Below are 95895 nucleotides of genomic sequence, written 5' to 3'. Positions count from 1 at the left end.
TATCATTTTGTAAAGCTGTAATAGCGTTAGTGGCTGCTGTTTCGTTTGCGTCAACATCAGTCTGTACCGCAGCAATTGCGTTAGTTGCCGCAGTTTCGTTGGTATCAACATCTGCTTGTACTGCATTAATAGCGTTTGTAGTTGCCGTATTGTTAGCTGTTAATTCGGTTTCCGTAACAAAAGTTCCGTCTAAATCTTGCGACAATGTTCCGTCTGCATCTGTAATTTCTAAAGCAGTACCGTTTAAAGTAAATCCTGTGTTTATTTCGTTAGAGGCATCCGCATCCGCGTCATCAACATTTAAAACTACAGAGCCACCATTTTCTAAAGTTAGATTACCAGATGTTCCATCTGTGCTAATAGCTTGGCTATCAGTTCCTGTAAAATTTACTGGAGTACCATTGCCATTAGCGTAACTAAAAGTTCCGTCTCCGTTATCTGTTAATTGAGATTTTGTAATGGTTACCGTAACGTTATTTTCATTTGTGTAGGAAAACGTACCATCGTTATTATCAAAAATAACAGTATTTGTTTCATTAAAAGAACTAGTGTCACATAAAGATTGCCATAGAATTCCGTTGTATTGAAACATACAATTTTCATCTGTGTTGTAAACCATAGCACCCGTTAAAGGTGTAATAGCTGCCATTTGAGCATTAGTAACCCTAGTTAATATTAATACTTTGTCTGTACTTTCTAACTCTAGTATGGAGGAGGAGTGAATAGTATTTATATCATTACCTATTTTTACTTGCCCAAAAGAGTATTGAGCTAAAGCAAAAAAACTGATTAATAATAATTTGTTGATTTTCATAAGTATACGTAATAGTTAACAGTTGTAAATTAAAAAAATAAATACTTGAAAGGTAAAGTTTGTTGTAAAACAACCTTTATTGTATGCGTGACAGCTACTTATAGATATATGGTTGGGTACACCTGTAACTGTTTTAAGACCTTATCTTTTGTAGAGTTAAGTTTGGTTTTATTATAAAAATACAATAAAAAGTGTGGTTTTTACGTATTTTAATAGACTTATTTTCTTACTATTTTATTTTGAATTGTGGCTGTATTTCTCTGTAACCAGTTGATATTGATAGGTTAGCGAAAATTGTAAAACAAAAAAACAGACCCTTAAGGATCTGTTTTATGTAATAAATAGTAATGATTTGTTAACTTAAATTTTTAATTGCCTGTGTCTGTGAGGTATAAAAAGCCTTGGTATTCTAGTTGAAGATCATCTAAAAAGACCAAGTAAAAATATATGCCACTAGGTAAGCCTGCATTTCTTTGGTAAATAGTATTGCTTGTATTGCTGTAACCATTAAATTCACCGTTGTAATTGTCTTTTTCAAATACCTTAAGTCCGTTTCTGTCGTAAATACGAAGACGATTGTTTGGAGATTCTTCTAGCTCTGGTATTACAAGATTGTCATTTATACCATCTCCATTAGGACTTACGTAGTAATTATCTAAATCTAATAATTCTGTTGCAACAGCCATTTTAGCCAATGTAATAACTTCATAATCATTAGGTACAAAGGTTTCAGATGTAACTGCACCTTGGTTAAGGTCTCCAATAGGATCTACACTACCTAAATTAACCCACCTTCTTTGAGTTCTGTGCCAACCGGCAATACCTACTTGATAATACTCATCTACTAGGTTTGCAATATTGCTACGGTTGTTCCAAGAGATACTAACGGTAGATGGTAGGCTACTATCTATATCCCAAAACTCAGTAGTGCTCACAGCTCTAACTTCTTTTTCTTTATTATTGGTGTTAAAACTAGTTGTAAAGGTTGATGGCAAATTTGGATCTTCAAAAAAGTAAGCACATTTGGCGGTGACATTTTCGCTTTGAGACTGTAATGTTAAAGGTCTAATGTAACCAGAATCACCTACGGTAAAAAAGAAATTTTGTTTTTGTTCTACTAGCATATACCCATCTACTTTAGATAGGTTGGACTCGCCAACCGTAAATGCATTTTGAGTAAGTTTTAAGTTTTCTAATGGGTTGTTACGGTAGGTAACAAAGTCGCCATCTACTAAATTTAAAGCATTAGTAGCAGTAATAGAAGTCTCTAAAATAGCAGCACTAAAAGGCTTGTACATTTCTACATCATAAAAAACAGGAATAAACGCGCCAGTAACACTAGTTGTTACTTGACCATAAAAACCAAGTGTACCTAAATTATCCTGAAAAGGAGCGTTGTTAATTAGGTTGGTGTGCAACCCAAGTGTACCAGTATCATGTATGCGTATGCTACCATTGTTATACATAGCATTTTGTGCTACGGCAACAGAACTACAACATAAAAATATGTAAAGTAAGTTTTTCATACTAGTTTATTTGTTGCCAGTTAGTACCGTCATATTGCAATTGAGTAACACCTACAGGTAGTGTTGATATTGGAGTTGGACTAGCAGAAGGAATGTAAGAGACTGCTGGAGTAATAGCAATGTTCCCACCAGTTAAGTTTTTCAAAATTAATACTTGACCTAAACTAGCAGATGCAGGAAAAGTAACATTCGTTACAAGTCCTGAAAAAATAACGGTGTGTTCATCAACCTCAAGAACAGCTGTTGTACCTGTATCAATATTTCTAATTCGTGTTGAAAAAGCACCGTTTACAGTAACGTTTGTATCACCTGAGTCCTCTTCAATTTTAAGAGCTTGTGTGCCTCCAACAGAAAAACCAATTTCATCGGCTGCTGGCCTATACATACCAGTGTTGGTATCACCTCCTGTGTAGAAGCTATAAGCAGGTGTGTTCGCAGTACCTTGTGAAGAAGCAAAACTTTCAGATCTTATTTCTCCTGATACTTGTAATTTACTAGTTGGCGAACTAGTTCCAATGCCAACATTTCCACTTCCAGTGAAGGCAAAATCATTTCCATTTAAATTATAAGTTCTTGTTGGAGCTGATTGAGTCATATCTCTTGTCTCCAAATTTCCAATAGTAGCAACTTCCGTGTCCACATATGTTTTAACAGCATTTTGTGTAGGGTATAATGTTGATGAAGGTGAAGCAGCTCCTAAGTCAACTGCGTCAGATTTATTACTTAAATTTTCTTTATCATTCTGTAAAGCAGTAATATCTGTATCGTTGTTCGTAATGTTAGTGGCATTTGCATTTTCTGCATTTGTAGCTCTTGTAGTTTCGGCAGCTAAAGCAGCTGTAGCTGCTGTTCCAGCAGTTGATATGGCATCATCTACATAAAACTTTGTTGCTGCATCTTGTGCATCAGTAGGGTCTAAAACGTTGGTTAGTTTTTGTGAGCCTATAGATAAGTCGCCCGTTGGAACAGCAAAGCCTGATAAAGAAATAGTTGCTTTGTCTAATTTATTATCATCAATTGCTGCGTTTGCAATTTTGTCTCTAGTAACATTTGCATCAGTAATTTTATCTGTAGTAACTGCATCTGTAGCTAGTTCATCCGTATTAATTCCGCCTGCACTAACATCTAGTGTTAATGGATCTGTAACAGTTCCTGTACCAGAAACAGCAAGTGTGCCATCTGTTGGGCCAGTAACTTCGTTACCAATTATACCATCTGTTTCTGCAGTAGTTAAGGTAGCAGCATCAACTAAAACCCAATTTGTGCCATCCCATTGCATTAATTGTCCTAGTGTAGTACCATCGGCTAATTTTGTTAGTGTAACATTTGCATCTGCTATTTTGGTAGTTGTTACTGCACCATCAGCAATTTCATTAGCACCAACAGCACTTGGGTTAATTTCTAAAGTAACGTCATTTAAAGCTGCATTTGTACCACCTGTAACATTTAAGTCTGTAGAAGTAATGTTACCATCACCCGTTAAGGCAGTTACATCTACATCTAAAGCACCAGTAGTTGTATTTTTAGTTAATCCAGAACCAGCAACATCTGTATTTATTTTTATAGCAGTTACTGCATCATCAGCAATATCTAGTGTTGCTATTGTGCCATCTAAAATATTTTCTGTTTGTACAGCATCATCCGCTAGTTTAGTATTTTCAATAGCATCATCTTCAATCTTAACAGTAGTAACATTTGCATCTACTATTTTTACTGTTGTTACTGCATCATCAGCAAGTTCGTTTGCACCAACAGCACTTGGGTTAATCTCTAAAGTAACGTCATTTAAAGCTGCATTTGCACCACCTGTAACATTTAAATCGGTAGACGTAATGTTACCATCTCCAGTTAATGCAGCAACATCTACATCTAAAGCACCAGTAGCTATATTTTTAGTTAATCCAGAACCAGCAACATCTGTATTTATTTTTACAGCCGTTACTGCATCATCAGCAATATCCAATGTTGTTATTGTACCATCTAAAATATTTTCAGTTTGTACAGCATCATCCGCTAGTTTTGTATTTTCAATGGCATCTGCGGCAATTTTAACAGTAGTAACATTTGCATCTACTATTTTAGCTGTAGTAACGGCATCTGCAGCTAATTTAGCATCTGTAATTCCTCCATCAGCAACAGATATGCCAACAGTTTCTAAAAGTGCCCCAACACCAGTTGTACTACCCGTAAATTCTAAAGAAGCATCAACAGTTAAATCTTGTCCTGCAATGTTAGTAGCGTCTAACGTTCCCCATTCTACATTGGTACCTGTAGCATTTGTTTTTAAAACTTGGTTTGGTGTTGCACTAGGTTGTATTTTTACGGGTGTAACCGACTCGTCTATAAGATTATTTGTATTTACACTTGTGTCTCCTAACTCATCTACACCAATAGCATCATCTGCAATTTTAGTTCTACCAATAGTTTCGTTTAATATAGAGTCACCGTGTATTTGGTCTACTTCTATATTAACCGTATTACCATCGTCTGTTATTTTTATGCCACTAGAAAAACCTACACCACCAGAACCTGTATGGTTGCTTGTAAAAGCAGGGGTTTCAAACGTAATATCGTTACCAGCAGCATTTGTAAAGGTGTAGGTATTATCACCATTATCTACCAAATTAATATTGCCAGCATTTTCTGCTTCACATAAGTTTATCCATTCGGTATCATTATAATAGTGCAAACACCTAGTGTCTGTATTGTAAATAACAGCACCGTTTAGTGGTGTTATAGCATTCATTTGTAGGGTAGACATCCTTGTAATAACTAAAGCTTTACTTGTGCTCTCTAGTTCTAAAACCGAGTTAAAATGAAGGTTTTCAGGATTTTCGCCAATTTTTACTTGTGCTTGTATGCTAGTAAATAGGCAGGTACTTAAAAATAATCCAAAAATTAATTTTTTCATATAGTAGGGGTGTTATAATATGCAATTATGCATTACAAACAAAAATATGGTAAAGATGTGTTACCACCTAAAACAGTGGTTAAAAGACAATTTTTGTCCTATAAATGACATCTATGTAATACTTAATGTTTAAAATTGAATTGTTTTACTCTCGTAAGGAGCTTTTTGTGGTTCAAAAATACGAGCGGTATGTTTACCTTTTAGGCTAATAGTGTTGTTGTTAACTAATAAAAAACTACCTTCTCTTAGTCCAACTACTGGTGTGGTATTAAATACGTGAAACTCTTTTAAGCGTGTTTCTCTAGTTTCACCGTTGTGTTTGCTATTAGGGTCCGGATCTAAATAATGTGCATTTATGTTAAAAGGTACCAGTTGCATTGTTGCAAAACTAGGAGGGTAAACAATGGGCATATCATTAGTAGTATGCATACTAACGCCTGCAATGTTACTGCCAGCACTTGTGCCCATATAAGGTTTTCCGTTGGTAATATGCTCTTGTAAGTGTTGCATAGCATTTTGTGCATACAATTGCTGTACAAGTAAAAAAGTATTGCCGCCACCACAGAAAAAAGCTTGGGACTGGTTTATACCTTCTTGTGCAGTTGGGTACGTATGTAAGCCTACTATTTTTTTATCAATTTTTGCAAATGCTTTTGCAGCAATAGCAGTGTAATTGTCATGGCTAATACCACCAGGCCGTGCAAAAGGTATAAATGTTATGGTATCTACATCTTTAAAAAATAAAGCAACATCATCTAACAGGTACTCTAAGTAATTCTCTCCAAATAAGGTAGATGTGCTTGCTAATAATAGATTTTTCATACAGTATACTCTTTTCAGTTTTTTAGTTTTCTGGGTACAAATTAACAAAAGTTTAATGGTACTCTATTTTTTTTGAATGTAAATTGCATTTCATTATATTTAAAAGAAACTTAGAAAACTATTTTCTGGGGCTTAAAACTAACCTTTATGAAAAACAATTTACTAGCACTTTTTTTATTACTTACCACAGTGTCTTTATTTGCCCAAGAAAATGATAGAACACTTTTACGCGGAACCGTAATTTATAGAGATATAAATGTACCTAACTTAGACGTTATTAATGTAACTGCAGAAGATGCAACATTAACAGATAAAGATGGGGACTTTGAAATTAATGTGAAAATAGGAGACCAATTGGTGTTTACATCTTTTAATTACCAAATAAAAATTGTTTTTATTACTGAAGATATTTTAAAGAAAAACAGATTAGTAGTAGATGTAAATGAAAAAGTTACAGAGTTAGATGAGGTTGTGGTTAGTCCTGAAGATCAAGAAAAGTTTGTAGAGCTTAAAAACGAAGAATTTAAAGAAGTAGAATACGAAATAGACCGTACAACAACTGTTACTAACATAGCACAGTCTCAAATAGAACGTGGTATGGAAAATGGTATAAATTTTGTAAATATTTTTAAAGCATTAACTAAGTCTAAAAAGAAAAAAGATCCTAATGCTAAGGTGCCAGAAATTAAGCTTAGTAGAGTATTAAGACAGGTTTATGAAGATGATTTTTTTGTTAAAGATTTAGGAATACCACAAGATAAAATAGATAATTTTTTACAGTATTGTGATGACAAAATACCATCACAAACATTGCTTAAAAAGTCAAATGAATTTCAGCTTATAGATTTTTTAGTTACCCATAGCAAAGAATATAAAAAGCTATAAAGTTTGAGGAGATATATACTTTTTTTAAGCTTTTTAAGTGTATGTTTTTACGCAAATGCACAACAAGTCTATTACAAGTCTGTTAAAGGTGCAGTTGTAAGTAACACTCAAGAGGTTAATGGTGTTTATGTTATAAATACCACTAGCGGGCAAGCAACTATAACTAATGCTAATGGTTATTTTGTAATGCCAGCTAAGGAAAAAGATACGTTATTATTTTCTGCAGTACAGTTTAAAAAGAAACAACTTATAGTTACTAAAGCTATATTGGCAAAAAAAAATAACATTGTTTATTTAGAGGAAACTTTAGAAGAGTTAAATGAGGTTGTTTTAGATAACAGAACCTTTGTAACTGCCAAAAGTTTAGGTTTGCCAAATGCAGATGCTGTAGTGTTACCACAGAGTGAGCGTTTACTACATGATGCAGATCACGGACCAATGTTTGGAGGATTAAGTGTTAACGTAAATAAGTTGCTAAATGCAATTAGCGGGCGCACTAAAATGCTAAAAAAGCGTGTGGCAAGAGATAGGAAATACTTAGAAAGTCAGCAAATGCGAAACTCTTACGCAGATTCTGTTTTTGTAAAAGACCTTAATATTCCTAAAAACCGTATAGAAGAGTTTATGCTGTATTGTGAGTATGACAGTGAGTTTAACTCTATTGCAAAAGAAAAAAATAGTTTTATTATTTGGGACTTTTTAACACGCAAAAGCATTGCTTTTTTAAAAGAAGATAAAGAGCTTAAAATAGCTAAACAAGATAATAAATAACTTACCCTATATATTTATGAAATACATATGCACTTTATTGCTTTTACTTGTTACAGCGCAAAACACAAGCGCACAAACAAAAATAGAAACATTAAAAGGGCGTATTGTAAGTAATACACAAGATGTAGTTGGGGTTTATGTGCTAAACAAAACAACCAATAAGGGAACAATTACATCCAAAACCGGAAATTTTTCTATTCCGGTTAGTTTAAAAGATACTATAATGTTTTCTGCCGTTCAGTTTAAAAATAAAAAGATTGTTGTTACTCAAAAAATACTAGATTATAAATCCTTTTTGGTAAACTTAGATGAAACCTTAGAGGAGTTAAATGAAGTTGTTTTAGATAATAGAACTTTAATAACAGCCAAAAGTTTGGGCTTGCCTAATGCAGATGTAGAAGTTTTGCCATTGGCAAAAAGAGAATTGTTTGCGGCTAATAACGGAGATAATTACTTAAGCCTAGATCCGTTATTAAACTTTTTAAGCGGACGTACAAAAATGTTGAAAGACCGTATTAAAAGAGATGATATGTACGCGCGTAGTAAAGAGCTTAGGACTAGGTTTGTAGACTCTATTTTTTCTAAAAATTTAAAAATACCTGCAAGCAGAATAGAGGAGTTTATGTTGTATTGCGAGTACGACCCAAGATTTAAAGGAATAACAGAGAATAAAAATGAACTTGTTGTTTGGGATTTTTTAAGGCAAAAAAGCGAATTGTTTTTAAAATTTAAATAAGGTAGATATGACACGTTTTCAACTATTATTGTTTTTTATTATGCTAAGTCAAATAAACATAGCACAAAACAAAAAAGTTGAAACATTAAAAGGTCGTGTAGTAAGCAGTAAACAAGAAGTTGTTGGTGTGTATGTGTTAAACAGGTCTAAAAAAAAGGCTACTATTACCAACCCAAACGGAGATTTTTCTGTGCCAGTTAGTTTGCATGATACATTGTTTATTTCTGCAGTACAGTTTAAAAACAGAGAAATTATCATCACAAAAAAAATATTAGACTACAATACCTTCATCATTAATTTAGATGAAACCTTAGAAGAGTTAGATGAGGTTGTTTTAGATAATAGAACATTAATTACAGCTAAAAAATTAGGGTTGCCAGGGGCAGATGTAAAACTTTTAGATATTGATGAAAGGGCGTATGATACAGCAACAAATTGGTCTCCAAGTGATACTGTTTTTAGTATAGATCCTATTTTAAACTATTTGTTAGGTAATACAGCCAAGTACAAAGCAAGAGCAATGCGTAACAAACGCTATAAAGCAGGTCAATTTCTATATAAAAACTACTTAGATTCTACTTTTGTTAAAGAACTAAAAATACCAGAGCATAGAGTACAAGAGTTTGTTTTGTATTGTGAGCAAGATGAAGATTTTGATGCCTTTTCTAAGCAAACTAGTGAAATAATTATAAAGGCTTTTTTTAAAATGAAAAGTAAAACATTTTTAGTGTTAAATGATGAGTAATGAGTAAATTATTACTTTTTAGTATTTTAGTTTTTATCACTTTTACTACTGTGGCACAGCAAAAGCAGGTAGACTTAAAAGGTACTGTAACTAGTACTACAGAAGAAGTTGTTGGTGTGTATGTATTAAACAGAACTACAGAAAAAGGAACAATAACCAATTTAAATGGCTATTTTTCTATTCCAGTTCGTGTAAAAGATACCTTAGAGTTTTCTGCAGTCCAGTTTGCAAATAAAGTTGTAGTTGTTACAGAAACTATGTTAAAAACTAACAACTATATAGTGCCTTTATACGAGTCTGTAACAACCTTAAATGAAGTTGTAGTAAAGCCCTTTAACTTGTCTGGAGACTTATCTACAGATTTAAATAATTTACCTTTAAAACCAGTAGTTACTGGCAGAACACTTGGTTTACCTAATCAAAATGTAAAAATACTATCTTCAGATGAACGTGCACTGTACTCATCAATGTCTGGCGGACCAATTTTATCGTTAATAAATGCAATAAATGGACAAACCAAATTATTAAAGAAAAGAGTAGAGCGTAACCATAGATACCAGAAAACTATGCGCGTTAAAAGATATTATGCCGACTCTTTATTTGTAAATGAATTAAAGATAGAAAAGGATAAGATAGACTTGTTTATGTGGTACTGTGAGTTTAAAGATGATTTTCAGGCTGTAATAAATACCAAAGACCAGTTAAAAATTTGGGCTTACTTACGTAAAATGAGCGTAGAATTTAGATCAAAAAAATAAAAACATAACCCTATAAAATAAATAACTACACTATATATTTGGCACGCCAATTGCTTACTTTTGGTAATTGTAAATTACATATTATGCTTAAAAAAAGATTTTTATTATTGTTGTTACCCCTTTTTGCTTTTGTTGCCATACATAAATATTATGTGAGTGTAACTAGTGTAAAATATTCTGATAAAGAGCATACTTTGCAAATTACATCTAGAGTGTTCATAGATGATTTTGATGAGCTTTTAAAACAACGTTATGGTATAAAATCTAACTTGGCAACTAAAAACGAGAATCCCTTAGCAGAAGATTACATTAAAAAATATGTAAAACAAAAGTTTCATATTTACGTAAACGGAGAAGAAGTAGAAATTACATATTTGGGTAAAGAGTATGATACAGACAATATGGTACTTTATTTAGAAGTGCAGAACATATATGATAAAGATTTAAAAACGGTAGAAGTAGAGAGTACAGTGCTAACAGATATTTATGAAGAACAAAAGAATATTGTGCATCTTAAATTCTTAAAAAATAAAAAAAGTGTAGTGTTAACCCGTGTAAATAATAAAGGAATGTTAAAGTTTTAGAACTGCTTTAACAAATCGCTAAAAAAGTGTTAATTTTCGCCTACTTAAAACAATAGAAAATGAACAAAATTAACTACTATTTAGCTGCTGTTCTATTTTTGTTTGCCACTGTAATGGTACAAGCACAAGAACAAACAGAAAAACAAGCTGGCCACACCAACCAAAGTAAATTTAGACAAATGTACCAGGAGTTCTCAACTCCAAACACGTACAGATCTGCTTCAGGAGCACCAGGACCAGATTATTACCAGCAACAAGCCAACTACAAAATGGATATTGAGTTGGATGATAAAAACGCAAAAATATACGGTGAGGAAACTATTACTTACGTAAACAACTCACCAGACGATTTAGAATTTTTATGGGTTCAGTTAGACCAGAACGTACGTGAAAAAGGAAATAAATCAGCCTTAAGAAACAGTTCTGCTTTACAAGGAGCAATGCCAGTTGGGCAATTTGCCGGATCTCATATGAAAGGTGCAGAATTTGATGGTGGATTTAAAATTCAGCATGTAAAAGATGCAAATGGTAAAGATTTACCATATACAATTAACCAAACTATGATGCGTGTAGACTTACCTACACCATTAAAAAGTAAAAGTGAGGTTTCTTTTTCTATTAAATGGTGGTACAATATACCAGACCATACAGTAAGCAGAGCTAGATCTGGTTATGAGTTTTTTGAAAAAGATGGAAACAGAGCATATGTTATAGCACAGTTTTTCCCAAGAATGGCTGTTTATAATGATGTAGAAGGATGGCAAAACCACCAATTTTGGGGTAGTGGAGAATTTGCACTTCCTTTTGGTGATTACGAAGTAAACATTACCGTACCTGCAGATCATGTTTTAGATGCTACAGGAGTGTTACAAAACAGAAAAGAGGTTTTCTCTAAAGAAATGATGAAGCGTTATGATAAGGCTAAAAAATCTTTTGATAAGCCAGTAGTTATTGTAACACAAAAAGAAGCGGAAGCTGCAGAAAAAGGTTTTTCTAAAGATAAAAAAACATGGAAGTTTGTAGCTAAAAACGTTAGAGATTACGGTTTTGCAACATCTCGTAAATTTATTTGGGATATGCAAAATGTTAAATTGCCAAGTGGTAAAACAGCAATGGCAGTTTCTTTATACCCTAAAGAAGGTAACCCATTATGGGAAGAGTACTCTACTAAAGCAGTAGCGCATACTTTACGTTCTTACTCTAATCATACTTTTGATTATCCTTACCCTAAGGCAATATCTGTACATGCAAAACAACAAGGTATGGAATACCCAATGATTTGCTGGAACTACGGAAGACCAAATGAAAAAGGAGAATACTCAGACCGTACAAAATACGGAATGATTAGTGTTATTATTCATGAAGTTGGTCACAACTTTTTCCCTATGATTGTAAACTCAGATGAGCGTCAGTGGGGTTGGATGGATGAAGGTTTAGATACTTTTATGCAGTATATGGCAGAGCAAGAGTTTGGAGAAGCATACCCAGAAGCTATTGCACCAAATGCTAAATACCCATCTAGAAGAGGTGAGCCATCTAAAATTGTACCTTACATGGCAGGAGACCAAAACTTTATGGCTCCAATAATGTCTAACCCAGAAAACGTGTACCAATTAGGAGCAAACGCTTACGGTAAACCAGCTACAGCCTTAAATATTTTAAGAGAAACTGTAATGGGTAGAGAATTGTTTGATCATGCTTTTAAAACATACTCTCACCGTTGGATGTTTAAACACCCTACACCAGAAGATTTCTTCCGTACTATGGAAGATGCGTCTGCAGTAGATTTAGATTACTACTGGAGAGGTTGGTTCTATACTACAGATTACGTAGATATGGGAGTTAAAGGAGTTAAAAAATACCAAGTATCTAACAAGCCACCTAAGCAAATTAGAGATATTATGGAGCAAAGAAACTTAAAAATGAGTGACTTGCCTCCAATGGTTTTCTTAGCAGATATGGATAGTGAAGATTTTGATGCTAGCTTAAAAGGTAAAAACCCATCTGATGTTTCTACTACATTAAAAGAGTATATGATGGATAACTTAACACCTGCAGAAAGAGCAGCAGTTAAAGAACCAAAGTTCTTTTACGAGGTTACTTTTAACAAGCCAGGTGGTATACCAATGCCATTAATTGTAGAGTATACATACGCAGATGGTTCTAAAGAAAATGTTACTTACCCAGCAGAAGTTTGGAGAATGAGTGACAAAGAAATTAAAAAAGTAATTTCTTCTCAAAAAGAACTAGTAGGTATAGTTGTAGATCCTAAAGCAGAAACTGCAGATATAGACACAACAAACAATACTTGGCCAGCTAAAGAAACTAAGTCTGGTTTTGATAAATTTAAAGGGAATTTGAAGAAATAGTTTCAGTCCTAAAAACATAGAAAGCTCCACACTTGTTAATTATTCAAGATGTGGGGCTTTTTTTATGGTGCAAATAAAACTTCTGATTATATTTGTAATATGTATTCAACGTTTATCTTATTTATTAGCGGAGGCGAAATTTTCTTCATTATGTTTATTGTAGTGATGGTCTTTGGCGCAGATAAAGTTCCTGACATTGCAAAGGGCTTAGGCAAAGGTATGCGTCAACTTAAAGATGCTACTGAAGATATTAAACAAGAAATTACTAAAAGCGCAGAAAAGCAAGGTATAGATACCAGTTTTACCAAAGACATTAAAGATGGTGTTACAAAGGTAAAAGATGATGTAGAAGATATTGCTGGCGTTATTAAGAGAAAGTAATTTATGTTAGATAAACTATTGCAATGGGATAGGGATATCTTTATTTACCTAAACAATCTTGGCATTGAAGAGTATGACTCTTTTTGGTCCTTTGTAACCAATATTTCTAGCTGGGTGCCATTATACTTGCTATTTTTTATTCTAATTTTTTACAAACGCCCTAAAAAACAAGCATTGGTAGATTTTGCTACCGTAGTTTTGGTGTTTTTATTTGTATTGCTGTTAACCAACTTAACTAAAGATTTTGTGGGTAGGTTAAGGCCAAGTAGTGATACTACTTTAAGTAACCTTATACGTGTAGTAACCAAAGCTCACGGTTTTAGTTTTTTCTCTGGGCACGCATCATCATCATTTTCGTTAACAACTATAGTGGTATTGGTATTAAGAGATAAGTATAAGTGGGTTTATTTTGCTTATATATGGCCTTTACTGTTTTGTATGAGCAGAATATATGTTGGTGTACATTATCCTTTAGATATTGCTGTAGGTGCTTTAGTAGGTACAGTTTCTGCTTATTTGCTTTATAAACTAAGTAAAAAGCTTACAAAACCCTACTTAGTGTAAGTCCGTCTCTAATTGGTAATAAAACGGTCTCTACCCTTGGATCATCCTTTAAACCTTTATTGTAGTCTAGTAATATTTTTGTAGTTATATCTTTTGGACTTAGTGGTTCTACTACCTTACCAGACCACAATACATTATCAGACAAAATAATACCACCAGGTCTTGTTTTGGCTAGTGCAGCTTCAAAATATTTAGGATAGCTCTTTTTTTCTGCATCAATAAAAACCAAATCAAAAGTAACCTCTAGTGTTGGTATAATATCTAAGGCATCGCCAATATGCGCATCAATCTTATCTGCAAAACCACTTTTTTCAAAATACTTTTGTTGTATATGGCTTAGTTCTTCATTAACATCTATAGTGTGTAATTTACCATTTTTACGCAAGCCTTCTGCCAAACAAATAGCAGAGTACCCTGTGTAAGTACCAATTTCTAATATATTTTCTGGAGATATAATTTTAGACAACATACTAAGTACACGTCCTTGAAAATGCCCTGTTAGCATTCTTGGTTGTATAACTTTTAAATGAGTTTCTCTAGTAAGCTCTGTTAAAACTGTAGGTTCATTTTCAGAGTTGTTAGTAATGTAGTTTTCTAGTAATGATGATAAAAAATGCATAAAAAAGTTTTTGCAAAAATAGTTATTTTGATTTCTTATTTTTGAATAAAAATTAAATAGATGCAGTTTAAAAATACTTTAGAGTTTGCCAAAGAATTAGATGTTAATGATGCTTTAAAAGGATATAGAGATCAGTTTTATTTTCCTAAAATTAATGGTAAAGATGCTATTTATTTTACAGGAAATTCTCTTGGGTTACAGCCAAAAACAGCACAAAAATTTGTAGATGATGTAATGCAAGATTGGGCACAACTTGGAGTAGAAGGGCATTTTTATGCAGAAAAATCATGGTGGGATTATCATGAGCGTTTAGCAGCGCCAATGGCTACATTATTAGGAGCAAAAACTAAAGAAGTTTGTGTAATGAATACATTAACTGTAAATCTTCATTTTTTAATGGCTTCATTTTACAGACCTACCGCTAAAAGGTTTAAAATTATTTGCGAAGAAAAAGCATTTCCATCAGACCAATATATGTTAACCAGTCAGGTTAAATTTCACGGTTTTAACCCTAAAGACACTATAGTTGAGGTTAAAAAACGAGAAGGAGAACATTTTTGGCGTACAGAAGATGTTGTGGCTAAAATTAACGAAGTAGGAGATGAGCTTGCACTTGTATTAATTGGTGGTGTAAACTATTACAACGGACAAGTTTTTGATATGGAAACTATAACCAAGGCAGGTAAAGATGTTGGTGCTTTTGTAGGTTGGGACTTGGCACACGCAGCAGGTAATATAGAACTTAAATTAAATGAGTGGAATGCAGATTTTGCATCATGGTGTAGTTACAAATATATAAATAGTGGTCCGGGTAATGCATCTGGTATTTATGTTAATGAAAAACATTTGGCAGATGATAGCATACCTAGGCTAGAAGGTTGGTGGGGATCTAAAAAAGAAACACGTTTTTTAATGAAGCCAGAATTTGAGTCTAGCCACACTGCAGACTCTTGGCAAGTAAGTAATCCACCAGTTTTGGCAATGGCTCCTTATTTAGCATCTTTAGAAATGTTTGCAGAAGTTGGTATGCCAGCTTTAATTAAAAAGAGAAATGTAATAGTAGCTTACTTAGAGTTTGTTTTGCAAGAAATAGATAAAGAAGTAGAAACAGCCAATTTTGAGATTATTACACCAAAAGAAAGAGGTACACAATTGTCTGTATTGTTACACGGGCAAGGAAAAGAGTTGTTTAATTATTTAATGAAAAACGGAGTAATAACAGATTGGAGAGAGCCAAACGTAATACGTTTAGCTCCTGCACCATTTTACTGTTCTTTTGAAGATATGTACCGTTTTGGACAAATTTTAAAAGAGGGTATTTTACAAAGTAATTAATTACTTGCTAATACTTTTTACATCTGTAAAGTAAAGTTTAAAATTGCCTTCGGCATTCTTATGGTCTAAGGCAATTTTTAATCCGTTTTGTTCTGTATAATTTTCCCAAGTAGTACTCATAGACGGTTCTGCTGCATTTGCTTTTCTGTACACCCATTCTTTAATTAAATAATCGTCTTCAAAATAAAAATCATAAGCATCACCAGGAGTGTAACCACCATCATTACCATATACAATAGTTAATTTTTGCATTGGTTTTTTACTAATTGGTGCCTCTTCATTTTTGGTAGTTGTAAATGTAATATTGTCTTTATCCCAAACAAGATTAAATGGGGCTAGCAGCCAATACTTGTCATTAATAAAACCAGCATTAGTTTTTTTAGCAATAGAGTCCATAGAAGCTCTATTGTAAGCTAACGTATCTGTTGCAGAAATGGCTAAAACATCATTGCTTTTTGTGCGCCAGTTCCAGCTACGGTTAAAGTGGTTTTCCCCGCGGTCTACGTTAAAAGTAAACTGTATTTGTGTGATGTTTTTCCAGTTTTTAAATCCGTGAGCATTAGCAACAGAATCTAAAATTGTAAGCTCTTTTTTTACAGGTTCAAGTGTTTCTTTAGGAGTAACAACGTCTTCTTTTTTAGTTTCCTTACAAGAAATAAAAAGAGTTGTAGCTAGTATAAAAGTGAATATTTTGCGCATAAGATTTAATTTTTTAACAAAGATACTATGTTTTGTAGTATGTTTTATAGATTGATGAAACGTAGCAACGTACTTTATAAATAAATTGATTATTTTTGATGTAAATAAGAAATTAGGCAATGAGTTCAAAAAAAGGTAAAGTTCAAGAAGCAATTGATGAAAAATTGTTGAATGAAAGAAAAGTGTTTTTGTGGGGAATGGTTAATGATGACTCTGCAAAGCACGTTATAGATCGTTTATTGTATTTAGATTTACAGGGAAATGAAGAAATACAGTTGGTTATAAATAGCCCAGGAGGTTACGTAACATCTGGTTTTGCTATTTATGATACTATAAAGTCTTTAAAAAGTCCTGTTTCTACAGTTTGTACTGGTTTAGCAGCATCTATGGGGTCTATATTACTTTCTGTTGGTGCTAAAGGAAGACGTTTTATACAACCACACGCACAGGTAATGATTCACCAACCAAGTGGTGGCGCAGGTGGCCAGGCTTCTAATATAGAAATACAAGCAAAAGAAATTATAAAAACTAGAGAGTTAAGTGCTAAAATCTTAGCAGATAATTGTGGTCAAGACTTTGATAAAGTGATGAAAGATTTTGACAGAGATTACTGGATGAATGCAGAAGAATCTGTAGCCTACGGAATTGTAGACGGAATTTTAGAATAAAGTTTACTAAAGTAAAAAGTCCTTCATAAAAATATAATTGTGAAGGACTTTTTTATATGTAGACGCTTAACGCGGATGTGTACTATATACGAGTTATTTGCACTGCTTAGATGCTTGTTTGCATAACTTTAACATTCGTTATCACCTCTTTATAACAAAAAATATGTCACAATCTCCAAAAGACATTGCCATAGTTGGCTCCGGATTAGTTGGTTCTTTATTAGCTATTTATTTAAGAAAAGAAGGACATAAAGTTACTGTTTTTGACAGAAGACCAGATATACGTACGGTAGAATTCTCAGGAAGGTCTATTAATCTAGCAATGAGCAATAGAGGTTGGAACGCATTGCAGCAAGTAGGCTTAGAAGATGAAATTAAAAAAATAGCCATACCGTTGTACCAGCGTGCAATGCACGTAGATGGTGTGCCTTTGTACTACCAGAAATATGGTAAAGATGATGAGGCAATTTGGTCTACATCTAGAGGGCTTTTAAATAGAAAAATGATAGACTTGGCAGAGGCCGAAGGAACAAAATTTCGTTTTTCTGAAAAAGTATGGGATGTAGATTTACCTGAGGCAAAAATTTATACAGGAGAAACAGAAAAAGGAGTTTGGGAAGAGTATAAGTTTGACTGTGTTTTTGGTTGTGATGGCGCGTTTTCACGTGTACGTCATAAAATGCAAAGACGTAGTAGGTTTGATTATTCGCAGGAATTTATAAAAGTAGGTTACAAAGAGTTGTCTATTTTACCAAATGAAGATGGTACACATAAATTAGATAAGCACTCTTTTCATATATGGCCACGTGGCAAGTTTATGTTAATAGCTATGCCAAATATAGATGGTAGCTTTACCTGTACGCTTTTTATGCCTTTTGAGGGAGATATATCTTTTGAGAGTATTACAAACAAGGCAGAGGCTAAAGATTTCTTTTCTACGCATTTTCCTAATGTTATGCCAGATTTAGATAACCTTATTGGAGATTTTTTTAAAAATCCAACTAGTGCAATGGTAACTATGAAATGCTTTCCTTGGACTTATTGGGACAAAGCAGTGCTTGTGGGCGATTCTGCGCACGCTATTGTGCCTTTTTATGGTCAGGGTATGAATGCTGGTTTTGAAGATATTTATGTGCTTGCAAATATGCTTAAAAAATATCCAGATAATTGGACACTTGCTTTTGAAGAGTATGAAAAAGAGCGTAAGCCAAATGCAGATGCTATTGCAGAGCTTAGTTACAGGAATTTTGTAGAAATGAGTAGTAAAACTGCAGATCCTATGTTTTTACTACAAAAAAAGATAGAGAAAAAATTTGCGGCAGAATACCCAGAAAAATGGTTACCTGTATATTCTAGGGTTACCTTTAGTAACAGGCCGTACGCAGAAGCGTTAGCGTTAGGGGATGAGCAAGAAGCTATAATGAAAAAGATAATGCAACTACCTAATATTGAAGAAAAATGGGATAGTGAAGAAGTTACCAACAAAATAATAGAATTGCTTAAATAAAAAAAGACCGCTAATTAGCGGTCTTTTTTTATAATCATAAAATGCTATTTCTATAATTTAGAAAACATTTTTTGCATTCTTTCATTTTCTTCTTCTGCTAATACAGGGTCTACTAAAATTCTACCACTGTGCTCATCTGTAATAATTTTTTTACGAGCAGCAATCTCTACTTGTACTTGTGGTGGTATAGTAAAGAAAGAACCTCCAGATGCACCTCTTTCAATAGGTACAACAGCTAAACCATTTTTAACATTGGTTCTAATTCTAGTATAAGCTTTTACCAAACGCTCTTCAATCTGATTTTGAAAATCTTCAGATTTTTTAAGTAAGGCTTTTTCCTCTTTTTCAGTTTCAGCTAAAATTTCGCTTAATTCACCTTTTTTGTGTTTTAAGTGAGACTCCTTAGCAGCCAAACGCTCTTTAGTGTCAGCAATAACTTGCTTCTTTTGCTCTATTTGCGCTTTAAATTCTTTAATGTTTTTTTCAGCCAATTGAATTTCTAATTCTTGGAACTCAACTTCTTTAGATAAAGAGTTAAACTCACGGCTGTTTCTTACATTTTTTTGTTGTTCAGCATATTTTTTAATTAGGCCTTTAGATTCCTCAATTAAATTTTTCTTAGCTGTTATTTCATAATTAACTGTTTCTACATCAGTTTTTAATTTGTCCAATCTAGTTTTAAGTCCTAAAACTTCATCTTCCAAATCTTCTACTTCTAACGGGAGTTCACCCCTAACGTTTCTTATCTCATCGACTCTAGAATCAATTAATTGCAAGTCATATAATGCTCTCAATTTTTCTTCTACCGTTGCTTCTTTCTTTTTTGCCATATTTTTAAAAATACTTGATAGGATTTGTAATACTCTCCGATAAAGAGATTGCAAAATTAGGAATTTTTTTTGTAAGTATCTCTACTAAAAGATTTTTTGTAAACTGCTCTGTTTCAAAGTGTCCTATATCTGCTAGTAATATTTTGTTTTCTGCCTCGTAAAATTGATGATATTTTAAGTCAGCTGTAATAAAAACATCAGCGTTTACAGCCTTTGCGGCGGCTATTGCAAAAGAGCCGCTTCCGCCTAGTACAGCTACTCTTTTTATTTTTTTATTTAATAAATTAGAGTGCCTAATACACGCTACATTCATTTTATTTTTAAGATCATTAAGAAAATCTACCTCATTTAAGGCGTTTTCTAGTTCACCAATCATTCCCATACCAATATTTTGGTTTGTATTTTCTAGGGTGGTTATTTCATAGGCAACCTCTTCATAAGAGTGGTTTTTTAGTAAAGTTTGTACAATTTGCTTTTCTTTTGCTTTTTCAAAAGTTACGTTAATTTGTACTTCTTCATCAGTTTCTGTTTTGCCAATTTGGCCAACTGTTGGGTTGGCATTTTGGTTAGGTTTAAAACTGCCTATACCTACGGTAGTAAAACTACAGTTGCTATAATTACCAATATTACCTGCTCCTGCAATAAATAATGCTTCTTTTATTTTGTCAACTTCGTTTTTAGGTGCGTAAGTAGTTAACTTTTTTATTGTACCTTTTTGTGGTATTAATATGTTGGTGTTGGTAAGTCCTAAAACTTCACAAATTTTTGCATTTACACCTTTGTTACTATTGTCTAAGGCAGTGTGCATACTATAAATTGCAATATCATTTTTTATAGCTTTTAAAACCACACGCTCTACGTAATTAGCACCAGTAATTTTTTTTAGACCAGAAAAAATAATAGGATGAAAACTTACTATTAAATTACAATTTTTAGCAATTGCCTCATCTACAACATTTTCTAATGTGTCTAAAGTAACCAATACGCCAGTAACTTTTGTGCTAGCGTTACCAATTAATAGGCCTACATTATCAAAATCTTCTGCGTAATTTAGCGGCGCAAAATCTTCAATAATGTTTGTAATATCTTTTACAGTCATTTTTGATTGCTTTTATGAATATCAAAGATAAAATATTTACTTTCGTTCTTATGCAACTACTCAGAAAATTAGCATTTCCTTTTTCTTTACTCTACGGACTAGTAGTTTATTTGCGTAATTATTTGTTTAATGTTGGTGTGTTTTCTTCAGTATCATTTAAAACGCCAACCATTTGCGTAGGTAATTTAAGTGCTGGTGGTACTGGAAAAACACCTATGATAGAGTTGTTAATACACAACTTGCAAAACCAATATAAACTGGCTGTTTTAAGTAGGGGGTACGGAAGAAAATCTAAAGGTTTATTAATAGCAAACAGCACAACTAGTGTGGAAGAATTGGGAGATGAACCTTATCAAATATACAAGAAATACCCTGCTGTTACAATGGTTGTAGATGGCAACCGTAGAAACGGAATTGCAACCTTAGAAAAGCAAATAAAGCCAGATATTATTTTGTTGGATGATGCATACCAGCATAGAAAAGTTAAGCCAACATTTTCTATACTACTTACTGCATACGGTAACCTATATAAAGATGATTGGTATTTGCCAACTGGCAATTTACGTGATGCTAAAAACGAAGCAAAACGTGCTAACGTAATAATTGTAACTAAATGTCCTGGTGCTATAACTGCAAAAGAACAGCAATTGATACAGCAAAAACTTAAGCCTAAAAAACACCAGCAGTTATTGTTTGCAATATTAAGTTATGCTACTACATTAAAAGGGTATAAGTCTCCGTTAACAATAAACAATTTAAAAGATAAAAAGATAACTTTAGTTACAGGTATAGCAAACCCTAAGCCTTTGGTAAATTTTTTAAGTACACAAGGGCTAGATTTTGAGCATTTAGCGTATAAAGATCATCATTTTTTTACAGATGCAGAAATAGCAAACTTTGCAAGTAAACCATTTGTAATAACTACAGAAAAGGACTTTGTAAGACTGCAGGGTAAGTTAAGTAATTTATGTTATATAGAAGTGCAGCACCAAATATTACATGAGGAAAAAACAAAACTATTAAACAGTATAAAAAATATTGTTAGGTAATTTTTTTATTGAAGATATTTTCTCCTATTTTTTGATAAAAGTAATCTGGTTTAAAAGGCTTGGTAACAATATCATCACAACCAGCCGCGTAAAAATTCTCTACACTGTCATCTAAAGAAATAGCGGTAAGTGCAATAATAGGAATTTCAGAGTCAAACTTTCTAATCTCAATAGTAGCTTCTACACCACTTATACCTGGCATATGAATATCCATTAAAATAGCGTCATAAGTGTTATTTTGGGCAAGCTCTATGGCTTCTGTACCATTATTAGCAATGTCACTAGCCATTCCTTTTTTAGAAAGCATTTTTTTAGTAATTACTTGGTTTATTTTGTTGTCTTCTACAATAAGTAGTTTTAACCCTTCAAAAATAAACTCTTGTGGTATGTACTCATCTTCAGTATTACTTGCGCCTTTGTCTTTGCAAACAAGTTCTATTTCAAAGCTAAATATAGAGCCAACTCCTTTTGTGCTTTCTAAATGTATAGTGCTCCCAAATAAATTTAATAAGTTTTTTACAATTGTTAAGCCAAGACCTGTACCACCGTATTCTCTATTAATTTGTATAGATCCTTGTTCAAAACTATCAAAAATATTTTCTTGTAATTCATTAGATATTCCTATTCCAGTATCCTTTACTTCAAAATAAATAGTACAAATATCTTCAACTTTTTTAAGCTCATTAATGGTAACAGTAACCTCGCCATTTTTGGTGAATTTTATAGCGTTACCAATTAAATTTATTAGTATTTGTGATATTTTGATAGGGTCTCCTAAATGGGCTCTAGATATTTTTTTGTCTATGACCAAATTAAGTTTTGTATTGTTAGATTTTGCACTTTGTTGTAGAGAATCTATAACATCTTTTATAGTTTTTCTTAGGCTAAACTCAATTTGTAAAGTTTCTAATTTTTGAGCATCAATTTTGTTAACCTGTAGTATATCATTTATAAAATTTAAAAGGTAATCTCCAGAAAATTTAAGTGATTTTAAATGCTCTTTTTGATTTTCAGTAGGGTTTTCTTCTAATAGTAAATTGGTTAAACCGGTAACTGCATATAATGGTGTACGTAGTTCATGACTTACTGTAGATAAAAAATTGGTTTTAGCTTCCATAGCTTTAACCGCTTCATCTTTAGCAATTTCTAACTCTTTATTTGTTTTTTGTAGTAAATTATTTGTTTTAATTTTTATTTGATTGTTTCTGTATAATGAAATTGCCAATAAAGAAATGATAGCTAAAATGGCAAAAGCAACAATATTTGTGCTCTCAGACCTATTTATAGATGCTTCTTGCTCTAAATTTTTATCTAATAAAGTTTTTACATCTTGCTCTAATCCTTCAATATGTATATCATTTGCGGTTCTTTCACTGGCTTTACTTGCGGTTATACCGTATAATGAATCTTTTAAATGAATTAGGTTTTTATTAAAAATTAAAGCTGTGTTGTAGTCTTTAATATCTTCATAAGCTTTGCCAACTAGAGTATTAATTTCTAGCATTTCATTTATAAAACCATTTTTTTTAGCAATTGGTAATGCTTCTAATCCAAATTTTATGCAATCTTCAGGATTGTCAAAAGAATTAATTTTTGCTAAACCTAGGTAGCCTTGAGTTGTAAAGTAATCTTTTTCATAAATATCTGAGTTTACAACAAGTGCATTGTAAAATCTAGATGCTTTTAAAAAATTTGTTTTTTGAAAGTTGATGTTAGCCTGGGTTAAAACTATACGGTTAAGTAAATTACGATCATTACTTAGTTGTTTTGCTTCTGATAATTTTTCTTCGGCCTGAAAATTATTTTTATCTAAGTATAAGTAAATAGCCTCTAGATATTTGCTTTCACTAGAGCCGTATGGGTAGGCTATGTTTTTTAATAAAACTCTTGTTCTGTCCCAATAAAACTTAGATCTGGGTACATTGTTTAGTTCTAAATATAAAAATGCATATTTATGAAAACAATCTATTAACCCTTTTTCATCTTCTTTTTTTTCTGCGTAATCGGCAGCTTTTTGTATGGCCTCTAATGCAGATTTTATGTTGTTTTGATTTTTGTTTTTACGAGCAACAGAAAAGTAATAATCTAAATCTTTAAACGCAGTTGGAGATTCTTGAGCAATTGCACAAGAAAACAGTAAGCAACTAAAAATTGCAGTAAGTACTGTTTTAAATATTAGATTATGTTTTACTTTTTTCAAATATATTTTTTTTGAACCAACAAATTTATGAGGTCAATAATTCTACTGCTGTATCCAGACTCATTATCATACCAACCAATGACCTTTACCATTTTACCAATAACAGAAGTCATCTGAGAATCAAACGTACAAGAATAAGAACTATTGTTTACATCAATAGAAACAATAGGATCTTCGGTGTAATACAGTATTTTTTTTAAGTTGTTGTCTGCGTGGTACTTAAATGCGTTGTTTATTTCTTGTATAGAGGTTTCTTTTTTTACATTAAAGGTAATATCTGTTAATGAGCCATTTGGCACCGGTACTCTAATGCCACAACCTCCAATAACTTCTGCTAACTCTGGAAATATTTTAGTTAAAGCTCTGGCAGCACCAGTTGTAGTTGGTATTATAGATTGCCCTGCAGCTCTTGCTCTACGTAAATCTCTATGAGGCTGGTCATGCAGACTTTGATCTGTAGTGTAAGAGTGTATGGTTGTAATATACGCTTGCTCTATACCACATAAGTCGTTAATAACTTTTACCATAGGAGCCGCATTATTTGTTGTGCATGATGCATTAGATATAATGTGGTCTTCTGCTGTTATGTCTGTATGATTTATGCCGTAAACTATCATTTTTATAGCATTATCTGCTGGCGGAACTGATAAAATAACCTTATTGGCTCCGTTTTTTAAATGATAATTTAGCTCTTTTTGAGTTTTAAATTTACCTGAAGACTCTATAACTAAGTCTACATTGCTATTGTGCCAAGGAATATCTTTAGGCGTGCTAGCATTTGTTAAATTTATAGTGTTACCGTTTACTACAATAGTATTTTCTGTATTAGATATATTTTCATTAAAAATACCGTGTACACTATCATACTTTAATAAGTGAGCTAATGTTTTAGCATCTGCCAAATCATTAATAGCTACAACATTTAAGTTTGGGTATTGGTTTAATAACCTAAATAAGGTACGGCCAATTCTGCCGAAACCGTTAATACCAATGTTTATTTTTTTCATTTTAAATACGAAAAAATAATGCTTAATAAAAAGCAGTTTTAGCTACTTGTATGTAGGCTAAAATTAGTTAATATGTTTGTGTGCTTTGTATGATGAGCGAACCAGTGCGCCACTCTCTACGTGTCTAAAACCCATTTCTAGTCCTAGTTCTTCATATTTTTTAAATTGCTCAGGTAAAATAAACTCTTTTACAGGAAGGTGTTTTTTAGAAGGTTGTAGGTATTGGCCAATAGTTACAACATCTACATTTGCAGCTCTAAGGTCTTCCATAACCTTAATAACCTCTTCTTCTTGTTCTCCTAAGCCTAGCATAATACCAGATTTAGTTCTTCTGGCTCCGTTATCCTTTAAATAACGCAGTACATCTAAACTTCTCTCGTATTTAGCTTGTATGCGCACTTCTCTAGTTAGTCTTTTTACAGTTTCCATATTATGAGAAACTACTTCTGGACCAACTTCTATAATGCGGTCTAGGTGAGTGCCTATTCCTTGAAAATCTGGAATAAGAGTTTCTAAAGTTGTTTCTGGGTTCATTCTTCTTATGGCCTTTACAGTTTCTGCCCATATAATAGATCCCATATCTTTTAAATCGTCCCTGTCTACAGATGTAATAACAGCATGTTTAATGCTCATTATTTTAATAGAACGTGCTACTTTTTCTGGTTCTTCCCAATCTACATCTTCCGGTCTTCCTGTTTTTACACCGCAAAATCCGCATGATCTTGTACATACGTTACCAAGAATCATAAATGTAGCTGTGCCTTCTCCCCAACATTCTCCCATATTAGGACAACTACCTGATGTGCATATAGTGTTAAGGCTGTATTTGTCTACTAAACCTCTTAACTGTGTGTACTTTTTACCAGTAGGTAGTTTTACTCGTAACCATTTTGGTTTTCCCTTAGGCGGTTTTACGTTATCTACAGTGTTAATACTCATAAAAATATTTTGTACAAATATACAAACAAAATAGCGTTAGTTATAATAGAGTAGAGGTCAAGATTTTGGTTTTGCTGTTATAATTTGAGCAAGTAGTTTTTTTGCGCGTAGTAGTTTTACTTTTACACTATTTATAGGTTCATTAAGCTCGGTTGCAATATCTGCATAGCTTAATTCATTAAAATAACGCAAGTTTATAATTCTTTGGTAAGCAGGTTTTAGCTTTTTTATGTCTTGTAAAAGATTGGCTAAATTTTGTTCTATTATTAATTGGTCTTCTATGGTAGGTGCATCATCTAATACTTTTATAACATCATCATTGCCATAATTCATATTTTCAAGTACGCTACGCTTTCTTTTTCTAAATAAATCTACGTGTAAATTTTTACCAATAGTAATTAACCAAGTTTTAAACTTGTAGTTACCATCATAGGTGTTTATTTTATCAAAAGCTTTAGAGAAAGTTTGTATTGTTAGGTCTTCTGCGTCGTTTTCGTTTTCGGTTCTTACAAGTAAAAAGCCGTAAACATCGTTCCAAAAGGCGTCTAAAAGGTTGCTAAAAGCAATTTGGTTACCTGCTTTAGCTTTGGTTAAGTTGGCGTTAAGTTCTTCTTCAGATAATTTCATAAAAAAAGGCAAATTTTCATTTGCCTATTGTATTTCTGTTGATGCCTCCATTTTGCAATCTTGCTCCGCAGGTAGTTTGCCGCACATACCGCAAGCTTGTCCGTCTTTATTTAAAAAAGGACTTTGGCTAGCACACGTCCCTGCAAATTTGCCATCTTTCTTTGCCCAAATTTTAATTGCAATTCCTGCAAAACCAAGACTAAGAAGGCCTATGGTTAATAAAACTAGTTTCATAATTAAATTTTAAGCAAAGATACTAATTATAGCTTTTATATGTATACACTTTAACGTTAGTTTGCGTATGATATATTAGCTACAATATTTTCTACTGTTGGTGTTTTGTTACCACCTTTAGGTTCTATTGTAATATAACCCATTGCATTTTCTCCGTAAGGTAATGCTAGTAATTTGTCTTTATCTGTAATGTCTTTAATTATACCAATATTAATCATTTTACCATCTACTTCTGCCCACATTTGTAAACATTGGTCTTCTGGTAAATTAGGTATGTTTTTTACATTTATGTATGATAATTTTTTAACAGGGTTAATGTAAGCAACAGCTTTTAATTCTTTAGCTTTTGTGTTGCCTTTTACATTGTACCTTTTTGTTTTAGGGTTGTTAAGTACAATAAATTGGTTTCTAACATCCTCTAATTGTTGTTTCATATTGTTTTCAATAGTCTTCATTTTATTGTTAACAATAGTGTTTTCTTCTTGTAACGATTTGTTTTGATTCCAGAAGAAGAAAGAAGCAGCTGCAAAAACAAAAGCTAATGAACAAGCAATAGCAATGTACCTGTAAAATTTACTGTGCGATTTTTTCTCTGCTTTTACTCTTTCAAGAATTTTGTTTTTTAAACCATCTGGAGCATCAATAGCATGTAGTTTTGCAAAAATTTCTAAATTTTCTTGCAACTCGTTGTACGTTTTGCTTACCTCTGGGTACATAGCTATGTAGCGCTCTACCCTAAGCGTTTCTTCTGTAGTTGTAGTATCTAAAAGATACTTTTCTAGAAGATCTGATTCTAAGAATTTTTTTATTTTATCTGTCATAACAAAAATGATATAAGTATTGTTAATGCGGTAGAACCGTATATTTTCTTTAATTCTCTTAGTCCAATTTTTAATCTAGACTTAATAGTTCCTAAAGGAATATTTAATTCTTCGCTAGCCTCTTGTTGGGTCATCCCTTCAAAAAATAAGGCTTCAAGGACAATTTTATATTTAGACTCTAACTTGTGTAAGTTATCTTTAACATCCATAAGTTCTGGTCTAGTGCTTTCTGTACCTAAATTATATACGTCTGAAACGTCTATTTGGATTTCCTTATCTGATTTTGTGTTTACACTTCTAAGTTTGTCTATAGCTGTATTACGGGTAATTCTAAATAACCACGTAAATAGTTTAGCCTTAGAGGAGTCATAAGAGTCTGCTTTTTTCCAAATTTTCACAAAACTTTCTTGTAGTACGTCCTGTGCTAAGTCTTCATCTCTAACAACTTTGTTAGCCACACCAAATAAAGTATCACCATAATGGTCGTACAATAAAGATATTGCTTTTTCATCTCTATCTTGTAGTAATTCTACAATATGTTTTTCAAGTAGTGTACTCATTCTAGTTGTGTTACGCTATTTCTGTAAATTTTTTTTACACTGCGGCATCCAAATATACATTTACTAACGTATATAGTTAAACGCAAGATTACAAAAATGATTGCGATAATTAAAATATTTACAACTTAAGTAGGCAGCTGGTTACTGCCACTTATTTTTGGTTAGTTTGGTTTGGTATAACCCCTGTTCCATTTTGGTTTCAGGGGTTATTTTATGATATTAACTTCTGCTTCTATCTGAATGTTAAACTTCTCTAAAACAGAATTTTGTATTTTTTTTGATAGCTCAAGAATTTCATTTCCTGTAGCATTACCATAGTTAACTAAAACTAGCGCTTGGTTTTTGTGTACGCCAGCATCTCCATATCTTTTTCCTTTAAATCCGCATTGTTCTATAAGCCAGCCAGCTGGTATTTTGTACGTATTGTCTGGCAGGGCGTAAAACGGAGCATCAGGGTTATTTTGGCTAAAGTTATCAAAAATTAATTTGTCTACTATTGGGTTCTTAAAAAAGCTGCCGCTATTTCCAATTTCAGCCGGATTTGGCAGTTTACTTTTTCTAATAGCTATAACAGCATCAGAAACATCTTTAATAGTAGGTTTTGTAATATTGTTTTTTTGTAGTTCTGTTTTTATTGCACCATAAGATACCTTTAAATTATGGTCTTTTTTGGTTAGTTTTAAAACTACAGATGTAATAATGTATTTGCCTTTTCCTTCATTTTTAAAGAAAGAATCTCGGTAGCCAAATTTACATTCTTCTTTGGTAAAGCTGTGTATTTCTCCGCTTTTTATATGTAATGCATTACAGCTTACAAAGGAGTCTTTTAGTTCTACGCCATATGCACCAATGTTTTGTATAGGAGCAGTACCTGTATTACCTGGTATTAGAGACATATTTTCTAGTCCGCCATAGTTATGGTCTAAAGACCAAAGTACAAGATTATGCCAATTTTCACCTGCCATAACATTTAGCCATACATTGGCACTATCTTCTTTACTAATGCTTATGCCTTTAATAGCAATGTGTATAACCAAAGCATTAATATTAGTGGTAATAAGCATATTGCTACCACCACTAATAATAAATTTGTTTGGGTAATTTGGTAATGCTACAGCTTCTTTTAACTCTTCTACGGAAGTTACCTCGCAGAAGTATGATGCTTTAGCGTCTATACCAAATGTATTGTATTCCTTTAATGATATGTTTTCTTTAATAACCATTAATCTTGGTATACAGCTAAAGCTTCTTTTAAGATGTTTACGGCTCTTTTTAAGCTTTCTTTATCTAAAACGTATGCTATTCTTATTTGGTTTTTGCCTAAACCTTTTGTAGCGTAAAAGCCAGCAGCAGGTGCAACCATAACAGTTTCATTATTAATATTAAAATCTTCTAAAAGCCACTGAGCAAATTTATCTGCGTCTTTAATAGGTAATTCTGCTATGCAATAAAAAGCTCCTTGTGGTTTAGCAACACGTACGCCTTTTACTTTTTCTAATTCTGTTATTAATATGTTTCTGCGTTCTACATATTCTTCAATAACATTTGTAAAATAACTATTAGGTGTTTCTAAAGCAGCTTCACTAGCAATTTGTGCATATGTTGGCGGAGATAGTCTTGCTTGTGCAAATTTAAGAGCTGTTTTTACAAGTTCTTTGTTTTTAGAAACAAGGCACCCAATACGAGCACCACACATACTATATCTTTTAGAAACAGAATCTACAATTATTGCATTTTCCTCTAAACCTTCTTCCTGTAAAATAGAGTAGTGCTCTTTACCGTCATATGTAAACTCTCTGTATACTTCATCTGCAATTAAAAACAAATTGTGTTTTTTTACAATTGCAGCTAGTTTTTTTATTTCTTCTTTACTGTATAAATAACCAGTTGGATTGCCTGGGTTACAAATTAAAATTGCTTTAGTTTTAGAAGTTATTAATTTTTCAAATTCTTCTATAGGTGGTAATGCAAAGTTATTTTCTATTTTAGATACTACAGGAACAACATGTACACCAGCTGCAGTTGCAAAACCGTTATAGTTTGCATAAAAAGGTTCTGGTATAATAATTTCATCATCAGCATCAGCAATGCTACCCATTACAAAGGCTAAAGCTTCAGAGCCTCCAGTTGTTACAATAATTTCTTGTGCGGTAACATTAATATGCTGCTTTTTATAATACGCAGCTATTTTTTCTCTATATGTTTCAGACCCCTCTGTTCTGCTATAGGCAATAACATCTAATGTATTATTTTTTACTGCATCTAAAGCTACTTGGGGAGTTTTAATATCTGGCTGACCAATATTTAAGTGAATAACATTTATTCCTTTTTTCTTAGCGTTTTCTGCATAAGGTACCAATTTACGAATTGGTGATTCTGGCATTGCTAGCCCTTTTGTTGAAATTGATGGCATAAAAAAATATTTTAGGCAAAAATGAGAAATACAAGCATAGAAAACAACACCATAATGCTTAATTTTTATCTATTTAAGACCATAAATTAAGTAGGTTAACATTTTTTTTTGTATTTTATATGGGTATATGCTGAAAATCAGTACCAATGAAACTAAAAGCTTTAATTTTTTGTATGCTTTTTTCAATAGTTTCTGGAGCTCAAACTTTTGAGTTGCCAGAAGGTAAAAAGTATGAGAAAATTAAGTTTAAACTAGTAAATAACCTTATTGTTTTACCAGCAAAAATTAATGGAGCTCAGTTTACCTTTATATTAGATACTGGGGTAAGTAAGCCTATTCTGTTTAATTTTGCTGATCAAGATTCTGTAGATATTAAAAATGTATCAGAAATTACAATAAGAGGATTAGGTGGTGGTGAGCCAATAAAAGCGTTAAAATCTACAGGAAACTTATTAGAACTAAACTCTTTTAAGAATGCCAATCAATTGGTATATATAGTTTTAGATAAAGACTTAAACTTTTCTCCTAAATTAGGAATGCCTGTACACGGAATTTTGGGGTATGACTTTTTTAAAAATCATATTGTAGAAATTAACTATACAAATACCTTTATTAAGGTGCATAACCCTAAAAATTATAAACAATCTAAAAATAAGAAAATAGAATACTTACCACTAAGTTTAGAGCGTAAAAAGGCTTACATAGAGGCTAAAGCACTAGTTAAAAAAAATACTGTGCCTGTTAAATTACTTATAGATACAGGTAGTAGTGATGCTGTTTGGCTTTTTGAGAATAAAATAAAAGGTATTTCTATACAGCATAAATATTTTGAAGATTTTTTAGGGAAAGGGTTAAGTGGAGATATATATGGTAAAAGGACCAAAATAGATCAGTTTAAGTTAGGAAGTTATGTTATTAAGGATACAAAAACAGCTTTTCCAGATAGTATTTCTGTAAAATACTTAACTAAAAAAGGAGAACGTAATGGTAGTGTTGGAGGAGAAGTCTTAAAACGATTTAATTGGGTTTTTGACTATCCTAATAAACAAGTTTCTTTCAAAAAAAATTCTAACTACAAAAAGCCATTTTGGTTTAGAACTAGTGGTATGGCTTTACAACATGGTGGTTTGCGCTATATTAAACAAAGTAGGGTAAATGCAAAAAAAGGTCTTGGTAATGTAAGTAATAATAGTTTTGCTTCTAATGTAACTGTTAGTTATGATAATGAAGTTGTAATAAGCTTAGTGCCGCAAATAGTTGTGTCAAACCTTAGAGAAGGGAGTCCTGCTAAAGATGCTGGCTTAAAAATAGGAGATGTTATATTAGAAGTAAATAAAAAAGAAGCACACAAATATAAGCTACAAGAGTTAACGCATATGGTAGATGATTTGCCAGGTAAAAAAGTAGTGGTGCTAGTAGAGCGTAGAGGAGAAAGGCTACTTTTTAACTTGCGTATTAAAAATTTATTTAAATAAAAAAGGCACTCTAAAAATAGAGTGCCTTTTGTTTATTGTGGTGTGTTGTAATTATTGTGCTACCGATTTAGCTTCTACAAGTTCACCTTTTATTTTTAAAACCTTAGTTGGCGTTTCTGCATTAGAAATAACAGTAATTGCTTTTCTAATAGGCCCTGCAGGTCTTTTAGTGTCGTATTTTACTTCAATTACACCAGTTTTACCAGGCATAATAGGCTCTTTTGGTTTTTTAGGAATAGTACATCCACAGCTAGAGTTTACCTTGCTAATAATTAAAGGAGCATCTCCAGTATTTGTAAATTCAAAAACTCTAACACCGTTACCACCACGTTCAACTTTTCCGTAGTCTACAGTTTCAGTTTTAAATTCAATTTTAGCCTTTTTGTCTTGTGCACTTAGGTTAAATGCTAGTAGGCCAACAAATAATACTAATACTATCTTTTTCATCATTTTGGGTTTAAATTAAGATCAAATATACTATTTACTATTTAACCTTTAAAAATTCTTTTGTTATGTGATAACGTTACTTATTTTTGTTTCGTATTTAAACACAGTAAAAATCCTTAATTTTTCTTTAAATTTGCAGGCTTTATTGTTAAAATTAAATACTCACGCTAAGAGTAAAACAAAAACTATACCAAAGAATGGAACTTGCATCAAAATACGATTCTCAAAAATCTGAAAACCAGTGGTATGACTATTGGTTAAAACATAAATATTTTCATTCTACTCCAGATGACAGAGAGCCATATACCATTGTAATACCACCGCCAAATGTTACAGGTGTGTTACATATGGGGCATATGTTAAATAACACAATACAAGATGTTTTAATACGTAGAGCTCGTTTACAGGGTAAAAACGCATGCTGGGTTCCTGGTACAGATCATGCATCTATAGCAACAGAAGCAAAAGTTGTAGCTAAATTAAAAGAAAAGGGAATTAATAAGGCCGACTTAACAAGGGAGGAGTTTTTAAAGCATGCTTGGGATTGGACAGATGAGTATGGAGGCGTTATTTTAGATCAACTTAAAAAATTAGGATGTTCTTGTGACTGGGACCGTACGTCTTTTACTATGGATGACCATATGTCTGCATCTGTAATAAAAGTTTTTGTTGATTTATACAACAAAGGAAAAATATACCGTGGTTACCGTATGGTTAACTGGGATCCTGAGGCACAAACTACCTTGTCTGATGAAGAGGTTATTCATGAAGAAAAACAAGGGAACCTTTATTATATCAATTATAAAATTGAAGGATCTGAAGATACTTTAACTATTGCAACTACACGTCCTGAAACTATTTTTGGTGATACTGCAATATGTATAAACCCAAATGATGAGCGTTTTACTCATTTAAAAGGTAAAAAAGCAATTGTACCAATAGTAAATAGAGTTATACCTATTATAGAGGATGAGTATGTAGATCTTGAGTTTGGTACTGGTTGTTTAAAAGTTACGCCTGCTCATGATGTAAATGATAAAAATTTAGGTGATAAGCATAACTTAGAAGTGGTAGATATTTTTAATGCAGATGCTACTTTAAATAGCTTTGGTTTGCATTATGAAGGTAAAGATAGGTTTGTTGTTCGTAAAGAAATATCTAAAGAGTTAGAAGAAAAAGGTTTTTTAGTTAAAACAGAGCAACACTTAAACAAGGTTGGTACATCAGAACGTACTAAAGCAGTAATAGAGCCAAGATTGTCGGATCAGTGGTTTTTAAAGATGGAAGAGTTGGCTAAGCCAGCTATAGAGGCTGTACTTGGAGATAATGCTGAGGTTAAATTGTTTCCTAAAAAGTTTGAGAATACTTACCGTCACTGGATGGAAAATATTAGAGATTGGAATATTTCTCGACAGTTATGGTGGGGACAGCAAATACCAGCTTACTATTTTGGAGACGGTAAAGATGATTTTGTTGTAGCAGAAAATAAAGAAGATGCGCTAAAATTAGCTCAAGAAAAATCTGGTAACACGGCATTAACGGCAGAAGATCTACGTCAGGATGAAGATGCATTAGATACGTGGTTTTCTTCTTGGTTGTGGCCAATGAGTGTTTTTAATGGTGTTTTAGAACCAGAAAACGAAGAAATTAAATACTACTACCCAACAAACGACTTAGTTACTGGTCCGGATATTTTATTCTTCTGGGTTGCACGTATGATAGTTGCTGGGTATGAATATAAAGATCAAAAACCTTTTGAAAACGTTTACTTAACTGGCTTGGTTAGAGATAAACAAAGATGTAAAATGTCTAAATCATTAGGAAATTCTCCTGATGCTCTTAAGTTAATTGAAGAGTACGGTGCAGATGGGGTTAGAGTAGGACTTTTGTTGAGTTCTGCTGCTGGTAACGATTTAATGTTTGATGAAGCCCTTTGCCAACAAGGTAAAAACTTTGCGAATAAAATATGGAACGGATTTAGATTAATAAAAGGGTGGGAGGTAGCAGATATAGCACAACCTGAAGCATCTAAAATTGGACTAGAGTGGTACAATGCTAAGTTTAATAAAACATTGTTAGAGATTGAAGACCATTTTAGTAAATACCGTATTTCAGATGCATTAATGGCAATTTATAAATTGGTTTGGGATGATTATAGCTCTTGGTTGTTAGAAATTGTAAAACCAGCCTACCAGCAACCAATAGATAGAACTACGTATAATGCTTTAATTACAGTTTTTGAACAAAACTTAAAATTATTACATCCGTTTATGCCATTTTTAACTGAAGAAGTTTGGCAACATATAGAGGATCGTAAACCAGAGCAAGCATTAGTTGTGGCACAATGGCCAGAGCAACAAAAGGTAGATGAAGCTGTAATTGCGAATTTTGATTTTGCAGCCGAAGTTGTGTCTGGAGTAAGAACCATAAGAAAGGAGAAAAACATACCAATGAAAGAAGCTTTAGAGTTATCTGTGTTAAATGCAGAAAATGTATCTAAAGAGTGGGATGTTGTTATTGCTAAGCTTACTAATGTTTCTTCAATTTCTTATACAGATGCAGCTGTAGATGGGGCACTATCTTTTAGAGTAAAATCTAATGAGTATTTTATACCAATGGTTGGCGCAATAGATATTGAAGCAGAAATAAAAAAGATTGAAGAAGAGTTAAAATACACTAAAGGCTTTTTAATTTCTGTACAAAAGAAACTAAGTAATGAGCGTTTTGTAAACAATGCACCAGAAAAGGTTATTGAAATAGAGCGCAAAAAACAAGCAGATGCTGAAGCAAAAATTGAAACTTTAGAAAAAAGCTTAAAAGGTTTGCAGTAAGCCTTTATGGTTGATAAATATGCAAAAGCTACTCTGTACAGAGTAGCTTTTTTTGTTAAAAACAGCAATGTAAGACGTTTGTTTTTTTTTAGTATATTTGAGTAAACCAGACATTTATGATTAGCTATACCACTGCTCTTTTATACGCTATTCCGTTTTTTATGATTTTAATGGCCTTAGAAATAGGCTACGGATATTTTGTTAAAAAACAAATGTATACGGTTTTAGATACCGTATCTAGTATAAGCTCTGGTTTTACTAATATTATAAAAGATTCTTTGGGTATAGGTTTGTTAATTGTTTCTTATCCGTATTTAGAACGTAATTTGGCATTGGTTAATATCGGTAATTCATGGGAGGTTTGGGTACTTGGTTTTATATTTATAGATTTTGCTGGTTACTGGAATCATAGATTGAGTCATAAAATCAATATTTTTTGGAATCAACACGTAATTCATCATAGTAGTGAAGAGTTTAATTTGTCTTGTGCATTGCGACAATCAATTTCTAATTTAATTGGATATGTACCTTTATTGTTGCTTCCTGCAGCTCTTCTGGGAGTTCCAGAACAAGTAATTGCTGTTTTAGCACCGTTGCATTTGTTTGCTCAATTTTGGTATCATACAAGGCATATAGGTAAGTTGGGTTGGTTAGAGTATGTAATTGTTACGCCATCTCAGCATAGAGTACACCATGCAATTAATCCGGAATATATAGATAAAAATTTAGGTCAGATTTTTAGTTTCTGGGATCGTTTGTTTGGTACTTTTCAAGAAGAGTTAGATGATGTTCCACCGCAATACGGAGTTTTGAAACCTGCAGCAACATGGAATCCTGTTCACATAAATTTTCAGCACTTTTGGAGATTAGTAAAGGATGCTTGGTATACGAAAAATATATGGGATAAAATTAAAATTTGGTTTATGCCAACAGGGTGGAGGCCGGCAGATGTGAAAGAAAAATATCCAATAGCAATTATTGAAGATGTGTATGCTTTTAAGCGTTATACTACAGAAGCTTCTAAATTATTTAAAGGATATATTCTTTTTCAGATGTTTGCTACATTAGGACTTATGCTTTTTTTGTTTTACAATTTTGAAAACATAGGGTTTGGTGCAGCTTTGCTTTACGGAGCATTTATTTTTGTTGGTGTATATGGTTATACCACCTTAATGGATAGAAAAAAATATGCATTAACTATAGAGGTAGTAAGGAGTATGTTAGGAGTAGCCTATTTAATAATTCAAAATGGTTGGTTTGGAATGCAAACATATTTTGCAGGAGCAACAAGTGTAATGTTAAGCTATTTTTTAATAACAATAACGGCAGCAGTATATTTTACGTTGTTAGAAAAAGAGTTTTTTAATAATGAAATTGTGGCTTAATTAAGCTTTATCCTTAATTTCTTTGTTCACCAACTTTATATAATTTTTCATAGCCTGTTTAGGCGTTAAGTTTTTTGCTTGTATTAAAGCATTAGCTTTAAAAGCATTAATTAAAGGGGTTCTACTACCTGGGTTATCAAAGTTTTTGTGTGCTATACGGTAATATGCATACAGTTTTAAAAGTAAATCTGCAGGTAATGGTTCTGTATAGTTATTAACGTGCTCTACAGACTCTAAAAACTCTTTATGTAATTTGTCATTAGTCATTTTGGCTTGGTAATGTAGCAATACAAGTTTTAGCACCAATAACTTTTTGGTTTAATTTAACAGTAACCACAGTATCTAATGGTAAAAAAATATCTACTCTAGATCCAAATTTTATAAAACCAGCATCTTCACCTTGGTGTACACTGTCACCAACTTTAGCATAGTTTACAATTCTTTTAGCTAAAGCACCAGCAATTTGTCTGTATAAAATATCTCCAAATTTAGGCGTGTTTATTACAACAGTAGTACGTTCATTTTCTGTACTTGCTTTTGGGTGCCATGCAACTAAATATTTTCCAGGGTGGTATTTAGAATATTTAATAGAACCAGATGCAGCGTACCTTGTAACATGTACGTTAACAGGAGACATAAATATAGATATTTGCTTACGCTTACCTTTAAAATATTCTGGCTCTTCTACTTCTTCAATAACTACAACTTTACCATCTACAGGAGCTAAAATATCATCAAAAGTTCTTTTTACTTTTCTTTTAGGGTTTCTAAAGAACTGTAGTATCAATATTAAAAAAACAAGGGCAACAACTTGTAGTCCTATTTTTAACCAGTTTAGTGTAACAAAATACTCTGCAGATACAATTGCTGCAACTACTAAAATAAAGGTAATGATGATAATTTTTTGTCCCTCTTTATGAAACATGTGAAAATATAATTAATGTTAAAAATGCAAATGGAGCAGCAAAGACTAAACTGTCTAAACGGTCCCAAATTCCTCCGTGTCCTGGTAATATTGCTCCGCTATCTTTTACCTTAGCTTTTCTTTTAAATTTAGATTCTATTAAGTCTCCTAAATTGCCAGTTACAACTATTACGGTTGCTAATATAAGCCATTGTAGTATACTTAAATTATTTTCAAAGATAGAAATAATATACGCAGCAATTAAGGCAAATACTAAACCGCCAGCTGCACCTTCAATAGTTTTTTTAGGGGAAACCGATGGAAAAAGCTTTGTACGGCCTAATTTACGGCCAACTAAGTAAGCAAAACTGTCATTTACCCAGATTAATATAAAAATACCCATAATCAATATTTTTTCAAAACCACCACCTCTGTAAGGTATCATTGTTAAAAAAATACAGCCACCACCTAAAAATAATAATCCGCAAAGAAATTTTTCAATAGGAGTAAACACTTTCTCTTTTTTAGAAAGTAAAAAGTATAGTAATAGAATGTCTGTAACTAAAGTTGCTACAAGTAATATATTAATTATCCATTCTTTTTGTATTAAATATATGTATGCCCACCAAAGTGCTAGGTAGGCAACAAAAACGTAGTATCCTTTTAATTTAACTATGCGCTTATACTCAAATAAACAAGCCAAACCAAATGCCATAAATAAAAAGTCGAATGCATCTGAATTTAAGAATACAGCTGATAATAAAAGCACTACGTATATAATGCCTGTTATTGCTCTTTTGTAAATTTCTTTCATACTTATAAATCTTCCATTAAGATAAGATATAAGTTTTTAGCTGTACTTCCGTAAGACAAAAAATCATCTTCTTCTTTTATATTAGACTGAAAATGTTTTATAGTGGTGATATTTGCAGGAATTCTGCCTTGGTATTTCTTTTTTATACTTTTTAACCCATCTCCTAAGCTAGCCGTAAGTTGGCTAGTAGTTGCATATACAATAAAATTGTCTGGTAGTTCATTCATTTTTCTTTCTTTTAATTGATTAGAAGAAATTAGAATAGAACCATTCTGAGCTATTAAGTGCTCACAAGTTGTAAAAAATACGGTACTTTTTTTGGTAGATTTTGAAAACGAAATATGTTCATTAGCAAATTTTTTCTCTAACCTGTCATCTAAAGAAAAGAAAGAGTTGTTTTGCCATCCGTTTTCCTCTACAATGTTTTGTAAAGCAGATGATACTTCATCATCAGAATCACAATAAATAAATTTTCCACCATTTTTTTTAAAGTAAATGGTAAACTTTTCGTCTATAGGCAAATCCAGTTCTGGCATATGCACACCACGATTTTCAGCGGGTGCATCCGAACTCTTTTTTTTACTAGCGCCAAAAAGTTTACCAAATATGCTCATTAAAAATATTAAAATTTATGGTGTGTACGTACTATTCTTCCTCAGAAGAATTGGTAGTAGCGTCTTTTTTTGCTTCTTCTTCAGCATTTTCTTTAACATCTTTAGCAAAAGGTCTTTTTCCAAAAATCTTTTCTAAATCATCTTTAAAAATAACTTCTTTTTCTAACAAACGCTCTGCTAACTCTGTAAGCTTGTCTTTGTTTTTGTCTAAAAGATCTATAGCTCTTAGGTATTGCTCTTCTATTAATTTTGAAATTTCTTCATCAATAATACGAGCCGTTTCTTCGCTATAAGGTTTAGAGAATCCATAAGAGTCTTGCCCAGAAGAATCATAATATGTTAAGTTACCAATTTTATCGTTTAAACCATAAACAGTAACCATACCTCTTGCTTGTTTAGTCACTTTTTCTAAGTCACTTAAAGCACCTGTAGATATTTTATTAAAAATAACTTTTTCAGCAGCACGTCCACCAAGAGTAGCACACATTTCGTCTAGCATTTGCTCAGAACGTACAATTAAGCGCTCTTCTGGTAAATACCATGCGGCTCCTAAAGATTGTCCTCTTGGTACAATGGTAACTTTTACTAACGGTGCAGCATGTTCTAGCATCCAACTTACGGTTGCGTGCCCTGCTTCATGGTAAGCAATAGTTTTCTTTTCTCCAGGAGTTATTATTTTGTTTTTCTTTTCTAAGCCACCAACTATACGGTCTACTGCGTCTAAAAAGTCTTGCTTGTTTACAGCTTTTTTCTCTTTACGTGCAGCAATTAATGCAGCTTCATTACATACGTTAGCTATGTCTGCTCCAGAAAAACCTGGTGTTTGTTTAGCTAAGAAATCTAAATCTAAAGTTTCAGCTGTTTTAATAGGCTTAACGTGTACTTCAAAAATTTCTTTACGTTCTCTAATATCTGGTAAGTCTACATAAATTTGTCTGTCAAAACGACCAGCTCTCATTAATGCCTTGTCTAACACATCTGCGCGGTTTGTTGCAGCTAATACAATAACATTTGTGTTGGTGCCAAAACCATCCATTTCTGTTAATAACTGGTTTAATGTGTTTTCTCTTTCATCATTAGAACCTGTAACGTTGTTTTTACCACGAGCTCTACCAATAGCATCAATTTCATCAATAAAAATAATTGCAGGAGATTTGTCTTTGGCTTGCTTAAATAAATCACGCACCCTAGATGCACCTACACCTACAAACATCTCTACAAAATCTGAACCAGATAGTGAAAAGAAAGGTACTTTAGCTTCACCAGCAACAGCTTTAGCTAATAATGTTTTACCAGTACCAGGAGGGCCTACTAATAAAGCTCCTTTTGGTATTTTACCACCTAAAGAGGTGTATTTTTCAGGATTTTTTAAGAATTCTACAATTTCTTCAACTTCTTCTTTAGCACCTTCTAAACCTGCAACATCTTTAAAAGAAGTACGTGTATCTGTTTTTTCATCAAATAATTTAGCTTTAGATTTACCAATGTTAAATATTTGGCCTCCGGCACCACCACCGCTACCACCAGACATTCTACGCATCATAAATATCCATATACCTATGATTAGTACAAATGGTAATAGTGTAAATAATAAGTTTTCAAACGTATTAGATTCTTTTTCGCTATCTATAATTGTATCAACATTATTTAATGCTTTAGCGTCTTTAATTTCTTTTTCAAAAATTTCTAAAGAAGCATAGTTTACAACATAGCTAGGAGATTCTGTAGGATTTAAAGAAAAACTAGGTTTAGAAACAGGTTTGTGAGAATCTTTTTCTAGCGCTTCTTCAGTTAAGTATACCTTTGCATAGCCTGCATTAGATATAATCATAACTTTTTTAACGTCACCATTTTTAATATATTCTAATAAATCTGATGTAGTTTTTTTTCTGGTAGAAGATAAGCCATCACTGCTTAAAAACTGAAATCCTATAATTAATGCTACTAAAATACCATAAATCCACCATGAGTTAAATTTAGGTTTGTTAGGTTTTGTATTATTGTCTTTTGCCATTCTATTTATTTACTGGTTATAACTACTTTCTATAGCGGTAACTTTTGCGTCTCCCCAAAGTCCTTCTATATCATAAAAGTCTCTTGTTTGCTTTTGGAAAACGTGTGCCACAACATTAACGTAGTCTAATAAAACCCATTCAGAATTGTCTGAGCCTTCTACGTGCCAAGGTTTATCCTGTATAGCTTTACTAACGGTTTTTTGTATTGAGCTTACTATTGCATTAACGTGCGTGTTAGAGGTACCGTTACAAACTACAAAGTAGTCGCATACCGTATTTTCTATTTCTCTAAGGTCTAGTAAATTTATATCGTGCCCTTTTACTTCTTCAATTCCTTGTAAAATTAAAGTTATAAGTTCGTCTGCACTAGCTGTCTTTTTTTGCATTCAAAAATTTTAGATTATACAAAGTTATTGTTTTTTTGTTTTTTTAACTATTGTTTTTAACATAAGATTGCAGAATATTATTATAATCTACATATGCAGATAATCAAACTTAATGCCACCAGCTCTACAAATCAGTATTTAAAAGAGTTAATTATGTCTACTTCAGTAGAAGATTTTACAGTGGTTATAGCAGAAAAGCAAGAACAAGGACGTGGGCAAATGGGCACGAAATGGCTTTCTGAGCCTGGTAAAAACCTGACTTTTAGTGTTTTAAAAAAAGGTGAGACTTTGGAGGTTGCAGATCAGTTTTTGTTAAATATGTGTGTGTCTTTGGCAGTGTATGAAGCCTTAAAAGAACTTAATATACCAAGTTTAGCTGTTAAGTGGCCAAACGACATTCTGTCAGCTAATTCTAAAATATGTGGAATTTTAATTGAAAATATACTGATTGGCAGTAAAATACAATCTTCTATTATTGGTATAGGTCTAAATGTAAACCAGCTTACATTTAATAATTTGCCTAATGTATCATCTTTAAAATTACTTAAAGGAGTAACTTTTAATTTAGATGAAGTTTTGCAGGTAATTATAGTAAAGTTAAAAAAGTATCTTACGTCAAATTATTTAAATAGTCCGGATGTTTTAAGAACTTTATATCAGGAAATTATGTTTAGAATACATAAACCATCTACCTTTAAAAGTAAAGAAGGAGAAGTGTTTATGGGCTTTATAAAAGGAGTATCCTCTAGCGGAAAATTGATAGTTCTACTAGAGGATAATATTTTTAAAGAGTATAACTTAAAAGAAATACAATTGCTATATTAAATAACACTTAAGTTGCTTGATAAGGTGTCTATAAATTTTGTAATAGGGCCTTTTATCATCATAGCCATCATAGCGTTAAATTCGCCTTCAAAACTAAGAGTAACTTCTGTTTCTGTTGCGGCAATGCTATTAATGTCTGCAGTTAATGTAAACGGAAGTTTATCACTAGCTGCTCCTAATATTATTTTATTGTTAGGGTGTTGCTCTTTTAATTTTAAAACTATTTCTGGCATTCCTTTAAGTGCAAAAAGAAATTTATCTTCGCTTAATACCTCAAACTTACTAATGTTTTCTGGCATTAATTTTTCAAAGTTTTTAATGTCAATTAAAAAATCAAAAACTTCTTTATCACTTTTGTTTACTGTTTTTTTTGGTGCTTCTATATGCATATTGTTATGGTTTCCAAACTGCCGGATTGCTTTTCCATTGCAGTAGCGTGTTTAATTGTTCTTCTTTTATGTAATTAGTGTCTGATGCCTGTTGTATTAAGTTAGGGTAGTCACTAAGTGTATGCAATTCAATGTCTTCAGTTTTAAAGTTTTCATCGGCAACGTTAAATCCGTAGGTAAAAATAGCTACCATACCTTTAACATTTGCACCGGCTTCTTTTAAAGCTTTAACCGCATTTAAGCTACTTTTTCCTGTGCTAATTAAATCTTCTATAACTACAACGTTTTGGTTAGGAGATAATTGACCTTCAATTTGGTTTTGTCTTCCATGAGATTTTGGTTCTGGCCTAACGTATACAAACGGAAGTCCTAAATACTCAGCAACAAGCATACCAATACCAATGGCACCAGTAGCTACACCAGCAATAACATCTGGTTTGCCGTATAGTTCTTCTACTTGCTTAGCCATTTCTTCTCGTATATAGTTACGAATTATAGGATAAGATAGAATTATTCTATTATCACAATAAATTGGTGATTGCCATCCAGAAGCCCATGTAAAAGGATTTTCTGGTTTCAACTTAATTGCATTAATTTGCAATAAAAGTTCGGCTGTTTTTTTTGCAGTGTCTTTATTTAAAACCATAGCGCAAATGTATAAAGTTTTTGTGAATGAATTGCCCTTGATTTTGACAAATAAACTGTCAGACATAGCAGATAATAAATATTTTTTATTAAATGAGGAGGCAATTAATGAGGCAATTAAAGCCTTGTCAAAGAATAAATTGCCAAAGGCTTACATATATCATCCTAATAAAGAGGAGATTTTAAAAAAATTCTCTAAAAAAATACCTATTGTAGTAGCTGGTGGTGGTGTAGTAACAAATAAAGAGGGTAAAGTACTTTTTATTTATAGAAATGATAAATGGGATTTGCCTAAAGGAAAGCTAGATAAAGGCGAAACTATAGAGCAATGTGCTATTAGAGAGGTTGAAGAAGAAACAGGTGTACAAGGATTGAAAATTGAAAACCTGTTAAAAATTACATACCATATTTTTAAAAGAAATGGCAAGTATAAACTAAAAGAGGTGCATTGGTTTGCAATGAAAACATCTTACAAAGGGGAGCTTACTGGCCAAATTGAAGAGGGTATAGAAAAAGTGAAATGGAAAGGCCCAAGCAAAATTGCTAAGGCCCTAGAAAATTCTTATGCTAATATTAAAATTTTGTTTGAAGAATAATTTTAATTGTTCTTCATTAATTTATATATAGGATATTGCATATGTGCTTTTTCATAGTGTTCAGATTTTTTGTGCAACCAATTTAGCTGTGCGTACCAATTTTTAGCAAAGTTTTCATCTGTAGACTTTATGGTGTCAAACTCTGCTTTTAATTTAGGGTTGTTTTTTAATAGTTTGGCAGCTACGTCTTCAAAAACATAAGGAGAAAAACCTTCTTTCTGTTGTAAAATTGTGTCAAAAAAGTTCCAATTAAAAAAAGAATCTACAGCCTCTGGCTCTAGAGTTTCTAACAGGTAACGTATACCTCTTTGGTTGGTAGGTACGTAGTAATCACCCTTATAAAACTGCACACTTTGGTTGCTGGTGGTAACAGTTGTGTTGCTATGTGGGTAATGCCCTTCATATGCAGATTTACGAGTGTCATAATCTTCTATTCTGTATGTCTGTACCGTAATTATAGTATCTTTCTCTAGTTGAGTATACTCTATTTTATTTGCATCAAGATGTGGAATTACTTTTTTCCATCCCTTGGGTATTATGTAAGCCTCTGGTACTGTTACAAAATTTGTAGGAGTCATATAATTGCTATAGATAACTTCTTTTGTAAAGGGCTTAGATCTGTCATATTTTAATCTGGTTAAGCCTGTTACTTCGCTCTCTATATAGTCTGCCTCATAGCCTTTAAAATTTAACGTAGAAGTCTTTGTGGTATCTATTTTAAATTTTACTGGGTAGGTGATTTTTTCTTGATCTGCAGCAAATGCATTAGCTCTTAATTCTTTAATTTTTTTGCCATCTTTTTCAGAGATATCTATCATTTTTTGCATAAGATAATATGTGCCCATAACTCGTTTTTTGTACGGTTTAAGCATATGTGTTTCTACCATTAAACCTAATGTGTTCCATAGGGTAGTGTAGCCAGTAGAATACCTTGGATAATCCATAAATTGAGAAAAACCTTTTTCAGGTACACTATTAAAAACATTAACATAAGGTGTTATAGGCCAATTAATTTCTTCTAAAGAATTTTCTAAAGTAGGCATCATCTCTGTATGAAGATAATTGCCTAAATCACCACCTAATTTATTATGTTGTGTAAATAAGTGTGTTAAGGTGTATTGGTAATCTGCGCCATTACTAACGTGGTTATCTATAAAAATATCTGGTTTTGTTAAATGAAAAATTTCAGCAAAAGTTTTTGCATTTTTAGTGTCATTTTTTATAAAATCTCTGTTAAGGTCATAATTTTGTGCATTGCCTCTAAACCCATATTCTTTGGGTCCGTTTTGGTTGGTTCTAGAGGTAGAATTACGGTTTAATGCACCGCCAATATTGTAAATAGGAATAGTAGTTAATACGGTATTTCTTGGAGCTCCAATTTTGTTTACCACTAAATCTCTAAATAAAAGCATAGTAGCATCTATACCGTCACTTTCTCCTGGGTGTATACCGTTATTTATTAGAATTACAGTTTTGTCTTCTAACTTATTAAAGTTAAACTCACCATCTGGATTATAAGTTACTAAATGTAATGGCAAGCCACTGTCTGTTTCGCCAATAGTAAGTACGTTTATTTGCGGAAACTCTTTAGCAAGTTTAATGTAAAAGTCTATAACTTCTGTGTAAGTTGGTGTTTCTAATCCGTTGCTGGTTTCAAAAAAAGTCTGAAAATCTTTTTCTTTGTCTTCTGGTTTTTCGCTACAGGCAATAATGCACAAGAAGCAGAAAAGACTAATAATTTTTTTCATTCTCTAAAATAGTTTTTTGGGGTTTAATAAGTTTTAGTAGAGTTTACATAACTCTAACAGTATCTGGTACTAAGCTGGTATAATCTCCGTTGTTTCTAATTACGTCTCTAACAATAGAAGAGCTTATGTATGATTTACCAGAGGATGTAAGTAAAAACACAGTTTCAATTTCAGATAATTTTCTATTGGTGTGTGCAATAGCTTTTTCAAACTCAAAATCTGCAGGGTTACGTAAACCACGTAAAATAAAATGTGCGTCTACTTTTTTACAAAACTCAACAGTAAGGCCTTCGTAGGTCATTACTTTTATTTTGGGTTCATCTTTAAAAGCTTCGCTAATAAATTTCATCCTTTGTTCTAAAGTAAACATGTATTTTTTATCGGCATTAATACCAATAGCAATAATTACTTCATCAAAAAGGGTAATGCCTCTGTTAATAATATCTGTATGGCCTAATGTAAGCGGATCAAAAGATCCCGGAAAAATGGCACGTTTCATATAGTTGTGGTTTAATGTTTTGTAAAAATACACTAGGTTTTCTAATGGTTTTTTTACAAGTGATAAAGTTACTTAATTTATCTTAAAGCCTCAGTTATAGCACTCTCAAACAATTGCGATAGAGAAATACCTGCTACAGCGGCTTGTTGTGGTAAAATACTTTCTTCTGTTAGTCCAGGTGTTGTGTTCATTTCTAACATAAAAGGCTCATTATCTACAAAAATAAATTCGCTTCTAGAGTAGCCTTTCATTTTTAAAATCTTGTACACGCGTAATGCTATATTGCTAACCTTTTCTTCTTGTTCTTTAGTAATACGAGCAGGAGTAATTTCTTGAGATTTGCCTTCATATTTGGCTTCGTAATCAAAAAAGTCGTTCTCAGTAGTAATTTCTGTAATGGGTAAAACTTTAGGCTCTCCGTTGTACATAATAACTCCAACAGAAACTTCTGTACCATCTAAAAAGGCTTCAATAATAATTTCATCATCAGCCAAGTAAGCATTTTCAATAGCTTTAGGTAAATCTTCTTTTTTGTGTACTTTAGATATGCCAAAGCTACTACCAGCTTTATTAGCTTTTACAAAGCAAGGTAACCCAACTGTATTTATAATTTCGTCTTCATTTACAACATCACCTTTATTTAGGTAGTATGATGCGGCTGCTTTAATACCATAAGGCTTTAACGTGCTAAGTAAATCTCTTTTATTAAAAGTTAATGCAGCTTGGTAAAAATCACAAGCAGTTTGTGTTATTCCAATTAAGTTAAAATAAGCTTGTAAATAACCATCTTCACCAGGTGTACCATGAATTGCGTTAAAAACACAGTCAAACTTAATTTTAAGCCCATTTTCAATAATGCTAAAATCACTTTTATCTACAGGAGACTCAGCATCATTAGCATCTACATACACCCATTTATCTTTTAAAATGTGAATTCTATACAGGTTAAACTTGTTAGAATTTAGGTGCTTATAAGCAACGTTTCCGCTTTTTAAGGATATTTTATACTCGTTAGAGTAGCCTCCCATAATTATGGCAATATTTTTTTTCATGATAAATTAATAAGGGTCATAAATGCAAATAACAAATATCATTTTTTTAAATTAAAGAAAAAAGCATTGGGTTTTATATATTTGTGCGATAATATTATAGTTATGCGAAATTTTTTCAACTTTTTAAAAAGTAAAACATTAATAATACAATTAGGTATAGCCCTAGGAGTAGTAATAGTTTTAGTATTTGTTGTTTTACAATGGCTAAAGTCTACAACAAACCACGGTGAATTTGTAGAGGTGCCAGACTTTTCTAAAATGACTGTTTCTCAAATGAAGCATGAAATAGATAAAGCTGGGTTACGTTCTCAGATTTTAGATTCTGCTAACTATAACCCTAATTATCCTAGGTTTTCTATTATAGAGCAAAATCCACCAGCAGGTAATAAGGTAAAAAAGAATAGAAAAATATACTTTACAGTAAACCCATCTGGGTATAAAAAAGTATCTGTACCACAAGTTATACAAAAAACCAAACGTAATGCAACTTCTATGTTACGTGCCGTTGGTTTAGATGTTTTAAAGGTAACTTATATAGATGATATAGGGGAAGATATGGTACTAAAAATTAAGTACAAAGGTAAAGTAATTAAAGCCGGAGAGAAATTGCCAAAAACCTCTAAAATAGAGTTGGTATGTGGTAACGGAAACCACTAAATAATAATAGTTTAGCTACATATTTATGAGTGAAGAATTTGGACCAGAAGCCAATGATGATGAACTTTATGAGCACCATAAAGTAGTTGCTGCTAAAGGGCAAGAGCCACTGCGTATTGATAAATTTTTAATGAATTTTATAGAGAACGCAACTCGTAGTCAAATACAAAAAGCAGCAAAAGATGGTCATATTTGGGTAAATAATGTAGTTGTTAAGCAAAATTACAAGGTAAAAGCTGGAGATGATATACGTGTTATGTTTAGTCATCCTCCTTATGAGTTTTTATTGCAGCCAGAAGATATTCCTTTAGATATTGTTTATGAAGATGATGTGCTTTTGGTGGTAAATAAACCAGCGGGTATGGTAGTGCATCCAGGTCACGGAAATTATTCTGGAACTCTAATAAATGCTTTGTTACACCATTGTAAGGTAGATTTGCCAAACAACAGTAGTGATAGGCCAGGTTTGGTACACCGTATAGATAAAGATACCTCTGGACTTTTAGTAGTTGCAAAAACAGAAGCTGCAATGACATTTTTATCAAAACAGTTTTTTGATAAAACGTCAGAAAGAGAATACGTAGCTATTGTATGGGGAAATGTAGAGGCAGATGAAGGTACTATAGAAGGACATTTAGGTAGGCACCCAAAAAACAGGTTGCAAATGCACGTTTTTCCAGAAGGAGACCAAGGAAAAGAAGCTATTACGCATTACAAAGTTTTAGAACGTTTAGGCTATGTTACCGTAATTTCTTGTAAGTTAGAAACGGGAAGAACGCACCAAATTAGAGTGCATATGAAGCATATTGGTCATACTTTATTTAATGACGAGCGCTATGGAGGCGAGCGTATTTTAAAAGGTACAACCTTTACAAAGTACAAGCAATTTGTAGAAAATGCATTTAAAATACTACCAAGGCAAGCCCTACACGCTAAAACTCTTGGTTTTGTGCATCCTGTAACAAAAGAGTTAATGCAGTTTAATACAGAAATTCCTGAAGATATGGCCAGTGTTATAGAAAAGTGGAGACACTACGCTAAACACTCTACAGAGAATTAGTTTTTGCAATAGTGGTATTTAAAATCTCTTTTGTTGTTTGTACAAAACATAAAAAATGATTCTTAATTTTAGCATCAAATTATAGATAAGATGAAGATTGTTATTTCACCAGCTAAGTCGTTAGATTTTGAATCTAAACTGCCAACAGATAAATATACAGCGCCTAAATTTTTAAAGCAGGCCACTAAATTAAATACTATTTTAAAAAAGAAATCTCCTAAGGCTATATCTGAGCTTATGAGTATTTCTGATAATTTGGCACAACTAAACTGGCAACGCAATCAGGACTTTACAACGCCTTTTACAACTAAAAATGCCAGACCAGCAGTGTATGCTTTTAATGGCGATGTTTACCAAGGGTTAGATGTGTATTCTTTGTCAGAGGATAAGTTAGAGGTTTTACAAGATAAATTAAGAATACTATCTGGTTTATATGGTGTTCTTAAGCCGTTAGATTTAATAATGCCTTATCGCCTAGAAATGGGAACTAAAATGGCAGTAGGTAGTAATAAAAATTTACACGAATTTTGGAAGAAAGATGTAACAGCGTACTTAAATGAAGAGTTACAGGAAAATGAAATTTTTGTAAACCTTGCAAGTAACGAGTATTTTGGTGCAGTAGATAAAAAAGGTTTAAAGTCTACCATAATTACACCTGTTTTTAAAGATTGGAAAAATGATAAGCTAAAGGTAATTAGCTTTTATGCAAAAAAGGCTAGAGGATCTATGGTGCGTTATATTGTAGATACTAATGCAGAAACCTTAAACGATATTAAAAAATTTACTACAGACGGCTACGCTTTTAGTCAAGAGCATACAGAAAAAGAAAATATGCCAGTTTTTATTAGATAATAATATCTTTAAAACATCGTTTTTTATAGTAGACAATAATATATGTTTCCTATGAAAAATAAAATTCTACTTCCTTTAATACTACTAGTGCTAACTATCTTTAGCTGTGATGATAGAGATGATAACCTTGAAGCAGTAAATATTAGAATAAAAAATGTTAGTGCGGTAGCTTATGACGTAGTACAAATAAATGGAGATACCGAAAATGTACATACAGATGTTGCATCGGGTGCATTGTCAGACTATTTTGAGTACGAAACAGCATACGCATATGCATCTATAGTAATAGAAACAGAGGAACAAACCTATACTTTACAGCCAATAGACTATGTAGGTGAAACACCTTTGCCTTTAGGTTTTTATACCTATGAGCTAAATATAACGGAAGAAGGTAATAGCGTAGAATTAAATTTAGTTGTAGACTAAATTAATTTTGTCTTTGCTTTTGTATGTTTTCAGCAATTTTTATTGCTAAAGCTCTCTTTTTAGATAATAATCTTTCAATTTCAGCTTCTAAAGCAACACGTTGTTTTTCTAATTCAGCTGCTTCTAATAATAAAGCGTTGTCTTTAAGTTCTAATTCAGATGAAACTGTATTAATACCGTTTTGAGTAAATATGTCTAAAGCTGTTATAGTGTTTTCAACATCTAATAAAGCTAATTTTGCGTAGTGTCTACCTAAATCCCAATCTTTAGGAGCAGCAGCCTTATCAATATTTTCTAATCCTTTTAAGACCGAATTTTTTGCATCTGCACAATTACAATCTTTCATTAGCCTATTTGTTTTCTCTAAAGCAATGTAAGCTTTGTTAGCATAAAATTTTTGATGATCAAAATTATCTGCCTTTAAAGATTTTTTGGCATAATTTAGAGCGTAAGAGCTTGCAGAGTAAGCATTGTCACAGTTAGATACTGGAGTACTTGTAAAACCTGTTGTTATTACAAGAGAAATAAATACAAATGCACTTTTAAACATAATCTTGGGGGTTGGTTTTGTTTGTAATTTGGAATTACAAAGTTGGTTTATTTTTGGCTTTTATTAAAAGTTATGTGGTAAACATAAGCAAAGTTGTGGTGAAAAACGCTTTTTATATCGGTTAAACTGTTTGTTTTTATGGATAAAAAGCATAAGTTGTTGACTTACTTCTTTTTATCTGGACTTATTTTTTCTTGTAATGTAGGCTGTTTTTTAATTTTTCTTTTTCTTCTAGCACCATAAGTGCCATTTATTATTTTACCTCTTTTAGATTTTTTATCTCCTTTTCCCATAGTGTTCATTAAATTCCCTTAAAAGGTAGTAAATTTTAAGTAGAATGTCAAGTCTAATTTTAAAAGTATTCAGAATAAAATATTCATTAAAACACATTCATTGCTTGTTAAATAATTGTAATATAGATAAAATAGTGACAATTTGATACGAAATACCTCTGTTTTGTAAAATTTTAATATTGTTAAAAACCCTTAAATGAAGTACCTTTGAAAACAGCAAATCAGGTAATAATTCTGTTAAATTATTTTGGTTATCTATAATTAATTTGATAAAATTATTAGAACTAGTAAGTAAACACTAATAAATACATTAATAAATGAAGATTAACAAGGTTTTAGTAGCTAATAGGGGAGAAATTGCAATCCGTATTTTTAGAGCTTGTGTAGAAATAGGCATAAAAACGGTAGGTGTATATACCTATGAAGATCGTTACTCGTTACACAGGTATAAAGCAGATGAATGTTACCAGATTGGAGAAGATCATGAGCCTTTAAAACCGTATTTAAATATAGATGCTATAATACAAGTAGCAAAGGATAATGGAGTAGACGCCATACATCCTGGTTACGGATTTTTATCTGAGAATGCTGAGTTTGCACAAAAGTGTGCAGATAATGATATAATTTTTGTTGGGCCTAAAGTTTCTGTTCTTAAATCTTTAGGAGATAAAATAACAGCAAAAGAAGTTGCTGTAGCTAATAATGTACCTGTAATACAAAGTAGTGATAAAGATTTAACAGATGTAAGTATAGCTATAGAAGAAGCTAAGCGTATAGGTTATCCAATTATGTTAAAAGCTGCTTCTGGCGGTGGTGGCCGTGGTATGCGTGTTATACGCACACAAGAAGAGTTAGAAAAGGCTTTTCCTGAAGCTCGTAGAGAGTCTTTAAATGCTTTTGGTGATGACACTGTTTTTCTTGAGAAATTTGTAGAAAACCCAAAACATATAGAGGTACAAATAGTAGCAGATACACACGGTAATATGGTGCACTTATATGAGCGCGATTGTTCTGTGCAAAGACGTTACCAAAAGGTAATAGAGTTTGCTCCTTCTATTGGTTTACCTCAAGAAACTAGAGATAGTTTGTATAAGTACGCTATAGATATATGTAAAGCAGTAAATTATAATAATATAGGTACTGTAGAGTTTTTAGTAGATGATGATGGTAGTATTTACTTTATAGAAGTAAACCCAAGAATACAAGTAGAGCATACAGTAACAGAAATGATTACCAATATAGATTTAGTAAAGGCTCAGCTATTTATTGCAGGTGGTTACAAATTATCAGATCAGCAAATAAAAATACAAGATCAAGAATCTGTAAAAATTAACGGTTACGCACTGCAATGTAGAATTACTACAGAAGATCCTGCAAACGACTTTAAACCAGATTATGGTGTAGTTACAACTTACAGAAGTGCTTCTGGTTTTGGTATTAGGTTAGATGCAGGTAGTATTTATCAAGGAGTGCGTATTTCTCCGTTTTTTGATTCTATGCTTGTAAAAGTTTCTGCTATTAGTAGAACATTAGACGGCTCTTGTCGTAAAATGCGTAGGGCATTGGCAGAGTTTCGTATTAGAGGTGTAGAAAGTAATATGGCGTTTTTAGATAATATTTTAAAACACCAAACTTTTAGAGACGGTAAGGTTACTGTAAATTTTATTAAAAATGAGCCTTCATTATTTGAGTTTGTAGAGCCAAGAAACCGAGCTAATAAACTTATAGAATACCTTGGGGAAACCATAGTTAATGGTAATCCAGATGTAAAAAAGAAAGATCCTAACCACGTTTTTTCTAAGCCCAAAGTACCTTCTTTTGAGAAAATGAGTTCTTACCCAAAAGGAACTAAAGATTTACTAACAGAATTAGGTCCAGAAGGTTTTGCTACCTGGTTAAAAAATGAGAAAAAAGTTCATTTTACAGATACCACAATGCGTGATGGTCACCAAAGTTTATTGGCAACTCGTATGCGTACTATAGATATGTTAAAAGTATCAGAAGGCTACGCTAAAAACTTTCCGGAAATATTTAGTATGGAAGTTTGGGGTGGTGCTACGTTTGATGTTTGCTTACGATTTTTACAAGAAAACCCTTGGGAGCGTTTGGCATTATTACGTAAATCTATGCCAAATGTATTGCTACAAATGCTTTTACGTGGTTCTAATGGCGTTGGTTATACAGCTTACCCAGATAATTTAATTGAAAAATTTGTAGAACAATCTTGGGAAACTGGGGTAGATGTATTCCGTATTTTTGACTCTCTTAACTGGATGAAGTCTATTGCTCCTACTATAGAACACGTACGTAACAGAACTGGTGGTTTAGCAGAAGGATCGCTTTGCTATACAGGTGATATTTTAGATCCTAAAAAAACAAAGTATAATCTTAAATATTATATTCAATTAGCAAAAGATATAGAGAATGCAGGTGCGCATATTTTAGGTGTAAAAGATATGGCTGGGTTATTAAAACCTAATGCTGCGTTTGAGTTAATATCAGCCTTAAAATCTGAAATAAATATACCAATACATTTACACACTCATGATACATCATCTATACAGGCGGCAATGTATTTAAAAGCTATAGAAGCAGGAGTAGATGTTGTAGATGTAGCACTAGGCGGGTTATCTGGTTTAACATCACAACCAAACTTTAACTCCCTCGTAGAAATGTTGCGTTTTCATGAGAGAGAAAATAAGTTAGATACAGATAAGCTAGCAGAATACTCTAACTACTGGGAAACCGTACGTAATTATTACTATACTTTTGAGTCTGGACTAAAATCTGGTACAGGAGAAGTATATAAACATGAGATTCCAGGCGGACAATATTCTAACCTAAAAGGGCAGGCAATTGCATTAGGTTTAGAAGATAAATTTCCTGAGGTAACAAAAATGTATGGTGAGGTTAACCAATTGTTTGGAGATATTGTAAAAGTAACCCCTAGCTCTAAAGTGGTAGGTGATATGGCGCAGTATATGATTAGCAATAACCTAACTGTAAAAGATGTTTTAGAGAATGGTGATAGTATTTCTTTTCCGCAATCTGTAATTAGTTTCTTCAAAGGAGATTTGGGACAGCCAGTAGGCGGATTCCCAAAAGAACTTCAAAAAATTATTTTAAAAGATCAAGAGGCCTATACTGAAAGACCAAATGCACACCTAGAGCCTATAGATTTTGATAAAGAATTTAAAACTTTTAAACGAAAGTTTAAGAAAGGAATGGGACGAGATTTAGAAATTACAGATTTCTTGTCGTATAAATTATATCCAAAGGTATTTACAGACGCTTATAACAACCACGTTAAATACGGTAATGTTATGAATATACCAACAAAAAACTTCTTTTATGGTATGGAGGTAGGAGAAGAAATTTTGGTAGAATTAGATAGAGGTAAAAATGTATTGGTGTCGTTAATGCTAAAAGGAGAGCCAGATGAAAACGGTTACGTTAGTATTTTCTTTAAAATAAATGGGCAATTACGTAATGTAATGGTTAAGGATAAGGCTGTAAAAGTTATTAAGACTCAAAACGTAAAAATAGATAAAGATAACCCTAAAGAAATAGGAGCTCCTTTACAAGGCTTATTATCTAATGTTTTAGTTAAAAAAGGACAAGAGGTGAAAAAGAATCAACCTTTGTTTGTAATTGAGGCAATGAAAATGGAAACAACAGTAACCGCTACAGCAGAAGGTGTTGTAGATAAAATACAACTAACAGGCGGAGCACTTGTAAATTCTGATGATTTAGTTTTAGTGCTTAAGTAATATTTATAGCAACTATTTTAAAATAGTAAACACCATTTCTCTACAATTAGGGGAATGGTGTTTTTTTGTTTGTAAACTTTTAAACATACCTAGTTTATTCTATTTATCTAAATAAAAAAACGCATTGTTAATTTTTTTATGAATTTTTGTTTATTTTATGTATATGATTTAATTACTTAAAAATCAATCATTTAAAATTAGTTTTAACTTTCTATTTATATTTATTCTAAATAATTTTGTTGCTACAATTTTCAGTTTTACTTTTGGGCATTATTTTAAATAAATCTAAATAAGGATTATGTGTAAAAAGTTATGTTTACTATTTGTATTAGCAATTCAAATGTCTTTTGCTCAATCACAAATAGAAGGTTATGTTACAGATGCTAACAATGAGCCAGTGAGCTATGCTAATGTTTTTTTATCAGGAACAAAAATTGGAACAACTACTAATGAAAATGGTTTTTTTACGATTTCTAATTTAAAAGAAGGCACCTATAACGTAAAAGTATCTTATGTTGGTTACCATGGTGTTGTTAAGTTGGTTACATTAAAAGAAAACGAAACTATTAAGCTTACTTTTAAGTTAGAAGATAATTTAAAATTAGAAGAGGTTGAGGTTTTTGGTAACAGATTTGAGCATCCAGACAAAATTGAAGCACTTACACGTTTACCTTTAGCTCCTTATGAGCAAATTCAGAGTATTTCTATCATTTCTGATAAATTAATAGAGCAACAAGGAAACCTTACAATTTCTGATGCAACTAAAAATGTACCAGGTGTTTATACATTTGCTACTTATGGTAATAAAAGAGAGAGTATGTCTTCACGTGGGTTTAGAGGTATTCCTATTTTAAAAAATGGAGTGCGTGTACATTCAGATTTTAGAGGGCAGGGAATACTAACAGATATGCAAGGTGTAGATAACATTCAGGTTTTAAAAGGTGCTGCATCTATTACACAAGGTGTAGCAACAGATTTAGGTAGTCCGGGTGGTGTTATTAATATAGTAACAAAAACCCCAAAATACTACTCAGGAGGTTCTGCTTCATTACGTGTAGGTAGTTTTGGGCAAACACGTGCTACTTTTGATGTGTACGGGCCTCTAGATAACGCTAAAAATTTAGCATTCAGAATTAACGGAGCTGTAGAAAGATCTGATAGCTACAGAACAGGTGTGTCATCAGACCGTTTTTACATTAATCCTTCTTTAGAGTGGAGGTTAGATGATAAAACAACCATTACTGCAGAAATGGATTATTTAGATGACAGTAGAACTCCAGATGTTGGTACTATAAATTTAGATGAGAATAATGTAAATGCAATTTATGACCTACCAGATAATATATTTTTAGGTTATGCAAATGACAAAGCATTAACAAAAAACGCAACGTACTCTATTCGTTTTAACAGAGAAATAAATGATAAATTAAGTATTAAAGCAGCTTATTTTTCTTCTACACTAGATTTAGATGATAAAGGAGCTAGTTTAGGAAATGTAGTTACAGATACAGATGACAACCCTATTTACAACCAAAGAAATCGCGGTTATGCAATTTCTACACGTAATGATAAAAATAGCGTGTTGCAGATAGATTTAATTGGTGATGAAGTGCAAACAGGAAATATAGCACACACTTTTCAGGTTGGTTTTGACTATAGAACTACTGAATATAGTACCACAAGTCAAAGCGGATCTAATTTAGATATTGTAGACGTTTTTAATCCTTCTTCTAACTCATCAACACTGCCAGCAGATTTAGGTTTTGGAGATGTAAGTATAGGAGAATCTGAGTCTAGGTCTTTAGGAGTAGTTGCGCAAGATGTAATAACATATAACAAATGGTTAAAATCTTTTATAGGCTTGCGTTACAGTAAAACACTAACAGATGCAGCAACAGAAACGACAGAAAGTGATGCCTTTAACCCGTTAGTCGGACTTATAATTACTCCAATAGAAAATATAAATGTTTTTGCATCTTATACAAATAGCTCTTACCCAAGAACAGGTACTAGGTTAGATGTAAATGGAAATCAGTTAGGTAATGAGCGTTTTGATCAATTAGAAGCCGGCGTAAAAACAAATTGGTTAGACAGCCGTTTGCGTTTTAATTTTACTTATTTTAAAATCAATAATAAAAATATTAATTTACCTGTTTATGATGAAAATTGGGTGGCTACTGGTTTTTATGAAAAAGGAGGTAATGACGAGCGTAAAGGTGTAGAGGTAGAATTAAGTGGTCGTATTTTAGATAACTTAGAAGTAATAACAGGATATAGCTATATAGATGCGCAATACAAAGAACATACATCTTTTGTATATGGTTCTGCTCCTTTAAATACGCCAAAGCATACTTTTAATGTGTACGCAAATTATAGTTTTAAACAAAAATTAAAAGGATTATCTGTAGGCGCAGGAGTGTACTACACAGGAGAAAGACCAATTAACGACTGGAGTGCAGGAGCTGTAACTCATGAAGGTATTGTGCCTAACCAAGAACCTTTTTATGTGGATTCTTATACGCAAGTAAATGCGCAAGTTTCTTATGCACTTAACAAACAATGGAGTTTACGCTTTTTGGTAAACAATGTGTTTGATCAAATTGGGTATAATGCATACAGAACTCGTTACATTAACCAAACAGATCCAAGAAATTTTGCAGGAGTACTAACCTACAGGTTTTAATAAGTTAGTTTAAGTTTATAATGAGAAAAGTACAACCGTAGTTGGTTGTACTTTTTTTGTAAAAAGAAAACCCCTAAAACCATTTTGGTTTTAGGGGTTTTATATGATAATCATAGATTTTTTAAAATCTATATCCAATACTTAAACCAGCACGTACACCAGCCCAAGGACCATCTAAATCTATTTCTGCTCCATTGGCGTCTACTTTATACTCTGTATCTACTAAAGGAATATCTGTGTCTTGTAAAGTTTCTAGTAAAGCGTCCTGTTCGTTTTGAGATAAGACTCTAGAAGATACACCTTTTAAGTTTCCGTTACTAGATCCAATGTGCGGACCAGCAATCCACCAGTCTAAAACAAGGTTGCTTCCTAGGTTAAACTGAGATCCAAATAACAAACCAAAAGTATTACCTTTAACAGTACCGCTAGTGGTTAAAGTTTCTGTTCCTCCACCATCTGCATCAAAACTAAAGTTTACATTTTTAAAAGTGTATTTAGACGCTCTAAAAAACGGAGCTAAATAAAAGCCTTTTCCATATCCTTTTTTCCCTGTGTAAATACGTACTTCTGGTGTAAAACTAGAGTAGCTCATTTTACCGTCGTTTACAATATTAGATAAATCATCATCTTCGTCTTCATCAACAAAAGAACTCCCAAATGGAATACCGCCTTCTGGTATTGTACCATAAGATAACGCCACAGAAAAAGTTTTATTTAAAACCCTCTCGTACTGAAATTGAAAGTTTCTAAAAACTAAACTTGTTAAACTTAGTTTAGCAATGTTTTTTTTGTCTTGATACTCTAAAACAGATTGCTCTGCATTGTTGGTTTGGTCAGTAGATTCTAGTTCTTGTGCGTAGGTAAAACACGTTACAGATAAGAACGTTGTAAGTAGTAAAATTTGTTTTTTCATTGTTTATTTTTAATTATTGAAACTAAACGATTCTTGTAAGAATTTATTGCAATTATATGCTTTTTTCAATTATTAAAATAAAATATTCTATAAACGGTAAATGTTTTTTTAAACAAAAGAAAAGCCCCAAAATCATTAAGATTTTGGGGCTTTTGCATATAAAGCTTGTAAGGTTATTTCTTATTTTGCTGATCCTTAATGGTTTCGGAGTCAATATCAAACTTGTTTGTGTCTATATCCGTATTACCTGTTGGGTTTGTAGGATTTGATTGTTTTACTTTTCTTTTTAATCTCTTATCATCTATAATTCCCATATCATTTGTTTTTTATGTTCATCTACAATATACAATTAATATAAAAAAAAAGTAGTTAATAGACTTGTAAGTCTTTGTTAATGAGTGTTAAATGGACGATTTAGTGCTTTTTGATAAACTATTTAAACTATCTACTAAATTCTTTACTTTTTGTTAGTTTTGCAGTCTTAAATTATAAAAATGATTACAGTAGATAATATTGCAGTAGAATTTAGCGGAACAACCTTATTTAGTGGTGTAAATTTTGTTATTAATGAAAATGATAAAATTGCATTAATGGGTAAAAACGGGGCTGGAAAATCTACAATGATGAAAATTGTTGCTGGCAAGCAAAAGGCAACAAAGGGTAAAGTTAGTTGCCCTAAAGATACTGTAATTGCTTATTTGCCACAGCATTTATTAACAGAAGATAACAGTACGGTAGTAGAGGAGGCTTCTAAGGCTTTTAGCCATGTTTTTGAAATGAGAGACCGTATGGCTTATTTAAATAAAGAGCTAGAGACAAGAACAGATTATGAGAGTGATGCCTATATGAAAATTATAGAAGAGGTGTCTGAACTTGGTGAGCAATATTATGCCTTAGAAGATGTAAATTATGATGCTGAGGTAGAAAAAGCATTAAAAGGATTAGGATTTAGATCAGAAGATTTTACAAGGCAAACAAGTGAGTTTAGTGGTGGTTGGCGTATGCGTATAGAGCTAGCAAAAATACTATTACAAAAACCAGACTTGATACTGTTAGATGAGCCAACAAACCATATAGATATTGAGTCTGTAATTTGGTTAGAAGACTTTTTGATAAACAAAGCAAAAGCTGTAATGGTAATATCGCATGACAGAGCTTTTATAGACAATATTACCAATAGAACTATAGAGGTTACTATGGGTAAAATTTACGATTACAAAGCAAATTATACTCATTACTTGCAATTAAGAGAAGACCGTAGAGCGCATCAAATAAAAGCCTATGAAGAACAGCAAAAGTTTATAGAAGATAATATGCGTTTTATAGAGCGTTTTAAAGGAACATACTCTAAAACAAACCAAGTTTCATCAAGAGAACGTATGTTAGAGAAATTGGAGATTATAGAGATTGATGAAGTAGATAACTCTGCTTTAAAATTATCATTTCCATCTGCACAGCGTTCAGGAGATTACCCAGTTACTGTAGAAGACTTAACAAAAACATACGGAGACCATACAGTGTTTAAGAACGCTAATATGTCTATCTCTAGAGGAGAAAAAGTATCTTTTGTTGGTAGAAACGGAGAAGGTAAATCTACAATGATAAAATCTATTTTAGGCGAAATAGAGTATGAGGGCAAATGTAGTTTAGGACATAATGTGCAAGTAGGTTATTTTGCTCAAAACCAAGCGTCATTACTAGATCCAGATTTAACTATTTTTCAAACAGTAGATGAGGTTGCTAAAGGAGATGTGCGTACTCAAATAAAAAATATTTTGGGTAGGTTTATGTTTAAAGGAGATGATGTAGATAAAAAAGTAAGTGTACTATCTGGAGGCGAAAAAACAAGGTTAGCAATGGTAAAATTATTGCTAGAACCGGTAAACCTATTAATATTAGATGAACCTACAAATCATTTAGATTTAAAATCTAAAGATGTTTTAAAAGAAGCATTGTTAGATTTTGATGGTACTTTAATACTTGTGTCTCATGATCGTGATTTTCTACAAGGTTTGGCAGAAAAAGTATTTGAATTTAAAGATCAACGTGTAATAGAACATTTTGAAACTATTGATGCTTTTTTAGAGCGAAATAAGATTAAAAACATAAAAGACATCGATTTAAAAAAATAGCGATTATATTTTATTTTTGATATAAGCCCAAACATTATATTGTTTAGGGCTTTTTTTTATTGTATAAATTGAACAGTTGTACAATTTATAAATTGAATAGTACTTTTAGTGCTAACAAACTTGTTTTTAGTTAGTTATGTGTTTTGTTTAAACTTTTATTAACAATGGAAGCTCTTTATTAATACTTACTTAATGCGTATTAATGTTTGTGTAACATTATTATAAAGTAGCCTAACTTTTAGCTTAACAGTAGCTGTATAGTTTTGGGCAACTTAAAAACACACAATGAAAAATAATTACTATTTAATTTTACTATTACTTACCGCATTTACGGTAACAGCACAAAACAAAGGAGGTATAACTGGTCAGGTTTTAGATGAAACAGGAACTCCTGTAATTGGAGCTAACGTAGTCATACAAAGTATATCAATAGGAGCAGTTACAGATGAAAACGGGACATACAAGTTAGATGATTTATCTTATAATACTTATACTATTACAGTATCTTACTTAGGGTATAAAAGCATAAAAAAATCAGTAGAAATTGCAACTCCGCAAACAACTTTAAACTTTAATTTAAAAGAACCATCTTTTCAGTTAGATGGTTTAGTGGTTACAGCACAAAAAAGAGAGCAACTAAATAAAGATGTACCAATTGCAATAACTTCTTATGGGAGTGACTTTATAAATAACCAAGGTACGTTTGAGTATGATACTTTTTCAGATTATGTACCAGGTTTACAAATACAAATACAAAGTGTAAACAATCCTGGTATAGTTGTTAGGGGAATTACTAGTGATAGCGGAGATTCTAGAGTAGAACCAAGAGTATCTGTTTTCCAAGACGGGGTTTCTATTAGTAAATCTCGTGGTTCTGTAGTAGAGTTGTTTGACATAGAACGAGTAGAAGTTTTAAAAGGCCCACAAGGGACTCTTTTTGGTAGAGGAGCGCAGATTGGAGCAATGCATATTATTCAAAATAAAGCTAAAAATGAGACTTCTGCTTCCTTAAAAACAGGTATTGGTAATTACAATCAGTTTTTAGTAAACGGTTATGTAAACACACCTTTAGTAAAAGATAAGTTGTTTGCTCGTGTAGCTGCAATTTACAATAGAAGAGATGGGTATATAGAAAACCTTTCTGGAGGAGACCTAAATGGTAAAGAAACTTTGGCACTTAGAGGTTCTTTAAAATATATGATTAGTGATAATACTACGTTTGATTTTATTGCAAATTGGCAACAAGATACACCTCCAGGAACTTCTTTTAAAAGTGGAACTTTTGCTCCTTTAGGAGGTGACTTAAGTCCTAACTCTTTTGCAGATTTAGAGCGTGGTAAAGAATTAGGGTTAGACCGTACAGTATATGGTTTTACAGGAATTTTAAAGTCGGCACTTAATGACAATTGGGATATAACTTCTACTACAGCTTATAGAAAATTTAATTCAGATGAGGCTTTTGATGCAGATGGTACAGCGGCACCAGTTTTATTTTTTAGAGAGGTTGCAGAAGGAGAACAATTTAGTCAAGAAGTACGTTTTAATTTTGATAATGATGATAAACTATCTGGTTTCTTTGGAGCTAATTTCTTTTATGAAAACGGGTCACAAGCAGTACCTTTTGAGGTTAATGAGCAAAGTTACCTAGCACTTTTAGTAGCAACAGATGCTTTGGTTATAAACGGTGTGCCAACTTTATTTCCTAATATTCCTAACGACCCAGGTAGTTTTGGACCATTAGCAGGAGCTCCTTTATTGCCATTTAATAAAGAGGAGTCTATTAATTACGGAGAAAATTACTCTGGTGATATTTTTGCAGATGCTTCTTATGATGTTACAGAGAAATTAACTCTTACACTAGGACTAAGAGCAACTTTAGAAAATAGTAATGCTGGTTTAGAGGTTATAAATGCAGATAATCCAGGATTGTTAGGTAACTTTTTAGGAGCTTTCCCTAACAACTTATTTACGCCAACAAACGGTAGAATTTCGGCAAGTGAAACTTTTACATCTGCCGTAGGTAGGTTTGCTGTTAATTATGATTTAAGTGATGCGGTAACTGTTTTTGGTAACGTTGCACGCGGAAGAAGACCAAATGTAATTAATGTATCGGCTACAGAAGTAAATGTGTTGTCAGACGAAACTGTATGGTCTTATGAGCTAGGACTAAAATCATTAATGTTAGATAATAAACTACAGTTTGATATTAATGGATATTATTATGACTACAGTAATTTTCAAACTACAATTGCACGTTTAGATGAAACAGATGGTTTGGTAATTCTTCCTAATGATAGTGGTAGTGCAACAGCATTAGGCTTTGAGGCTGCTATGCAGTACCAATTTGCAAAAAGTAGTTCTTTCTTTGCTAATTATGGGTATATAGATGCTTCTTTTGATGATGAAGATTCAGACGGTAACCCACAGCAATTGGCAGGAAATACGTTTAGGTTAACACCAGAACACTCTTTCTCAGCAGGATTTAATATCAACCCTACTTTAAGTGAAAAAGTAGCTGTATTTTTAAGACCAACATATACTTACAAGTCTAAAGTATTTTTTGAAGAAACTAATCTGCCAAATATATCTCAAGATGGTTATGGTTTATTAAACATTAGAACAGGTATAACTATACAAGATAGGTATGAAATTAGTTTATATGCAACTAATGTTTTAGATGAAGAATTTATTATAGATGCGGGTAATACAGGTGGTGCTTTTGGTATACCAACATTTATTGCAGGTCCTCCAGCATTTTACGGACTTCAATTGTCTGTGAAATTTTAAGGTAAATTATTAAAAAACAATAAAATGATAAATAAAAAGACATATATCCTTTCTTTATTTCTAGTATTTGCGTTTTTTGCAACCGCACAAAAAGCGGCAAAAATGCAAAATTTAAAAGAGTTAGAGAAAAAGATACAAATAGAGGAGAGTAATGTAGTTGGTATTAAGGCAGATAATGAAGCTAGAATTATATGGGCAGACGATTATAAGTATAAAAAATCTCCTATTGCATTTGTTTACTTACATGGCTTTGGTGCTAGTTATGCAGAAGGTGAGCCAGTAATGTCTCAACTTTCAGCAAACTTTAAAGCAAACACATATATGGCTCGCTTAGAGGAGCACGGTATTTACAGAGATAATACTTTTGAAGACTTAACACCAGAAAATTACATTGCATCTGCAAAACAGGCAATTGCTTATGGTAAACAATTAGGAGATGAGGTTATAGTAATTAGTACATCTACAGGTGGTACATTAAGCTTAGCAATAGCAGCAGAAGATAAAGATATTAAAGCGTTGGTTTTGTATTCTCCGTTTATAGATTTGCTTAACCCAGCAATGAAAGCAGTAATACAACCAGGAGGTAAAGAGCAATTTGTTAAGGCTTTAGGAGGTACAATGCAAGTGCAAGAACGTCCAGAATTAGAAGCAAAGTATTGGTCTACCAACTATCACATAAATGGCTATATTTCATTAATTACTATGCTTACAAATACAATGACAACAGAAACTTTTTCTAAAGTCACTTGTCCTGTATTTTTAGGATACTATTATAAAAATGAAGAAGAGCAAGATAAAGTTGTTTCTGTGCCAGCAATGCAAGTAATGTTTAATGCTCTTGGTACGCCAGAAGAAGATAAGACTAAAATGGCTTTTCCAAAAAGTGGGAATCACGTTATAGCAAGTGATATTAGATCCAAAGATTGGGAAGGTGTTTATGTAAATACAGTTGATTTTTTAAATAAAATAATAAAATGAAACTAAAAATAGCTATTTGTGGCCTTATTGGCCTTGGTTTTATGGCTTGTAAGCAGAGCGATAAAAAGAAAGAAACAAAAGAAGAAGCTGCTCCGGTTGAAGAAACAGTGGTTACTTATAATTTTGATTTAGAAGGTCACCGTGGTGCTAGGGGTTTAATGCCAGAAAATAGCATACCAGCTTTTACAAAAGCTATAGAGTTGGGTGTAAATACAATAGAGTTAGACCTTGCAGTAACAAAAGACAAACAAGTGTTGGTGTCACATGAGCCATATTTTAATCCGCTTTTTTGTTTAGATTCTCTAGGGAAAACTATTGCTAAAAAAGATTCTATTGCATTAAATATTTATGAGCATACGTATAAGCAAACTCAAAAATACGATTGTGGTAGTATGGGTAATGTTAAGTTTCCAGAGCAAAAGAAACAGTACGTTACAAAACCGTTATTGTTAGATGTTATTGCTCTTGCAGATTCTTTAACAGCAGGTAATACAACACCAATTAAATACAATATAGAAATTAAGAGTTTGCCAGAGGGCGATGATATTTATCATCCAAACCCAAAAGATTTTTCTGATTTAGTTATAGCAACTATTAAAGATAAAATTGCAGTTGAAAATGTAGTACTACAAAGTTTTGATTTTAGAGTGTTGCAATATTTACATCAAAATTATCCAGAGTATACATTGGCTGCTTTGGTATATAAAGATGATGTTAAAACTAATTTAGATAAATTAGGGTTTGTGCCACAAATTTATAGTCCGCTACATAATATGTTATCTAAAGAGGTTATAGCAGAGCTTCACTCAAAAAATATGAAAGTTATTCCTTGGACAGTTAATAATGAGACTGATATGGAAGAATTACTTGCAATGGGAGTAGATGGTTTAATTACAGATTATCCTAATAAAGCTATTAAGTACAGAAAATAATACTACAAATAACCAAAAACTAAAAAGCTGTTTCATAATTGAAACAGCTTTTTTTATGATAAATAAGTTTAAACTTATCTTATTTTTTGCACAAACTCTTTAATGGTATTTACACCATTTTCTGTAAGGTGTTTTATAAATGCGGAGCCAATAATAGCACCTTTTGCATCTTCTGTTGCTTGTGTAAATGTTTCGTTATTATTAATACCAAAACCAACAATTTGTGGGTTTTTAAGTTGCATACTAGCTATGCGTTTAAAATAGGCAGTTTGTTCATCTCCAAAACCAGACTTAGAACCCGTTACACTAGCAGAACTTACCATATAAATAAATGCATCAGAAGCTTCATCAATCTGCTTAATACGCTCGTCACTAGTTTGTGGTGTAATTAAAAAGATGTTTTTTAAATTATACTTTTTAAAAATAGCCTCGTATTCATCCTGGTAAACAGCCAAAGGTAAATCTGGCATAATTAAACCATCTATACCTATTTCTGCACATTTTTTACAAAAGGCTTCAACACCATATTGTAGCATTGGGTTAAAATATCCCATAACTATTAAAGGTATAGAAACAGTTTTACGTATATCTTTTAACTGCTCAAAAAGTAAATTGGTAGTCATACCATTTTTAAGCGCAATTGTAGAGCTGTTTTGTATTGTTGGGCCATCTGCTAATGGGTCACTAAAAGGCAATCCAATTTCTATCATATCTATACCGCTGGCCTCTAAATCTTCAATAATTTTAACTGTATTGTTAAGCTCTGGGTAACCTGCTGTAAAGTACAATGAAAGAAGTTTTTTGTCTTCTTGCATTTTTTTATTAATTCTATTCATTATACAATTTTATAAGTTAAAATATTTAATGTAATTATCTAAATCTTTATCACCACGACCAGATAAACTTAGTACAACAACGTCGTCTGGTTTAAAAGTTTTATGTTTAAAAATTGCTAAAGCATGGCTACTTTCTATAGCAGGTATAATACCTTCTAATTTTGTTAATTCTAAACCAGACTGCATAGCCTCATCATCTGTAGCAGAATAAAATTCTCCTCTTCCTGTTTTGTATAAATGTGCGTGTAGTGGTCCAACGCCAGGATAATCTAAACCAGCAGAAATAGAGTAGGGCTCTGTAATTTGTCCGTCTTGCGTTTGCATTAATAGTGTTTTACAACCGTGTATAACACCTTCTTTACCAAGCGCAGATGTAGCAGCGCTTTCGCCAGAATTTATTCCTTTACCTGCAGCTTCTACAGCAATAATACCAACTTCTTCTTCGTGCAAAAAGTGATAATATGTACCAGCAGCATTACTACCACCACCAATACAAGCTACTACGTAATCAGGATTTTCTCGTCCTTCTTTTTCTTTTAGTTGCCATTTTATTTCTTCAGATATTACAGATTGAAATCTGGTAACCATATCTGGGTAAGGATGTGGCCCAATTGCAGAACCAATAATATAATGTGTGTCTACAGGGTTGTTAATCCAGTCACGAATAGCTTCATTAGTTGCATCTTTTAGTGTTTTACTACCAGACAGTGCAGGTCTTACTTCTGCACCTAGCATTTTCATACGTGCTACGTTTGGTGCTTGACGTGCAATATCTATCTCACCCATATACACCACACAGTCCATACCCATTAGTGCACAAACTGTAGCAGTGGCAACACCGTGTTGGCCAGCGCCGGTCTCAGCAATAATGCGTTTTTTACCTAGTTTTTTTGCCATTAAAATTTGGCCAATAGTATTGTTAACCTTATGAGCACCAGTATGGTTTAGGTCTTCTCTTTTTAAATAGACTTTTGTGTTGTACTTTTCAGACAATCTTTTTGCAAAGTACAAAGGAGACGGCCTGCCTACGTAATCTTTTAAAAGCTGATCAAACTCTGCTTTAAAGTCTGGCTCTGCCATCACTTTAAGATAGTTTTGGCGTAGGTTTTCTACGTTAGGATATAACATTTCTGGAATATAGGCACCGCCAAATGTTCCGTAATATCCTTTTTCTGTTACATTATAATTCATCTGAATTAGTATTTAGTTTTAAGTAGTTGTTTTAGATACTTAATGCTGTTTTAAATTCTTTTAATTTTTCAATATTTTTTAGTCCAGGTTCTATTTCAAAACTACTGTTTACATCTAGGGCAACGCAGTACTTTGAGGCAGACGTTTTTAAAAATGCTTTAACCTTTTCGGTGTCTTTTATACCTATACCACCACTTAAAAAATAGGGTTTGGTAGATGGGTAATTTTCTAAAACAGACCAATTAAAAGTATAACCGTTACCACCAGGTAGTTTACCTTTGGTGTCAAACAAAAAATAGTCGCATACTTTTTCAAAAGGAGTAATAACGCTAAAGTTAAAACTGTCTTTAATTGAAAAAACTTTTATAATTTGTGGTTGTTTCCCTTTAAGGCCAAGATTAGAATTTCGTAAACCTTTACAAAATTCAGGAGATTCTTTACCGTGTAGTTGCACAACATCTAGACTGTATTGGTTAATTTTTTCTACCACATAATCTAAATCTGCATCAACAAAAACACCAACTTTTTTAATGTTCTTGGATATAGCACCCATTTTTCCATTAAAATACCTAGATGAAGGTTCCCAAAATATAAAGCCTAGATAGTCTGGTTGTAAAGCTGCAACAGCCTCCATATTATCTAAATACTTCATACCACAAACTTTTAGTTTCATGAGGTTAAAGATGTTATAAAATTAGTGGCACTATCGCCAGGGTTATCAGTCTTCATAAAATTTTCACCTATTAAAAAACCTTTGTAGCCGTATGGTTGTAATTCTTTAATGGCCTCTATATTGCTTATGCCACTTTCAGATACTTTTACAAAATCATTAGGTATTAAAGCAGATAAAGATTTACTAGTGTCTAAACTTACCGTAAAAGTTTTTAAGTTACGGTTGTTTACGCCTAGCATATCTAAACTAGGCATAATAGATTTTTGCAATTCTTCCTGGTTATGTACTTCTAGTAAAACATCTAAGTCTAGACTTTTAGCAAACTCAGAAAATTGTTTTATTTCTTCTCTAGTAAGTATAGCTGCTATTAACAAAATAACATCTGCGCCATAAGCTTTTGCTTCTAGTATTTGGTACTCATCTATAATAAACTCTTTACGCAGTAATGGCATTTGTACTGCTGCTCTGGCGGTTAGCAAATCATCTAAAGAGCCACCAAAATATTTGCCATCTGTTAAAACAGACATACCGCAAACGCCAGCATTTTGGTAACCCGTAGCAACATCTTGTACAGATAGGCTATTATTTATTACTGCTTTTGATGGTGACCTTCTCTTATGTTCTGCAATAATACCAGAACTACTGTTTTTTAATACAACAGCTAAAGAGTTATTAGGTCTATTAAATAAAACTGAAGCCTCTAATTGAGATACAGGAATAAGAGTTTTTCTTAAAGCAACTTCCTTACGTTTGTCTAGTACTATTTTTTCTAAAATATCCATTTATGCACTTAGCTTTTGTAATTTTTTTAATGCTTCTAAACCTTTACCACTACGTAAAGATTCTTGTGCTTTTAAAAAGCCTTCTTTAGGGGTAATATTTTGTACTGTAGCTATTGCAATACCTGCATTGGCACAAACTACATTATTTTGAGGGTCTGTACCTTTTCCACTTAAAATATCTACAAATATTTTAGCAGAAGCCTCTACAGTATCTCCACCAACAATGTCAGATTGTTTAATTTGCTGTACTCCAAAATCCTCAGGTTTAAGCATACTTTCTGATAGGCGAGATATTGTTTTTGTTTTTCCAGTTAAACTAATTTCATCATAGCCATCTAAGGCGTGTAAAACAGTAAAGTTTTTATCTGTGTTTTGATAAAGGTAACCGTACATTCTGGCTAATTCTAAATTAAAAACACCTACCATTTGGTTTTTAGGAAAAGCAGGGTTTACCATTGGGCCTAACATATTAAAGAAAGTTTTTACAGCTAACTCTTTACGTATTGGAGCAACATTTTTCATTGCAGGATGAAAAAGCGGAGCGTGTAATACACAAATACCAGCTTCATCTATGGTTTTTTCTAAAAAGCCTGCATCATTACTAAATTTAATACCCAAAGACTCCATTACATTACTACTACCACATTTGCTAGATACACCGTAGTTACCGTGTTTTGTAACTTTAATACCAGCACCAGCAGTAACAAATGAGGCAAGCGTAGAAATATTAAATGTATCTTTACCATCACCGCCAGTGCCACATAAATCTATTGGGTTGTAGGCAGATAAATCTACAGCTAAACAAAGGTCTAAAAGAGCATCTCTAAAACCTTCTAGCTCTTCAATAGTTACACTACGCATCATATATACAGTTAAAAATGCTGCAATTTGACTGGTGTTATAATCACCTTTTGCAATATTAACCAAAACATTTTTTGCATCTTCTTTAGAAAGAATTTCGTGATTAATTAATCTATTTAATATTGTTTTCATTTTTATTTTTTTAGTTGAATAAGTAAATTTTTACGAACAGTTTATTTTACTTATTTACCCAATTTTTTAACATTTGTTTTCCTTTAGGTGTTAGTACAGATTCTGGGTGAAACTGTACAGCATTAACGTCATAAGTCTTATGGCGTAAAGACATTATTTGTCCGTTTTCATCTACAGAAGTAGCTTCTAAAACATCTGGCAAATCAGAGTTTACAACCCAAGAATGGTAACGCCCAACTTTTAACTCGTTACCTAAACCTGCAAATAATACATCGTCTTTAATAACTGTAATAGTGGTAGCAATACCGTGGTAAACTTGTTCTAAATTAAGTAAAGAACCGCCAAAAACTTCACCAATAGCTTGCTGACCTAAACAAACACCTAAAATGGTTTTTGTAGGGGCATATTTAGCAATAATATCTTTTAATAGTCCTGCTTCATCTGGTATACCTGGGCCAGGAGAAAGTACTATTTTTTCAAAAGCATCTACTTCTTCAAGTGTAAGTTGGTCATTTCGTTTTACAGTAACATCACAATCTAAATCTTCTAGGTAATGCACTAAATTGTATGTAAAACTGTCGTAATTATCTATAACTAATATCTTTTTCATCTTCTTAAATATTCTCAGCTATTTCTAAAGCTTTGGTTAGTGCTCCTAATTTGTTGTATGTTTCTTGTAGTTCATCTTTAGGGTTAGATGCAGCTACTAAACCAGCGCCAGCTTGGTAATGTAATTGATGGTTTTTACTTAAAAAAGTTCTAATCATTATAGCGTGGTTAAAATTCCCATTAAAATCCATAAAACCAATAGCACCACCATAATACCCGCGACTAGTTTTTTCATATTTTTCTATAAGTTGCATAGCCATATGCTTAGGTGCACCGCTTAAAGTACCAGCAGGGAAAGTATCTGCTACAACTTTCATTGTGGGTATGTTGTCTTTTTTTATACCAGTAACCTTAGAAACTAAATGTATTACATGCGAAAAAAACTGTACTTCTCTATAATTTTCTACCGTAACAGTATTCCCGTTTCTGCTTAAATCATTTCTGGCCAAATCTACCAACATAACGTGCTCACTATTTTCTTTGTCGTCTTCTGTTAATTCTTTGGCAATAATAGCATCTTTTTCATCATTACCGGTACGTTTAAAAGTACCTGCAATTGGATGAATTTCTGCTTTACCATCTTTTACAATAATTTGTGCTTCTGGTGAGCTACCAAATATTTTAAAATCTCCGTAATCAAAATAAAATAGGTATGGAGATGGGTTTACAGAGCGTAAGGCGCGGTATACATTAAATTCATCTCCTTTAAATTCCTGAGAAAACCTTCTAGACAATACTAATTGAAAAACATCTCCACGCTGACAGTGTTTTTTTGCTAAATCTACCTGCTCTAAAAAATCTTCATCTGTTAAGTTAGAAGTTGCTTCTCCTTCTTTAGAAAAATTATAGGTAGCAAAGTTTCTTACGTTTAATAGTTGTTCTATTTCTGGGATGTTACTTTCTGCATTAAATGTGTGAGCAAATATGTATGCTTCATTTTTAAAATGATTAATAGCAATTACATTTTTATATACTGCATAGTACATATCTGGTATTGTAACAGAGTTGTCTTTTTTAGTAATATTTACATCTTCAAAATAACGAACAGAATCATAAGCCATATAACCAAAAAGCCCATTGTTTATAAACTTAAAGTCGTTATTGTTAGAGCTAAACTTTGTACTAAAATTGTGTAAAATAGTTGCTACATCTACAGTGTTATCTATAGCTGTAGTATTGCTAGTACCATCTGGATAGTTTTCAAAAATGGTTTCGTTTTCTATTTTTATAGATGCTATTGGGTTACAGCAGATATAAGAAAAACTATTATTATTAGCGTGGTAATCACTACTTTCTAATAAAATACTATTAGGAAACCTGTCTCTAATTTTTAAGTACATACTAACAGGAGTAATGGTGTCTGCCAGTATTTTTTTGTAGTGTGATGTTAGATTGTATTTCATTTTATTTTTAAAAATTTAAATAAAAAAAGGCTTGTCGTGATAGACAAGCCTTTAATGTATATTGTTACAATGGTGCTTTGCTCACGACGTTTGACGTAAGTTATTCCACCACCATATGTTAGTTGTTATTTTCATTAGTTCAAATATATAAAGGAATTTTATAATACCCAACAAGAGTTGCATAAAAAATAAAAAACCTCACAAAAGTGAGGTTTAAAACATTTATTGGTTTTGTTTTATTTAGAATTGTAAATCTACAACTAAATCAAAATCGTCATAAATAGCTTTATCTCCTAAGTTTTCTATAAAACTACCAGACTTGTATTTAATGTCAAAATCTGTTCTGTCTATTTTTAAACTAGCAGTAGCTTTACTACCGTAAACAGAAATTGTAAAGTCTACCGGCTTGGTAATACCTTTAATAGTTAGTTTACCTTTGGCAGCATAAGCATTTTTACCAGTTGCTTTGCTAATAGTAAAAACTAATTTAGATGTTGTGTTTTTTTCAGTGCTAAAGAAATCATCAGACTTTAGGTGACCTTCTAATTTGCCTTTCATTCCACCTTCTAAGTCTGTAACAGTTAATGTAGTCATATCTACAACAAACTCACCAGCAGTTAATTTATCGTTCTTAAAAACTAAAGAACCATCCTTAAAATCTAAAGTTCCTTCATGAGAGCCAGTTACTTTGTATCCTTTCCAAGTAATGTTACTTGTTTCTGTGTTAATCTTTTTTTCTTGAGCAGTTAATGATGCTACAGAAAATACTAATGCTAAAATGCTAATTGATAATTTTTTCATAATTCTTGTTTTTATTTGTTTTAATTGTCTGTATTAAATTTATCTAATAATTTATTTAAAGTTTTTAAGTCTTCTTCAGTTGTGTTTTTTAAAAGGTTTTTTTCCATACCTAACATTGCGCTACTCATTTTAATGAGTTCTTCTTCACCTTTTTCAGTAATGTAAATTTCTATTTTTCTTCTATTTTCTTTGCAAACAGTACGTTTTACAAAATCTTTTAAAATTAATTTATCTACCAACCTTGTGGTGTTACTCATTTTAGACACCATTCTGTCATTTAACGTGCTAAGGTTTGCAGGTTTGCCATTTTGCCCTTTTAAAATGCGCAATACATTAAACTGTTGCGCAGATACATCAAAAGGTTTTAGGGCTTCTGCTGTTTTTTCAGTTATACTTTGGTGTATTAACAATAGATGAATAATAGTCCTACCTTCTAAGGGTATAGGCTTATTTGTTTTTAAAATTTTTTCTACATCCATGTTGTTACAATAATTGTATATACAAATGTATGTAATTTTATTTTAATTACTTTTGAAAAAAAATATTTAAGATGGATTTAACACAAGAAGAATGGAGCGCAAAATTAGCAGAAGATGCTAACGCTTTTATATTAGATGTAAGAACAGAAGACGAGATAGCAGAAGGTATTATACCAAATGCTGTAAATATTGATATTTACAAGGGGCAAGATTTTATTGATGAGCTAGAAAAACTAGACAAATCTAAGACGTATTACGTGTATTGTAGATCTGGTAACCGTAGTGGCCAAGCTTGTGCAATTATGAATAGCCTTGGTTTTGAAAATGCTTACAATTTAGAAGGTGGCTTTATGAACTGGGAAGGAGAAGTAGCTGAGAAATAACTATATGTACTTTTTTTGTTTACATTAGTAAACAAAAACCTTAGTTATAGTTATGCGAGAAGACCTTTTACATTTTATATGGAAATATAAAAAATTACAACTAAAAGGTTTGCAAACCACAAAAGGAGACGCAATTAATGTAGTGTCTGTTGGTACGCATAACTATAATGAAGGTCCAGATTTTTTTAGCGCACAGTTAAAAATAGGAAGCCAGCTATGGGCAGGCAATGTAGAAATTCACATAAACGCATCAGACTGGTATGCACATAATCACGAAAAAGATAAAAATTACGAAAATGTAATTTTGCATATTGTTTGGCATGATGATGCAACAATATTTAGACCAGACAACTCTGAGATACCTACGCTTGTATTAAAAGATTATATACCTGCTAATGTACTGGCAAACTATCAGCAATTATTTTTGTCAGGAAAACAAAAGTTTATCAATTGCGAAAAAGATATCACTTCTGTAGATTCTTTTTTACTACAAAATTGGTTAGACCGTTTGTATTTTGAAAGATTAGAGCAAAAATCTGCTGTTATAACCCAACTCCTAAAAGAATCTAATAACAATTGGGAACATGTACTTTTTCTGTTGCTAATGAAGAGTTTTGGCTCTACTATAAACGGAGATTCTTTTTTTCAATTAGCTAAAAATATTGATTTTAGTATTTTTAAAAAAGTTAGTGTAAAACCAATGCAGGCAGAGAGTCTTTTGTTTGGTATGGCAGGCTTATTAAATAATAATGATATTTTAGATGCCTATTACAATCAGCTTAAAGCGGAATATGTTTTTTTACAAAACAAATTTGGTTTTACTATTAATGATGAAGTCTCTGTAGCTTTTTTTAAGTTAAGACCAACCAATTTCCCTACTATTAGGCTTTCTCAATTAAGCGCATTATATGCAGAGCATCAAGCTTTATTCTCAAAATTAATAAAAGCTAAAACGGCAGAAGAAATATATGGGTTATGTACAGTTGTAGCTAGCGCATATTGGGACAACCACTACACATTTGGAAAACAATCCAAGCAAAGTAAAAAAAGACTTACTGCATCATTTATTAATTTGCTTATTATAAATACAATTTTACCGCTTAGGTTTTGCTACTCTAAATATATAGGAAAGAATGATGATGAAAATATTTTAGAAATTATAAGTAGTTTGCCTGAAGAAAAAAATAGCATAATAGATAAATTTAAAACACAAGAGGTAGCTATTAGTAACGCAAAGGATAGTCAGTCTATATTGCAACTCTACAAACATTATTGTAAAAAAAATAAATGTTTACAATGTGGTGTTGGTAGTAGTTTATTAAGTAGAAATGGTTAATTTTATAGTATGAATTTTTTCTATAACATATTGTATTATTTTCAAAAACGAGGTTTTGAAGTCTGCAGGCGTATTGCAGAACGTTTTGGTATACGAGCCAGAATTGTGCGTACATCTTTTATATACTTAACATTTGCTACATTAGGTTTTGGTTTTGCATTGTATCTATTTTTGGCTTTTTGGTTAAAAATTAAAGATTTGGTGTATACTAAAAGAACTTCGGTTTTTGATTTGTAGCAAACAATCATAAAAAAAGACTAGATAAAACTAACAATTAATAGTCTTTGTAACAAACACAATATATAAGTGAAGCTTTTAAAACTATTTAGATCTAAAATATATATAGCTCAGCTATTAATAGTGTCTATTTTGGTTATTGGAGTTTTGGGTTACAGGTACATATCTAACTATAGTTGGATGGAAGCTGTTTATATGACCGTTATTACAATGGCTACAGTTGGTTTTTCTGAAGTTAAGCCACTAGATACACCATCTAAAGTTTTTACCATATTTTTAATAATATCTAGTGTGTTTATTGTTGCTTATGCAATATCTGTAGTTACAGAGTACGTGCTAGGTAAAAATTCTGTACAACTATTAAAAAAGAAACGTGTGAAAAATAAAATAAAGGATTTTTCTGGACATATTATTATTTGTGGTTACGGAAGAAATGGAGCTCAAGCAGCAGAGCGTTTAGGTAGTTATAAAAGGCCATTTGTTGTTATAGAAAAAGATAAAGAGGTTATAGAAAGATATGAGGATGAAGTACTTTTTATAGAAGGTGACGCCACAGATGACGAAGCATTAATTGAGGCAGGAGTATCTAAGGCTAAATATTTAATTACAGCATTACCAGATGATGCATCAAACTTATTTGTAGTACTGTCTAGTAGGCAATTAAATAAGGAGTTGTTTATAATTAGTAGAGCCTCTTTAATAAATTCTCAGCGTAAGTTAATACTAGCAGGTGCAGATAAGGTAATAATGCCAGATAAAATAGGAGGAGACCATATGGCTTCACTAGTAGTTATGCCAGATTTAATTAGTTTTATGGATAAACTTTCTACAGAAGGTAAACACACAACTACTTTAGAGGAAATAGCAATAGAAGATCTTACAGATAAAGTTACAGGAAATTCATTAAGAGATTTAGATTTAAGAAAAAGAACAGGTTGTACTATAATAGGTTACATTGCTCCAGATGGCGATTACATTATAAACCCAGAGGCAGATTTGCAGTTAGAATCTAAAAGTAAGGTAATTGTTTTAGGTAGGCCAGAGCAAATTATGAAATTGAATGAAATCTTCCAGATTGGTTGATAATTTAGTTGAAAATTCTTGATTGAGTTGATTATTTTTTGGATATTGCCATCCTAACTAACTCAAAAAATTCAATCAACGATGAAGAAATACCTATATTTTCTTTCTTTTATTATGTCTATGTCTGTTTTAGCTCAAGACTTTAGCGTAGAAGGAAAAGTTTTTAATCCCTCAAATTCTATAAATGATGGAGTGATTAAGTTAGAGGTAAGTGGAGGAGAAGCCCCTTATACTTATAAATGGAGTAACCAAAATACTCCCTTAACCTCGAGTAAAGCCACAGGTTTAGTAGAAGGTATCCCGTATACCTGTGTAATTACAGATTCTAGTGGAAAAAGTGTTACTAAGGTTTTCACTGTAGAATCAGAAGCAATAACCGAAATTTTTAACGGTACAATGACTCCAGCTGTAAGCGCTCTGGGGTCTGTTTTGTTTTGGGACCCTTTTGCAGCAATAGGTATTTATGATCCTGTGGTGTATGCAGACTCTAAAAGAGTGGGTATTCCTAATTGGTCTCCAGAATTAGAAGATAAGTTTACTTTAAAAAAATGGCTTAAATCTAACGGAGAAAAAGTAAAGCAAGGAGAGGCTATAGCTGTTTTATCTAATGCAGCAGGTGAAGATATTAATATTAGCGCTTTAGCAAACGGTACATTAGATCACCTTACAAAAGAGGGTAATGTTGTTTATAACTCAGACAATAAAGAGCACATTATAGAGCAAGGTGCTCATTACTTTGCAGAAATTAAGTATGATGAGCCAATTGTATTAACTCATCCTAACGGAGATCCATTAACTAAACCAATTTCATTTATAGTTATTTGGTTGGTATTAGGAGCTACTTTCTTTACTATTAGAATGGGCTTTATTAATATTCGTGGATTTGGTCATGCATTAGAATTAGCAAAAGGTAAATATGATGATCCTAATGCACCAGGACAGGTTACTCACTTTCAAGCATTAGCCACAGCAGTATCAGGTACTGTAGGTTTAGGTAATATTGCAGGTGTGGCTGTGGCGGTATCATTAGGTGGTGCAGGTGCTACTTTTTGGATGATTGTTTGTGGTTTACTTGGTATGTCTTCAAAATTTGTAGAATGTACTTTAGGTGTAAAGTACAGAGATATTTTACCAGATGGTAGAGTATTTGGAGGTCCAATGAACTACTTACGTTACGGACTAGAAAAAAGAAATATGAAAGGATTAGGTAAAGTACTAGCAGGTTTATTTGCAGTACTAGCCGTTGGTGCTTCTTTTGGAGGTGGTAATATGTTTCAAGCAAACCAATCTTTTGAGCAATTAGCAGGTCAATTCCCGGCCCTTGCAGGTAACGGATTTTGGTTTGGTGTGGTAACAGCAATTTTAGTTGGTGTTGTTATTATTGGAGGTATAAATAGTATTGCTAAAGTAACAGGTAAAATTGTACCAGTTATGGCGTCTATATATGTTGTGGCTGCTTTGGCTGTTATTGTAATGAATATTCAGAACATAGGCCCAGCTTTCTCTGCAATTGTAGAAGGAGCATTTAGTCCGTCTGCTTTAAAAGGTGGTATTGTAGGTGTGTTAGTTGTAGGTTTCCAAAGGGCAGCATTCTCTAATGAGGCAGGTGTAGGTTCTGCAGCAATTGCACACAGTACGGCAAAAACAAATAATCCGCCATCAGAAGGTTTTGTGGCGCTTTTAGAGCCATTTATAGATACGGTAGTTGTGTGTACATTAACTGCATTGGTATTAATTTTTACAGGTATGCATGAGGTAGAAGGTATGGCTGGTGCGCAATTAACATCAGACGCTTTTGGAAGTCAAATTTCTTGGTTCCCATACGTGTTAGCATTAGCAGTTTTCTTATTTGCATTCTCTACAATGATATCATGGTCTTATTACGGTATGCGTGCTTGGACTTACTTATTCGGGAAAAGTAAAAGAACAGAGTTTATTTATAAAATATTTTTCTTAGTATTTGTTGTAATAGGAGCATCTGTGAGTTTAGGAGCAGTGTTAGATTTTTCAGATATGATGATTTTAGCAATGTCTTTCCCTAATATAATTGGTCTTTATATAATGTCTGGTGAGGTTAAAAAAGATCTGTCAGAATACTTTAGTAAATTAAAATCTAATCAACTGTTTAAAAAGCAGATGGTAGAAAAGGAATAATACATAATAATGAAGAATTTTAAATCCCACTTTCAGTTTGATAAAGAACAGAAAAGTGGGATTTTCTTTTTGTTATTATTAATTGTAATTTTTCAGGCTATATATTATTTGGTTTCAAATGGTGTATTTACTTCTAAAAATAATAGTTTACTACATAATAAAGAGCTTCAGGTTGCAATAGATTCACTAAAAAATCAATCTGTAAAAAAGAATACATATAAAATGTACCCTTTTAATCCTAATTATATAACAGATTATAAAGGTTATAAATTGGGGATGTCTATTAAAGAAATAGATAGGTTGCATTTGTATAGGGAAACGGGTAAATATGTTAACTCTATAGAGGAGTTTAAGAAAGTAACAAATGTCTCAGATTCATTATTAAAAGCAATATCTCCATATTTTAAATTTCCAGATTGGAAAGCTTCAAAATTTGACAAAAAAATAACTGTTGCAAATAAGTCTTCTAAAAACATCAATTATACAGTTAAGGATATTAATAATGCCACTGCAATAGACTTGCAGGTGGTAAGTGGAATTGGAGAAAAAATATCTTCCAGAATAGTTAAATTTAGAGATAGGCTAGGTGGTTTTGTGGTTAATGAGCAGTTGCAAGATGTTTATGGTTTAGATAAAGAAGTTTTAAATCGGTTGTTAAAGCAATTTAAGGTAATTGGTAAGCCTGTTATAAGTAAAATTAATATAAACGAGGCTAGTGCTTATGAAATTTCTAAGTTGGTATATATAAAATATGATGTTGCTAAGGCTATTGTGGCTTACAGAGAAGAAAATGGAAGATTTACATCTTTTAACGATTTGGTAAATATTGAGGGTTTTACTGTGAATAAGATTGATAGAATTAAGTTATATTTGAGCATTGATTAAAAAACAACAGGTATGGCAGGTATGTACTTCACAGAAGAGCATCAATTATTTAGAGAAAGTTTAAAAGAGTTTTTAAAAAAAGAAGTTGTTCCTAACATAGATAAATGGGAAGAGTCTGGTACTATAGATCGTTCTATTTGGAAAAAATTTGGAGATATGGGCTATTTTGGATTGGCCACTCCGGAAGAATATGGAGGATTAGATTTAGACCTTTTTTATACGATTATATTTTTAGAAGAATTACAGAAGATTAATTCTGGTGGATTTGCAGCTGCAATGTGGGCACATGCTTACCTGGCAATGACTCACGTTAATAAGGAAGGAGATAAAGCAATTAAAGATAATTATTTGGCTCCAAGTGTTGCTGGTGAAAAAATAGGATGCTTGTGTGTTACAGAGCCTTTTGGAGGTAGTGACGTTGCAGGTATGAGAACTACAGCAGAAAAAAAAGGAGATACTTATGTCTTAAACGGTTCAAAAACCTTTATTACTAATGGGGTTTACGCAGACTATATGGTTGTTGCAGCTAAAACAAGTCCTGAATTAGGAAATAAAGGTATTAGTATTTTTATGGTAGATAAAAATACAGTAGGTGTATCTGCATCTAAATTAAATAAGTTAGGTTGGAGGGCGTCAGATACTGCTGAGATAGCTTTTGATAATGTAACAATACCTGCGGCTAATTTAATGGGTGAAGAAGGTAAAGGTTTTTCATATATTATGCAGCATTTTGCTTTAGAGAGGTTGGTAATGGGAGTTAATGCGCATGCAAGAGCAGAATTTGCTTTGGATTACGCTCGCCAATATATGTCTGAGCGTTCTACATTTGGAAAAACAATAGATAAATACCAAGCACTTCGTCATACATATTCAGATTTATATGCAGATATGGAAATTTGCAGAGAGTATAATTACTCAGTTGCATATAGGTTAAATAAAGGGGAGTATGTAGTAAAAGAGGCTACAATATCTAAGCTGAAATCTACAAAAATGGCAGACGAAGTTATCTACGGATGTTTACAATTTTTAGGAGGTTATGGTTATATGGAAGATTACCCTATGGCTAGAATGTTAAGAGATAGTAGACTTGGACCTATTGGTGGCGGCACTAGTGAAATCTTGAGGGAGATTATTGCTAAAATGGTAATAGATAAAAAGGAGTATAAACCTGCAACAAAATAGCCTTTATCATTTTAGCAAAAATAATATCCAAGAGATTATTGCTAAAATGGTAATAGATAAAAAGGAGTATAAGCCTGCAACAAAATAGCCTTTATCATTTTAGCAAAAATAATTTCCAAGAGATTATTGCTAAAATGGTAATAGATAAAAAGGAGTATAAGCCTGCAACAAAATAGCCTTTATCATTTTAGCAAAAATAATTTCCAAGAGATTATTGCTAAAAGTAATTGTAAGTCTAATCTTTAGCTGTAAAGTTTAAAGAAAATAGAGAATAAAAAAATAAGTAGTTGTTAATTGAAAATTAGTTTATATATTTGCAGTCTTAAAAATCACAAAAGAGAGGAGGTTATTGCCCATGTTAATTATACCAGTAAAAGAAGGAGAAAATATAGATAGAGCACTTAAGCGTTTTAAGCGTAAGTTTGATAGAACAGGTGGAATGCGTCAGTTAAGAAAGCGTCAACAGTTTTCAAAGCCATCGGTTGTTCGTAGAGCTCAAATTCAAAAAGCACAATACGTACAAGGATTAAGAGATCAAGAAGAAGTATAGTTCTTTAAGATTTAATTCTTAGTATTTTAGTATAAATCCTATTTAGGTTGATGTCTTTCAATCTAAATAGGATTTTTTCTGTTTAATAACATAAATTGTATCTTTAGTTGTTATGTCGTTAGAAGCTTTTGTATCATACCTGTCATTAGAAAAAAAATACTCAACACATACAGTGACTGCTTATAAAAAAGATATAAGTGAGTTTACAGAGTTTTGTGGGGTAAATTACCAATTGACATCTATAGATGATGTTCCGTACGCTTTTGTGCGTAATTGGATAGTGGTTTTGGTTTCAAAAGAAATTTCAAATAGGTCTATAAATAGAAAAATAGCATCATTAAAAGCGTATTACAAGTTTTTGCAAAAGATAGGTCGCGTAGTAGTTAACCCTTTAGCTAGACATAAAGCCTTAAAAATATCTAAGAAAATAGAAATCCCGTTTTCTTTTGAAGAGGTAGAGGCAGCTTTAAATGAGGTAGATTTTGAAGCGGGTTTTGAGGGAGAGAGAGATAGGTTAATAATAGGGCTTTTATACGCAACAGGTGTTAGAAGGATAGAGTTAGTTAATTTAAAGCTTAAAAATGTAGATGTAAAAGCTAAGACAATTAAAGTTTTAGGGAAAAGAAATAAGGAACGAGTTGTTCCTTTGGCTCCTTTTGTATGTCCTTGGGTGTATTCTTATTTAGAAAATAGAGAAGCTTTACCGGTAATTAATGATGAGGCATACTTTTTTCTGCTAAAGTCAGGAGATAAAGTGTATGAAAGTCTTGTTTATAGAATAATAAATCGTTATTTTAGTAAGGTCTCTTCTAAACAAAAAAATAGTCCACATATATTAAGGCATACATTTGCGACACATTTGTTAAATGAAGGGGCGGATCTAAATTCAGTAAAAGAATTGTTAGGGCATTCAAGCTTAGCGTCTACTCAAGTCTATACGCACAATAGTATAGCAGAACTTAAAAAAGTGCATTTAGCAGCTCATCCTAGAAATAAGAAATAACAATTTTTGTATTGCTGGTATTGTTTAATTTTAAAAACCTTCTCTTATGAAAGTAAACACGCAATCAGTTAATTTTAATGCAAACGGAGATTTAATGTCTTTTGTGCAAACCAGATTAGATAAGTTAGAAACCTTCTATGATAAAGTAATAAGTTCGGATGTTTATCTAAAAGTAGAGAACACAAGTTCAAAAGAAAATAAGGTTGTAGAGATCAAAATTAGGGTGCCTAAAGAAAATATTATGGTAAAAAAACAATGTAAGTCGTTTGAAGAGGCAATTGACTCTGCATGCAATTCTATTGAAAGACAGCTTGTTAAAAGAAAAGAGAAATTAAGGGTGTAAATTTTTTTAAATTTTTTTTTAAAAATATTTTGAATAACTGAAAACTAGTTATACATTTGCAGTCCGTTAGAAATAGCGGGCTTTTTTAAAGCAGAAAAGCAAGGTTAAAAGCCGATGTAGCTCAGCTGGCTAGAGCAGCTGATTTGTAATCAGCAGGTCGTGGGTTCGAGTCCCTCCATCGGCTCTAAATTTAGAAAATTAAGTCTTGGTTTTAAGTTTAAAACTAAGTATTTTTGAAAGTTCATTTTGTACTGAAAAAAAAGTTTTGGGGAGATACTCAAGCGGCCAACGAGGGCAGACTGTAAATCTGCTGACTACGTCTTCGCAGGTTCGAATCCTGCTCTCCCCACAAATTAGTTAAAGCAAAATAAAATTAGGTTATTTTGTTTGAAATAATGATAGTTGTAGATTTTTAATTTTTTTTAGAAATTTGCAGAGTAAAAGAAGAATGCGAGAGTAGCTCAGTTGGTAGAGCGTCAGCCTTCCAAGCTGAATGTCGCCGGTTCGAACCCGGTCTCTCGCTCTAAGTTTTTCTAGATTTTTAAAGTCTAGAAAAAGTTGTGTAAAAATATATTTTGAAGTTGATTTTTTTTGAAGTAGAAAATATGTTTTTATAGACAGCGATGTCGTTCCTGATTATAGGCATTGGTTTTTTAGGTTATTTTTAATAATAACAATTAAATTAAACAACGTTTTACGCCGGTGTAGCTCAGGGGTAGAGCGTTTCCTTGGTAAGGAAGAGGTCACGAGTTCAAATCTCGTCATTGGCTCAAGAAGTATAATTTGTACACTAATATATAACTAAGATTAAAACTCATTAAACATGGCAAAGGAAACTTTTGATCGTTCCAAACCGCACTTAAATATAGGTACTATTGGACACGTAGATCACGGTAAAACTACTTTAACTGCTGCTATTACAACAGTATTGGCAAATGCAGGTCTTTCTGAATTAAGAAGTTTCGATTCTATCGATAACGCTCCAGAAGAAAAAGAAAGAGGTATAACAATTAATACTTCTCACGTAGAGTATTCAACTGCAAACCGTCACTATGCACACGTAGATTGTCCAGGTCACGCGGATTACGTTAAGAACATGGTAACTGGTGCTGCTCAGATGGATGGTGCTATTTTAGTAGTTGCTGCAACTGATGGTCCAATGCCTCAAACACGTGAGCACATCTTATTAGGTCGTCAGGTAGGTATTCCAAGAATCGTTGTTTTCTTAAACAAGGTTGATATGGTTGATGATGAAGAGCTTTTAGAGCTTGTTGAAATGGAAGTTAGAGAATTGCTTTCTTTTTACGAGTATGATGGTGATAATGGTCCTGTTGTTTCTGGTTCTGCTTTAGGTGCACTTAATGGTGAGCAAAAATGGGTAGATACAGTAATGGAATTGATGGAGGCTGTTGATAACTGGATCGAATTACCAAAGCGTGATGTAGATAAGGATTTCTTAATGCCTGTAGAGGATGTATTTACAATTACAGGTCGTGGAACAGTTGCAACTGGTCGTATTGAAACTGGTGTTGCTAATACAGGTGATGCTGTTGATATCATTGGTATGGGTGCTGAGAAATTAGCTTCTACTATTACTGGTGTTGAAATGTTCCGTAAGATATTAGATAGAGGTGAAGCTGGTGATAACGTAGGTATCTTATTAAGAGGTATTGAAAAGTCTCAAATCAGTAGAGGTATGGTAATCTGTAAGCCAGGTTCTGTTAAGCCACACTCTAAGTTTGAAGCTGAGGTTTATATCTTGAAAAAAGAAGAAGGTGGTCGTCACACACCATTCCATAATAACTACCGTCCACAGTTTTACGTAAGAACAACGGATGTAACAGGAACTATTAGTCTTCCTTCAGGAGTTGAAATGGTTATGCCTGGTGATAACTTAACAATTACAGTAGAATTATTATCTCCTATTGCACTTAGTGAAGGTTTACGTTTTGCAATCCGTGAGGGTGGTAGAACAGTAGGTGCTGGTCAGGTAACTAAGATCATAGAATAGATCTAAAATAATTACATTACATTGAGGGTGTCCTGCCGAGGTAGGATACCTTTCGATGTAAATATAGACGGGCGTAGCTCAGTTGGTAGAGCACTGGTCTCCAAAACCAGGTGTCGGGAGTTCGAGTCTCTCCGCCCGTGCAATAGAAAGGAAATGCGTTTCCTTTTATTTATAAATAATAAAGTAAAACATTCGCATGCTAACATATATTAAAGAATCAGTAGAAGAACTTAGAAATAATGTTACATGGCCAACAAGAGCAGAGGCTTCTAACCTTATGGTTGTTGTCGCTGTTTTTACTATTTTGTTTGCCTTGGCAACTTGGGGTGTAGATGAGCTTTTTAGTAAAGCTGTTAAGTTTTATTTTGATAAAGTTATAAACTAATAACCCTTGTGCTATGTCAGAAGTATTAGAGAAAAAATGGTATGTAGTTAGGGCGGTAAGTGGTCAAGAAAATAAAATTAAAGGCTATATCGAGAGTGAGGTAGCTAGATTAGGTTTTTCAGACTACTTAGAGGATGTTTTAGTTCCTACAGAAAAAGTGGTTCAGGTTCGTAATGGAAAAAAAATAAACAAAGAAAAGGTATATTTTCCTGGGTACATAATGGTAAAGGCTAATTTAGGAGGGGAGATGGTGCATATTATCAGATCTATAACTAATGTAATAGGCTTTTTAGGAGAAGTTAAAGGTGGCGATCCTGTTCCTTTAAGAAAATCAGAAGTAAATCGTATGTTAGGAAAAGTAGATGAGCTAGCTGTTACAACAGATAGTGTTGCTATTCCTTTTGTGTTAGGAGAAACAATAAAGGTTGTTGATGGTCCTTTTAACGGTTTTAACGGAACTGTTGAGAAAATTAACGAAGAAAAGCGTAAACTTGAGGTAATGGTTAAGATTTTTGGAAGAAAAACACCATTAGAGTTAAGTTATATGCAAGTTGAAAAAGTATAATTAAGAACTGTTACATAGTAAAAATGTGTGTTGCTTCCGAATAACATATATTTTTCGAATTTAATTTTATACAATGGCAAAAGAAGTAAGTAAAGTAGTTAAACTACAAGTTAGGGGAGGTGCAGCGAATCCATCGCCACCGGTTGGACCCGCTTTAGGTGCTGCCGGAGTTAACATCATGGAGTTCTGTAAGCAATTTAATGCGCGTACACAGGACAAACAAGGTAAGGTTTTACCAGTTGTTATCACGGTATTTAAAGATAAGTCATTTGACTTTATCGTTAAGACACCGCCAGCGGCAGTTCAGCTTTTAGAGGCAGCTAAGATAAAGAAAGGATCTGGCGAACCTAACAGAAACAAAGTGGCAAGTGTATCTTGGGACCAAGTTAAGCAAATTGCAGAAGACAAAATGGTAGATTTAAATGCATTTACAGTAGAGTCGGCAATGAGTATGATAGCAGGTACTGCAAGATCTATGGGTTTAAAAGTTTCAGGTACTAGACCTTTTTAAAATCTTAAAAGCAATTTAAAATGGCGAAATTAACAAAAAAGCAAAAAGACGCTTACGCAAAGATAGATAAGAACAAACTTTATTCTTTGGAAGAAGCATCTGCTTTAATAAAAGAAATAACTAATACAAAATTTGATTCATCTGTAGATGTTGCTGTACGTTTGGGTGTAGATCCAAGAAAAGCAAATCAAATGGTGCGTGGGGTTGTAACATTGCCACACGGAACAGGTAAAGATGTTAAAGTTTTGGCTTTAGTAACTCCAGACAAGGAAGCAGAAGCAAAAGAAGCTGGTGCAGACTATGTTGGATTAGATGAATATTTGGATAAAATAAAAAGCGGTTGGACAGATGTTGATGTAATTATCACTATGCCAAGTGTAATGGGTAAACTAGGACCTTTAGGTAGAGTTTTAGGACCAAGAGGTTTAATGCCTAATCCAAAAACAGGAACAGTTACTATGGATATAGCTAAAGCTGTATCTGAAGTAAAAGCTGGTAAAATTGATTTTAAAGTTGATAAAACAGGTATTGTGCATGCTGCGATAGGGAAAGTTTCTTTCTCTGAAGATAAAATTGCAGAGAACGCAAAAGAGTTGTTTGATACACTTATGAAATTAAAGCCTACTGCTGCAAAAGGTGTTTATGTAAAAAGTATTTACCTATCTAGTACAATGAGCCCAAGTGTTCAATTAGATCCAAAAGTAGTAGCATAACTGTTGCTTTAAAGTTTATATTATGACAAAAGAAGAAAAATTAAACGTAATAGAAGATTTAACTTCACAGTTAGCTGAAAATGCAACCATTTATTTGGCTGATATTTCAGGTTTAGATGCTGTAGCTACTTCAGATTTAAGAAGAGCTTGCTTTAAAGCGGGTGTTAAACTTTCAGTTATTAAGAATACATTGCTTGCTAAAGCAATGGAAGCTTCGGATAAGGAGTTTGGAGAACTTCCAGAGGTGTTAAAAGGAAACACTTCTTTAATGTTTTCTGAAACAAGTAATGCGCCAGCAAAATTAATAAAGAACTTCAGAAAAAAATCTGATAAGCCTTTATTAAAAGGAGCATTTATTGAAGAAGAAGTATATATAGGAGATGATCAATTAGATGCTTTAGTTAGCATTAAGTCTAAAGAAGAAGTTATTGGCGATATTATTGGATTGTTACAATCACCAGCTAAAAACGTTATTTCTGGACTTAAATCTGGTGGTGGAAAAATCGCTGGAATTCTAAAAACATTATCAGAAAAATAGTACGCACTAAAAACAATTATATTTTAAAAATTTATTAAACGATAGAAAAATGGCAGATTTAAAAGATTTCGCAGAACAATTGGTTAACTTAACTGTAAAAGAGGTAAACGAGTTAGCAAATATATTAAAAGATGAGTACGGTATAGAGCCTGCTGCTGCTGCAGTAGCTGTTGCTGCTGGTGGTGGAGCTGCTGGTGGTGAAGCTGCAGAAGAGCAAACTGAATTTGATGTTGTATTAAAATCAGCTGGTGCTTCTAAATTAGCAGTTGTAAAATTAGTTAAGGAATTAACTGGTTTAGGTTTAAAAGATGCTAAAGATATCGTAGATAGCGCACCAAAGGCTGTTAAAGAAGGTGTTTCTAAAGACGAAGCTGAAGGTATTAAAAAATCTTTAGAAGAAGCAGGAGCGGAAGTTGAGCTTAAATAATAGCAACAACCATAACGTTTTTGGGATAGGTCTTTACGCTATATGCGTATAGACCTAATCCCATTTTTATATATATTGTATATGAAGTAATATACTACGAGAATACTATTCATAACATAATTTTGTCCATTGATGTTCACAAAACAGACTCAAAGAATAAATTTTGCATCAGCTAAGAATATTCCAGATTACCCGGATTTCTTGGACATTCAGATTAAATCATTTCAGGATTTCTTCCAACTTGAAACTAAATCTGATGAAAGAGGCGACGAAGGTTTGTATAATACCTTCTTGGAAAACTTTCCAATTACTGACACAAGAAATCAATTCGTATTAGAGTTTCTTGATTACTTTATTGATCCACCTAGATATTCTATTCAAGAATGTATAGAAAGAGGGTTAACCTATAGTGTTCCACTAAAGGCAAGACTAAAACTTTATTGTACGGACCCAGAACATGAAGATTTTGAAACTATAGTACAAGATGTGTACTTAGGAACAATTCCTTACATGACACCAAGTGGTACATTTGTTATTAATGGTGCAGAACGTGTTGTTGTATCTCAATTACATCGTTCTCCAGGGGTTTTCTTCGGACAGTCTTTCCATGCTAACGGTACTAAATTGTATTCTGCAAGAGTAATTCCTTTTAAAGGCTCTTGGATAGAATTTGCAACAGATATCAATGGCGTTATGTACGCTTACATTGATAGAAAGAAAAAATTACCAGTAACAACCTTATTTAGAGCTATTGGCTTTGAACGTGATAAGGATATTTTGGAAATCTTTGATTTATCAGAAGAAATCAAAGTTTCAAATGCTGGACTTAAAAAAGTATTAGGACGTAAGCTTGCAGCTAGAGTATTAAATACTTGGCACGAGGATTTCGTAGATGAGGATACAGGTGAAGTTGTTTCTATAGAAAGAAACGAAATTGTATTAGATAGAGATACAGTTCTTGAAAAAGAACACATTGCCGAAATTATGGAGGCAGATGTAAAAACTATTCTTTTACATAAAGAGAATAATGCACAATCTGATTATGCAATTATTCATAATACATTACAAAAAGATCCAACAAACTCAGAAAAAGAGGCTGTTGAGCATATTTATAGACAATTACGTAATGCTGAGCCGCCAGATGAGGAAACAGCACGTGGTATTATAGATAAATTATTCTTCTCTGACCAACGTTACAACTTAGGTGAAGTAGGTCGTTATAGAATGAATAAAAAATTACAGTTAGATATTGGAATGGACAAGCAAGTCTTGACTAAAGAAGATATTATAACTATTATTAAATACTTAATAGAGCTTATAAACTCTAAAGCAGAGATTGATGATATTGATCACTTGTCTAACCGTCGTGTACGTACAGTAGGTGAGCAATTATCTCAGCAGTTTGGTGTAGGACTTGCTCGTATGGCAAGAACTATTCGTGAACGTATGAACGTTAGGGATAACGAAGTATTTACACCTATTGATTTGATTAATGCAAAGACATTGTCTTCTGTAATTAATTCTTTCTTTGGAACAAACCAGTTATCTCAGTTTATGGATCAAACAAATCCATTAGCAGAAATAACACACAAACGTAGATTATCTGCCCTTGGGCCAGGTGGTTTATCAAGAGAAAGAGCAGGGTTTGAGGTACGTGATGTTCACTATACACACTACGGTAGACTTTGTCCTATTGAGACTCCTGAAGGACCAAATATTGGACTTATTTCTTCATTATCTGTATATGCAAAAGTGAATCCTATGGGATTCTTAGAAACTCCTTACCGTAAGGTTACTAATGGTGTTGTAGATACAGAAGAATATGCATATTTAAGTGCAGAGGAAGAGGAAGGTATGAAAATATCTCAAGCCAATATTCCTTTAAAAGAAGATGGTGAAATAGATGTAGATAAGGTTATTGCTCGTGAAGAGGGTGATTTCCCAGTTGTAGATCCTGCAGAAATTAATTATACAGACGTTGCTCCAAATCAAATTGCATCAATATCTGCCTCTTTAATTCCGTTCTTAGAACATGATGATGCCAACCGTGCATTGATGGGATCTAACATGATGCGTCAGGCAGTTCCTTTGTTAAGACCAGAATCTCCAATTGTTGGTACTGGTTTAGAACGTCAGGTAGCATCAGACTCTAGAGTTTTAATTAACGCAGAAGGAGATGGTGTTGTTGAGTATGTAGATTCTCAAAAAGTTACTATTAAGTATGATAGAACTGAAGAAGAACGTTTAGTTAGTTTTGAAGAAGACTCTAAAACATATAACTTGGTTAAGTTTAGAAAAACAAACCAAGGTACAAGTATTAACCTTAAACCTATTGTAGAAAAAGGTGATAAGGTTAAAAAAGGTCAAGTATTATGTGAAGGTTATGCTACTCAATTAGGAGAGTTAGCCTTAGGTAGAAATATGAAAGTAGCCTTTATGCCTTGGAAAGGGTATAACTTTGAGGATGCAATTGTGATTTCTGAAAAAGTAGTTCGTGAAGACATTTTTACATCTATACATATTGATGAGTATTCTTTAGAAGTAAGAGATACTAAATTAGGAGCAGAAGAATTAACACATGATATTCCTAACGTTTCTGAAGAAGCTACTAAAGATTTAGATGAAAACGGGATGATCCGTATAGGTGCAGAAGTTAAACCTGGTGATATTTTAATTGGTAAAATTACTCCAAAAGGAGAATCAGATCCAACACCAGAAGAAAAATTACTTCGTGCTATATTCGGTGATAAGGCAGGAGACGTTAAAGATGCATCTTTAAAAGCATCACCATCTTTAAGAGGTGTTGTAATAGGTAAGAAATTATTTTCTAGATCTATTAAAGATAAACGTACTCGTGTAGAAGATAAAGATGCTATTAATAAATTAGAGCTAGAATACGAAGTTAAATTCCAACAGCTTAAAGATATATTAGTAGAAAAACTATTTACATTAGTTAATGGTAAAACATCACAGGGTGTACTTAATGACTTAGGAGAAGAAGTTCTTCCAAAAGGTAAAAAGTACTCTATGAAAATGTTAAACTCTGTTGATGATTTTGCTCACCTTGTAGGTGGAAGCTGGACAGTAGATAAGGATCTTAATGCAATGGTTGCAGATTTAATTCACAACTATAAAATTAAGCTTAACGATCTTCAAGGAAACTTAAGAAGAGATAAATTTACTATTTCTGTTGGTGATGAGTTACCTCCAGGAATAATGAAATTAGCTAAAGTTTATGTTGCTAAAAAACGTAAACTTAAAGTTGGTGATAAAATGGCGGGTCGTCACGGTAACAAAGGTATTGTTGCCCGTATTGTACGTCATGAAGATATGCCTTTCTTAGAAGACGGAACTCCAGTAGATATCGTATTAAACCCATTAGGTGTACCATCTCGTATGAACATTGGGCAAATATATGAGACTGTATTAGGTTGGGCCGGTTTAAAATTAGGCAAAAAGTATGCAACTCCAATTTTTGATGGTGCTACATTAGAACAAATTAACGGATACACAGATGAAGCAGGTATACCACGTTTTGGTCATACTTACTTATACGATGGTGGAACTGGAAAACGTTTTGATCAGCCAGCAACTGTAGGTGTTATTTACATGCTTAAATTAGGACATATGGTAGATGATAAAATGCACGCTCGTTCTATAGGTCCATATTCTTTAATTACACAACAACCATTAGGTGGTAAAGCACAATTTGGTGGTCAGCGTTTTGGAGAGATGGAAGTATGGGCACTAGAAGCATATGGTGCGTCTGCAACACTAAGAGAAATATTAACAGTTAAGTCTGATGATGTTATTGGTAGAGCTAAAACGTATGAGTCTATTGTAAAAGGCGAAACAATGCCAGAACCTGGTTTACCAGAATCTTTCAATGTATTAATGCATGAACTTAAGGGATTAGGTTTAGATATTAGATTGGAAGAATAACAAGACCTTGTCTTGAACACTATTTGTTAGATATATTTAATTTTAAGATCACCATATTGTTATGGCTAGACCAAAGGATAATAATACAATAAAAAGGTTCGATAAAATTTCAATCGGATTGGCATCTCCAGAAGCTATTTTGGCAGAGTCAAGAGGGGAAGTTTTAAAACCTGAAACAATTAATTATAGAACCCACAAACCAGAAAGGGATGGTCTTTTCTGTGAGCGTATTTTTGGCCCTGTAAAGGATTATGAGTGTGCCTGTGGTAAATACAAACGTATCCGTTACCGTGGTATTGTTTGTGACCGTTGTGGGGTAGAGGTTACAGAAAAGAAAGTACGTAGAGACAGAGTTGGGCACATTAACTTAGTAGTTCCTGTTGCTCACATCTGGTACTTCCGTTCTTTACCAAATAAAATAGGTTACTTATTAGGATTACCTTCTAAGAAATTAGACATGATCATCTATTATGAGCGTTATGTTGTAATTCAGCCAGGTATTGCTAAAGGACCAGAAGGTGAAGAAATTCAGAAAATGGATTTCTTGACTGAAGAAGAATACTTAAACATACTAGAGTCTATACCAGTAGAAAACCAATATTTGGAAGATACAGATCCAAATAAGTTTATTGCTAAAATGGGTGCTGAATGTTTAATAGAATTATTGTCAAGAATTAACTTAGACGAATTGTCATTTGAGTTAAGACATAAGGCAAATACAGAAACATCTAAACAACGTAAAACTGAAGCGTTAAAGCGTTTACAGGTTGTAGAATCATTAAGGGAGTCTCAAGAAAATAGAGAAAACAGACCTGAGTGGATGATTATGAAAGTAATCCCAGTTATTCCACCAGAGCTTAGACCTTTAGTGCCATTAGATGGTGGTCGTTTTGCAACATCAGATTTAAATGATTTATATAGAAGAGTAATAATCAGAAACAATCGTTTAAAAAGATTGGTAGAGATAAAGGCTCCAGAAGTAATTCTTAGAAATGAGAAACGTATGCTTCAGGAATCTGTAGACTCTCTTTTTGATAATACACGTAAATCATCAGCTGTAAAAACTGAATCTAATAGACCATTAAAATCATTATCAGATTCTTTAAAAGGTAAACAAGGGCGTTTCCGTCAAAACCTATTAGGTAAACGTGTAGATTATTCTGCTCGTTCGGTAATTGTTGTTGGGCCAGAATTGAAGTTATTTGAGTGTGGTTTGCCAAAAGATATGGCTGCAGAGCTTTACAAACCTTTTGTTATACGTAAGTTAATAGAAAGAGGTATTGTAAAAACAGTTAAATCTGCTAAGAAAATTATAGATAAAAAAGAGCCAGTAGTTTGGGATATTTTGGAAAACGTTCTTAAAGGACACCCAGTATTACTAAACCGTGCTCCTACGCTTCACCGTTTAGGTATACAGGCATTTCAGCCAAAACTTATAGAAGGTAAAGCTATCCGTTTACACCCATTAGTATGTACGGCATTTAACGCCGATTTTGATGGGGATCAAATGGCAGTACACTTACCATTAGGTCCAGAAGCAATTTTGGAAGCTCAGTTGTTAATGCTTGCATCACACAACATATTAAACCCTGCTAATGGTTCACCAATAACAGTACCTTCTCAGGATATGGTTTTAGGTCTTTATTATATGACTAAAGAACGTAAATCTACTCCAGAGGTGCCAATTAAAGGTGAAGGGTTAACTTTCTATTCTGATGAAGAAGTTGTAATAGCTTTTAATGAGGGAAGACTTGATTTAAATGCAGGTATAAAAGTAAGAGCAAAAGACTTTAATGAAGAAGGAGAACTTGTATACCAAATAATACCTACTACAACAGGTAGAGTTTTATTTAATATGATGGTGCCAGAACAGGCAGGTTATATTAATGATGTATTAAATAAAAAATCTTTAAGAGATATTATTGGTGGTATTTTGGCTGTTACAGACGTGCCAACTACTGCAGAATTCTTAGATAAGATAAAAACTTTAGGATATGAATTTGCCTTTAAAGGTGGTTTATCTTTTAGTTTAGGAGATATTATTATCCCTAAAGAAAAACACGAAATGATTGCAGAGGCTAACGGTCAAGTAGACGGTATTATGGCTAACTACAACATGGGTCTTATTACTAACAATGAGCGTTACAACCAGGTAATTGATGTTTGGACATCTACCAATGCAATGCTTACAGAGTTAGCAATGAAGCGTATTCGTGAAGATCAGCAAGGATTTAACTCTGTGTATATGATGTTAGATTCTGGTGCAAGGGGTTCTAAAGAGCAAATTCGTCAGTTAACTGGTATGCGTGGATTAATGGCTAAGCCTAAAAAATCTACTGCAGGTGGTGGTGAAATTATTGAAAACCCTATTCTTTCTAACTTTAAGGAAGGTTTATCAATTCTTGAATACTTTATTTCTACTCACGGTGCACGTAAAGGTCTTGCAGATACCGCTTTAAAAACTGCCGATGCGGGGTATTTAACTCGTCGTTTGGTTGATGTATCACAAGATGTTATCATTAACACAGAAGACTGTGGAACATTAAGAGGTATAGAAGTTTCAGCTTTAAAGAAAAACGAAGAAATAGTTGAATCTTTAGGAGCTCGTATTCTAGGTAGAATTTCACTACATGATTTATTTGATCCTGTAACGGAAGAACAATTATTATCTGCTGGTCAGTTGATAGTAGAGTCTGATGTTAAGAAAATTGAAGCATCACCAATAGAGAGCGTAGAAGTACGTTCTGCATTAACTTGTGAGGCAGAAAAAGGAATTTGTGGTAAATGTTATGGTCGTAACCTTTCAACCAATAAAATGGTACAAAGAGGTGAGGCTGTAGGTGTTGTTGCTGCACAGTCTATTGGAGAGCCAGGTACACAGTTAACACTACGTACATTCCACGTGGGTGGTATTGCAGGTAACATTTCTGAGGATAATAAATTAGAAGCTAAATTTGCAGGTATTGCAGAAATAGAAGATTTAAGAACTGTTAATGGTGAAGATAATGAGGGTAACAAAGTAAAAATTGTTATCTCTAGAACATCAGAAATAAAAATAGTTGATGCTAAAACAGGTATTACTTTAAGTACAAGTAACATACCTTACGGTTCTCAACTAGCTATAGAAAACGGAGCTAAAGTTGCTAAAGGTGATGTAATATGTTCTTGGGATCCATATAACGGTGTAATTGTATCAGAATTTACTGGTAAAGTTTCATACGAAAATATAGAACAAGGTGTTACTTACCAGGTAGAAATAGATGAACAAACAGGTTTCCAGGAAAAAGTAATTTCAGAATCTAGAAACAAGAAGTTAATACCAACATTATTAGTTAAAAATAATAATGATGAGATATTACGTTCTTACAACCTTCCAGTTGGATCTCACATTATGGTAGATGACAATGATAAGGTTACTGAGGGTATGACGTTAGTTAAAATTCCACGTAAGTCTGCTAAGTCTGGTGATATTACGGGTGGTCTTCCAAGAGTTACAGAACTTTTCGAAGCACGTAACCCATCTAACCCAGCAGTTGTTTCAGAAATTGATGGTGTTGTTTCTTTTGGTAAAATTAAAAGAGGTAACCGTGAAATTATTATAGAGTCTAAATTAGGTGATGTTAAAAAGTACTTAGTAAAACTATCAAATCAAATTCTTGTACAAGAAAATGATTATGTTAGAGCTGGTATGCCATTATCTGATGGATCTATAACACCTGCAGATATCTTAGCAATTAAAGGCCCTTCTGCTGTACAACAATACTTAGTGAACGAAGTTCAGGAAGTATATCGTTTACAAGGTGTAAAAATTAATGACAAGCACTTTGAGGTTGTTGTTAGACAAATGATGCGTAAAGTTCGTATACAAGATCCGGGTGATACTATTTTCTTAGAAAACCAATTGGCACATAAAGAAGATTTTATCAGGGAGAATGATGAGATTTACGGTAAAAAAGTTGTTGAAGAGGCAGGAGATTCTGATAACTTAAAAGCTGGACAAATAATAACAGCTAGAGAGTTAAGAGATGAAAACTCAATCTTGAGACGTGCTGATAAAGCATTAGTATCTGCTAGAGATGCTGTTGCAGCAACTGCAACACCAATTTTACAAGGTATTACAAGAGCATCTTTACAAACTAAATCTTTCATCTCAGCGGCATCGTTCCAGGAGACAACTAAAGTATTAAACGAGGCAGCAGTAGCTGGTAAGGTTGATAACTTAGAAGGATTAAAAGAAAATGTAATTGTTGGTCATAAGATTCCTGCAGGAACAGGTATGAGAGATTATGATAGCATCATAGTAGGTTCTAAAGAAGAATATGATGAGATTATGGCTCGTAAAGAGGAACTTAAATTTTAAGTTGTATGAGTGATTCTAATCAAGATCAGAAGCAAATAAATATTGAATTGGATGAGAAAACTGCTGAAGGAGTTTATTCTAATTTGGCAATAATTAACCATTCAGTATCAGAATTTGTAGTAGACTTTGTTAGTTTAATGCCAGGAGCACCAAAGGCAAAAGTGAAAAGTAGAATTATACTTACACCACAACATGCTAAAAAGCTTTTAAAAGCATTAAATGACAATGTTCAACGTTTTGAAAAGGCTCACGGAGCAATTAAAGATTATGAGCAGCCTTCAGTACCAATTAATTTTGGTCCAACAGGAGAAGCATAATAAAAGAACCACGCAATTTGCGTGGTTTTCTTTTTTATAAAAATGACTAGTCCTAAATAATCGATACAGATT

Annotated in this window: 90 protein-coding genes and 5 tRNA genes; 53 read left to right on the top strand and 42 right to left on the bottom strand. The window is 32.7% G+C overall.

Translation table 11 applies throughout. The features are described from left to right. From KLA_RS12790 to pepE, 4 genes are all read right to left on the bottom strand, one after another. The coding region (locus tag KLA_RS12790; RefSeq protein ID WP_034646271.1) for a hypothetical protein at positions 1–814 on the bottom strand (814 nt) is incomplete at its 3' end. 368 nt (positions 815–1182) lie between these two features. Continuing rightward, positions 1183–2340: a gliding motility-associated C-terminal domain-containing protein gene (locus tag KLA_RS12785; protein ID WP_034646270.1), complete on the bottom strand. Its 1158-nt coding sequence runs from the start codon at positions 2338–2340 to the stop codon at positions 1183–1185. A 1-nt stretch (position 2341) separates the two neighbouring features. Continuing rightward, positions 2342–5251 (bottom strand): beta strand repeat-containing protein, encoded by a 2910-nt coding sequence (locus tag KLA_RS12780; protein ID WP_034646269.1) that lies wholly within the window; start codon positions 5249–5251, stop codon positions 2342–2344. Between the two features lie 129 nt (positions 5252–5380). Then, positions 5381–6073, bottom strand: coding sequence for a dipeptidase PepE (gene pepE, locus KLA_RS12775; RefSeq protein ID WP_034646268.1), 693 nt, complete (start codon positions 6071–6073; stop codon positions 5381–5383). 147 nt (positions 6074–6220) lie between these two features. Here pepE and KLA_RS12770 point away from each other — a divergent pair, with 147 nt between their 5' ends. From KLA_RS12770 to KLA_RS12730, 9 genes are all read left to right on the top strand, one after another. Continuing rightward, positions 6221–6958: a hypothetical protein gene (locus KLA_RS12770; RefSeq protein ID WP_013620190.1), complete on the top strand. Its 738-nt coding sequence runs from the start codon at positions 6221–6223 to the stop codon at positions 6956–6958. A gap of 3 nt (positions 6959–6961) precedes the next feature. Then, positions 6962–7729, top strand: a complete 768-nt coding sequence (locus KLA_RS12765) for a carboxypeptidase-like regulatory domain-containing protein (protein ID WP_051456106.1) — start codon at positions 6962–6964, stop codon at positions 7727–7729. 16 nt (positions 7730–7745) lie between these two features. Continuing rightward, positions 7746–8465 (top strand): carboxypeptidase-like regulatory domain-containing protein, encoded by a 720-nt coding sequence (locus KLA_RS12760; RefSeq protein ID WP_051456105.1) that lies wholly within the window; start codon positions 7746–7748, stop codon positions 8463–8465. Between the two features lie 7 nt (positions 8466–8472). Then, entirely contained in the window at positions 8473–9210 is a 738-nt protein-coding gene (locus KLA_RS12755; protein ID WP_034646266.1) for a carboxypeptidase-like regulatory domain-containing protein, read from the top strand. Further along, a complete protein-coding gene (locus KLA_RS12750) occupies positions 9210–9968 on the top strand; it encodes a carboxypeptidase-like regulatory domain-containing protein (RefSeq protein WP_034646265.1) in 759 nt (252 codons plus the stop codon). Before KLA_RS12755 ends, KLA_RS12750 begins: the two co-directional genes overlap by 1 nt. 83 nt (positions 9969–10051) lie before the next feature. Continuing rightward, positions 10052–10552, top strand: a complete 501-nt coding sequence (locus tag KLA_RS12745) for a DUF6702 family protein (RefSeq protein WP_034646277.1) — start codon at positions 10052–10054, stop codon at positions 10550–10552. A 59-nt stretch (positions 10553–10611) separates the two neighbouring features. Continuing rightward, a complete protein-coding gene (locus KLA_RS12740; RefSeq protein WP_013620184.1) occupies positions 10612–12921 on the top strand; it encodes a M1 family metallopeptidase in 2310 nt (769 codons plus the stop codon). 99 nt (positions 12922–13020) lie between these two features. Continuing rightward, on the top strand, positions 13021–13302 hold the full coding sequence (locus tag KLA_RS12735; RefSeq protein ID WP_034646275.1) for a twin-arginine translocase TatA/TatE family subunit: 282 nt from the start codon (positions 13021–13023) through the stop codon (positions 13300–13302). Positions 13303–13305: 3 nt separating this feature from the next. Continuing rightward, positions 13306–13866, top strand: a complete 561-nt coding sequence (locus tag KLA_RS12730; RefSeq protein ID WP_013620182.1) for a phosphatase PAP2 family protein — start codon at positions 13306–13308, stop codon at positions 13864–13866. Here the strand turns inward: KLA_RS12730 and KLA_RS12725 are convergent. Then, a complete protein-coding gene (locus tag KLA_RS12725) occupies positions 13844–14485 on the bottom strand; it encodes an O-methyltransferase (protein WP_034646264.1) in 642 nt (213 codons plus the stop codon). The two genes, KLA_RS12730 and KLA_RS12725, sit on opposite strands and share 23 nt — an antisense overlap. A gap of 60 nt (positions 14486–14545) precedes the next feature. Between KLA_RS12725 and kynU the strand changes: the two genes are divergently transcribed. Next, positions 14546–15820: a kynureninase gene (gene kynU, locus KLA_RS12720; protein ID WP_034646263.1), complete on the top strand. Its 1275-nt coding sequence runs from the start codon at positions 14546–14548 to the stop codon at positions 15818–15820. Here the strand turns inward: kynU and KLA_RS12715 are convergent, their stop codons facing one another. Beyond that, positions 15821–16519 (bottom strand): hypothetical protein, encoded by a 699-nt coding sequence (locus KLA_RS12715; RefSeq protein WP_034646262.1) that lies wholly within the window; start codon positions 16517–16519, stop codon positions 15821–15823. Between the two features lie 119 nt (positions 16520–16638). Here KLA_RS12715 and KLA_RS12710 point away from each other — a divergent pair, with 119 nt between their 5' ends. Further along, entirely contained in the window at positions 16639–17187 is a 549-nt protein-coding gene (locus tag KLA_RS12710) for a ClpP family protease (RefSeq protein WP_013620178.1), read from the top strand. Between the two features lie 163 nt (positions 17188–17350). Then, on the top strand, positions 17351–18694 hold the full coding sequence (locus tag KLA_RS12705) for an FAD-dependent oxidoreductase (RefSeq protein WP_034646261.1): 1344 nt from the start codon (positions 17351–17353) through the stop codon (positions 18692–18694). A gap of 50 nt (positions 18695–18744) precedes the next feature. On the opposite strand, the gene KLA_RS12700 is transcribed toward KLA_RS12705, so the two are convergent. After that, a complete protein-coding gene (locus tag KLA_RS12700; RefSeq protein ID WP_013620176.1) occupies positions 18745–19524 on the bottom strand; it encodes a zinc ribbon domain-containing protein in 780 nt (259 codons plus the stop codon). A 4-nt stretch (positions 19525–19528) separates the two neighbouring features. Beyond that, positions 19529–20623: a Nif3-like dinuclear metal center hexameric protein gene (locus KLA_RS12695; RefSeq protein WP_034646259.1), complete on the bottom strand. Its 1095-nt coding sequence runs from the start codon at positions 20621–20623 to the stop codon at positions 19529–19531. Between the two features lie 50 nt (positions 20624–20673). On the opposite strand from KLA_RS12695, the gene lpxK reads away from it, so the two are divergent. Beyond that, complete coding sequence (gene lpxK, locus KLA_RS12690) at positions 20674–21672, top strand: tetraacyldisaccharide 4'-kinase (RefSeq protein ID WP_034646258.1); 999 nt, start codon at positions 20674–20676, stop codon at positions 21670–21672. On the opposite strand, the gene KLA_RS12685 is transcribed toward lpxK, so the two are convergent. From KLA_RS12685 to KLA_RS12645, 9 genes are all read right to left on the bottom strand, one after another. Continuing rightward, positions 21665–23872: an ATP-binding protein gene (locus tag KLA_RS12685; RefSeq protein WP_034646257.1), complete on the bottom strand. Its 2208-nt coding sequence runs from the start codon at positions 23870–23872 to the stop codon at positions 21665–21667. The genes lpxK and KLA_RS12685 overlap by 8 nt on opposite strands. Continuing rightward, positions 23869–24879: a type I glyceraldehyde-3-phosphate dehydrogenase gene (gap, locus tag KLA_RS12680; RefSeq protein ID WP_013620172.1), complete on the bottom strand. Its 1011-nt coding sequence runs from the start codon at positions 24877–24879 to the stop codon at positions 23869–23871. Before gap ends, KLA_RS12685 begins: the two co-directional genes overlap by 4 nt. A 63-nt stretch (positions 24880–24942) precedes the next feature. After that, a complete protein-coding gene (lipA, locus tag KLA_RS12675; protein ID WP_013620171.1) occupies positions 24943–25818 on the bottom strand; it encodes a lipoyl synthase in 876 nt (291 codons plus the stop codon). Positions 25819–25875: 57 nt separating this feature from the next. Beyond that, entirely contained in the window at positions 25876–26445 is a 570-nt protein-coding gene (locus tag KLA_RS12670; protein ID WP_013620170.1) for an RNA polymerase sigma factor, read from the bottom strand. A gap of 24 nt (positions 26446–26469) precedes the next feature. Continuing rightward, positions 26470–26679, bottom strand: a complete 210-nt coding sequence (locus KLA_RS12665; protein ID WP_013620169.1) for a hypothetical protein — start codon at positions 26677–26679, stop codon at positions 26470–26472. Between the two features lie 56 nt (positions 26680–26735). Continuing rightward, positions 26736–27500 (bottom strand): anti-sigma factor, encoded by a 765-nt coding sequence (locus KLA_RS12660; protein ID WP_013620168.1) that lies wholly within the window; start codon positions 27498–27500, stop codon positions 26736–26738. After that, positions 27497–28060: an RNA polymerase sigma factor gene (locus KLA_RS12655; protein ID WP_013620167.1), complete on the bottom strand. Its 564-nt coding sequence runs from the start codon at positions 28058–28060 to the stop codon at positions 27497–27499. Before KLA_RS12655 ends, KLA_RS12660 begins: the two co-directional genes overlap by 4 nt. A 206-nt stretch (positions 28061–28266) precedes the next feature. After that, positions 28267–29283, bottom strand: a complete 1017-nt coding sequence (gene murB / locus KLA_RS12650) for a UDP-N-acetylmuramate dehydrogenase (RefSeq protein ID WP_034646256.1) — start codon at positions 29281–29283, stop codon at positions 28267–28269. Further along, positions 29283–30473 carry a pyridoxal phosphate-dependent aminotransferase gene (locus KLA_RS12645; RefSeq protein WP_013620165.1) on the bottom strand — a complete coding sequence of 397 codons (1191 nt, stop codon included), beginning with the start codon at positions 30471–30473 and terminating at the stop codon, positions 29283–29285. The genes murB and KLA_RS12645 overlap by 1 nt, the downstream gene beginning before the upstream one ends. Positions 30474–30619: 146 nt before the next feature. Between KLA_RS12645 and KLA_RS12640 the strand changes: the two genes are divergently transcribed. Continuing rightward, positions 30620–31948, top strand: coding sequence for an aspartyl protease family protein (locus KLA_RS12640; RefSeq protein WP_034646255.1), 1329 nt, complete (start codon positions 30620–30622; stop codon positions 31946–31948). Between the two features lie 51 nt (positions 31949–31999). Here KLA_RS12640 and KLA_RS12635 read toward each other — a convergent pair whose 3' ends face one another. Further along, positions 32000–32398, bottom strand: coding sequence for a DUF1573 domain-containing protein (locus tag KLA_RS12635; RefSeq protein WP_013620163.1), 399 nt, complete (start codon positions 32396–32398; stop codon positions 32000–32002). A 194-nt stretch (positions 32399–32592) separates the two neighbouring features. Between KLA_RS12635 and KLA_RS12630 the strand changes: the two genes are divergently transcribed. After that, positions 32593–35226, top strand: coding sequence for a valine--tRNA ligase (locus tag KLA_RS12630; RefSeq protein WP_034646254.1), 2634 nt, complete (start codon positions 32593–32595; stop codon positions 35224–35226). A 116-nt stretch (positions 35227–35342) separates the two neighbouring features. Further along, positions 35343–36611, top strand: a complete 1269-nt coding sequence (locus KLA_RS12625) for a sterol desaturase family protein (RefSeq protein ID WP_013620161.1) — start codon at positions 35343–35345, stop codon at positions 36609–36611. Here the strand turns inward: KLA_RS12625 and KLA_RS12620 are convergent, their stop codons facing one another. The 6 genes from KLA_RS12620 to rsfS are packed head-to-tail and all read right to left on the bottom strand — an operon-like array spanning position 36612 to position 41344. Beyond that, positions 36612–36878 (bottom strand): acyl-CoA-binding protein, encoded by a 267-nt coding sequence (locus KLA_RS12620; protein WP_013620160.1) that lies wholly within the window; start codon positions 36876–36878, stop codon positions 36612–36614. After that, positions 36871–37536 (bottom strand): phosphatidylserine decarboxylase family protein, encoded by a 666-nt coding sequence (locus KLA_RS12615; protein WP_013620159.1) that lies wholly within the window; start codon positions 37534–37536, stop codon positions 36871–36873. The genes KLA_RS12620 and KLA_RS12615 overlap by 8 nt, the downstream gene beginning before the upstream one ends. Further along, positions 37526–38329: a phosphatidate cytidylyltransferase gene (locus tag KLA_RS12610; protein WP_013620158.1), complete on the bottom strand. Its 804-nt coding sequence runs from the start codon at positions 38327–38329 to the stop codon at positions 37526–37528. The genes KLA_RS12615 and KLA_RS12610 overlap by 11 nt, the downstream gene beginning before the upstream one ends. Before the next feature lie 2 nt (positions 38330–38331). Then, positions 38332–38943 carry an LUD domain-containing protein gene (locus KLA_RS12605; RefSeq protein ID WP_013620157.1) on the bottom strand — a complete coding sequence of 204 codons (612 nt, stop codon included), beginning with the start codon at positions 38941–38943 and terminating at the stop codon, positions 38332–38334. 31 nt (positions 38944–38974) lie between these two features. Beyond that, positions 38975–40957, bottom strand: coding sequence for an ATP-dependent zinc metalloprotease FtsH (ftsH, locus tag KLA_RS12600; protein WP_013620156.1), 1983 nt, complete (start codon positions 40955–40957; stop codon positions 38975–38977). Positions 40958–40966: 9 nt separating this feature from the next. After that, entirely contained in the window at positions 40967–41344 is a 378-nt protein-coding gene (rsfS, locus tag KLA_RS12595) for a ribosome silencing factor (RefSeq protein ID WP_013620155.1), read from the bottom strand. 93 nt (positions 41345–41437) lie between these two features. Here rsfS and KLA_RS12590 point away from each other — a divergent pair, with 93 nt between their 5' ends. After that, a complete protein-coding gene (locus tag KLA_RS12590; protein ID WP_013620154.1) occupies positions 41438–42169 on the top strand; it encodes a biotin--[acetyl-CoA-carboxylase] ligase in 732 nt (243 codons plus the stop codon). Here the strand turns inward: KLA_RS12590 and KLA_RS12585 are convergent. Further along, complete coding sequence (locus KLA_RS12585) at positions 42166–42558, bottom strand: orotate phosphoribosyltransferase (protein WP_013620153.1); 393 nt, start codon at positions 42556–42558, stop codon at positions 42166–42168. The genes KLA_RS12590 and KLA_RS12585 overlap by 4 nt on opposite strands. 4 nt (positions 42559–42562) lie before the next feature. Continuing rightward, positions 42563–43204, bottom strand: a complete 642-nt coding sequence (gene pyrE, locus KLA_RS12580; protein WP_013620152.1) for an orotate phosphoribosyltransferase — start codon at positions 43202–43204, stop codon at positions 42563–42565. A 7-nt stretch (positions 43205–43211) separates the two neighbouring features. Here pyrE and KLA_RS12575 point away from each other — a divergent pair, with 7 nt between their 5' ends. Beyond that, positions 43212–43799, top strand: a complete 588-nt coding sequence (locus tag KLA_RS12575) for an NUDIX hydrolase (protein ID WP_013620151.1) — start codon at positions 43212–43214, stop codon at positions 43797–43799. A gap of 2 nt (positions 43800–43801) precedes the next feature. On the opposite strand, the gene KLA_RS12570 is transcribed toward KLA_RS12575, so the two are convergent. From KLA_RS12570 to KLA_RS12560, 3 genes are all read right to left on the bottom strand, one after another. Then, the gene (locus tag KLA_RS12570) at positions 43802–45547 is read right to left on the bottom strand and encodes a M14 family metallopeptidase (protein ID WP_013620150.1); all 1746 of its coding nucleotides are present in this window, start codon (positions 45545–45547) and stop codon (positions 43802–43804) included. Between the two features lie 43 nt (positions 45548–45590). Continuing rightward, complete coding sequence (gene coaD, locus KLA_RS12565; protein ID WP_013620149.1) at positions 45591–46046, bottom strand: pantetheine-phosphate adenylyltransferase; 456 nt, start codon at positions 46044–46046, stop codon at positions 45591–45593. Positions 46047–46123: 77 nt separating this feature from the next. After that, entirely contained in the window at positions 46124–47098 is a 975-nt protein-coding gene (locus KLA_RS12560) for a D-alanine--D-alanine ligase (RefSeq protein ID WP_034646253.1), read from the bottom strand. A 102-nt stretch (positions 47099–47200) separates the two neighbouring features. Here KLA_RS12560 and KLA_RS12555 point away from each other — a divergent pair, with 102 nt between their 5' ends. The 4 genes from KLA_RS12555 to KLA_RS12540 all read left to right on the top strand — a co-directional run bounded on the left by KLA_RS12555 (position 47201) and on the right by KLA_RS12540 (position 50093). Further along, positions 47201–47755: a PASTA domain-containing protein gene (locus KLA_RS12555; RefSeq protein ID WP_034646274.1), complete on the top strand. Its 555-nt coding sequence runs from the start codon at positions 47201–47203 to the stop codon at positions 47753–47755. Between the two features lie 25 nt (positions 47756–47780). Next, entirely contained in the window at positions 47781–48815 is a 1035-nt protein-coding gene (locus tag KLA_RS12550) for an RluA family pseudouridine synthase (protein ID WP_034646252.1), read from the top strand. Between the two features lie 90 nt (positions 48816–48905). Continuing rightward, positions 48906–49667, top strand: a complete 762-nt coding sequence (yaaA, locus tag KLA_RS12545) for a peroxide stress protein YaaA (RefSeq protein ID WP_013620145.1) — start codon at positions 48906–48908, stop codon at positions 49665–49667. A 51-nt stretch (positions 49668–49718) separates the two neighbouring features. Further along, entirely contained in the window at positions 49719–50093 is a 375-nt protein-coding gene (locus KLA_RS12540; RefSeq protein ID WP_013620144.1) for a hypothetical protein, read from the top strand. A 1-nt stretch (position 50094) separates the two neighbouring features. Here KLA_RS12540 and KLA_RS12535 read toward each other — a convergent pair whose 3' ends face one another. After that, a complete protein-coding gene (locus tag KLA_RS12535) occupies positions 50095–50643 on the bottom strand; it encodes a hypothetical protein (protein WP_013620143.1) in 549 nt (182 codons plus the stop codon). Between the two features lie 164 nt (positions 50644–50807). Continuing rightward, positions 50808–50936 (bottom strand): 30S ribosomal protein THX, encoded by a 129-nt coding sequence (locus KLA_RS17850; protein ID WP_075695785.1) that lies wholly within the window; start codon positions 50934–50936, stop codon positions 50808–50810. 317 nt (positions 50937–51253) lie between these two features. Between KLA_RS17850 and KLA_RS12530 the strand changes: the two genes are divergently transcribed. Together KLA_RS12530 and KLA_RS12525 are read left to right on the top strand one after the other, a co-directional pair. Next, a complete protein-coding gene (locus tag KLA_RS12530) occupies positions 51254–54706 on the top strand; it encodes a pyruvate carboxylase (protein ID WP_034646250.1) in 3453 nt (1150 codons plus the stop codon). Between the two features lie 298 nt (positions 54707–55004). Further along, entirely contained in the window at positions 55005–57389 is a 2385-nt protein-coding gene (locus tag KLA_RS12525; protein WP_034646249.1) for a TonB-dependent receptor, read from the top strand. Positions 57390–57510: 121 nt separating this feature from the next. Here the strand turns inward: KLA_RS12525 and KLA_RS12520 are convergent, their stop codons facing one another. Together KLA_RS12520 and KLA_RS18255 are read right to left on the bottom strand one after the other, a co-directional pair. Next, positions 57511–58302 (bottom strand): hypothetical protein, encoded by a 792-nt coding sequence (locus KLA_RS12520; RefSeq protein ID WP_034646248.1) that lies wholly within the window; start codon positions 58300–58302, stop codon positions 57511–57513. 173 nt (positions 58303–58475) lie between these two features. Then, on the bottom strand, positions 58476–58616 hold the full coding sequence (locus tag KLA_RS18255) for a hypothetical protein (RefSeq protein WP_013620138.1): 141 nt from the start codon (positions 58614–58616) through the stop codon (positions 58476–58478). A gap of 180 nt (positions 58617–58796) precedes the next feature. Here KLA_RS18255 and KLA_RS12515 point away from each other — a divergent pair, with 180 nt between their 5' ends. The 4 genes from KLA_RS12515 (at position 58797) to KLA_RS12500 (ending at position 65131) form a co-directional block, all read left to right on the top strand. Continuing rightward, on the top strand, positions 58797–60434 hold the full coding sequence (locus tag KLA_RS12515; RefSeq protein ID WP_034646247.1) for an ABC-F family ATP-binding cassette domain-containing protein: 1638 nt from the start codon (positions 58797–58799) through the stop codon (positions 60432–60434). 285 nt (positions 60435–60719) lie between these two features. Next, the gene (locus KLA_RS12510; protein ID WP_013620136.1) at positions 60720–63221 is read left to right on the top strand and encodes a TonB-dependent receptor; all 2502 of its coding nucleotides are present in this window, start codon (positions 60720–60722) and stop codon (positions 63219–63221) included. Between the two features lie 102 nt (positions 63222–63323). Further along, on the top strand, positions 63324–64199 hold the full coding sequence (locus KLA_RS12505) for an alpha/beta hydrolase (protein ID WP_141103747.1): 876 nt from the start codon (positions 63324–63326) through the stop codon (positions 64197–64199). Next, on the top strand, positions 64196–65131 hold the full coding sequence (locus KLA_RS12500) for a glycerophosphodiester phosphodiesterase family protein (RefSeq protein WP_013620134.1): 936 nt from the start codon (positions 64196–64198) through the stop codon (positions 65129–65131). The genes KLA_RS12505 and KLA_RS12500 overlap by 4 nt, the downstream gene beginning before the upstream one ends. 74 nt (positions 65132–65205) lie before the next feature. Here the strand turns inward: KLA_RS12500 and trpA are convergent, their stop codons facing one another. The 9 genes from trpA to KLA_RS12455 all read right to left on the bottom strand — a co-directional run bounded on the left by trpA (position 65206) and on the right by KLA_RS12455 (position 72898). After that, on the bottom strand, positions 65206–65967 hold the full coding sequence (gene trpA, locus KLA_RS12495; RefSeq protein ID WP_034646246.1) for a tryptophan synthase subunit alpha: 762 nt from the start codon (positions 65965–65967) through the stop codon (positions 65206–65208). A 9-nt stretch (positions 65968–65976) separates the two neighbouring features. After that, the gene (gene trpB, locus KLA_RS12490; RefSeq protein WP_034646245.1) at positions 65977–67158 is read right to left on the bottom strand and encodes a tryptophan synthase subunit beta; all 1182 of its coding nucleotides are present in this window, start codon (positions 67156–67158) and stop codon (positions 65977–65979) included. Positions 67159–67189: 31 nt separating this feature from the next. Continuing rightward, positions 67190–67831, bottom strand: a complete 642-nt coding sequence (locus tag KLA_RS12485; RefSeq protein ID WP_034646244.1) for a phosphoribosylanthranilate isomerase — start codon at positions 67829–67831, stop codon at positions 67190–67192. Beyond that, on the bottom strand, positions 67828–68613 hold the full coding sequence (gene trpC / locus KLA_RS12480) for an indole-3-glycerol phosphate synthase TrpC (RefSeq protein WP_034646243.1): 786 nt from the start codon (positions 68611–68613) through the stop codon (positions 67828–67830). The genes KLA_RS12485 and trpC overlap by 4 nt, the downstream gene beginning before the upstream one ends. Further along, the gene (gene trpD / locus KLA_RS12475) at positions 68614–69606 is read right to left on the bottom strand and encodes an anthranilate phosphoribosyltransferase (RefSeq protein ID WP_034646242.1); all 993 of its coding nucleotides are present in this window, start codon (positions 69604–69606) and stop codon (positions 68614–68616) included. 46 nt (positions 69607–69652) lie between these two features. After that, complete coding sequence (locus tag KLA_RS12470) at positions 69653–70216, bottom strand: anthranilate synthase component II (RefSeq protein ID WP_013620128.1); 564 nt, start codon at positions 70214–70216, stop codon at positions 69653–69655. Between the two features lie 4 nt (positions 70217–70220). Continuing rightward, entirely contained in the window at positions 70221–71618 is a 1398-nt protein-coding gene (locus KLA_RS12465) for an anthranilate synthase component I family protein (protein ID WP_013620127.1), read from the bottom strand. A gap of 240 nt (positions 71619–71858) precedes the next feature. Continuing rightward, a complete protein-coding gene (locus tag KLA_RS12460) occupies positions 71859–72419 on the bottom strand; it encodes a YceI family protein (protein WP_013620126.1) in 561 nt (186 codons plus the stop codon). Between the two features lie 20 nt (positions 72420–72439). After that, a complete protein-coding gene (locus KLA_RS12455; RefSeq protein ID WP_013620125.1) occupies positions 72440–72898 on the bottom strand; it encodes a MarR family winged helix-turn-helix transcriptional regulator in 459 nt (152 codons plus the stop codon). 71 nt (positions 72899–72969) lie between these two features. Between KLA_RS12455 and KLA_RS12450 the strand changes: the two genes are divergently transcribed. The 25 genes from KLA_RS12450 (at position 72970) to KLA_RS12330 (ending at position 95823) form a co-directional block, all read left to right on the top strand. Beyond that, positions 72970–73281 carry a rhodanese-like domain-containing protein gene (locus KLA_RS12450; RefSeq protein ID WP_013620124.1) on the top strand — a complete coding sequence of 104 codons (312 nt, stop codon included), beginning with the start codon at positions 72970–72972 and terminating at the stop codon, positions 73279–73281. 52 nt (positions 73282–73333) lie between these two features. Beyond that, entirely contained in the window at positions 73334–74617 is a 1284-nt protein-coding gene (locus KLA_RS12445; protein ID WP_034646241.1) for a DUF2851 family protein, read from the top strand. Positions 74618–74626: 9 nt separating this feature from the next. Further along, positions 74627–74854 carry a PspC domain-containing protein gene (locus tag KLA_RS12440; protein WP_013620122.1) on the top strand — a complete coding sequence of 76 codons (228 nt, stop codon included), beginning with the start codon at positions 74627–74629 and terminating at the stop codon, positions 74852–74854. A gap of 69 nt (positions 74855–74923) precedes the next feature. Then, a complete protein-coding gene (locus KLA_RS12435; protein ID WP_013620121.1) occupies positions 74924–75937 on the top strand; it encodes a potassium channel family protein in 1014 nt (337 codons plus the stop codon). Positions 75938–76018: 81 nt separating this feature from the next. Further along, complete coding sequence (locus KLA_RS12430; RefSeq protein ID WP_034646240.1) at positions 76019–78091, top strand: amino acid carrier protein; 2073 nt, start codon at positions 76019–76021, stop codon at positions 78089–78091. A gap of 9 nt (positions 78092–78100) precedes the next feature. Beyond that, positions 78101–78976 (top strand): ComEA family DNA-binding protein, encoded by an 876-nt coding sequence (locus KLA_RS12425; protein ID WP_034646239.1) that lies wholly within the window; start codon positions 78101–78103, stop codon positions 78974–78976. A gap of 12 nt (positions 78977–78988) precedes the next feature. Then, on the top strand, positions 78989–80158 hold the full coding sequence (locus KLA_RS12420; protein ID WP_013620118.1) for an acyl-CoA dehydrogenase family protein: 1170 nt from the start codon (positions 78989–78991) through the stop codon (positions 80156–80158). Between the two features lie 355 nt (positions 80159–80513). Next, a complete protein-coding gene (gene rpsU / locus KLA_RS12415) occupies positions 80514–80708 on the top strand; it encodes a 30S ribosomal protein S21 (protein WP_013620117.1) in 195 nt (64 codons plus the stop codon). Positions 80709–80820: 112 nt separating this feature from the next. Beyond that, on the top strand, positions 80821–81711 hold the full coding sequence (locus KLA_RS12410; protein ID WP_034646238.1) for a tyrosine-type recombinase/integrase: 891 nt from the start codon (positions 80821–80823) through the stop codon (positions 81709–81711). 46 nt (positions 81712–81757) lie between these two features. After that, complete coding sequence (gene hpf / locus KLA_RS12405; protein ID WP_013620115.1) at positions 81758–82054, top strand: ribosome hibernation-promoting factor, HPF/YfiA family; 297 nt, start codon at positions 81758–81760, stop codon at positions 82052–82054. A gap of 110 nt (positions 82055–82164) precedes the next feature. Beyond that, a tRNA-Thr gene (locus tag KLA_RS12400) sits at positions 82165–82238 on the top strand. An 83-nt stretch (positions 82239–82321) separates the two neighbouring features. Further along, a tRNA-Tyr gene (locus KLA_RS12395) sits at positions 82322–82403 on the top strand. A 101-nt stretch (positions 82404–82504) separates the two neighbouring features. Next, a tRNA-Gly gene (locus tag KLA_RS12390) sits at positions 82505–82577 on the top strand. 175 nt (positions 82578–82752) lie between these two features. Next, a tRNA-Thr gene (locus KLA_RS12385) sits at positions 82753–82824 on the top strand. A 53-nt stretch (positions 82825–82877) separates the two neighbouring features. Continuing rightward, the gene (gene tuf / locus KLA_RS12380) at positions 82878–84065 is read left to right on the top strand and encodes an elongation factor Tu (protein ID WP_013620114.1); all 1188 of its coding nucleotides are present in this window, start codon (positions 82878–82880) and stop codon (positions 84063–84065) included. A gap of 67 nt (positions 84066–84132) precedes the next feature. Beyond that, positions 84133–84205, top strand: a tRNA-Trp gene (locus tag KLA_RS12375). 56 nt (positions 84206–84261) lie between these two features. After that, positions 84262–84450: a preprotein translocase subunit SecE gene (gene secE / locus KLA_RS12370; protein ID WP_013620113.1), complete on the top strand. Its 189-nt coding sequence runs from the start codon at positions 84262–84264 to the stop codon at positions 84448–84450. A 13-nt stretch (positions 84451–84463) separates the two neighbouring features. Further along, complete coding sequence (gene nusG, locus KLA_RS12365; RefSeq protein ID WP_013620112.1) at positions 84464–85015, top strand: transcription termination/antitermination protein NusG; 552 nt, start codon at positions 84464–84466, stop codon at positions 85013–85015. A 73-nt stretch (positions 85016–85088) separates the two neighbouring features. Then, complete coding sequence (rplK, locus tag KLA_RS12360; protein WP_013620111.1) at positions 85089–85526, top strand: 50S ribosomal protein L11; 438 nt, start codon at positions 85089–85091, stop codon at positions 85524–85526. A 20-nt stretch (positions 85527–85546) separates the two neighbouring features. Next, positions 85547–86239, top strand: a complete 693-nt coding sequence (gene rplA / locus KLA_RS12355; RefSeq protein WP_013620110.1) for a 50S ribosomal protein L1 — start codon at positions 85547–85549, stop codon at positions 86237–86239. Between the two features lie 22 nt (positions 86240–86261). Then, on the top strand, positions 86262–86777 hold the full coding sequence (rplJ, locus tag KLA_RS12350; protein WP_034646237.1) for a 50S ribosomal protein L10: 516 nt from the start codon (positions 86262–86264) through the stop codon (positions 86775–86777). A gap of 49 nt (positions 86778–86826) precedes the next feature. Next, positions 86827–87204, top strand: coding sequence for a 50S ribosomal protein L7/L12 (rplL, locus tag KLA_RS12345; RefSeq protein ID WP_013620108.1), 378 nt, complete (start codon positions 86827–86829; stop codon positions 87202–87204). A gap of 132 nt (positions 87205–87336) precedes the next feature. Next, positions 87337–91146, top strand: a complete 3810-nt coding sequence (rpoB, locus tag KLA_RS12340; protein WP_013620107.1) for a DNA-directed RNA polymerase subunit beta — start codon at positions 87337–87339, stop codon at positions 91144–91146. 61 nt (positions 91147–91207) lie between these two features. Further along, positions 91208–95506, top strand: a complete 4299-nt coding sequence (gene rpoC, locus KLA_RS12335) for a DNA-directed RNA polymerase subunit beta' (RefSeq protein ID WP_013620106.1) — start codon at positions 91208–91210, stop codon at positions 95504–95506. 5 nt (positions 95507–95511) lie between these two features. After that, positions 95512–95823, top strand: a complete 312-nt coding sequence (locus tag KLA_RS12330; protein WP_034646236.1) for a DUF3467 domain-containing protein — start codon at positions 95512–95514, stop codon at positions 95821–95823. The last annotated feature ends 72 nt before the right edge of the window (positions 95824–95895 follow it).

It is taken from the genome of Cellulophaga geojensis KL-A, assembly GCF_000568425.1.
Classification (GTDB): domain Bacteria; phylum Bacteroidota; class Bacteroidia; order Flavobacteriales; family Flavobacteriaceae; genus Cellulophaga; species Cellulophaga lytica.
Note: the sequence above shows the minus strand (reverse complement) of the source record. Positions and strands in the feature narration are given on the sequence as shown.

Bases quoted from the DNA above. Each gene is read 5' to 3' on its own strand.
- KLA_RS12785 (WP_034646270.1), bottom strand. From the start codon at position 2,340: ATGAAAAACTTACTTTACATATTTTTATGTTGTAGTTCTGTTGCCGTA.
- KLA_RS12780 (WP_034646269.1), bottom strand. From the start codon at position 5,251: ATGAAAAAATTAATTTTTGGATTATTTTTAAGTACCTGCCTATTTACT.
- pepE (WP_034646268.1), bottom strand. From the start codon at position 6,073: ATGAAAAATCTATTATTAGCAAGCACATCTACCTTATTTGGAGAGAAT.
- KLA_RS12770 (WP_013620190.1), top strand. From the start codon at position 6,221: ATGAAAAACAATTTACTAGCACTTTTTTTATTACTTACCACAGTGTCT.
- KLA_RS12760 (WP_051456105.1), top strand. From the start codon at position 7,746: ATGAAATACATATGCACTTTATTGCTTTTACTTGTTACAGCGCAAAAC.
- KLA_RS12755 (WP_034646266.1), top strand. From the start codon at position 8,473: ATGACACGTTTTCAACTATTATTGTTTTTTATTATGCTAAGTCAAATA.
- KLA_RS12750 (WP_034646265.1), top strand. From the start codon at position 9,210: ATGAGTAAATTATTACTTTTTAGTATTTTAGTTTTTATCACTTTTACT.
- KLA_RS12745 (WP_034646277.1), top strand. From the start codon at position 10,052: ATGCTTAAAAAAAGATTTTTATTATTGTTGTTACCCCTTTTTGCTTTT.
- KLA_RS12740 (WP_013620184.1), top strand. From the start codon at position 10,612: ATGAACAAAATTAACTACTATTTAGCTGCTGTTCTATTTTTGTTTGCC.
- KLA_RS12735 (WP_034646275.1), top strand. From the start codon at position 13,021: ATGTATTCAACGTTTATCTTATTTATTAGCGGAGGCGAAATTTTCTTC.
- KLA_RS12730 (WP_013620182.1), top strand. From the start codon at position 13,306: ATGTTAGATAAACTATTGCAATGGGATAGGGATATCTTTATTTACCTA.
- KLA_RS12725 (WP_034646264.1), bottom strand. From the start codon at position 14,485: ATGCATTTTTTATCATCATTACTAGAAAACTACATTACTAACAACTCT.
- kynU (WP_034646263.1), top strand. From the start codon at position 14,546: ATGCAGTTTAAAAATACTTTAGAGTTTGCCAAAGAATTAGATGTTAAT.
- KLA_RS12715 (WP_034646262.1), bottom strand. From the start codon at position 16,519: ATGCGCAAAATATTCACTTTTATACTAGCTACAACTCTTTTTATTTCT.
- KLA_RS12710 (WP_013620178.1), top strand. From the start codon at position 16,639: ATGAGTTCAAAAAAAGGTAAAGTTCAAGAAGCAATTGATGAAAAATTG.
- KLA_RS12705 (WP_034646261.1), top strand. From the start codon at position 17,351: ATGTCACAATCTCCAAAAGACATTGCCATAGTTGGCTCCGGATTAGTT.
- KLA_RS12700 (WP_013620176.1), bottom strand. From the start codon at position 19,524: ATGGCAAAAAAGAAAGAAGCAACGGTAGAAGAAAAATTGAGAGCATTA.
- KLA_RS12695 (WP_034646259.1), bottom strand. From the start codon at position 20,623: ATGACTGTAAAAGATATTACAAACATTATTGAAGATTTTGCGCCGCTA.
- lpxK (WP_034646258.1), top strand. From the start codon at position 20,674: ATGCAACTACTCAGAAAATTAGCATTTCCTTTTTCTTTACTCTACGGA.
- gap (WP_013620172.1), bottom strand. From the start codon at position 24,879: ATGAAAAAAATAAACATTGGTATTAACGGTTTCGGCAGAATTGGCCGT.
- lipA (WP_013620171.1), bottom strand. From the start codon at position 25,818: ATGAGTATTAACACTGTAGATAACGTAAAACCGCCTAAGGGAAAACCA.
- KLA_RS12670 (WP_013620170.1), bottom strand. From the start codon at position 26,445: ATGAAATTATCTGAAGAAGAACTTAACGCCAACTTAACCAAAGCTAAA.
- KLA_RS12665 (WP_013620169.1), bottom strand. From the start codon at position 26,679: ATGAAACTAGTTTTATTAACCATAGGCCTTCTTAGTCTTGGTTTTGCA.
- KLA_RS12660 (WP_013620168.1), bottom strand. From the start codon at position 27,500: ATGACAGATAAAATAAAAAAATTCTTAGAATCAGATCTTCTAGAAAAG.
- KLA_RS12655 (WP_013620167.1), bottom strand. From the start codon at position 28,060: ATGAGTACACTACTTGAAAAACATATTGTAGAATTACTACAAGATAGA.
- murB (WP_034646256.1), bottom strand. From the start codon at position 29,283: ATGGTTATTAAAGAAAACATATCATTAAAGGAATACAATACATTTGGT.
- KLA_RS12645 (WP_013620165.1), bottom strand. From the start codon at position 30,473: ATGCCATCAATTTCAACAAAAGGGCTAGCAATGCCAGAATCACCAATT.
- KLA_RS12640 (WP_034646255.1), top strand. From the start codon at position 30,620: ATGAAACTAAAAGCTTTAATTTTTTGTATGCTTTTTTCAATAGTTTCT.
- KLA_RS12635 (WP_013620163.1), bottom strand. From the start codon at position 32,398: ATGATGAAAAAGATAGTATTAGTATTATTTGTTGGCCTACTAGCATTT.
- KLA_RS12630 (WP_034646254.1), top strand. From the start codon at position 32,593: ATGGAACTTGCATCAAAATACGATTCTCAAAAATCTGAAAACCAGTGG.
- KLA_RS12625 (WP_013620161.1), top strand. From the start codon at position 35,343: ATGATTAGCTATACCACTGCTCTTTTATACGCTATTCCGTTTTTTATG.
- KLA_RS12620 (WP_013620160.1), bottom strand. From the start codon at position 36,878: ATGACTAATGACAAATTACATAAAGAGTTTTTAGAGTCTGTAGAGCAC.
- KLA_RS12615 (WP_013620159.1), bottom strand. From the start codon at position 37,536: ATGTTTCATAAAGAGGGACAAAAAATTATCATCATTACCTTTATTTTA.
- KLA_RS12610 (WP_013620158.1), bottom strand. From the start codon at position 38,329: ATGAAAGAAATTTACAAAAGAGCAATAACAGGCATTATATACGTAGTG.
- KLA_RS12605 (WP_013620157.1), bottom strand. From the start codon at position 38,943: ATGAGCATATTTGGTAAACTTTTTGGCGCTAGTAAAAAAAAGAGTTCG.
- ftsH (WP_013620156.1), bottom strand. From the start codon at position 40,957: ATGGCAAAAGACAATAATACAAAACCTAACAAACCTAAATTTAACTCA.
- rsfS (WP_013620155.1), bottom strand. From the start codon at position 41,344: ATGCAAAAAAAGACAGCTAGTGCAGACGAACTTATAACTTTAATTTTA.
- KLA_RS12590 (WP_013620154.1), top strand. From the start codon at position 41,438: ATGCAGATAATCAAACTTAATGCCACCAGCTCTACAAATCAGTATTTA.
- KLA_RS12585 (WP_013620153.1), bottom strand. From the start codon at position 42,558: ATGCATATAGAAGCACCAAAAAAAACAGTAAACAAAAGTGATAAAGAA.
- pyrE (WP_013620152.1), bottom strand. From the start codon at position 43,204: ATGGTTTTAAATAAAGACACTGCAAAAAAAACAGCCGAACTTTTATTG.
- KLA_RS12575 (WP_013620151.1), top strand. From the start codon at position 43,212: ATGTATAAAGTTTTTGTGAATGAATTGCCCTTGATTTTGACAAATAAA.
- KLA_RS12570 (WP_013620150.1), bottom strand. From the start codon at position 45,547: ATGAAAAAAATTATTAGTCTTTTCTGCTTCTTGTGCATTATTGCCTGT.
- coaD (WP_013620149.1), bottom strand. From the start codon at position 46,046: ATGAAACGTGCCATTTTTCCGGGATCTTTTGATCCGCTTACATTAGGC.
- KLA_RS12560 (WP_034646253.1), bottom strand. From the start codon at position 47,098: ATGAAAAAAAATATTGCCATAATTATGGGAGGCTACTCTAACGAGTAT.
- KLA_RS12555 (WP_034646274.1), top strand. From the start codon at position 47,201: ATGCGAAATTTTTTCAACTTTTTAAAAAGTAAAACATTAATAATACAA.
- KLA_RS12550 (WP_034646252.1), top strand. From the start codon at position 47,781: ATGAGTGAAGAATTTGGACCAGAAGCCAATGATGATGAACTTTATGAG.
- yaaA (WP_013620145.1), top strand. From the start codon at position 48,906: ATGAAGATTGTTATTTCACCAGCTAAGTCGTTAGATTTTGAATCTAAA.
- KLA_RS12540 (WP_013620144.1), top strand. From the start codon at position 49,719: ATGAAAAATAAAATTCTACTTCCTTTAATACTACTAGTGCTAACTATC.
- KLA_RS12535 (WP_013620143.1), bottom strand. From the start codon at position 50,643: ATGTTTAAAAGTGCATTTGTATTTATTTCTCTTGTAATAACAACAGGT.
- KLA_RS17850 (WP_075695785.1), bottom strand. From the start codon at position 50,936: ATGGGAAAAGGAGATAAAAAATCTAAAAGAGGTAAAATAATAAATGGC.
- KLA_RS12530 (WP_034646250.1), top strand. From the start codon at position 51,254: ATGAAGATTAACAAGGTTTTAGTAGCTAATAGGGGAGAAATTGCAATC.
- KLA_RS12525 (WP_034646249.1), top strand. From the start codon at position 55,005: ATGTGTAAAAAGTTATGTTTACTATTTGTATTAGCAATTCAAATGTCT.
- KLA_RS12520 (WP_034646248.1), bottom strand. From the start codon at position 58,302: ATGAAAAAACAAATTTTACTACTTACAACGTTCTTATCTGTAACGTGT.
- KLA_RS18255 (WP_013620138.1), bottom strand. From the start codon at position 58,616: ATGGGAATTATAGATGATAAGAGATTAAAAAGAAAAGTAAAACAATCA.
- KLA_RS12515 (WP_034646247.1), top strand. From the start codon at position 58,797: ATGATTACAGTAGATAATATTGCAGTAGAATTTAGCGGAACAACCTTA.
- KLA_RS12510 (WP_013620136.1), top strand. From the start codon at position 60,720: ATGAAAAATAATTACTATTTAATTTTACTATTACTTACCGCATTTACG.
- KLA_RS12505 (WP_141103747.1), top strand. From the start codon at position 63,324: ATGCAAAATTTAAAAGAGTTAGAGAAAAAGATACAAATAGAGGAGAGT.
- KLA_RS12500 (WP_013620134.1), top strand. From the start codon at position 64,196: ATGAAACTAAAAATAGCTATTTGTGGCCTTATTGGCCTTGGTTTTATG.
- trpA (WP_034646246.1), bottom strand. From the start codon at position 65,967: ATGAATAGAATTAATAAAAAAATGCAAGAAGACAAAAAACTTCTTTCA.
- trpB (WP_034646245.1), bottom strand. From the start codon at position 67,158: ATGAATTATAATGTAACAGAAAAAGGATATTACGGAACATTTGGCGGT.
- KLA_RS12485 (WP_034646244.1), bottom strand. From the start codon at position 67,831: ATGAAACTAAAAGTTTGTGGTATGAAGTATTTAGATAATATGGAGGCT.
- trpC (WP_034646243.1), bottom strand. From the start codon at position 68,613: ATGGATATTTTAGAAAAAATAGTACTAGACAAACGTAAGGAAGTTGCT.
- trpD (WP_034646242.1), bottom strand. From the start codon at position 69,606: ATGAAAACAATATTAAATAGATTAATTAATCACGAAATTCTTTCTAAA.
- KLA_RS12470 (WP_013620128.1), bottom strand. From the start codon at position 70,216: ATGAAAAAGATATTAGTTATAGATAATTACGACAGTTTTACATACAAT.
- KLA_RS12465 (WP_013620127.1), bottom strand. From the start codon at position 71,618: ATGAAATACAATCTAACATCACACTACAAAAAAATACTGGCAGACACC.
- KLA_RS12460 (WP_013620126.1), bottom strand. From the start codon at position 72,419: ATGAAAAAATTATCAATTAGCATTTTAGCATTAGTATTTTCTGTAGCA.
- KLA_RS12455 (WP_013620125.1), bottom strand. From the start codon at position 72,898: ATGGATGTAGAAAAAATTTTAAAAACAAATAAGCCTATACCCTTAGAA.
- KLA_RS12450 (WP_013620124.1), top strand. From the start codon at position 72,970: ATGGATTTAACACAAGAAGAATGGAGCGCAAAATTAGCAGAAGATGCT.
- KLA_RS12445 (WP_034646241.1), top strand. From the start codon at position 73,334: ATGCGAGAAGACCTTTTACATTTTATATGGAAATATAAAAAATTACAA.
- KLA_RS12440 (WP_013620122.1), top strand. From the start codon at position 74,627: ATGAATTTTTTCTATAACATATTGTATTATTTTCAAAAACGAGGTTTT.
- KLA_RS12430 (WP_034646240.1), top strand. From the start codon at position 76,019: ATGAAGAAATACCTATATTTTCTTTCTTTTATTATGTCTATGTCTGTT.
- KLA_RS12425 (WP_034646239.1), top strand. From the start codon at position 78,101: ATGAAGAATTTTAAATCCCACTTTCAGTTTGATAAAGAACAGAAAAGT.
- KLA_RS12420 (WP_013620118.1), top strand. From the start codon at position 78,989: ATGGCAGGTATGTACTTCACAGAAGAGCATCAATTATTTAGAGAAAGT.
- rpsU (WP_013620117.1), top strand. From the start codon at position 80,514: ATGTTAATTATACCAGTAAAAGAAGGAGAAAATATAGATAGAGCACTT.
- KLA_RS12410 (WP_034646238.1), top strand. From the start codon at position 80,821: ATGTCGTTAGAAGCTTTTGTATCATACCTGTCATTAGAAAAAAAATAC.
- hpf (WP_013620115.1), top strand. From the start codon at position 81,758: ATGAAAGTAAACACGCAATCAGTTAATTTTAATGCAAACGGAGATTTA.
- tuf (WP_013620114.1), top strand. From the start codon at position 82,878: ATGGCAAAGGAAACTTTTGATCGTTCCAAACCGCACTTAAATATAGGT.
- secE (WP_013620113.1), top strand. From the start codon at position 84,262: ATGCTAACATATATTAAAGAATCAGTAGAAGAACTTAGAAATAATGTT.
- nusG (WP_013620112.1), top strand. From the start codon at position 84,464: ATGTCAGAAGTATTAGAGAAAAAATGGTATGTAGTTAGGGCGGTAAGT.
- rplK (WP_013620111.1), top strand. From the start codon at position 85,089: ATGGCAAAAGAAGTAAGTAAAGTAGTTAAACTACAAGTTAGGGGAGGT.
- rplA (WP_013620110.1), top strand. From the start codon at position 85,547: ATGGCGAAATTAACAAAAAAGCAAAAAGACGCTTACGCAAAGATAGAT.
- rplJ (WP_034646237.1), top strand. From the start codon at position 86,262: ATGACAAAAGAAGAAAAATTAAACGTAATAGAAGATTTAACTTCACAG.
- rplL (WP_013620108.1), top strand. From the start codon at position 86,827: ATGGCAGATTTAAAAGATTTCGCAGAACAATTGGTTAACTTAACTGTA.
- rpoB (WP_013620107.1), top strand. From the start codon at position 87,337: ATGTTCACAAAACAGACTCAAAGAATAAATTTTGCATCAGCTAAGAAT.
- rpoC (WP_013620106.1), top strand. From the start codon at position 91,208: ATGGCTAGACCAAAGGATAATAATACAATAAAAAGGTTCGATAAAATT.
- KLA_RS12330 (WP_034646236.1), top strand. From the start codon at position 95,512: ATGAGTGATTCTAATCAAGATCAGAAGCAAATAAATATTGAATTGGAT.